The organism is Pseudomonas sp. LB3P58 (assembly GCF_054897895.1).
Window position 1 is genome coordinate 510,879 of record NZ_JBUBVE010000001.1, and the last position, 113,074, is coordinate 623,952.

Sequence of the window (113,074 nt, forward strand, 5' to 3'; positions counted from 1 at the left end):
AAATCCCTGGTGGCAATCATGGCGTTGCAGACGGCTCATGGTGACGTTGTGCAAGTCAGCGCGGCCGGCCCGGATGCTGAAGCGGCGATCAAGACGCTGGCCGAATTGCTGACCGACGGGTGTGGCGAGACGGTCGCCGTGATGGCAGAAGTCGAGACGGTTGAAGCGTCATCGCTGAACGTTTTGCGCGGAGTCTGTGCCTCGGCGGGTTCGGCGTTTGGTCAGGTTGTGCAGATCGCCGAGCAAACGCTTGAAGTGAGCGAGTTCGGCGTCGGTCCGCCGCTTGAGCGAGAGCATCTGTCTCGGGCTTTGGCCGCAGCGGCGCTGGCCTTGCAGCAGCTGCGCGACAACGCCACCGGTGACGCCCAGGCAGAGATTTTCAAGGCGCACCAGGAACTGCTTGAAGACCCGAGTCTGCTGGATCAGACCGAGTCGCTGATCATCGAAGGCAAAAGTGCCGGGTTCGCCTGGCGCGCAGCAACCGAGTCGACGGCAACCCTGTTCAAAAGCCTGGGCAATGCCTTGCTGGCGGAGCGGGCGGCGGACCTGGCCGATGTCGGCCAGCGGGTGCTCAAGCTGATCCTCGGCGTACAGGATCAGGCGATGGAGCTGCCTGAAGGGGCGATCCTGATCGCCGAACAACTGACGCCATCGCAGACCGCCGGGCTCGATACCCGCAAGGTACTGGGTTTCGCCACGGTCGGTGGCGGTGCTACCAGCCACGTCGCCATCCTCGCGCGGGCGTCCGGTTTGCCGGCGATCTGCGGGTTGCCCGTTCAGGTGCTGGCGCTGGCCAACGGCACCCAAGTGTTACTCGACGCCGACAAGGGCGAGCTGCATCTGGACCCGGATCTGGCGGCCATCGAGCAGCTGCAGGCCAATCGTCAGCGCCAGCAGAAGCGCCATCAACATGAGCTGGCGCACGCTGCGCTGGCGGCTTGTACCCGCGATGGTCACCACTTTGAAGTGACGGCAAACGTCGCTTCTCTGACCGAAGCCGAGCAGGCCATGACGCTGGGCGGAGAAGGCGTCGGTCTGTTGCGTTCGGAGTTTCTTTATCTGGACCGCAACCATGCGCCGAGCCATGACGAACAGGCATCCACCTACAGCGCCATCGCCCGCGCCCTGGGGCCGGCGCGCAATCTGGTGGTGCGGACTCTGGATGTCGGCGGCGACAAACCGTTGGCCTACGTGCCGATGGACAGCGAAACCAACCCGTTCCTCGGCATGCGCGGGATTCGATTGTGCCTTGAGCGCCCGCAGCTGTTGCGCGATCAGTTCAAAGCGATCCTGAGCAGCGCCGGGCTGGCCCGTCTGCACATCATGTTGCCCATGGTCACGCAACTGTCGGAGTTGCGACGGGCCCGGCAGCTGCTTGAGGAAGAGGCGCTGGCATTGGGTCTTACCGAGCTGCCGAAACTGGGGATCATGATCGAAGTGCCGGCAGCGGCACTGATGGCCGATCTGTTTGCGCCTGAAGTGGACTTCTTCTCTATCGGCACCAACGACCTGACCCAATACACCCTGGCCATGGACCGCGATCACCCGCGCCTCGCCAGCCAGGCCGACAGCTTTCATCCGTCGGTGCTGCGTTTGATTGCCAGCACCGTGAAGGCCGCCCACGCCCATGGCAAATGGGTCGGTGTGTGTGGCGCCATGGCGTCGGAGACGCTGGCGGTGCCGTTGTTGCTGGGACTTGGGGTGGATGAACTGTCGGTGAGCGTGCCATTGATTCCGGCGATCAAAGCGGCGGTTCGCGAAGTGGATCTGCTGGACTGCCAGGCCATCGCCCAGCAAGTGCTGGGCCTGGAAAGCGCCGAGCAAGTGCGCGAGGCGTTGCGGCTGTATCACGAGGCGACAGTCGATACTTCACTGGTACTGGAGAACTGAGCATGTTCGAGAAAATGCAGCTGGCGTTCTGGAAAGCGTTGACCCCGGATCTGGTGGTGGATGAGCCGAAAGTGGTTGCTCAACCTGTTTCTGGTCTGGCCCCGAATATCGTCGCCGCACTGGGCGGAATGGATAACCTCAAATCGCAGCAGCCGGTGGCACTGACCCGGGTTCGGGTGGCGTTGCGGGATGTGGGGCGGATGGATCGGCAGGCATTAAATGTGGCAGGTGTGCCGGGAGTCATGATGCTGGATGAAGGCGTGGTGCATTTGTTGATGGGGTCGGTGGTCGCCGAACGCTAGTTGATCAGATTCAAGAGCCACCCCTCACCCCAGCCCTCCCGAAACGTCGGACCGCCCCATAGGGGAGAGGGGGGAAAGGGAGCAGATCTCCATGGTGTTCAGATCCTGAGCTCAACTCGATATCGCAAGTCGATGTAGCTCAAAAGAACATCTCGGTCAGTCCCCTCTACCCCTGGGGAGAGGGTTAGGGTGAGGGGTGGCCTTTGAACTTACCCCAGAACGCCACCCCACCCTTACTGTTTCTCAACCGCAGGTGTATCGTATTCGCCTTTTACAGGCCCTGCGCCTGTCGCTGATACGTGAGGTAGTTGAGTTCATGTCCTTTACCCGTCGCCAAATCCTCGGTGGCCTGGCCGGTCTTGTTGTCGTTGGTGTCGGAGCGGGGGGCGCGTCGCGGTACTGGTTGGGCAAAATGGCCGACGCCGACGCGGGCCACGACTATGAGCTGATCGCCGCACCACTGGACGTTGAACTGGTGGCCGGGCACAAGACCGAAGCCTGGGCGTTCGGCCCGTCGGCGCCGGGCACCGAGTTGCGGGTGCGTCAGGGCGAATGGCTGCGGGTTCGTTTCATCAACCACCTGCCGGTGGCCACCACCATTCATTGGCACGGCATCCGCCTGCCGCTGGAAATGGACGGCGTACCCTACGTCTCGCAGCTTCCAGTGCTGCCGGGCGAATACTTTGACTACAAATTCCGCGTGCCCGACGCCGGCAGCTACTGGTATCACCCGCATGTGAACAGCAGCGAAGAACTCGGGCGCGGGCTGGTCGGCCCGTTGATCATCGAAGAGCGCGAGCCTACCGGTTTCAAGTACGAGAAGACTTTGAGCCTCAAGAGCTGGCACGTCGATGAAGAGGGCGCTTTTGTCGCGTTCAGCATTCCTCGCGAAGCGGCCCGTGGCGGCACGGCGGGGCGCCTGTCGACAATCAATGGCGTCTCGCAAGCGGTGATTGAGTTGCCCGCCGGGCAGATCACCCGGGTGCGCCTGCTCAACCTCGATAACACCCTGACCTACCGCCTCAACATTCCTGGCGTCGAAGCGCAGATCTACGCGCTGGACGGCAACCCCATCGAACCGCGCCCGTTGGGCAAGGAATACTGGCTCGGCCCGGGTATGCGTATCTGTCTGGCGATCAAGGCACCGCCGGCCGGTGAAGAACTGTCCTTGCGCAATGGCCCGGTTCGCCTCGGCACGTTCCGTTCGGTGGCGAACACCGATGCCCCGACCGAGTGGCCGCCCGCGCTGCCCGCGAACCCGGTGGCAGAACCGGACCTGGCCAATGCCGAGAAACTCAACTTCAATTTCGAATGGGTGGGCTCGGTGTCGGTGAACGTCGACAATGGCAAGCCGCCGAGCCTGTGGCAGATCAACGGCAAGGCCTGGGACATCACCGATAAAACCTGCGCCGACCGCCCGATTGCCAAGCTCGAGAAGGGCAAAAGCTACATTTTCGAATTGAAGAACATGACTCAGTATCAACACCCGATTCACCTGCACGGCATGAGCTTCAAGGTCATTGCCTCGAACCGGCACAAGGTCATCCCGTACTTCACCGACACTTACCTGTTGGGCAAGAACGAGCGCGCGCAAGTGGCGCTGGTGGCGGATAACCCGGGGATCTGGATGTTCCACTGCCATGTGATCGACCACATGGAAACCGGCCTGATGGCCGCCATCGAGGTGGCGTAATGCGTCAGATACGCCCGACAGCCATCATCGACCGCAGCCGTGATCGTGATTTCATGCGCGAAGCCCTGGCCCTGGCTGCCCAAGGCGCGGCCCTGGGTGAGGTGCCGGTGGGCGCGGTGCTGGTTCAGGACGGTGAAATCATCGGCCGGGGTTTCAACTGCCCAATCAGCGGCAACGACCCGAGTGCTCACGCCGAGATGGTTGCGATCCGCGCGGCGGCGTTGGCAGCCAGCAACTATCGTCTGCCCGGCAGCACGCTGTACGTGACGCTTGAGCCGTGCAGCATGTGCGCCGGGCTGATCGTGCATTCGCGGATTGCGCGGGTGGTGTATGGGGCGCTGGAGCCGAAGGCCGGGATTGTGCAGAGTCAGGGGCAGTTTTTTACCCAGGGATTTTTGAATCACCGGGTGCTGTACGAAGGCGGGGTATTGGCTGAGGAATGCGGCGCGGTGCTGAGCGAGTTTTTCAAGGCCCGAAGAGCCAAACCAGCAGAATAAAACACAAATCAAATGTGGGAGCGGGCTTGCTCGCGAATGCGGTCTAACATTCAACAGAAGTGTTGACTGATCTACCGCTTTCGCGAGCAAGCCCGCTTTCGCGAGCAAGCCCGCTCCCACATGGGGATCTCCTTGGGGAGGGAGATTGGGTGTTTACTTGCGGGCCACGATGACGGCACGCATCGGCGCGGGCAGCCCTTCAACCGTCTTGCTGTGATCTTCCGGATCAAGGAAATCGCTCAGCGACTGATACTTCATCCACTCCGTCCCGCGCTGTTCCTCGACCGTCGTCACGCTCACGTCCACACAGCGAACATCCGTGAACCCTGCCCGGCGCAGCCACAGTTCCAGCGCCGGCACCGACGGCAGGAACCACACGTTACGCATCTGCGCATAACGGTCTTCCGGTACCAACACCTGCTGCTGATCGCCCTCGATCACCAGGGTCTCCAGCACCAATTCGCCACCCTTGACCAAGCAATCCTTCAGCGCCAGAAAATGCTCGATCGGCGAGCGACGGTGATAGAACACGCCCATGGAAAACACGGTGTCGAAGCCTTCCATGTTCGGCGGCAGGTCTTCGAAAGGGAACGGTAGGTGCCAGGCATTGGGCTCGGACAAGTAACGCTGCACTGCCTGGAACTGGCAGAAGAACAGCCAGTTCGGATCGACACCGATCACGCTGTCGGCACCCGCGCCGAGCATGCGCCACATGTAGTAGCCGTTGCCGCAACCGACATCGAGGATGCGTTTGCCCTTCAGATCCAGATGCGGGGCGACCCGCGACCACTTCCAGTCCGAACGCCATTCAGTGTCGACGTGCACACCAAACAGATCGAATGGCCCTTTACGCCATGGCGACAAGCCCATCAGCGCAGTGCGCATCTGAGCGCGGGTTTCGTCGTCGCAATCGGTGTCCAGCGTCAGACCGTTGAGCAAATCAACTTCGCTCGGCTGAATCTTCGGTAAAGCGTCCAGCGCACTCTGCCAGCGCTCCAGGTCGCCGTGACCCTTTTCCATTTTCTTGTCGAGTTGCGCTTGCAGGGTGTTGGCCCAATCAGCCAGCGGTGAGCCAGCCAAGCGGCGGGCGAGGGGGGACAGATCAATCATGGCAAGGCAATCAACGAGGCAAAGTTAAGACACTGGAACCACGGCACGACTTTCGAGAACCCGGCGGCCAATAGGCGCTCACGGTGTTCTTCGAGGCTGTCGGGCTTCATGACGTTTTCGATGGCGCTGCGCTTTTGGGCGATCTCGAGTTCGCTGTAGCCGTTGGCGCGTTTGAACGCGACGTGCAGGTCAGTGAGCAGCGCGTGTTCGTCCGGATCATTGAAGCGCAGCTTCTCCGACAGAATCAGCGCGCCACCGGGCAACAGCGATTGGCGGATACGCGAGAGCAACGCCGTGCGCTGTTCCGGGGCGATGAATTGCAGGGTGAAGTTCAGCGCCACCACCGAGGCTGGCTGGAATTCCAGGGCCAGGATGTCGCCTTCGATCACTTCGACCGGCAGCAGCTCCTGGAACATCGAGTCCTGACCGTTGAGGTATTCACGGCAGCGTTCAACCATCGCCGCCGAGTTATCCACAGCGATGACGCGGCAGCCGTCGGTGCGTACGTGACGGCGCAAGGCCTGGGTCACGGCACCGAGCGACGAACCCAGGTCGTAGAGCACGCTGTTGGGCTGGGCGAACTGCGCAGCGAGCACGCCGAGGTTTTCAACGATGGTCGGATAACCCGGCACTGAGCGCTTGATCATGTCCGGGAATACCCGCACCACGTCCTCGTTAAAGGCGAAGTCAGGCACCTGGGCCAAAGGCTGGGCGAAAAGGCGATCGGGTTCTTTGCTCACGGCGGTTCCAGCGGCGTTGGTGGAAAAAGCCGGCATTTTAGCCAAATTGACGGGGGGATGCGCGGGTTGTCTGATAAACCGCCGGGCAGGATCCGAGGTTTGCGTGTTCAGTGAGACCGCTTTCGCGAGCAAGCCCGCTCCCACAGTAGTTCTGCGTCGGACACAAGAAGTGCGTTTAACACTAATCAAATGTGGGAGCGGGCTTGCTCGCGAAGGATTCAGCGCGGTTTCGGGCCGAACGCCGAGGCCGCAATCCCCCATTGCCCCAGCCAGTAGCTGAGGATGATGACGTAAGGTGCGGCATGAAACGGCGCGACGAATCGATTGATGCCAATCACGCTGTCAGAGAATACAAACGCCACCGCACCTGCCGCCGCCAGCAGCGCCGAGCGTTTGGGCACGTCGGTGCCGAGTCGGGCCAGCGCCCGCCAAAGCATGGCGCTGATGGCCAGACCGTAGACGATCACCGGGATGAGCAGCGGACCCAGCCCATTGGAGATCAAGATCCCCAACAACACCGCGCCGACGCCCAAAGCGATGATCAGCGGTAACAGCGCCGCCCGCCGACAATCGCTCAAATAGGCCTTCAGATACGCCAAGTGGGCGACCAAAAACGCCCCAAGCCCAAACACAAACAAATCCCCGGGCCATGCCAATAACACATCACCGAGCAGGGAGAAAATCAGTCCGAGGCTGATCCAGCGACGGTATTCGCTGGGCGGTGCGTCATGCAACCAGCCGAGCAAGGCCAAAACCGGCAATGGCTTGACCAGCAGGCAAAGCAACGCCGCATGCACGCTGACGCCGTAGAGGAACGTCACCGCGCCCATCAGCGCCAGAATCAGCCAGCCCACGATCAGTTAACCGAGATCGCGCAGTCGAAGGTTTCCACGGCCGGTACTTCCGGTGCCCATGGCTGTGAGTAGGTCAGGCGCAAACGGCCCGTGCCAGCGGTGAAGGACTGGAAGCGCCAGGTCGAAATGCCGGCGCTGCCGACGATCCCCGCGTCTTCCGGATTGCTGTAAACCTCGGGGCTGAGTGCGCGTAATACGCCACCGGCCGAATCCTGGATCGCCCAGCGGTAACCCGTGGTCGGGTTGCTCGGCAGGGTCAGGATCAGGTTTTGCCCGCTGTGCAGATTTACCGGGCATTCGCTTTGTTTTTCCACGGTCACGTTCTGTTTCGGTTGCGTGGCGCACGCGGCCAGCAAGGAGAGGGCGAGGGGGACAAACAGGCGGGTGGGGGACATAAGGTCAGTGGCTCCGGCATTCACGACGAACGGCGAGCATAACCGAGTTGAGACAAAGTGTGACAGCGCTGGGGATTTGCGCCGTTAGTGCCGACGCCTTCGTCGGAACGCCGCCCGGAGCAGGCTCGCTCCCACAATGGATTGAGATAACCCTGTGGGAGCGAGCTTGCTCCGGGCGGCGTTCCGACGATAGCGGTGGTGCAGGCGCTAGATGATTATCAGAACAAAATCTTCGCCACATCCGCAAAGCGCTTGGCGAAGTGCACGGTAATCCCTTCCTTCAGATAGTCCGGCAATTCTTCAAAGCTACCGCGATTAGGCTCCGGCAGGATCAATTCGAAGATCTTCTGCCGCCGCGCGGCAATCACCTTCTCGCGCACCCCGCCAATCGGCAGTACATGCCCGGTCAGCGTCAGTTCGCCGGTCATGGCGATGCCTTTTTTCGGTGCCTGGTTTCGGGCGAGCGAGAGCAGGGCGCTGGCCATGGTCACGCCGGCACTCGGGCCGTCTTTCGGGGTGGCGCCTTCCGGGACGTGCAGGTGGACGAAGGCTTCGTCGAAGAACTTCGGATCACCGCCAAACGACTTCAGGTTGGAACTGACGTAGCTGTAGGCGATTTCCGCCGACTCCTTCATTACATCACCCAATTGCCCGGTGAGTTTGAAGCCACGATTCAGGGTGTGAATGCGCGTGGCTTCGATCGGCAAGGTCGCGCCGCCCATGCTGGTCCAGGCCAGCCCGGTGATGACACCAGTACCGGACAGCACTTGCTCGTTGCGGAAGACTGGATGGCCGAGTGAGGATTCGAGGTCTTTCGGGCCGAGCTTGATCACCGCTTTCGGCTCGTCGATCAGTTTCACAACGGCTTTGCGCACCAGTTTGCCCAGTTGTTTTTCCAACTGCCGCACGCCGGCTTCACGGGCGTATCCGTCGATCAACGCTTTGAGGGCGCTGTCGCTGATACTCAGGCTGCCTTTGGACACGCCGGCCTTTTCCAGTTGCTTCGGCCACAGGTGACGCTTGGCGATGGCGATTTTTTCTTCGGTGATGTAACCCGACAGGCGAATCACTTCCATCCGGTCCAGCAACGGGCCGGGGATCGAGTCCAGGGTGTTGGCGGTGCAGATGAACAGCACTTTCGACAGGTCCAGGCGCAAGTCCAGGTAGTGGTCGAGGAATTCGACGTTCTGTTCCGGGTCGAGGGTTTCCAGCAGCGCCGAGGCCGGGTCGCCCTGGTAGCTCTGGCCCATCTTGTCGATCTCGTCGAGCATGATCACCGGGTTCATCACTTCGACATCTTTCAACGCATGGACGAGTTTGCCCGGCTGCGCGCCGATGTAGGTGCGGCGATGGCCCTTGATCTCGGCTTCGTCGCGCATGCCGCCGAGGCTGAAGCGGTAGAACGGCCGACCGAGGGATTCGGCGATGGATTTGCCGACACTGGTTTTACCCACGCCCGGCGGGCCGACCAGCAGCACGATGGAGCCGCTGATCTCGCCTTTGTAGGCCCCGACGGCGAGGAACTCGAGGATGCGGTCCTTGATGTCGTCGAGGCCGGCATGGTGTTTGTCCAACACCTTGCGTGCGTGCTTGAGGTCAAGTTTGTCCTCGCCGTATACGCCCCACGGCACCGAGGTCGCCCAGTCGAGGTAGTTGCGGGTGACCGCGTACTCCGGCGAACCGGTCTCGAGGATCGACAGTTTGTTCATTTCCTCTTCGACGCGTTTTTGCGCCTGAGCGGGCAGAACCTTGCCTTCCAGGCGTTGCTCGAACTGTTCGATGTCAGCGCTGCGGTCGTCCTTGGTCAGGCCCAGCTCTTGCTGGATGACCTTGAGTTGTTCCTTGAGGAAGAACTCGCGCTGATGCTCGCCGATCTTGCGGTTAACTTCGGCGGAAATCTCTTTTTGCAGGCGTGCGACTTCGACTTCCTTGCGCAGCATCGGCAGGACTTTTTCCATGCGTTTGAGCATGGGTACGCAGTCGAGCACTTCCTGCAGTTCACTGCCGGTGGCCGAGGTCAGTGCCGCGGCGAAATCGGTCAGCGGCGACGGGTCGTTGGGGCTGAAGCGGTTGAGGTAGTTCTTCAGCTCTTCGCTGTACAGCGGGTTGAGCGGCAGCAGTTCCTTGATCGCGTTGATCAGCGCCATGCCGTAGGCCTTGACCTCGTCGGTCGGCTCGGTGGGCTGGTGCGGGTATTCGACTTCGACAAGATATGGCGGGCGATGGTGTTTGAGCCAGGTGCGGATGCGCACGCGAGTCAGGCCTTGGGCGACGAATTGCAGTTTGCCGTTTTCGCGACTGGCGTGGTGCACCTTGACCAGCGTGCCGTAGAGCGGCAGGGCCGAGGTGTCGAAATGGCGCGGATCTTCCTGGGGCGTGTCCATGTAGAACAGGGCCAGGGAGTGGTGATCGGATTTGCTCACCAGGTCGAGGGTTTCGGCCCATGGTTCTTCGTTGACGATGACCGGCAGTACTTGGGCCGGGAAGAACGGGCGGTTGTGGATCGGGATGATGTAGACCTTGTCCGGCAGGTTCTGGCCTGGCAGGGCGAGGCCTTTGCCGGTGGAGTGGTGTTCGGCGTTCTCTGGGTCGGCGTATTCGCTCGGGTCTTCGGGGAATTCTTGCTGGTCGCTCATGGGGCACCTGCGCAATTGGGTATGGGTGTTAGATGGGGCGGGTGGGGGGTGGTTTCAATGGGGCGGGATATTTCTGGGTGTGTGTTCAGGGTTTTGACAGGTGCGTTTGACTTGGCGGCCTTTGGGCCGACCATGTTGGTGGTTGACCGGGTGTATATCCGTTGCTGCGGTAACGGCGGCTTAGGTTTTCGCCCTTACGGCGACTCACTTTTTTGACAAACGCCTCAAAAAAGTAAGCAAAAAAACGCTCGCCCCGAGCGTCCGGCCCCTCGCTTAGGCTCGGCGTTCCTTCGTTCCGGCATTCATCTGGGGGCATCGCCTCCGGTCGGCTTCGCTTCGACCTCCTCTCGATGTGTTCGACTGCGTCGAACGGCGCTGCGCGCCTACCCCCCAGATGAACACCTCCACTCAGCCTCCCGATGGGGCGGGTGGATCAAGATCAAGAGCTGCAGGCGAGCTAACGCTCGGCCTGTTGAGTGGTGAGGGGCGAAAGGCTTACCCGATCCCCTGTGGGAGCGAGCTTGCTCCGGGCGGTGTGGCAGAAATGGCGGCCACAAAAAAGGCGACCCCCTCACAGGAGTCGCCTTTCCTTTAACCGCCGTTAAAACTTACTCGGACAGTTTGTACGCAATCACATAGTCACCTTGTTTGGTGCCCAGCGACCCGTGACCGCCTGCAACAACAAGCACGTATTGCTTGCCGTCCTTGCCGGTGTAGGTCATCGGCGTGGTTTGCGCGCCGGCTGGCAGGCGGCCTTCCCACAACTGCTTGCCGTTTTTCACGTCGTAGGCGCGCAGGTACTGGTCAAGGGTGCCGCTCAGGAAAGCGACGCCACCAGCGGTGGTGAAGGTGCCGCCCAGGCTTGGAACGCCCATGCTCAGCGGGATCGGAACCGGTGAGCTGTCGCGCACGGTGCCGTTTTTGTGTTTCCAGATGATTTTGCTGGTGGTCAGGTCGACCGCTGTCACGTAACCCCAGGCCGGTGCCTGGCATGGCAGGCCCATTGGCGAGAGCAGGGGCTCGAGGACGACGCCGTAGGGCGCGCCTTTGTTTGGCTGCACGCCTTCGGTTTCGCTTTTACGCGGGCCTTGGGCAGCGATTTCGGCGGCCGGGATCAGTTTCGATTTGAACGCCATGTAGTCCGGGTTCATGAAAGCGATCTGACGCACCGGATCAACCGAGATACCGCCCCAGTCGAACACGCCGAAGTTGCCTGGATACACGATCGAACCTTGCAGCGATGGCGGCGTGAACGGGCCGTCGTAGCGCAGGGATTTGAAGTCGATCCGGCAGATCAGTTGGTCGAACGGCGTGACGCCCCACATGTCGCGCTCTTTCAGCGGCGGCGGCATCAGGTTGAGGTCGGATTTCGGTTGGGTCGGCGAGGTGTGATCACCGGCGACAGCGCCTTGTGGCACCGGCACTTCGTTGATCGGCACGATGGCCTTGCCGGTGCTGCGGTCCAGCACGTAGATGCTGCCTTGCTTGGTGGACGCGAGTACCGCTGGCTTCACGCCGTCAGCGGTTTTCAGGTCCATCAGGGTTGGCTGGCCGCCGACGTCCATGTCCCACAGGTCGTGGTGGGTGAACTGGAAGTGCCAGCGCACCTTGCCGGTGGCGATGTCGAGGGCGGTCAGGCCGGCAGAGTGCAGTTCCGACTCAGGGGTACGCGCGCCACCGAACTGGTCCGGGGTCTGGTTGCCCATCGGCAGGTAAAGCATGCCGAGTTTTTCGTCGACGGCGAACATGGACCACATGTTCGGCGAGTTGCGGGTGTAGACCTTGCCTTCGGCAATCGGCGCGGTGTCGTCCGGGTTGCCACTGTCCCAGTTCCACACCAGTTTGCCAGTGTGCACGTCGAACGCGCGGATCACGCCGCTAGGCTCGTCGGTGGAGACGTTGTCGGTGACGTGGCCGCCAATCACCACCAGGTCTTTAGTGACCGCTGGAGGTGAGGTGGAGTAGTAGCCACCGGCCGTGAAGCTGCCGATGTTGGCGCGCAGATCAACCTGGCCCTTGTCGCCGAAGTCTTCGCACATCTTGCCGGTGTCGGCGTCGAGGGCGATCAGACGGGTGTCGGCAGTCGGCAGGAAGATCCGGCGTGGGCAGACGCTGCTGACCGGCGCAGGGCTGGCGGTGCCGGTCGGGCTTTGCTCGGAAGCGTAAGCGGCGTCATCGTGATACGACACGCCACGGCAGGTCATGTGCGCCCAACCCTTGAAGTTCGCCGCGTTTTGCGTGGAGAGCTTCGGATCGAAACGCCAGATTTCCTTGCCGGTGTCCGGGTCCAGCGCGATCACCTGGCTGTGTGGCGTGCAGACGTAGAGCATGCCGTTGACTTTCAGCGGGGTGTTTTCGGCGGTGGTTTCGCCCGGGTCGTTCGGCCCTGGCAGGTCGCCGGTGCGGAAGGTCCAGGCCGGAACGAGCTTGTTCGCGTTCTGCGGCGTGATCTGCGCCAGTGGCGAGTAACGATCGCCATGGGCGCTGCGGCCGTAGGAGTTCCAGTCACCGTCGGGCATGGCCGGGGCGGTGTTGGTCATGCCCGGCACGCTGTCGCGGTCCAGTTGGCCTTTGATTTCACCGGGGTTGGTGAACTGACTGGCGAGCGCGGCAACACCGGCAATCGCCACGGCAGCGCTGAGCGCACCCGTGCCGACCGGATTGAACTCACCGCGATGCAGCGGGCGGCGGACCCACGGCAGCAACATGACGATGCCGATGGCAAACAACATCGCCAGACGCGGCACCAGTTGCCACCAATCGAGGCCGACTTCCCACAGGGCCCAGACGGTGCTGGCGAACAGCACCGCAGCGTACAGGCCCAGCGCAGAGCGGCGAGCGGCAATCAGCAGCACGCCGGTCAGCGCCAGGCCGATACCGGCCAGCAGGTAATACAGCGAGCCGCCGAGCATGCTCAGCTTGATCCCCCCGGCCAGCATGGCCAGGCCCATTAGCAGAAGCAGGATACCGAGCAGGCTCGGCAACAGACGGCTTCGACTCAAAGCACCATCAGTGCTCATAGTGTGGTTCTCCGTGACGTTTTAAGTTGTCCCGCGCAAGTTCACTGTAGATGACGATCCGGTGCGGGCAGGGTTCATAGAAAAACTGTTTAGTTGATGCGGTCCTTGTGGGAGCGAGCCTGCTCGCGATGGCGGCTTAACATTCAGCATTGATGTCGACTGACATACCGCTATCGCGAGCAGGCTCGCTCCCACAGGTTTTGTGCGCGTCTTAAAAGGAAGAGGTGATCTTGATCCCGCCAATCAGCGCGTCATCGACCTTGTCCACGCCACCGGGGTGGCGGATGTATTGCAGGTTCGGGCGTACGGTCAGCCAGTTCGTGACGTGCACGCCGTAATAGAGTTCGGCGCTGTATTCGGTGTCCTGCGGTGGCAGGAAGGACGGGTTGTCGTAGTCGAAGACCGCGCGGGCCTGGTTGGTCGCCTCGGCGTTCTTGCGATAGGCCGGGTTGACGTGGACGCGAGCCAGGGCGAAACCGATGTCGTCCTTGGCGCGTGCATCGAACAAGCCTTTGTAGACGACGCCAGCCTGGACATAGTTGTCGATGGCGTTGGTCTTCTTGTCGTGCATCGTGCCGTTGGCGAACACGCTCAGGCCGCGGGAGTTGTCGCTGGCGCGGCGGGTGATCTGCTGCTGCACACCCAGCCACACGCCGTGTTTGCTCGACGCGCTGCGGTAAGCCTCGCCACTCAAGGCTGCCGGCTGACCGTTGCTGTCCTTGTAAGCGTCGGTGGCGTTGGCACTGCTGTAGTAATAACCGGCGCGGTATTCCCCCGGCAGGCCGTTGAGCTTCGGCGACCACACCAGCTCCACCGGCAGGATCGCGCCCTGGGTGCCGCTGCCGCTGAGCTTGAAGCCATTGTCGCGATCAAGGTTCGACGGGTTTTGCTCGTAGGCGCCGACCTGTGCGTACAGCTCCGGCGTCAGGTGATATTTAACGCGCATCGCCCATTGGCTGACCGGCCAGTTGTACCAGATGCCACCGACCCAGTTGCCGACCTGCGAGCCGCAGAACGCGAGGTTCTGGAAGTCGCAGGGGAAGCTGTTGAAGTCTTCGCCTTCGCCGAAACGGCCGACTTTGATGTCGAGCTTCTGATCGAAGAATTTCTGCTGATACCACATCTGCGTCAGGCGCCAGGTTTGCCCGCGACCCCAGACTTCCTGAGCCGAGGTGAACCCGCCCACGCGCGGATCGTTGATGCGGTCGTTGCTGATGTTGTTGCCGTTGCGCTCGGTGATGGTCAGCTGAAATTCGGCGTCGTCCCAGCCCAGAATCTTCTGCAAGTCCATGTGGGTGCCGAGGCCGAACTGGTCGCTGTAGCGAGCGGTGCGGTCATGGTCGTAACCGCCGTGCAGATTGCTGCCCATTTCGCCGGTGTAATCGACTTTGAAGTCGTAGCCTTTTTCCGAAAGTTCGGTGCGCGTGCCGTTCCAGTCGCCGAGCATCCACGGCGACTCGCTATCGAAGGCCGGAGTCGCCTGGGTGCAAGTGGCGAGGCCCAACGCGGTGAATCCGCCAATCAGGTTCAGGGCTTTTCGACCAGCAATAGCGGTGCAGACAGCGCTGTCTCGCTGAGTTTGAAGATAAGGCATAGGGGAAGTAATTCTGGGTCTTTTTCTGGGAAGTGAACTGAAGCGGCAGTATGTCGCGGGCAGCGGAACCGTTTCAGCTTGACGGGCGCAAGGATAATGACCTGTTACAAATAGAGAAAGCGCTTTTAACGACATGAATTCTTTCGTATTCGGTAACAGTGTCGGGAGGCGATCTTTGCGGGCTCACCTACATTTAACAGATAGCGCACAGAGCGCTTCCACCCGACCACACCCTCGGCTAAGGTGCGCGGCTTCCCATACTTTCACCGCTCGAAGGCCCGGCATGACCGAACAGAACAACAACCCGCTGCACGGCGTGACGCTGGAGCAAATCCTCAACGCGCTGGTTGAACACTACGAATGGTCGGGGCTGGCCGAGCGCATCGATATCCGCTGCTTCAAGAGTGACCCGAGCATCAAGTCGAGCCTGACTTTCCTGCGTAAAACCCCGTGGGCACGGGAGAAGGTCGAACGCTTGTACGTGAAGTTGATGCGCACCAAGCGACCGGTCTGAGCATGGTCAATCCTCCGACGCCAGGTTCTGCCGCGAGGCGTCGTGTTGTCGCCGTGGCTGCGGTGCTCGGCTGGGCGGGACTGAGCATTCAGCTGTACCTGATTCTCTACTCACGCTGGACACTGGCGGCCAGCCTGCTCGGTGGGCTGGTCAGCTTCTTTAGCTATTTCACCGTGCTGAGCAATACGCTGGTGGCGACCGTGCTGACGTGTGAGCTGACGTCCCGCGAGTCGGCGGCGCGCCGCTGGTTTTTGCAGCCGTGGGTGAGTAGTGGCATTGCCGTGAGCATCGCCGTGGTCGGCCTGGGGTACAACGTGTTGTTGCGCCATTTATGGCATCCGCAAGGCTGGCAATGGCTGGCCGATGAGCTGATGCATGACGTCATGCCACTTCTGTTTCTGGCTTATTGGTGGTGCTGTGTGCCGAAAGGCACGTTGCGACTGCGGCATATCGCGGCGTGGGTGATCTATCCAGTGGTGTACTTCGCGTATTCGTTGTGGCGCGGGCGTCTGCTGGCGGTTTATCCCTATCCGTTTATTGATGTCGGCAAGCTGGGTTATCCACAGGTGTTCGTGAATGCTGGCGGGTTGTTGGTGGGGTTTGTGGTGATTGCCTTGCTATTGATGGGTATCGACCGCCAGATTGGGCGGCGCCGATAGCACCGCCAGCACGAATCAATCTTCGTCGCTGTCATCCAGCCGCCAGTAGCCGACGGCTTTGACGGACTGCTCGTTAAGCCCGTGCTCATCCAGCAACACCCGGCGAATCTGCCGCGACACTTTGCTCTCGGTCGCCACCCAGGCGTACAGATTGCCGCTGGGCACTTGCAGCTGCTTCACGGTGGTCAGCAGGTTGTCCTTGCCGCCCTCGCGCAATACCCAGATCACATTGACTTGCGCGGCGCTTTCCAGACGTTGCTGCTCGGCGCCGTTCTCCACTTCGACGATCACCAATGCCCGGCGATTGGCCGCCAAACCTTCCAGCCGCCGAGCGATCGCGGGCAGGGCGGTTTCGTCACCGATCAGCAGGTAGCTGTCGAAGATGTCCGGCACGACCATCGAGCCCCGTGGCCCGCCGATGTGCAGGAATTGGCCGGGTTTGGCCTGCTCGGCCCAGGTCGCGGCAGGGCCGTCGCCGTGCAGCACGAAGTCGATGTCCAGTTCCAGCGTGTCGAGGTCGTAGCGGCGCGGTGTGTAGTCGCGCATCGCCGGCATCGGCTGATCGGTTTTTCCGGCGCCGAGCACGAGGGTTTCCAGCGCCGCTGTTTCTGCCGCGTTCTGTGGGAAAAGTAGCTTTACGTGGTCGTCCGTTCCGAGACTGACGAAGCCCGCCAGTTCCGGCCCGCCCAGCGTGATGCGGCGCATGCGTGGCGTCAGGTCGACCACCCGCAACACTTCCAGACGGCGGCGTTTGATCTCGTGGCTGACACGGTGGATGGTTTGCACGATCACTTCAGTCATTCGGCTTGCTCCTGGACGGGTTGAACGACAGGGCCATCGACGATGGCTTTGGCGGTGTTGTTAAGCAGGTCGCGTACCCGCAGGATTTCTTCCGGGCTCCAGCGGCCGTGATGCATCTGCAAGGCATGACGCAAGTTGTGCACGGCTTCGTGGATCTCGGCGGGGCGGTCATGGCCGCGCAATGAGCGCTTGCTGACCTCGATGCGCATCCGCACGCCGTCCAGTGCGATCGCCTGATCGCTTAACGACAGGCGTCCGGCATCGGTGATGGTGTAGCGTTTTTTACCGCCCTCGGCGTCGCCCAGGATCATCTCGCTTTCTTCAAGGAAGGTCAGGGTCGGGTAAATCACACCGGGGCTGGGGCTGTACGCGCCGTCGAACATGCTTTCGATCTGGCGGATCAGGTCATAGCCGTGGCAAGGCTGCTCGGCGATCAGCGCCAACAACAGTAATTTCAGGTCGCCGGGGGCGAACACCCGTGGTCCGCGTCCACCGCGTTCGCGGCCGGGGCCAGGGCGTTTCTCGAAGCCGTCGCGGCCGTCGCGGCCGTCGCTGTGTTCGCGGTGGGGGGAATGATGGTCTCTCATTTTCCTTCTCTCTCGTCGTATTTAGATACAACTTAAGATATATCTTAAGGTGTAAGCAAGACGTTTTTTGAGCAGCACCTTTCAGGCGACGAGTGGCAGGCAACCTGAACGTTGACGTTCAATTGGCCTGGCACGCTTATTCTTTAGTGACTGTGAGTTGAGAATTAATTAAAGTCATTGCTCTAATAATTATTGAGTTTATTTTATAAAAGTCCTCGAAAGCCCCAAGTTTGTTAGTTGAAAGCGCTGTATGGTTTTTCCAGTAAAACTGTAGGTAGGGCGCAGCCTACAGTTGTTGTGTTGTGATGCTTGTTTTTGTTCTTTTTTCTGGCGGGTCATGGGGGCGATTAACTACGCGATTGTCGGAAGTTGCTTGCTTATTTTCCAGAGCAAACAGTCGATCATGGTCTGGCGTTGGAAGTGCAGGTAAACATGACCGAACCTGGTCGGTGTTGTTTGAACTTTCAATGATCTAATCACTTAAAGAAAACAGGTACTAATCGATGTTCAAAAAAATCGCATTTGCTGCTCCTCTGGCCGTCCTGGCACTGGGTTCGTCCATGGCATTCGCCGCAGAACCGATTAACCAGGTCATCAACATCAAGGCGTTCGTTCCTACTTCGCTGTTCAATGTTGCGCCGCAAAACCCGGATTTCGGTCGTGACGAAACCATGACCCGGCAGGGCAGCGGTGATCTGACCACCGTACGTGGTCTCTTCAACATGAAACACACCGACCCGAAAGGTGCCATCAACGCACTGATCGATGGTGACGCGGCGCTGTACAACGGCCGTGACAGCATTCCATTGACGGTTACGATTGGTGGCGTTGAATTGGGCAGCACCACCACTGAAGTCGTCAACGAACTGGACTCCGTACCGGGCGTGCAACGGGAAATGATCATCAAGGCCCAAACGCCGACAGCGACCCAGACGGGTGATTACTCCACCAGTTTTGCCGTGGTATTCGAACCTGTTATCAAGCCGTAATTGAAATATCTTTTTGAATAAAGTTTTTTATTCAGCGGCCTTGCCCACTTGTCATCACTGGATGACAAGTGGGCGCCGAGTTCTTATGTAATTGAGATTTCAGATCATGTTTCCGATGACTCCCATCGCGACCGCGCTTGCACTTTTTTTTTGTGCCAGTGCCGTCGCTGCCCCCACTAACAACGACAACACACCGCGCAGTCTGCTTGCGCAGGCCAAAGGGTTGCCGGCGGAATTCGAAGAGCACTTCTTCGATGTGCCATTAGCGGTTCGGGTGGAGCGTGATCAGCAGTTTCTCGGTGAGGCGATGATCGTTTTGACCAAAGATGACCGTGTCACCCTGATAGATTTTACCGACGTCGGTGACAGTCGCATCCCCGCCAGTGAGCGAGAGGTCTGGGCCACTTACCTGAAGCAAGGCGTTGCCTTGGGTGCCTGCCAGGGCAGATGCCCCGAACAGATGCAGGCGGTGCATTACAACCTGCAGAACTCGCTGCTCTCGATGGCCACCGAAAATGCCGAGCGCGATGCCGAGACCCCGCGTTATTACGAATTACCCGAGGGCGGCAGTACTGGCCTGATCGTGCGCAACCAGCTCAACCTCAATGGTGGCCAGGATCAGGACCTGGGTGGGCGCTATGGTCTTGAGGCCAGCAGCAGCCTGGGTAACTGGACCCAGCGGGTGAACCTGCAACTGGCCCGGCTCGGTGGCCCGGATGACAAGCTCTATCACGCGGTTCACGAGTTATACAGCCAGCGGGAATTGCAGGGCAGTTTTCTGCGACTCGGCTATTTCACCCCCAACTCCGAAGGTCTTACCCGACAACTGCGCTCGTTTGGTGCCAGCCCCGATACGGCAGCAGGCCTGATGTACGGCAGCTCTGACAGTCTGGCGATCAACAGCTCGGCGCCCAGCGTTTATCCGATCTACGTCACGGCCAACCGCCAGGCATCGGTGGAGATTTTTCGCAACGGCGTCTTGATCAACACCCAGGCCGTCGGTGCTGGCCTGCAAACCCTCGATACGCGGTCATTGCCCGGCGGCATCTACGAAGTCGAGGTGCGGTTGATCGAAGACGGCCAGATCACCTCGACCACCCAGGAGCTGGTGTACAAACCCACCAACTGGCGCAACCACGATGAGCGCTGGCGCTACAGCCTGTTCGCCGGCCAGGAAAGCAAATTGCTGAGCAATTGGGATCAACAGTCCCATGGCGATTTGACGGCTGGTGCGGCAGTCAATTACCTGCTGCATCCGCGGGTGATTCTGGGGCTGTCGGCGCGTCAGCTGCAGGACAAACAGCAGTATGGTTCGTCGATCGACTGGACCCTGGCCAACAACACCAGCCTGTATGCCAACCTCTATCAAACCAAAGACCATGGCACCGGCATGGACCTGCAAGCCCTCTACAACTACGGCTCAGGCAATCTTTTCGCCACGCACACCCGCAGTTGGCTGGACACCACCCATACGTATGAAACCTTGCCGGACGGCACACGCATACGCCAGCGCAACGTGTTCACCGGCCAGACCAGCAACAGCTCACTGGCGATCAACCATCGGCTCAGCAGCAAGAATTCATTCAATGCTCGGGTTTCCTACAGTGAGGGCAACACGGAAGGTGTTGCGCTTGATCTGGGCTGGTCGCAAAGAACCCTGTTGTTCGGCAGTGACGCCAGTTGGCGCTTCTCGGTGTTCGACCGGCCGGGCAGTTTCAGCAGTGGCGACGAACGTAACCGCGGGGTCGACCTGAGCGTCAACGTGGCGCTCGGCGGACCGGGTGAACAATGGTCGGGCAGCATCGGCACTCGTACGGCCCGGGAAGGCGGACGCGACAACAACGGCTCGCTGACCTATAGCAAAACCCTTGAAGACCACGTTCTGCAAAACGTCTCGGTCACGGCCCTCGCCGACACTTATGGCGTGGGCCTTTCCGGACTCAGCAGTTTCCGGACCGACACGTTCAATGGCGATGCCTTCGTCCAGCGGTCGTCCTTCAACGGCAACTACACCGGCGGCTTGAACTTCGACAGCACCGTGGCCGTGGGCGGGCAGCACATCGTCATGAGCAGCGAGCAACACCGCGGTGGCGCCGGGATGATCATTGATGTGGAAACCGATCTCGATGAGATCGCCCTGCGAGCCGACGACTTCAGCGGCGGCAGTGCGACGTTGCGGCCCGGCCGCAACTACGTGCCGCTGACCGCCTACAAAATCGGTTCGGTCAGCTTCGACTTCGAAGGCAATCACGTGCCGTCGGCGAGCATTCAGCCGCCGCGCGCCCGCTATCACCTGAACAAGGGCGGGGTGGATTACAGAAAGATCACTGTGAGCAAAACCCTGACCGTGCTCGGTCGATTGCTCGACCCCCAGGGCAAGCCGCTCAAGGGGCACCACATCATCAATCATGCCAGTCGTGGGGTGACGGAAGTGGACGGTTTCTTCTCCATGGAAATGAACGCCGGTTCGCCGACGCTGGAAGTACGACGCGGCGAGCAATTGCTGTGTCAATTCCGGCTTGATCCGAGCAAGGCCCGCACTGAAAACGACCTGTTGCTGATCGGCGATCTTCGGTGCACCAGCGATACGTTGGCGCAGGGGGCCGACACCCTTCATGCACCGGGTTGATGAGCGATTCAAGGACTCAATCAAGGCTGCTCACAGATCACCACCAAGAGGACAAGAAAATGAATTATCGATGGGCACTGCTGTTTGCTGGCTGGTTGCCGCTGATGGCCAATGCGGGGCCGGCGATCAATGTCGGGGTGGTCTACGACTACCTGGACGCTGACAAAAGTACGTACTTGAAACGGGTGTTCAACGGCGGCGATGCCACGGCCTTCGTCAAGGTCAATATCCTGGAAATCGTCTATGACGCAGATGGCACCTCGCGGGAAATACCTCTGACGGCGCAGGCCGATATGGCTGCCCGCAACGGTCTGATGGCCAGCCCCGCGCGCTTGATCGTTCCGGCCAACGGCATGCAGGGCACCCGTCTGGTGTACATGGGCGAGCGGGACCGTGAGCGTTATTTCCGGGTGCGATTTGTGCCTGTCGTGCCGGAAAAGGAAGACGAGTTCGCCGTGTCCAGCGACGAGCGCGACGCGTACAAAAAAGGTCTGTCAGCCGGGGTCAATGTGCTGGCCGGTTACGGCACGATATTTTTTGTCCGGCCCGAGCAAACACGCTTCGACAGCATGATCGATGACGGCCCGGGTCAGTACCGGATCCGCAATCAAGGCAACTCGGTGGTGGTGATCGATGAGTTCAGGGACTGCTCGGCCAAGAGCGAATCCGACTGCCAGCCGACCACCAAGCATCACATCCTGCCGGGCCGCACATTCCAGTTCGACAAACAGAGCGGTCGCGAATATCGCTTCACGATGATCGAAGGCAAGGCTACGAAGGTGCTGGAGCTCAAGGGCTGAAGCTCGCTGCGCAAGCGCCCTTATTGACCGTGTCAGGTGACAAATCATGTTCAAGGCAACACTCGTAACTACATCGCTGGCGCTGCTCATTACGGTCAGTGGCGTCGTTCAGGCGACCACCTTCCGGGAAACCTTCGAGGTGGCGGTGACCATTCCCACCGCGGAGTTTTACGTGATCCCGTCGGAACCGGGCTGGATTCATCAGCAACAACTGCTGCCCTATAGCCCGATCACAAACCGGTTGGCTCCGTTGCGCAAAAACTTCGATGTGAAAAATACCCACGGCGGTATTTCCGCCAGGCTCAGTGTCGAGCCGTATCTGAGCAATGGCCAGGCCAGTGACGACATACCCTTGATCGTGACGTTCAACAGTAAGCGACTGACTGTGGACGCCGAAGAGGTGATTTCCGAACTGGATGGCCGGGCCGGCAGGCGCGTAGGTCTGGAAGTGGCCGCAGTGGAAGTGCCGAACGGTTATCCGCCGGGCAGTTACTACGGCAGCGTGCACATGATTTTCGAGGCCTTGGCGCCTTAGCTGGACGTGATGGAAAACGTTCTGAAGGTGAATCGCAAGACCGCCTTGAGAACGGCCACTTTGCTGCTTTTCAGGACCCAAATGATGGATTTGAACAAGAGAATCACAAAGAACCGTGCTTCGGGACTGGCTCTCGGGGCGTTGTTGTTTCTGCACACGCAGGCTGCCAGTGCCAATGACCTCGTCTATGAAATCGAGGCGTTTTTTGAGCCGAATGTGAACAAGCCGACTGAAAACATATTTAAAAATACGACGCCAATAAGCAGCATTTGCCGGGTTCATATTCCCACACAATGCAAAAGCCTGAACATTTTCAGTCTTCGATTTGACGGGTTTGCCGCAGACAGCACAGGGCCCTTTCTGGCCAATCATACAAACCCCAGAGAAGGAGCAATGTTCAAGGTTCCTTCGACGTTCAAAGACGTGGTGGTAACACATGTCGGTACGAACAGAACGGAGGTCGTTCAAATGCGGATTGCCGGCATCGGCTCGGCGTGGAAAATGCCTCGACCACCCGGGGTCAGCGCCTGGGGATTGGGGGAGGGAGGGGCGGGCTGGGACCGTCAATGGCGGGAAGCCCCCAGCCCGTGCGTGAGAACTGGCCATCTGGCGGCAGGCGTCCAAGACGCCAGTTTTTTCTGGATTGTGCCGGAGGGGGCGGGTGCCTGCAGCCGGCAACCGGTGCAGGCGGACGTCAATTGGTTCACTCTGCGCTCACTTGAATTTGCCTACGAACTCAAAACGCCCAATCCATTGGGGATGGCCGACGGGCAGTACACAGGCAGCACGAGTTATTCGGTGGGTCGAAACGAGGACTTCGATTTCGGTGATCTCATGAATGTCATGAGCGGTAATACTTTCCTATTCAACTTCACCCTCACTGTGAAGCATCAGCTGAAGATCGAGGTTCCACCAGGCGGCAATAAAGTCGAACTGGTTCCCCAGGGCGGCTGGCAAGCCTGGCTGAATCAAGGACGCAAACCGACGCGGTTGTTCAGGGACCAGACCTTCAGCGTTTCGTCCTCCTCGGCTTTTAAAATGACGTTGGAATGCCAGCATCAGGCTAACAACACCTGTGCCTTGAAGGATCCGGTGTCTGATCAGACGGTGGCGCTGGATATTGCCGTGAGCTTGCCCTATGGCTTGACCAGCCGTGGCGGAGAAGCCGTCAAAAGCCGTCCCTTGCGTCTGGATGGCGTTGGTACTGATTTCTTCCAGCCCTCTTTTTATGTGAGTCGTGGGGAGGGAACGCTGCACTTCGAAGTCGGACGCGACGAAGTCGAGAAAATGCTGGTATCGGGTGTTGCCAGTACGTATTCCGGCGATGTCACGGTTATCTGGGATTCGGAGGTTTGATAGAAAACTGCGGGAGCGAGCTCAACGCTGCGCCGTCTCGACCGGCAGGCACATCGTGTGCCCGCCCGGCTGCAGGTACGGCGTCAGAATCGGCGCCATCCCCTTGAGCACTTGCACTGGCAAAGCCGAGGTGAACTTGAACGCTTCGGCCGATTGCCCGGGCACGAACGCAGTCATCGTGCCGAAGTGACGATCGCCGATGTAGAACACGAAGGTCGCGGTGCGGTTGATGGATTTCGAACTCAGAATTCGCCCACCCGAACCGAAGGCTTCGATGCGGTTATCGCCCGTACCGGTTTTGCCGCCCATGGCCAACGGTTTGCCATCCGGCGTGATGAAACTGCCAGAAACACGTTTGGCCGTACCGGCATCCACCACCTGCGACAACGCTTCACGCATGGCCGTGGCCACCTCGGAAGGCATCACCCGTTTACCGGCATCCGGATCATTGATCAGTTTGGTTTCATACGGCGTGTTCGCCGCGAAGTGCAGGCTGTCGATGCGCAGTGTCGGCATGCGCACGCCGTCGTTGAGGATGGTACCGATCAGCTCCGCCAAGGCGGCCGGACGGTCGCCGGAACTGCCGATGGCGGTGGCCAGCGACGGCACCAGATGGTCGAATGGATAGCCGACTTTCTGCCAGCGTTGGTGAATGTCGAGGAACGCCTCGATCTCCAGCATGGTGCGAATGCGGCTGTCGCGGGCACCCTTGTGACGGCTTTTGAACAGCCAGCTGTAGACTTCCTGGCGTTCGAACTGGCTGGCTTTGACGATCTGGCTGAACTTGGCGTCGGGGTTTTTCAACAAGTAGCCGATCAACCATAGATCCAGCGGGTGGACCTTGGCGATGAAGCCCTGGTCCGGCAAGTCGTAGGCGCCAGGGCCGTAGCTTTCGTAGAGCCGCTGAAGACGTTCGTCGGTCAGTTTCTCGGTGAGCTTGGCGCCTTTGAGGTGCGCGCGCACGAACATGTTGAAGCTTTCCTGACTGGCCTGTGGCAACAGATAACGATGCACCGCGGCCATGCGAATCGGGGTCGGGCGCATGCTGTCGAGGAAGGTCTCGAGCCGCGCCTGGGTGTCCTTGTTCTTGTATCTCTTCCAGAACTTCAGCAGGAACGACGTGCCTTCGCGGTCGGCGAACGAGGCCAGGTATTCCTGGCGGCGAGGGTCGCGGTCGTCCTTGAGCAATTCGGCGCTGCTGTTGGGGCCTGAATACGTGGTGTAGCGCACCAGGTCACGCATCAGCCGAATGAACGGCAGGTTGATCGACTCGCGCAGGGCATCACGCAGGGTAGGAATGCGGCCGTTGTCTTCTTTGCGAAAGTTAACGAATGTGTGCAGCCCGCCACCGGTGAAAAAAGCTTCACCGGGGCTGGCCGAGTATTTGCGATCCAGCGCAGCGCCGAGCATGCCTGGCAAGTTGCGGTCTTTGTTCTGGATCAGGTAATCGACGGCCCAGCGACTCAGGCGGTCCTGATCAGGGACGTCGACCTTCTTCAGTTCCGGGATGGTCATCATTGCGTACTTATCGTGCAGCTCGGCGATGATCTGCAAATAGGTGGTCAGCACACGCATCTTGGCGGTGGAGCCCAGTTCCAGCTTGCTGCCTTCATTGATATCGAACGGCTGGTCGGTGCTGTCGGTCTGCACCCGCACCCGTGAGCCGTCCGGGGTCAGTTCGAACAGCGTGAAGCTGTAGCGCACTTGGGTGGTACTGGTGGGGGTCAGCAGGCGCTCGCCCATCAAGCCGATCTGCGCAGCAAACACAGGGTCGGCCAGATGCTTCAGGTACTCGGTAGCCTTGGTTTGCAACTCGCCTTGCAGGGTGCTGGTGGCGGAAAGATCAAGGCGATCGAGGTCGTACAGCGGACGGTTGAGCAACCCGCCCAGACGACTGCGTGCCACGCTGATGCCCTTGTTGGTTTCGATCGGCTGAATGGTGGGCTGTGTCTGCCAGTCGCGATAGGTCACTTTGCTGGTCAATGCCGCTGCCGCGAGTGGCGCATCGATCACGTCATTCAGTGCCAGCAGGCGAATGTGGCTGTCGGTGAGTTCGGCCAGTTCATCGTGGCCCTTGGTCAGGTAGTGGGAAGGGCGGCGCTGGGCAATCATCAAAGACAGCATCTCACGCAGGGCCAGACCTTTTTCCGACATGCTTTTCGGATCTGTCTCCTTACTGGCCAGTTGCTCGTTGGCCTGGTTGAAATCGGCGCCGTACCAGACGCGCAAACCTTCGGCCATACCATGCACTTCACCGTGGCCCGGTACTGCCGACAGGGGCACGCTGTTGAGGTAATCGCGAATCACGTTCTGCCGGGCTTCGAGGGTCTCCGGCCCGGCCTGATAGGCGCGCACACTGGCAGAAATCATCTGACGGATCTTTTCCGCACCCGACACGGTCAGGCCATCGGGCGAATGCCGGTACTTCTCAAGTTGCGTGGCCAGGGTACTGCCGCCCGCCGACTGGCCTGGCAGGTGCATCAACTTGGCGACCTGGGACCATGCCGCCATGCCGAACCGCGGCCAATCCACGGCAGGGTTGGCCCGGGGCTGATGGGGGTCGAGCAGAAAGCGGTTTTCGATGAACAGCAAACTGTTGACCACCACGGGGGGGATCGCCGCAAAGCTTGAATACAGTTGTTGTGGGTATTTGTACTGGTAAAGCGGTGCCGCACGGCAATCGGTGATCGACAATCCAGCCTGGATTTTCTCCGCGTAGGGCACGAAAAAGCCATTGCCGGTGTAGTCCATCAACTTTTGGGAAAATCGGGTCTGTGACGCCACAACGTAGTCGCGCTTGATCAGACGCGGCAGGAATTCACCCAGGGAGCTGTAGCCCAGACGCAGATCGAAAGGGCCCGCGCCCGGATAGCGAATGGCATCGCTGGGACCGGGTTTCAGCTCGTAGCTCAGGGTGGCGGCGAATTGGCTGAGTTCCCGGGATTGAAACTTCGACGTGCGCATTTCCTTGGCCGCGGCCAGCCCGAGGACAATCAGAATTATCAGCAACAACAACCAGAACGCCCCCCAACCGTGCTTCGTACGACTGCGAGGGGGTTTTTCAGGTATAGGCGCTTCATCCACACGTTCAGTCGGAACCACATTTTTTCTCGAATCGGTTTGCCATAAAGCGCCCATAGTCGACTGATCCATTCACGCAGATTGAGAGGACTTGTCTGAAGCTTAGACGGTGGTTGGCCTTGGTGAAAAAATTGTGAATACACAAATCTTGAATTTTCATCGTCAAGTCCCGTTTTACGGCTACTGCGCAACCGAACGGGGATAAAAGCTGCTGGCGAGCTAACGCTCGGCCTGATGAGTGGTGAGAAGGGAAAAAATGGGCACGCCAACGAGGTTGGGTGCCCATTTTTTATGCCTGACGAATCAGCTGACTCGATTTTGAAGCCTGGCGAAAATCGCCGCCATCTCGGGTTCATCCAGATGATCCAGCATTCGCTCCACCAACAAATGCACGCCGTCAGCCATGCGGCTGAGCGCCAAGGCTACGGAGCGGCGGGAACCGTCCACATCGTCGGCGAGGTTGGCGGCGATGGCGCTGATGGACAGCAAATCTTCCGAGGCATTGGCGAGAAGGGTTTCAGGGTTGATGCCCGGGCAGACGCTGAAGAGCTGGCCGTTGCGTTTTGGTGGCTTGGGATCGGCTGGCGGGAAGTGATGGTCGAGGGCGCGCTCGGCGGCTTCGTGGAGCTTGTTGGAGTCGAGTGATTCGTAGGGCGATGCCGGATCGGTTTCCGGCGGATTTGGTGTGACCTTGAACATTGGCTCAATCCTCATATGAGTGAGGCTGCAACCCGTTCGCTACTAAACGTAAGGGTGGCAGCTGTGCACAGGTTAGTAGACCGATGAGCCAAGAAATCGGCGCGCCGAAGCGCCCTGCACACAACCGCCATCAAGTGCGGGCATGGGCTGCCTGCTAGATAGATACGTTGTGCGTCTTGACATCGACGGGCTACTAAACCCGATCACTGATGGGCAGTGACAGGAACCAAGTTACCGACCACCCCCAAGGCGCACAAGCCGGCGGATTCTGGCGTAGCCGTAGGCAACGGCGCAAGGTGTTGTAGCTTGCAGGAAGTAACCTTGAGGCGTTTTAAACAAACGCCGTCGAGCGGTGTTTAACCATCGGAAATGTTGGCAAGAAAGAATCTTCCATGCGTCTTATCCGCTCGCCATCATGAGAAGTGGCACCCACAATCTAAACCTTGGCACTCACCTCACTGCGATTCACCAACGCATCCAGCGCATCATTCAAACTCGATGCCTTGTCGCCAACCAACAGATGCCAAACCCCACCGTCCAGCTGACTCACACCCTGGCAACCCAGCGCCTTCAATTCACATTCCGACAACGCCTTGCCATCCGCCAGTTGCAGCCGGATCCGGGTCATGGCGATGCAATCCATTTGCAACACATTCTCGCCGCCACCCAAAGCATTCAGCCATTGCTGTGCTTCTGAATTCGCCACCGCCGCAGGTTTCGGCGCATCGATAACTGCAGGAGGGGAAGAAACAAGTGCGCGCCCCAACGCAGGCATCGCCAAGCGAATCTCATCGGCAATGCTGTCTGCCATCGGCCCGACCACCACCTGCAAACTCCCACCCTTGCCCGGACGCACAACCGCCATCGCACCCAGTGCTTTCAACTCCGCATCGTTTGCCTTGTTGCGATCCACCATGTCCAGCCGCAACCGAGTGGTGCAGGCGCCCACGGTGATCAAATTCTGCGCACCACCCAGCGCCTTGATATAAGCCCCGGCCCGTTCATTCTCGGCGATGACTGCTTTGTCGCCATTCAGAACATCTTCACGCCCCGGCGTCTTCAAGTTGAACCGACGAATGCAGAAATCAAACACCACGTAGTAGATCACCGCATACGCCAGGCCGACCGGGACCATCAACCAACCGTTGGTGGATTTTCCCCAGCCGAGAATCATGTCGATCAAACCACCGGAAAACGTAAAGCCGAGATGGATATTCAGCAAGTTGGTGATCGCCATCGACAGCCCAGTCAGCAACGCATGCACTAGATAAAGCAGCGGCGCGAGGAACATGAAGGCGAACTCGATCGGCTCAGTTACACCTGTCAAAAATGAAGTCAGCGCCATCGACAGGAAGATCCCGCCCATGACCTTGCGGCGTTCCGGCAGCGCATTGCGGTACATCGCCAGGCACGCGGCGGGGAGGCCGAAGATCATCATCGGGAACATGCCGGTCATGAACTGGCCGCCCTTCGGGTCACCCGCGAAGTAGCGCGACAGGTCGCCGGTGACGATGGCTCCGGTGGTCGGGTCAGTGAAGTTGCCGAAGACGAACCACGCCATGTTGTTGAGGATGTGGTGCAGCCCGGTGACGATCAGCAGGCGGTTGAAAACGCCAAAGACGAACGCGCCGAAGCTGCCGCTCTCCATCATCAACGTGCCGAAGCTGTTGATGCCGTGTTGGATGGGCGGCCAGATCAAGCCAAAGATCACGCCCAGGCCGACGGCGGCGAACCCGGTGACAATCGGCACGAAGCGCCGGCCGCCAAAGAACGCGAGGTACTCCGGCAGTTTGATGTCCTTGAAACGGTTGTACAGCGCGCCCGCCATCAAGCCGCTGACGATCCCGGCGAGCATGCCCATGTTGATGCTCGCGTCGAGCACCTTGAGGGTGGAGATCATCACCAGGTAACCAATGACCCCGGCGAGGCCTGCGGTGCCGTTGTTGTCCTTGGCGAAACCGACCGCGATGCCGATGGCGAAGATCATCGCCAGGTTGGCGAAGATGACTTGGCCGGCGTCGTGGATGATTGCGATGTTCAGCAGGTCGGTGTCGCCCAGGCGCAGCAACAGGCCGGCGATCGGCAGGATCGCGATCGGCAGCATCAGCGCGCGGCCAAGGCGTTGCAGGCCTTCGATGAAGTAGTGGTACATGGCGGATCTCCCTGGATTTTTTGTTGTTTTCAGCTCAGAGGCCATTGCTGGTGACAGGCGTGACGCACCGCGCTGGCGCTGCTCAACTTGAGCAGGTCCTGGCTGAGGCGTCGGCATTCGCTCGCGTCCAGGTGGCGGACGCGGTCCTTGATTTCACCGATCTGCACCGGGCTGACCGACAACTCGCTGACGCCCAGGCCAATTAGCACCGGCGTGGCCAGCGGATCGGAGGCGAGCGCGCCGCAGACACCGACCCAACGGTTATGCACCGCAGCACCGGCGCAGGTCTGGGCGATCAGCCGCAGCAGCGCCGGGTGCATGGCGTCGACCCGCGAGGCGAGGCCGGCGTGGTCGCGGTCCATGGCCAAGGTGTATTGCGACAAGTCGTTGGTGCCGATGGAGAGGAAGTCCGCGTGTTTGGCCAGTTGCTCGGCCAGCAGGGCGGCGGCGGGGACTTCGATCATCACGCCCAGCTCCGGGCGCTCAAGCACACCGAGTTCAGTGCACAACGCGTCGAGACGCTGGCGGATGTGCAGCAACTCATCGACTTCGGTCACCATCGGCAATAGGATCCTGCAGCGCGCCAGTGGGCTGACATGCAGCAAGGCGCGCAGTTGCTGATCGAGCAATTCCGGGCGGACCTGAGCCAGGCGAATACCGCGCAGGCCAAGCACGGGATTGGCCTCAACCGGCAGCGGCAGGTAGTCGAGTTGTTTGTCGCCGCCAACGTCGATGGTGCGGATGATCACTGACTTGTCACCCATGGCGTCGAGCACGGCTTGATAAGCGGCGCGCTGTTCCTCTTCGTCCGGCGCGGTGTTGCGGTCGACGAAGAGAAACTCGGTACGCAGCAAGCCGACGCCGTCGGCGCCATTGGCCAGGGCATCAGCCGCTTCGGCGCTGGAGGCCACATTGGCGGCGACTTCAATCTGCAAACCGTCGAGCGTCAGTGCCGGGGTGTGAGCCTGAGCCTGTTGCTCCGCACGGCGCTGTTGATGATCGAGTTGCGCCTGATGCACTTCGGCCAAACGTTCGGCATTTGGCATCAGTTCTAGGCGACCACCATTGGCATCCAGCACAACCGCTTGGCCTTGCTGCTGATCCAGCAGCGTAGAACCTAGCGCGACTATGCACGGCAAGCCTTTGCCGCGAGCGAGAATGGCGACGTGGGAGGTCGCGCCGCCCTCGGCCATGCACAACCCGGCGACACCTTGCTGACTGAGTTGCAGCAGATCGGACGGCGTCAATTCATGCGCGGCGACGATGGCGCCGGCAGGCACGTCGTAGTGCCAGGTTTCGCCGAGCAGGGCGCGCAGCACGCGTTGTTTGAGGTCGCGCAGATCGTTGGCGCGTTCGGCCAACAACGGGCTGCCGAGTTGCTGGAGCACCTCGCACTGCACGTCGATCGATTGGCTCCAGGCGTGGGTCGCGGCCATGCCTTGGTCGATGGAAGTGTTCGCAGCGTTCAGCAGCGCCGGGTCTTCGAGCAGGGCGAGGTGCGCGGCGAAGATCGCTTCTTCGTCGGTGTTTTTATGTTTCCTGGCTTGGGCCAGCGTGTGGTCGATTTCACTGCGTACGACGGTCAGCGCGGTGTCGAGGGTTTGCAGTTGTTGCTCGGGATCATGGTTGCCGGCGTCCACCGGCAGGCTGATTGCGGTCAAGCGGAACAACGGGCCGCCAACCAAACCGGGCGCTGCACAAACACCGTGCAGCACGCCCGCTTCGGCAGCTCGAGTGCGTCGGGCAATCGGTGTCGGCGCGGCGGCGTGGCTGTCTTCGGCCAGCGCTGTGGATAACGCGATCAGCAACGCTTGCAACGCGGCTTCGGCGTCCGGGCCCTGGCAGCTGACCTGAACCTCGTCCTGTTCGCCAACGGCCAAACCCATCAGCCCTATCAAGCTGTCGCAGGTCGCCGATTTGCCAGCGAAATGCAGCTGCGATTTGCTCTTGAAACCTTGGGCTGTCTGACGAATCAGCGCTGCCGGACGAGCATGCAGCCCGCCGCGATGGGCGATACGAATGTGGCCGACAATCTCTTCCCCGGACAGCTCCGCTTCAGCCTGCGCTCCAGGTGCGTGCCGACGAATGATGTGCAGCAATGGCTCGCCAACTTTTACCGACTTCAGCGTGATTGGCCGCGCCTGAAAGTCCTGGCTGTTGGTCAGGATCATCAGGCTGACCAGGCTTTTGCACTGCTGCGCGACCTTGTCCAGGTCATAGCGCAACAGCGGTTGGCCATTGCTGACCCGCGCGCCTTCCTTGACCAGCATCGAGAAGCCTTCACCCTGCAACTCGACCGTGTCGAGGCCCAGGTGCAGCAGCAACTCGGCGCCGTTGTCGGCACGCAAGGTGACGGCGTGGCCGGTGCGCGCGACATGCACCACGACGCCAGCGCACGGGGCGTGGAGGGTGTCGTTCAGCGGGTCGATGGCGATCCCGTCGCCCATGGCGCCGCTGGCGAACACCGGGTCCGGGACTTTGGCGAGCGTGAGCACCGGGCCGCTGAGCGGGGCGCTGAGGGTCAGCTCTTTATTATTGTTGTGCATGGCTCGGTCTCATCAGGAAATACGTACGGGTTCGGACTCAGTGCGTGCGCGTCACTTTGCTCAAGTGCCGCGGCTGGTCCGGGTCCATGCCTCGGGCGACAGCCAAACCGGCGGCCATGACGTAGAAACTCTGGATTGCCAGAATCGGGTCGAGCGTCGGGTGCTCGGCGCGGGTCAGGGTGAGGTCGCGTTCGGCAATGTCATCCGGTGCGGCCAGCAATACGCGGGCACCGCGCTGGCGCATGTCGGCGGCGAGGCTCAGCAAACCGGCCTGCTCGGCACCGCGCGGGGCGAAGATCAGCAGTGGATAATTTTCATCGATCAACGCCATCGGGCCGTGACGGACCTCGGCGCTGCTGAAGGCTTCAGCCTGGATCGCCGAGGTTTCCTTGAATTTCAACGCAGCTTCCTGGGCGATGGCGAAACCGGCGCCACGGCCGATCACCATCAGGCGCTGGCAATCGCGCAAGGCATCGATGGCCAGGCTCCAATCCTGTTTCGCCGCCTCGCGCAAACCTTCCGGCAGCGCGAGGCCGGCCTCCAGCAATTGCGCATCCTCTTTCCAGTGGGCGATCAGACGGGCGCTGGCACTGAGGGTGGCGATAAAACTCTTGGTCGCGGCGACGCTGCTTTCGGTGCCGGCACACAGCGGCAGGCTGAACTCACACGCGGCCTCCAGCGGCGAACTCTCGGCGTTGACCATCGAGATGCTCAGGGCGCCGCGCTTGCGCAGCAGACGCATGCTGTTCACCAGATCGGGACTTTGCCCGGACTGCGAGAAGGCGAACGCCACTTGGCCGCTGACCTTCAACGGCGCTTGCAACATGGTCACCACCGACATCGGCAACGAAGCCACCGGGAAGCCCAACTGCTGCATGGTCAGGTAGGCGAAGTAACTGGCGGCATGATCGGAGCTGCCGCGAGCGACGGTCATCGCCACTTGCGGCGGCTGACGGCGCAGGCGCCCGGCGATCTCGATCATCTGCGGGTCGAGTTGCTGCAATTGGGCTTGCACGGCCTCGAACGAGGACAGCGCCTCTTCAAGCATTTTTGAAGTCAATGTCTTCTCCTTCGACCATGACGGCGGTCAGTGTGAGTGAGCGATCGAGCCGCACGCAGTCGGCCCAGCTGCCGGGTTGCAGGCGCCCGCGATCGTTGAGGCCGAGGTAGTCGGCGGGGAATTGCGAAAGACGTTGCGAGGCCTCGGCGATCGGCAAACCGATCTTCACCAAATTGCGCAGGGCCTGATCCATGGTCAGCGTGCTGCCGGCCAGCGTGCCGTCGGGCAAGCGCACGCCGCCCAGGCATTTGGTCACCGTGTGGCTGCCGAGCTTGTATTCACCGTCGGGCATGCCAGCGGCGGCGGTGGAGTCGGTGACGCAATACAGACACGGGATTGAACGCAGGGCCACACGGATGGCGCCGGGGTGCACGTGCAGCAAGTCCGGAATCAGTTCGGCGTATTTGGCGTGAGCCAGTGCTGCGCCGACGATGCCCGGCTCGCGGTGATGCAGCGGGCTCATGGCGTTGTAGAGGTGGGTGAAACTGCTGGCTCCGGCGTTCAGCGCGGCAACGCCTTCCTCGTAGCTGCCGAGGGTGTGGCCGATTTGCATGCGCACACCGCGAGCGCTGAGGTCACGGATCAAGGCGTCGTGGCCGGCGATTTCCGGGGCGATGGTGATCACCCGGATCGGCGCCAGTGCCAGATATTCTTCGACTTCGGCCATCAACGCGGTGTGGGCGAAATTCGGTTGGGCACCGAGTTTGCCGGGGTTGATGTACGGGCCTTCCAGGTGCACGCCGAGGACTCGGGCGCTGCCTTTTGGGCGCTGTTCGCAGAACTCGCCGACGTCCTTGAGTACTCGCGAAATCTCTTCGTTCGGCGCAGTCATGGTGGTCGCCAGCAGCGACGTGGTGCCGAAACGCACGTGGGTTTTGGTGATGGTCTCGAAGGCGGGCGCGCCTTCCATGATGTCTTTGCCGCCGCCGCCATGAACGTGCAGGTCGATGAAACCCGGCAGCAGGTAAGGCAGGTCGTTGTCGGCCGGATCGCACGGTTGGCCTTCGATCGACACGACTTTGCCGTGTTCGTGAATCAGCCGGCCGCGAACCCAGCCGCGGGCGGTGAGGATGTTGTCTTCGGACATGATCGGTTCTCGGTTCTTTGGCGGTGAAGCGGGTTATCGACGAAGCTCTGCGACAAAGTCGTAGTAGTCGTTGCGGCAGTAGGTGTCGGTGACTTCGATTGGTGTGTTGTCTTCCAGGTAGCCAACCCGGGTCATCAGCAGCATGGCGGTGCCGGGCGCGATGCCCACCAGGGCGGCGAACTCGTCCGAGGCGTTGATCGCCTGAATGTGCTGCAGGGCGCGGACGATCGGCTTGCCGATGCCGTCGAGGTATTCGTAGAGGGAGTCGCCCACCGCTTGTGGCTTGGGAATGATCGAGGCGGGCAGGGTGCTCATCTCGATCGCCATCACCGTGTCGTCGGCTTTACGCAGGCGCTTGAGCCGCGCGACCTTGTCGTTCGGCGAGAGGCCCAGGCGGATCAGTTCTTCGTGGGTCGGCGGAGTGATTTCACGCTCCAGCCATTGCGAGCCGGGGACGAAGCCCTTCAGCCGCAGCATTTCGCTGAAACCCGAGAGGCGCGACAGCGGTTGTTCCAGGCGTGGGGTGATGAAGGTGCCGGAACCCTGGTTGCGGCGGATCAGGCCTTGCTCGAACAGAACTTCCAGCGCTTTGCGTGCAGTGACCCGGGAGATGCCCAGCATTTCGCTGAGGTTGCGCTCCGATGGCATGGCCTGTTCGGCTTTCCACTGGCCGGCATGGATCGCCGCTTCCAGATTGCGCGCCAGTTGCAGGTACAACGGCGTGGGCTGGGTGTCGTCAGGGCGTAGGGCCTGGAGGTCATTCATGTAGGTTTGGTCCGATGCGGATATAGGATTGTTGTCGCCCGGTGGTGGGTGAAACCTAATACCACTTAAATACCATGTCAATGAGACCACTTTGCTGTTGGCGCGGGAAAGCCTGCCCTGATTGATGGGTAAGAGGGGTGCTGGTTTGAAGTGGTATTAGAGGTGGGGATTTCAACAGCAAAGATCGCAGCCTTCGGCAGCTCCTACGGGTGAAATTGGTATCTACCCGGTAGGAGCTGCCGAAGGCTGCGATCTTTTGATTTTATTTTTTGAGGAGCGACGGAAGGTAGCCGCTACGGGCGGATTTCGATCATCGTGCCGTCCGGCACCAAACCCCAAACCTCGCGCATGTCCATGTTGCGCATGGCAATGCAGCCGTCGGTCCAGTCCAGCGTGTGGAACAGGTCTTCGGGGTTTTCTTCAGTGTCCGGGGTGCCGTGGATCATGATCATGCCACCGGGTTCGACGCCTTCACGACGGGAGCGCACGGAGTCACTGATGTTCGGGTAGGAGATGTGCATCGCCAGATTGAATTTATCGCTGACCTTGCGCCAATCCAGCCAATAGAAACCTTCAGGCGTGCGTTTGTCGCCTTCCATCAGCTTCGGCCCCTTGGGGCGTTTGCCCAAGGAAATGCGATAGGTCTTGAGCGGCTTGCCGTCATTGATCAATTGCAATTGGTGGGCGGACTTGAGCACCAGAACTTTTTCGATGACTTTGCCGTCCAGCGTTTCCGCAACGGAAGCCTGGGAGACAGCGACGAACGACAAGCAAAACAGGGCAAGCAACCAGCGCATGAAACGATATCCCTAAAAGGTGTCGCGACTATTTAATAGTTATAGGTGAGTTTAGAAGCTTTAAGTGATGGCAGGCTGGGCAAGCGGCGGGATCGACTCGGACCGCACGGGGTAGACCTCGGTCCGCCGGTCAGCGAAGAAGCATTCTAAGGTACGGCCCACCGTGCGGAAAGCCAGCTCGGACCAAGGGATGTCGGCTTCTTCGAAAAGCGCCACTTCAAGGCTCTCGGGACCGGCGCAAAAGTCCAGGTCCACCAGCTCGGCGCGGAAGAACACATGCACCTGGCTGATGTGCGGCACGTCGATCAACGTATAGATGCTCAGGTTGCGCACCCGCGCGCAGGCTTCTTCGGCCGTCTCGCGAATGGCCGCCTGCTCGATGGTTTCACCGTTTTCCATGAAACCGGCGGGCAGGGTCCAATAACCGAGCCGAGGCTCGATGGCGCGTCGGCACAACAAGACCTTGGAGCCCCAGGTCGCGACGCAACCGGCGACGATATTGGGGTTCTGGTAGTGAATCGCCTGACAGCTGTCACAGACAAAACGCAAGCGCGAATCGCCCTCTGGAATGCGCTGGGTCACCGGGTTGCCGCACTGACTGCAAAATTTCATGCTTGGGTTCCTGAATGCTGCGCCTATCTTGGCGTGCGACGGTGTCTGTCGGCAAGTTGTCGTTTAGCGACATGCAGTGGTTATGGGCTTGGGCGGTCGGTTCGATTGGTGCATGATGCGAGGTAGCGAATAAATCGAGAAGTCTCATGCTGGACGAGCTACTGCATCGAGTAAGCAACCACATCCCTCGCACACTGGAAACCGACAAACGTTTCCCTGAAGCCGCGGTACTGGTGCCCATCACTCGCAGTGACGAACCGGAACTGGTTCTGACCCTGCGCGCCAGCGGGCTCTCGACCCATGGCGGCGAAGTCGCCTTCCCCGGCGGGCGACGTGACCCCGAAGACCCTGACCTGATTTTCACCGCCCTGCGCGAAGCTGAAGAAGAAATCGGCCTGCCGCCCGGGCTGGTCGAAGTGATCGGCCCGCTGAGCCCATTGATCTCCCTGCACGGCATCAAGGTCACGCCCTATGTCGGTGTGATTCCGGACTTTGTCGAGTACCGGGCCAACGATGCCGAGATCGCCGCAGTCTTCAGCGTACCGCTGGAGTTCTTCCGCATGGACCCGCGCGAACACACCCATCGCATCGATTACCAGGGCCGTAGTTGGTACGTGCCGAGCTATCGTTATGGCGAGTACAAAATCTGGGGCCTGACGGCGATTATGATCGTCGAGTTGATCAACCTGCTCTATGACGCCAAAATCAGCCTGCACCAGCCACCCAAGACGTTTATCAACACCTGAAGCCATCGCCCGTATGGCGTGAACCCCGCTTTTTGCAAGTGAGCCAGCCTGGCCTTGAGGACAATAAGATGAAATATCGCCTGGGCGACGCCCGCGTCGAAACCCATCCGCAGAGCTGGGTCGCACCCAATGCTGTGCTGGTGGGCAAGGTCAAACTGGAGGAGGGCGCCAACGTCTGGTTCAACGCTGTGCTGCGTGGCGACAACGAACTGATCCTGATCGGCAAGAACAGCAACGTCCAGGACGGCACCGTGATGCACACCGACATGGGTTTCCCGCTGACCATCGGCACCGGCGTGACCATCGGCCATAACGCCATGCTTCATGGCTGCACGGTGGGCGATTACAGCTTGATCGGTATTAATGCGGTCATTCTGAACGGTGCGAAGATTGGCAAGAACTGCATCATCGGCGCCAACTCACTGATTGGTGAGGGCAAGGAGATTCCAGACGGTTCGCTGGTCATGGGCTCCCCCGGCAAAGTGGTGCGCGAGCTGACCGAGCCGCAGAAAAAAATGCTGGAGGCCAGCGCTGCTCACTATGTGCATAACTCGCAACGTTATGCCCGCGATCTGGTTGAGCAGGAAGAATGAGCGCCACTGAACGGCCGGTACTATCGCCCTGCGTGAACATTTGCGCGTTGGACGAGGATGACATTTGCACTGGGTGTCAGCGCACGGTGGAAGAGATCACTCGCTGGAGCCGGATGGACAACGAAGAGCGCCGCAAGGTGTTGGGGTTGTGTCATGAGCGGGCCAAGTCGAGTGGCATTCTCTGGATGCTAGGCAAAACACCAGACCTGTAGGTACCCTGTGCTCCAAATTGACAGGTATCCCGCCGCCCCATGTTCTTCCTGATCGCTTACATCAGCAGCGTCGTGCTGATCAACTACGCCTTTTCCACCGCTCCGCACCTGGACATCCTCTGGTCAGCCTGGGGTGGTTTGGTGTTCGTTTTGCGCGACATGGTGCAAATCCGTTTCGGCCATGGCGCGATCGCGGCGATGCTGGCAGCGCTGGTGTTGTCCTACGTGACGTCCGATCCGTCCATCGCGCTGGCCAGCGCCACGGCGTTCGCGGTATCCGAATGCATCGACTGGCTGGTGTTCAGCATCACCAAGCGTCCCTTGCACGACCGCCTGTGGATAAGTTCGGCCCTGAGCATTCCTCTCGATACCTTCATTTTCTTCGGCATGATCGATGCGTTCACCCCGGGCGTGATCCTCACCGCCATGGGCTCGAAGTTCGCGGGCGTGACCGCCGTGTGGCTGATCATGGCCTGGCGCTTGCGCAAGCAGGCCGTCGTCAGCTGAAGCCAAACCCGCTGGTTCATGTAAAATGCCGCGCTTTCTCCCCATGGGAAGCGCGCCAGGCGCTGCGACCCTCGATGATCCGCTTCTTGAGGACCTGAGATGACCCGTATCGGAACTCCATTGTCGCCAACCGCGACCCGCGTATTGCTGTGTGGCTGTGGCGAGTTGGGCAAGGAAGTGGTGATCGAGCTGCAACGCCTGGGCGTTGAAGTGATTGCCGTGGATCGCTACGCCAATGCGCCTGCCATGCAGGTCGCCCATCGCAGCCATGTGATCAACATGCTCGATGGCGCCGCCCTGCGTGCGGTGATCGAAGCCGAAAAGCCGCATTTCATCGTGCCGGAAATCGAAGCCATTGCCACCGCGACCCTCGTGGAACTGGAAGCCGAAGGCTTCACCGTGATCCCGACCGCTCGCGCCGCGCAGTTGACCATGAACCGCGAAGGCATCCGTCGCCTGGCCGCTGAAGAGCTGGACCTGCCGACCTCGCCGTACCACTTCGCCGACACCTTCGAGGATTACAGCAAGGCCGTTCAGGACCTGGGCTTCCCATGCGTGGTCAAGCCAGTGATGAGTTCGTCGGGCAAAGGCCAGAGCTTGCTGCGCAGCGTCGATGACGTGCAGAAAGCCTGGGATTACGCTCAAGAAGGCGGCCGTGCCGGTAAAGGCCGCGTGATCATCGAAGGCTTCATCGATTTCGACTACGAAATCACCCTGTTGACCGTGCGTCACGTTGGTGGCACTACGTTCTGTGCGCCAGTCGGTCACCGTCAGGAGAAGGGCGACTATCAGGAATCGTGGCAGCCACAAGCCATGAGCCCGATTGCCCTGGCCGAATCCGAGCGCGTTGCCAAAGCCGTCACTGAAGCCTTGGGTGGCCGTGGTCTGTTTGGTGTTGAGCTGTTCATCAAAGGTAATCAAGTCTGGTTCAGCGAAGTCTCGCCGCGTCCACATGACACCGGTCTGGTGACCTTGATTTCCCAGGACCTGTCGCAGTTCGCGCTGCACGCACGGGCGATTCTGGGCCTGCCGATTCCACTGATCCGTCAGTTCGGCCCATCGGCTTCGGCGGTGATTCTGGTGGAAGGGCAGTCGACCCAGACGGCTTTCGCCAATCTCGGTGCTGCGTTGAGCGAACCGGATACGGCGTTGCGTCTGTTCGGCAAACCTGAGGTCAATGGTCAGCGTCGGATGGGTGTGGCATTGGCACGTGATGAGTCGATTGACGCGGCTCGCGCCAAGGCTACCCGCGCTTCCCAGGCTGTTGTTGTAGAGCTGTAACCGAGGCGCGCCATTCGCGAGCAAGCCCGCTCCCACATTGAATCGCATTCTTTCTGTTAGAACGCGGTCCCCTGTGGGAGCGGGCTTGCTCGCGAAGCTTTTGCTTTTTCTTCAGGCAACCCGATTCAGATCGTTATTGCGCGTCTCCTTCAGGCACAGCACGGCAATCAAGCTCAGCACCGCCGCCCCCGACACATACCCGCCGACATAACTCAAGCCGCCCATCGCCACCAGCTTCTGTGCGAAGAACGGCGCCGCCGAGGCCCCGACAATGCCGCCCAGGTTGTAGGCCGCCGACGCACCGGTATAACGCACGTGGGTTGGAAACAGCTCCGGCAGCAGCGCGCCCATCGGCGCAAACGTCACGCCCATCAGAAACAGCTCGATGCACAGGAACAGCGCCACGCCCCAGGTCGAACCTTGGGTCAGCAGCGGCTCCATCAGGAAACCGGACAGGATCGCCAGCACACCGCCGATGATCAGCACCGGTTTGCGCCCGTAACGATCACTGGCCCAGGCCGACAGTGGCGTAGCGGCGGCCATGAACAACACGGCGAAGCACAGCAGCGCGAGGAAGGTTTCGCGGGTGTAGCCAAGCGTCGACACGCCATAGCTCAGCGAAAACACCGTCGAGATATAGAACAGCGCGTAGCACACCACCATCGCTCCGGCACCCAGCAACATCGGCGCCCAGTATTGGCTGAGCAGCTCGACCAGCGGGATCTTCACTCGCTCCTGGCGAGCCATTGCGTTGGCGAACACCGGCGTTTCGTGAAGCTTGAGGCGCACGTACAGACCGACCATCACCAGCGCAGCACTGAGCAGGAACGGAATCCGCCAGCCCCACGAGCGGAACTGCTCGTCGTTCAGGGTCATTGCCAGCGTCAGAAACAGGCCATTGGCCGCGAGAAAACCGATCGAGGGGCCGAGTTGCGGGAACATGCCGAACCAGGCGCGTTTGCCCTTTGGTGCATTCTCCGTCGCCAGCAACGCCGCGCCGCCCCATTCGCCGCCGAGTCCCAGGCCTTGGCCGAAGCGCAGAACGCAGAGCAGGATCGGCGCCCAGGCCCCAATGCTGTCGTAGCCCGGGAGTACGCCGATCAGTGTGGTGCACACGCCCATCAGCAGCAGCGAGGCAACCAGTGTCGATTTGCGCCCGATGCGGTCACCGAAGTGGCCGAAAAGCGCCGATCCCAGCGGTCGAGCCAGGAAGGCGATGCCGAAGGTGAGGAACGCCGACAGCATCTGGGCCGTGCCGGAGGTCTGCGGAAAGAACACCGGACCGATCACCAGCGCAGCGGCAGTGGCATAGACGTAGAAGTCGTAGAACTCGATGGCGGTGCCGATGAAACTCGCGGTCGCCACGCGGGTGGCGGAGTTCGTCGGTTGCGCAGGCGCGGTGTCGTTATAAGTCGTGCTGGTCGTCATGCGGTTATCCCTGACAGTCATGTGCCCCAGTGGAGCGAATTATTATGGTCGAACACCCAGGGATGTGGGTTTGATGCGGGGTGCGGGTAGCACGGGGGTATGGCGGGGCTTGGGTAAGCGGATCGATTATAGGAAGGCGGCTAACGATCGAACAAGGGCATAGATATTGAAAAAGATCGCAGCCTCGCTTCGCTCGACAGCTCCTACAAGGGAACGCATTCCAAATTGTAGGAGCTGTCGAGCGAAGCGAGGCTGCGATCTTCTAACTGTCTAACGGATAGAAACAATCGCAGGCGTCGAACTGGTATGCCAGATTAAAACCCGAGTGACGCGATTGTCTTCAGTCTCCAGAATCTCCAGCCGATAACGCCCGATCTTCAGGCATACCGCACTGTCCGGAATCGTCTCCAGCGCCTCGGTCACCAGCCCGTTGAGGGTTTTCGGACCGTCGCTTGGCAAGTGCCAGCCCAGGCTCTTGTTCAATTCGCGAATCGACGCCGCCCCTTCGATCACCAGGCGGCCATCGGCCTGTGGATGGATGTGCGGGTTTTTCAGGCTGTGCTGGCTTTCGAACTCGCCGACGATTTCTTCGAGAATGTCTTCCAGGGTCACGACACCGAGCACTTCGCCGTATTCGTCGACCACCATGCCCAGGCGTCGCTGTTGTTTGTGGAAATTCAACAGCTGCAGTTGCAATGGAGTGCTTTCCGGCACGAAGTAGGGGTCGTGACAGGCTGCCAGCAGTGCCTCTCGGGTCAGGCTGGCGTCGGACAGTAGATGGCGGATCTGCCGGGTATTGAGTACCGCCTCGACCTGATTGATGTCGCTGTGGAAAACCGGCAAGCGCGTGCGTTTATTGGCGCGAAGCTGCTCGATGATTTCCTCGAGGGAGTCGTCCAGGTTGACTCCCTCGACGTCACTGCGTGGCACCAGAATGTCGTTGACCGTGATGTTGTCCAGCGCATGGATGCCTGACAGCGGGTGTGGGCGGCAGACGGCGTGTTCGTGATCGTCGTGCCGATCGTTCGGGGCCTCGTCTTCGCTCTGCTGCACCACTTTGACTTTGCGGGCGAACGGTCGCATCAGCAGCTGGCTTAGGCCATTGAGCAGCCAGGCGGCGGGATAGATGATTTTCAGTGGCGCGCCAAGCAAGGTGTTGCCCAAGGCCAGGACGGCGTCCGGATAACGGACGGCGAGGGTGCGCGGCAGGTAGTCGGCGAACACCAGAAGCACGGCGCCAGCCCCCAGGCAGGCCACCCATGGACCGTTTTCCGCCCAGGTAAAAATCGCCAGCAAGGTGCTGATGACCACGACCAGTGCGCGGCACAGGGTGTTGCAGAGGATCAGGCTATTGAGCGAAAAGCTCAGCTTCGCCACCGGCTTGTCGCTCGAACGCGAAGCGGTCCGCTGGGCGAGCAAGTACTGTTGCGCAGCTTCGATGGCGGTAAACAGCCCCGACCATAAAATCAGCAGGGCCACTACCGCGATCATCGGCCCTATGGGCAAGTCGTCCATTAATGCCGCCCGTCAGATATGCAGGATGTATTCACGAACCAGCTTACTGCCGAAATACGCCAGCATCAGCAGGCAGAAACCGGCGAGGGTCCAGCGAATGGCCTTGTGTCCGCGCCAGCCGAGGCGATTACGGCCCCATAGCAGCACGCTGAAGACGATCCAGGCGAGGCATGCCAGCAAAGTTTTGTGCACCAGGTGCTGGGCGAAAAGGTTGTCGACGAACAGCCAGCCGGAGATCAGCGACAGCGACAGCAGGGTCCAGCCGGCCCAGAGGAAACCGAACAGCAGGCTTTCCATGGTTTGCAGCGGTGGGAAGTTCTTGATCAGGCCCGACGGGTGCTTGTGCTTGAGCTGATGGTCTTGAATCAGCAGCAGCAACGCCTGGAACACCGCGATGGTGAACATGCCGTAGGCGAGGATCGACAACAATATGTGGGCGAGGATGCCCGGTTCTTCGTCGATGATCTGCACCGTGCCGGCGGGGGCGAACTGTGCGAGCAGCACGGTGGCGGCGCCGAGCGGGAACAGCAATATAAGCAGGTTTTCCACCGGGATCCGCGAGCAGGCCAACAGCGTCAGGGCAATCACCGCGGCGGCAATCAGGCTGGCGGCGCTGAAAAAATCCAGACCCAGGCCAATCGGTGTCAGCAGGTGGGTGAACAGACTGGCGCTATGAGCCAGCACGGCGAGCACGCCGAGCGTGACCAGCAGGCGTTTGTTCGCCTTGGCAGCGGAGGCCAGACGAGTGCCCTGATAGAGGGTCGCAGCGGCATATAAGCAGGCGGCGGCGAGGGTAGCTAGCAAACTGGGTGACAAGGGGAGCATAAATCCTGTTAGGCAAGCCCGAAAGGCGCTGAGTTTGGCATAGAACCCCCGCAGCACGAAAGACCATGCAAGCTGACGACGAGGTGTCCGCCAGACGCAGTCTTCGCTATAATCCGCGACCTGCCCACGCCGCAGGCTCGCCGAGCACATGTTTATTCCGGTCTGGGCCGCCATTATCCCGGTCTACACAGGGCCTGAAAGGATCGCGCAATGTTTGAAAACTTAACCGACCGTCTCTCGCAGACGCTGCGCCATGTCACCGGCAAGGCCAAGCTGACCGAAGACAACATCAAAGACACCCTGCGCGAAGTGCGCATGGCGTTGCTCGAAGCTGACGTCGCCTTGCCGGTCGTCAAGGACTTCGTCAATTCGGTCAAGGAACGCGCCGTCGGCACCGAGGTGTCGCGCAGCCTGACGCCGGGCCAGGCCTTCGTGAAGATCGTCCAGGCCGAACTCGAAAGCCTGATGGGCGCGGCCAACGAAGACTTGAACCTGAGCGCTGTTCCTCCTGCCGTCGTGCTGATGGCCGGTTTGCAGGGTGCGGGTAAAACCACCACCGCCGGCAAACTCGCGCGCTTCCTTAAAGAGCGCAAGAAGAAGTCGGTCATGGTCGTATCTGCGGACGTTTACCGTCCGGCAGCGATCAAGCAGCTGGAAATGCTCGCGGGTGAAGTCGGCGTTACCTTCTTCCCGTCCGACCTGAGCCAGAAGCCGGTCGACATCGCGCAAGCGGCTATTAAAGAAGCAAAACTGAAATTCATCGACGTGGTCATCGTCGATACCGCCGGTCGCCTGCACATCGATGAAGAGATGATGGGCGAGATCAAGGCGCTGCATGCCGCGATCAACCCGGTGGAAACGCTGTTCGTGGTCGACGCCATGACCGGTCAGGACGCCGCCAACACGGCCAAGGCCTTCGGCGATGCGCTGCCGCTGACCGGTGTGATCCTGACCAAGGTCGACGGCGATGCCCGTGGCGGTGCCGCACTGTCGGTTCGCGCCATCACCGGCAAGCCGATCAAGTTCATCGGTATGGGCGAGAAGAGCGACGCGCTCGAACCGTTCCACCCGGAGCGTATTGCTTCGCGCATCCTCGGTATGGGCGACGTACTCAGCCTGATCGAGCAGGCCGAGCAGACCCTCGACAAGGACAAGGCCGACAAACTGGCCAAGAAGCTGAAGAAGGGCAAGGGCTTCGACCTCGAAGACTTCCGCGATCAGCTGCAACAGATGAAAAACATGGGCGGCCTCGGCGGCCTCATGGACAAACTGCCAAACATGCCCGGTATGAACCTGGCGCAGATGGGCAACGCCCAGGGCGCGGCAGAGAAACAATTCAAGCAGATGGAAGCCATCATCAATTCCATGACCCCGGCCGAGCGCCGCGACCCTGAGATGATCAGCGGTTCGCGCAAACGCCGGATCGCCATGGGTTCCGGCACTCAGGTGCAGGACATCGGTCGCTTGATCAAGCAGCACAAGCAGATGCAGAAGATGATGAAGAAGTTCTCCGCGAAAGGCGGAATGGCCAAAATGATGCGCGGCATGGGCGGTATGTTGCCCGGCGGCGGCATGCCGAGAATGTAAAGAATCCGCGTCGGCAGCGATGTCGACGCAGCCCCACATGGACGTGGGATCTCCAGCAAACCCGCACTTGGCGGGAGCTGACTGGCCGTTTTCAACGACGGCTCTATAGCAAATCTTGATGGCGGCCGATAGGCAGCCGGAAAAAGACATTTGCAAAAGTCCGGATATTCCTTAGAATATGCGGCCTTTCGGGCACCTATGCCCGCTGTGCCTTTAGATTTGCAGCACCGACTACAGGAACGATGTTCACATGCTAACAATCCGTCTTGCCCTTGGCGGCTCCAAAAAGCGCCCGTTTTACCACTTGACCGTAACCGACAGCCGCAACCCGCGCGACGGTTCGCACAAGGAACAGGTTGGTTTCTTCAACCCTGTTGCTCGTGGTCAAGAAGTCCGTCTGTCCGTGAACCAAGAGCGCGTAGCCTACTGGCTGAGCGTTGGTGCACAACCTTCTGAGCGTGTTGCTCAGTTGTTGAAGGACGCGGCTAAGGCTGCGGCCTGAGCAATATGAACGCGACGCCAGCTGTTGCTGATGATTTGATCGTTATCGGCAAAATTTATTCGGTTCATGGCGTTCGCGGCGAAGTGAAGGTGTATTCCTTTACTGATCCGACTGAAAACCTGTTGCAGTACAAAACCTGGACGCTCAAGCGCGAAGGTAGTGTGAAACAGGTTGAGCTGGTCAGCGGACGCGGGAACGACAAGTTCCTGGTCGCAAAGCTCAAGGGTCTTGATGATCGTGAAGAAGCGCGTCTTCTGGCCGGTTATGAGATCTGCGTGCCGCGCAACCTGTTCCCTGAATTGACCGACGGCGAGTACTACTGGTACCAGCTGGAAGGTCTGAAGGTCATTGATCAACTCGGGCAATTGCTCGGGAAAATCGATCATCTTCTGGAAACCGGCGCCAATGATGTAATGGTGGTCAAGCCTTGCGCTGGCAGCCTGGATGATCGCGAACGCCTGTTGCCCTATACGGAGCAATGCGTGTTGGCCGTCGACCTTGCCGCAGGCGAGATGAAGGTGGAATGGGATGCGGACTTCTAAGCGTGGCTAACTTGCGCGTAGAAGTGATCAGTTTGTTTCCCGAGATGTTCTCCGCCATCAGCGAGTACGGCATCACCAGTCGTGCGGTGAAACAGGGGCTCTTGCAGCTCACCTGTTGGAATCCGCGAGACTACACGACGGATCGACATCACACTGTGGACGATCGCCCATTTGGCGGTGGTCCGGGCATGGTGATGAAGATCAAGCCCCTGGAAGATGCGTTGGTTCAGGCCAAGGCAGCAGCCGGGGAGGCGGCGAAGGTAATTTACCTGTCCCCCCAAGGCCGTCAACTGACTCAGTCGGCGGTACGCGAGTTGGCGAATCTGGATGCATTGATCCTGATTGCCGGCCGCTATGAAGGCATTGACGAGCGTTTTATAGAGGCTCATGTCGATGAAGAGTGGTCGATTGGCGACTATGTACTGTCTGGCGGCGAGCTGCCGGCGATGGTCCTGATCGATGCGGTTACACGACTGCTGCCTGGAGCTTTAGGGCATGCGGACTCCGCCGAGGAAGATTCCTTTACGGATGGTTTGCTGGATTGCCCGCACTACACCCGACCGGAGGTGTATGCGGATCAGCGTGTTCCCGACGTATTGCTAAGTGGCAATCACGCGCATATCCGGCGTTGGCGTTTACAGCAGTCCCTTGGTAGGACCTTTGAACGACGCGCCGATCTTCTGGAAAGCCGCTCGCTTTCTGGAGAAGAGAAGAAGCTGCTCGAGGAATACATCCGCGAGCGGGACGATAGTTAACAACGTATCGATGGTAGATCCGACGATTTACCTTAGGAGCACAGCATGACTAACAAAATCATCCTTGCACTCGAAGCAGAGCAGATGACCAAAGAGATCCCTACCTTTGCCCCGGGCGACACTATTGTCGTTCAGGTGAAAGTGAAGGAAGGCGACCGTTCGCGTCTGCAAGCGTTCGAAGGTGTTGTTATCGCCAAGCGTAACCGCGGCGTAAACAGTGCTTTCACCGTTCGTAAAATCTCCAACGGTGTTGGCGTAGAGCGTACTTTCCAGACCTACAGCCCGCAAATCGACAGCATGGCCGTTAAACGTCGCGGTGACGTACGTAAAGCCAAGCTGTACTACCTGCGTGACCTGTCCGGTAAAGCAGCTCGCATCAAGGAAAAACTGGCTTAAGTCCAGCTTCCGATGCAGAAAAAAGCAGCCTACGGGCTGCTTTTTTGTTGCCTGCGATTTATCTTTCCTGGCCGTACTGTCGGTCTTGCCTGAGCCTTTATGCCCGCCATCGATCATCCCCTGATAGACCAATTCCTCGACGCTCTGTGGCTGGAGAAAGGTCTTTCCGATAACACCCGCGATGCCTATCGCAGCGACCTGGCCCTGTTCAACGGCTGGCTGCAGGAAAAAGGGCTGGAGTTGATCAATGCCGGCCGCGAATTGATCCTCGATCACTTGGCCTGGCGTCTGGAGCAAAACTACAAACCCCGCTCGACGGCGCGATTTCTCTCCGGCGTGCGTGGCTTCTATCGCTATTTGCTGCGGGAAAAGCTGATTGCCGTCGATCCGACCTTGCGTGTCGACATGCCGCAGCTGGGTAGGCCATTGCCTAAGTCCTTGTCGGAAGCGGATGTGGAGGCCTTGTTAAAAGCGCCTGACCTGAGCGAAGCCATCGGCCAGCGCGACCGCGCCATGCTCGAAGTGCTTTATGCCTGCGGCTTGCGTGTGACGGAACTGATCAGCCTGACGCTGGAGCAGGTCAATCTGCGCCAAGGCGTGCTGCGAGTGATGGGCAAGGGCAGCAAGGAGCGGCTGGTGCCGATGGGCGAGGAGGCGATTGTCTGGGTCGAGCGTTACCTGCGCGATGGCCGCCAGGAGCTGCTTGGCGGGCGTCCCAGTGATGTCATGTTCCCCAGCCAGCGCGGCGAGCAGATGACTCGGCAGACCTTCTGGCATCGCATCAAGCACCAGGCCAAGGTTGCCGGGATCGGCAAGTCGCTGTCGCCGCACACCTTGCGTCATGCCTTCGCCACGCACTTGCTCAACCATGGTGCGGACTTGCGGGTGGTGCAAATGCTGCTTGGCCACAGCGATCTGTCGACCACGCAGATCTACACCCACGTCGCCCGCGCCCGCTTGCAGGACCTGCACGCCAAACACCACCCGCGTGGCTGACCGCTCCCACAATGGATTTGTGTCGCCCGCGATGTCTCGCGTCACCCGCATTCGGCCACACGGGCCTTATGTGGTAGGCTTTGCCGGTTTGCACGATGGGCGTTTATGACCCGGTGTTTCGGCACGGGCGTTCTGATCGTCCCATTTGTCCGCCTTCAGGAGTTCTCATGCGTCTGACCCAGATTTTCGCCGCCGCAGCCATTGCGTTGGTCAGTACCTTTGCCGTCGCCGATGACGCGGCCGACAAAGCCATTCGTAAAAGCCTGGAAAACCTCCAGCTCGAGGTGCCGGTAGAAACCATCACCGCCAGCCCGCTGCCAGGTCTGTACGAAGTCAAACTCAAGGGCAGTCGCGTGCTCTATGCCAGCGCCGATGGCCAGTACATCGTTCAGGGTTACATGTTCCAGCTCAAGGACGGCAAGCCGGTCAACCTGACCGAAAAGACTGAACGCCTGGGCGTTTCCAAACTGGTCAACGAAATTCCGGTGGCTGAAACCGTGGTCTACCCGGCGATCGGCGAAACCAAATCGCACATCACCGTGTTCACCGACACCACCTGTCCGTACTGCCACAAGCTGCACGCCGAAGTGCCTGAGCTGAACAAGCGCGGCATCGAAGTGCGTTATGTCGCGTTCCCGCGCCAGGGCCTTGGCTCGCCGGGTGACGAACAGCTGCAAGCGGTCTGGTGCTCGAAAGACAAGAAAGCGGCCATGGACAAGATGGTCGACGGCAAGGAAATCAAGGCCGCCAAGTGCGATAACCCGGTTTCCAAGCAGTTCGCCCTCGGTCAGTCGATCGGCGTGAACGGTACACCGGCCATCGTTTTGGCCGACGGCCAAGTCATTCCGGGCTACCAGCCTGCGCCACAAGTCGCCAAACTGGCACTGGGCGCGAAGTAAATTCGCATCGTCACGGTCAGCCATTGACGATCATGGTTCGGCGGCAGCATTCGCCGAGCCATTAATAGAGAACCGCGAGCATGCGGTTGTTTTCACGGCCGGCCTTGAGTCGGCCGTTTTATGGGGAGTTCACAGTGAAACCGGTCAAAGTAGGCATCTGTGGGTTAGGGACCGTCGGTGGCGGTACCTTCAACGTACTTCAGCGTAACGCCGAGGAAATTGCTCGTCGTGCCGGGCGTGGAATCGAAGTGGCACAAATTGCCATGCGCACGCCAAAGCCTCAGTTCCAGACGACCGGTATTGCGATTACCAACGATGTCTTCGAAGTGGCCACGAACCCTGAGATCGACATCGTCATAGAGCTGATGGGCGGCTACACCGTTGCCCGCGAGCTGGTACTCAAAGCGATCGAGAACGGAAAACATGTTGTGACCGCGAACAAGGCGTTGATCGCCGTTCACGGTAATGAAATTTTCGCCAAGGCCCGGGAGAAGGGCGTGATTGTGGCGTTCGAAGCCGCCGTGGCCGGTGGCATTCCGGTGATCAAGGCGATCCGTGAAGGCCTGTCGGCCAACCGCATCAACTGGGTCGCCGGCATCATCAACGGCACCGGTAACTTCATCCTCACCGAAATGCGTGAGAAGGGCCGCACCTTCGAAGACGTACTCGCCGAGGCGCAAGCCCTGGGTTACGCCGAAGCCGATCCGACCTTCGACGTTGAAGGCATCGACGCGGCCCACAAGCTGACGATCCTGGCGTCGATCGCGTTTGGCATTCCGCTGCAGTTCGACAAGGCCTACACCGAAGGCATCACCAAGCTGACCACCGCTGACGTGAACTACGCCGAAGCGCTGGGCTATCGCATCAAGCACCTGGGCGTGGCGCGCAGCACCGCGGCCGGCATCGAACTGCGCGTGCACCCGACGCTGATTCCAGCCGATCGCCTGATCGCCAACGTCAACGGCGTGATGAACGCGGTGATGGTCAACGGTGATGCCGCCGGTTCGACCCTGTTCTACGGCGCTGGCGCTGGCATGGAGCCGACCGCTTCGTCGGTGATCGCCGACCTGGTGGACGTGGTTCGCGCCATGACTTCCGACCCGGAAAACCGCGTACCGCACCTGGCCTTCCAGCCGGATTCGCTGTCGGCGCACCCGATCCTGCCGATCGAGGCCTGCGAAAGCTCCTATTACCTGCGCATCCAGGCCAAGGACCATCCGGGCGTGTTGGCGCAGGTGGCGAGCATCCTGTCGGAGCGCGGCATCAACATCGAATCGATCATGCAGAAGGAAGTCGAAGAACACGACGGCCTGGTGCCGATGATCCTGCTGACTCACCGCGTGCTGGAACAGCACATGAACGACGCGATCGCCGCCCTCGAAGCATTGGCGGGCGTGGTCGGTCCGGTCGTACGGATCCGCGTCGAGCACCTGAACTAAGCCGTTATCGTTCACCGGGCCCGCCTGCGGGCCCGGGTTTGCGAACACTGTCTATTGGAGCCAGTCATGCGTTATATCAGTACCCGCGGCCAGGCACCGGCCCTGAATTTCGAAGACGTCCTGCTGGCCGGTCTGGCCACGGACGGTGGTCTGTACGTCCCGGAAAACCTGCCACGTTTCACCCAGGAAGAAATCGCTTCCTGGGCCGGCCTGCCGTATCACGAGCTGGCCTTCCGGGTGATGCGCCCGTTCGTCACCGGCAGCATCCCTGATGCCGATTTCAAAAAGATTCTGGAAGAGACTTACGGCGTGTTTTCCCACAACGCCGTGGCGCCATTGCGTCAGCTGAACGGCAACGAATGGGTGCTGGAGCTGTTCCACGGCCCGACCCTCGCGTTCAAAGACTTCGCTTTGCAGCTACTGGGTCGTCTGCTCGACTACGTGCTGGAAAAACGTGGTGAGCGCGTAGTGATTGTCGGCGCCACCTCCGGCGACACCGGTTCGGCCGCCATCGAAGGCTGCAAGCACTGCGATAACGTCGACATCTTCATCCTGCACCCGCACAACCGCGTGTCCGAAGTGCAGCGTCGCCAGATGACCACCATTTTCGGCGAGAACATCCATAACATCGCCATCGAAGGCAACTTCGATGACTGCCAGGAAATGGTCAAGGCCAGCTTCGCCGACCAGAGCTTCCTCAAAGGCACGCGCCTGGTAGCGGTGAACTCGATCAACTGGGCGCGGATCATGGCCCAGATCGTTTACTACTTCCATGCAGCCCTGCAGTTGGGTGGCCCGGCGCGTTCGGTGTCGTTCTCGGTGCCGACCGGCAACTTTGGCGACATTTTCGCCGGTTACCTGGCGCGCAACATGGGCCTGCCGATCAACCAGTTGATCGTCGCCACCAACCGCAACGACATCCTGCACCGCTTCATGAGCGGCAATCAGTACGTCAAGGACACCCTGCACGCCACGCTGTCGCCGTCGATGGACATCATGGTGTCGTCGAACTTCGAACGCCTGCTGTTCGACCTGCACGGTCGCAACGGCGCAGCGATTGCCGGCTTGATGGACACCTTCAAGCAAGGTGGCGGTTTCAGCGTCGAACAGGAACGCTGGACCGAAGCCCGCAAGCTGTTCGATTCGCTGGCCGTGGATGACGCTCAAACTTGCGAAACCATTGCCGAAGTTTTTGAGCAGACCGGCGAACTGCTGGATCCGCACACCGCCATCGGCGTGAAGGCGGCGCGCGAGTGCCGTCGCAGCCTGGACATTCCGATGGTGATCCTCGGTACCGCACATCCGGTCAAATTCCCGGACGCAGTGGAAAAAGCAGGCGTAGGAAAAGCGCTCGAACTACCTGCACATCTTTCTGATTTGTTTGAGCGAGATGAGCGCTGCACCGTGCTGCCAAATGACCTGAAAGCCGTGCAGGCCTTTGTCAGCAAGCATGGCAACCGCGGCAAGCCTCTGTAACCAATTAAAACTGTCACATTTTGAAGCCCGTCTCCTGACGGGCTTTCTCATTTCTGCATGTCACACTTGTTGGGTTTTCGCCCCTTGAAGGACGGGCGAGTTGATCACGAAGGAAGTGGCAATGCTGTTTTTCAGAGGGTTAAAACCAGCCGCGTGCTGGATGTTTTTTTTAGTCGGCACCCTGGGCTTTGCTCCATGGGGGAACGCGTCGCAATTGGCGGCGACCGATTCCAAAGGATCGGTTGCTGGGCTAAAGATCGAGCTGGATGCTCAGGAGTTGAAATGGATTGCCGAGCATTCGAAAGTCATCGTCGCATCGGTGCAATACCCGCTGTACCTGTTCAAGGATGAGCACGGCCAATGGAACGGCTTGAACAATGATCTGCTCAACCGCATCAGCGCGATGACGGGATTGCAGTTTGTTCACGAAGAATCGTTTTCCACCGATCAGTTGCTCGGGCGACTGGAAAGTGGCGCAGCGGACATGAGCACGACGCTGGCGATGAATGACGAACGCAAGACGTTTCTGGATTTCAGTCATGCGTTCGGTGGCGCTGGCTGGGTGTTCGTCGGGCGGGCCGGGGCGCCAGAGGTGCAATCCCTGGAGCAGTTGTCGGGACGGGTTCTGGTGTTGCCGACCCGGCATGCGCTGGAGGCCACGATTCGCCGCGACCATCCGGACATCGAGCTACGCTCGGTTAAAACCTACGCGGAGGCCCGGGCGCTGGTCGAGAGCGGTGAGGCCTATGCCACCATCGAAAACGAAACCGGAGCACAACTCTATCCGTCCGGACAGCTCAAGGTCGGGTATACGGTGGAGGGCAAATGGGAGGCGGACCACCTGGCCGTACGCAAAGGTCAGCCTCAGTTGTCGAGCATCCTCAACAAGGCGCTTGAGGCGCTTGATCCTGCTGAATTGCGCGCCATTCGCCTGAAATGGCTCAATGGGATTGCCCCGGTCAAGGTGCCCGGTGCCTGGCAACGACTCGCCGAGTGGGGCTGCTGGGGAATGTTTATCGTCAGTCTGTTCGGCCTGTTGTCCCTGCTCTGGAACCGACGGCTCACGGTTTTGATCCAGCAGCGCCTGGATGCCGAGAAGAGTCTGAGTGATCAGCTTGCCTTCCAGCATGCGTTGATGGACGCCATGCCCGATCCGATGTTTGTTCGTGATCTGGAAGGGCGTTTGATCATGTGCAACAAAAGTTATGAGGAGGGCTTGTCGACCCGTTTCGACCAGGTTCAGGGACGACAGCTGATTGAACTGGACGTCTTGCCCAAAGAGACTGCCGAACTGCTGCATGCAGAGTTCATGGCCCAGCTCGGTACGCGCAAGACGCGCTTCAGTGAGCGTCAATTGAGGTTCAAGAACGGCGTCAGGCATGTCTATCAGTGGACGGTGCCTTTTTACGGTGCCGACGGACAGTTGCGGGGCCTGCTGGGTGGATGGACCGATATCGGCAAGCGCAAGCAGCAGGCATGACGCGGCTGTTTTTTATCTGTCATCTTGGCCGTGCATGCTCTATTGACCAGAGGCGCAGGTTCACCAGCAGTCGGTATCCAGAACTTTCTTCTCGAACCAGTGGTCATTTACTGTAGGTACGCCCCAGGCACTTTGTTTTCGGACTATTGAGTGGTGATCGAGATGGAAAGTATCAGTCTATTGCTCGGTGAAGCTCTGAGCCCGTATCAGGTAACGTTGACCCCGTCGGGGACCCATGGCGAATGCCTGGTGACCCTGAAAAATGCGACCGGCGCTATCGTGGTCGAGCGGGCGTTCAATCAGGCCCAGTTGACCAGCAAACGTATGCTGACGGATGTGGTCGACGGATTGCATCGCGACGTGCTGATCGCCGAAGGTCGGCTGGAGCCCTGTGTCATCGCGGCGTTACGTAATGCTGCTCAGGATAAAATCCTGGCCAACCGAAATTGAATTGTTTTTTGTGGGAACCTTCCTGCGCTTAGGTCAGTCAGACCTTGTAACAGCAGGATCAAGCATTGTGCTCCGGTGCTTGTAGCCTGCTGTTACTGGTCTTTATGTAGGCCACGTTTAACCCCGAGTCGTCTCCCCACTTCTCGGGGTTTCTTTTTGCCTGCGATTTGTCATTGCTCGGCCTGATGCTCGAAAAACGCTTTGGTTTCTTTCAGGTAGTCGCTGCGCCTTTCCGGATCCAGCCAGTCAGCGTACTGCTGATCCAGTCGATCATGCGGCAGGGTGCGTAACAGTTGGTTGATCTCATTGATCGCCTTTAGGCCTTGAGGTGTATTGGAGCAGCCGATGTGCCCGGACAGGTATTTACCCGTGCCCCTGACCGGATAGAACTCCAATTGGTCGTCGGCAATCTGTGCCTGATTGGCTTTATAGCGAATTTCCGGCCAGTAACCCAAAACTACCTGCAACCGACCCAGACGCTGCATCTGTAACAGACTGCCGAGGGCGTCGTTGCCGTAGTGACGTGTCAGCGCGTCGGGCAGTGCCTGTTTCAGCAGTGTGTCGAGGAATTGGCCATAACTGCGCTCTGCCACCACACCGACCTTCTTTCGACCACTGGCCAGCATTGCCGCCAGATCGACTTCACCGTCGACCAGAAACGGTTCCAGCACCGCTCGATCTTCCTGCCGGACGACCAGGCCATTGCTGACGGCACGGAAGGCCGGAATGGAGAAGGTAATCCACTGTTCCCGCTCCTTGGTCCAGACCAGCGAGGGATCGCACGTAAACGACGCTTCGTGGAGCATTTGCATGCCGCGGGCCCGGTTGACCCGCATCAGGGAGTGCTGGTATTGCGGCATGCCGGCGATCAACAGCGGCAGCATTTGATCGATGATTCCCTGTCCTTTTTTCGGACCTTCGAGAATCATCGTTGGCGGCAAATCGCGCAGCAGCCAGATCAGCGTCTCTTTGGGTTGTGCCGATACGGGAGCGCCAAGGCACGACAATAAGATGAGCGTCACCAAAGCCCGCCAGCCGTGGACGTGGTTGAGTGCTGATGAAAGCAGGCGTTCCAGCTTAGATGGCCCCGCCTTCACGCAGCTTTGCGATCTGTTCCTTGTCGTAACCAAGATCGTTGAGTACCTGCGCATTGTGTTCGCCCAACTGCGGCCCGACCCATTCCGAAGTGCCGGGTGTCTCTGATAGTTTCGGCACGATTCCCGGCATCTTGAAATCTTTGCCGTCTGGCAGCTTGGCCTTCAGGAACATTTCCCGGGCCAGGTACTGTGGATCACTGAACATGTCTTCCGCGCTGAAGATCCGGCTGGCCGGTACGTCGGCCTGATTCAACTGCTCGATGATGGTGTCCAGCGGCAGCGAGTTGACCCAGCGATCAATCACCCCATAAATCTCGTCGCGACGACTATCGCGTCCGTCGTTGCTCGCCAACGCAGGGTCATTGGCCAGGTCCTCGCGACCCATGATCAGCATGAAGCGTTTGAAGATCGCGTCGCCATTGGCGCCGATCTGCACATGTTTGCCGTCGGCACTGGTGTGGATCGAGGAGGGCGTGATGCCCGGCATGATGTTGCCGGTGCGTTCGCGGATGAAACCGAACACGTCGAACTCTGGGACCATGCTTTCCATCATGGCGAAGATCGCTTCATACAGCGCCACATCCACCACTTGGCCGAGGCCACCGTTGACCTCGCGATGACGCAACGCCATCAGCGCACCGATCACACCCCACAACGCAGCAATCGAGTCGCCGATGGAAATTCCGGTGCGCACCGGTGGCCGGTCTTCGAACCCGGTGATGTAGCGCAAGCCGCCCATGGATTCACCGACGGCGCCAAAGCCTGGCTGATCCTTCATCGGTCCGGTCTGACCGAAACCCGAGAGACGCACCATCACCAGTTTCGGGTTCAGAGCGTGCAAGACATCCCAGCCCAGACCGAGTTTTTCCAACACGCCCGGGCGAAAATTCTCGATCAGAATGTCCGCTTCGCTGAGCAGTTTTTTCAGGATCGCCAGGCCCTCGGGGTGTTTGAGGTTCAGGGTCAGGGACTTCTTGTTGCGCGCCTGGACGAACCACCAAAGCGAGGTGCCTTCATACAGTTTTCGCCATTTACGCAACGGATCGCCGCCATCGGGGGACTCGATTTTGATCACCTCGGCACCGAACTCGCCGCAAATGCGCGAGGCAAACGGCCCGGCAATCAGCGTACCCAATTCAATGACTTTCAGACCTGAGAGCGGTTTTCCGGTGAGCGGCATGCTGGATCCTGTAGGACAAAGGTTGAGCGAATACAGGGTTTTAACATAGCCGAACGTCAGACGACCAAGGTTGATCGCCTTCAATTCGTGGATTGCCTACCGCATCGGTTAGACTTGCCGCCTTTCCCCGTATCAAGAAGCCCGTTCATGGCCCAGCCGTCCACGACCTACAAGTTTGAACTGAACCTTACCGACCTCGATCGCAGCGTGTACGAGAGCGTGAAGCAGACCATCGCCCGTCACCCTTCGGAGACCGAAGAGCGCATGACCGTGCGGCTGCTGGCCTACGCCTTCTGGTACAACGAGCAGTTGTCGTTTGGTCGCGGTCTGTCAGACGTGGACGAACCTGCCCTGTGGGAAAAGAGCCTGGACGACCGTGTCCTGCACTGGATCGAAGTCGGCCAGCCAGACGCCGATCGCCTGACGTGGTGCTCGCGTCGCACCGAACGCACCAGCCTGCTGGCTTACGGCAGCCTGCGCGTCTGGGAGACCAAAGTGATCCCGGCGATCAAGAACCTGAAAAACGTGCACATCGCGGCTGTTCCGCAGGAAGTGCTGGAAACCCTGGCCAAAGACATGCCCCGGGTTATCAAGTGGGACGTGATGATCAGCGAAGGGACGATTTTCGTCACCGACGACCGTGGTCAGCACGAAGTCCAGTTGCAGTGGCTGAGCGGCGAACGCGGCTGATTATTCGCTGCTGGTCTGCGTTACCCGTATTTATCCTACGTATTCAAGAGAAGCACCTGTCACCCCATGCGCATCGAACCTCGCCTGTTGCCCGACACCCTGCCATTCCTCGGTGATCTGCCGCCGCTGCTGACCCGTCTGTACGCGGCGCGGGGCGTGCTGTCCGAGGCTGAACTGGACAAGAGCCTGGCGCGGTTGATCCCGTTTCAGCAACTCAAAGGCATCGATGCAGCGGTGGATTTGCTGGTGACGGCGCTGGAGCAGCGTCAGCGGATTCTGATCGTCGGTGACTTCGACGCCGATGGCGCGACGGCCAGCACCGTGGGCATGTTGGGCTTGCGCCTGCTGGGCGCGGCGCACGTCGACTATTTGGTGCCGAACCGATTCGAGTACGGCTACGGCCTGACGCCGGAAATCGTTGAAGTGGCGCTGACCCGTACACCGCAGTTGCTGATCACTGTGGACAACGGTATCTCCAGCGTTGAAGGCGTGGCGGCAGCGAAAAAGGCCGGCCTCCAGGTGCTGGTCACCGACCACCACTTGCCCGGTGACGAGTTGCCGTTGGCCGATGCCATCGTCAATCCGAACCAGCCGGGTTGCGACTTTCCGAGCAAGGCGCTGGCCGGCGTCGGGGTGATTTTCTATGTGCTGATGGCCCTGCGTGCGCGTTTGCGCAGCCTCGGCTGGTACGAGAGCAAGCCGCAGCCGAACATCGGTGAGTTGCTGGACTTGGTGGCCCTGGGCAGCGTCGCCGACGTGGTACCGCTGGATGCCAACAACCGGATTCTGGTGCACCAAGGCCTGGAGCGGATTCGCGCCGGGCGTGCTCGGCCGGGGATCAAGGCAATCCTCGAAGTCGCCAAGCGTGACCACACACGTATCACCTCTACCGACCTGGGTTTCATTGTTGGCCCGCGTCTGAACGCGGCGGGGCGTCTGGATGACATGAGCCTGGGCATCGAATGCCTGCTCACCGAAGACGCCGGTCTGGCGCGTGAAATGGCCGCTCAACTCGACGGCATGAACCAGGACCGCAAATCCATCGAGCAGGGCATGCAGCGTGAAGCGCTGGCTCAACTGAAGGATTTGCCGGTCGAGTCGATGCCGTTCGGCTTGTGCCTGTTCGATCCCGAGTGGCACCAGGGTGTCATCGGCATCCTCGCGTCGCGTATGAAAGAGCGCTATTTCCGTCCGACCATTGCCTTTGCCGATGCCGGCGATGGCTTGCTCAAGGGCTCGGGGCGTTCGGTTCAGGGGTTTCATATTCGCGACGCGTTGAGCGTGGTGGCGGCGCAGCATCCGAACCTGATCAGCAAATACGGCGGCCATGCCATGGCCGCCGGTTTGACGCTGCCGGAAGCGAATTTTCCGTTGTTCGCCGAAGCCTTTGACGCGGAAGTGCGTAGGCAATTACGCGAAGAAGACCTGACCGGACGATTGCTGTCGGACGGCACGCTGGCGGTCGAGGAATTCCACCTGGAACTGGCCCGCGCCCTGCGCCATGCCGGTCCTTGGGGGCAGCACTTCCCGGAGCCGTTGTTCCACGGCGTGTTCCAGTTGGTCGAGCAGCGGGTGGTCGGCGAGCGGCACCTCAAAGTGGTGCTGAAGAGTGAATGTGGTTCGGTGAAGCTGGATGGCATTGCCTTCGGAATCGACCGCGACATCTGGCCGAATCCGACCATCAAGTGGGTGGAATTGGCCTATAAACTCGACCTCAACGAGTTCCGTGGCAACGAGACGGTGCAGTTGATGATTGCCCACATCGAACCGCGTTGAAGCGATCTTCTGGCACCCAATCCATCTGAACCCTCCCTCATCCCGCGATGTCGACTAGTCTCTAAGCACTGCTTGATTATCCTTGTGACGTCTTGTCGAATTTTTTGCCCGCGGGGGCGGGTGCTGCACCTTTTTCCTGTCACTCGTCGACTTTCAAACAGAACCCTGGAGCCTGCCCACTGATTCGAGAGGTGCCCCATGAGTCTGCTGCTTGAACCCTATACCCTTCGCCAATTGACCCTGCTCAACCGCATTGCGGTGTCGCCGATGTGCCAGTACTCCAGCGTTGATGGACTGGCCAATGACTGGCACCTGGTCCACCTTGGCAGCCGCGCTGTCGGCGGGGCCGGCCTGGTGTTTACCGAAGCCACGGCGGTCACGGCCGACGGGCGCATCACCGCCGAGGACCTCGGCCTGTGGAACGATGAACAGATCGAACCGTTGCAACGCATCACTCGCTTCATTGCGGCGCAAGGCGCTGTGGCCGGCATTCAGTTGGCTCACGCCGGGCGCAAGGCCAGCACCCATCGGCCGTGGATCGGCAAACATGGCAGCGTCAAACCCGAAGACGGTGGCTGGATCCCGGTGGGCCCATCGTCGATTGCTTTCGACCCGCAGCACACACATCCCAAGCCGCTTGATGAAAGCGAGATCGCTGAGGTCATTCAGGCCTTTGTCGCTTCGGCCCAGCGAGCACTGACCGCCGGTTTCAAAGTGGTGGAAATACACGCCGCCCACGGTTACCTGTTGCATCAGTTTCTTTCGCCCCTGAGCAATCAGCGGCGCGATCAATATGGTGGTTCGTTCGAGAACCGAATCCGGCTGGTGCTGCAAGTCACCGAAGCGGTGCGTGCGGTGTGGCCTGAAGAGCTACCGCTGTTCGTGCGGGTGTCGGCCACCGATTGGGTGGAAGACGGCTGGAACCCCGATGAAACCGTGGAGCTGGCGCGACGCCTGAAAGCGTTGGGCGTAGACCTGATTGACGTGTCGTCGGGCGGTACAGCGGCCAACGCCGAGATTCCTACAGGTCCCGGGTATCAGACCCGCTTCGCTGAACGTGTGCGCAAAGAGTCAGGCATTGCCACCGGCACGGTAGGAATGATCACCGAGCCGGCGCAGGCCGAGCACATTCTGCGCACCTGCCAGGCCGACATCATCTTTCTCGCCCGTGAGCTGCTGCGTGATCCGTACTGGCCGCTGCATGCCGATGATGACCTGGGGGGACGCAAAGCCATCTGGCCGGCGCAGTATCAGCGGGCCACCCATCGTGAACAGCCGATTCATGAGTCGGATTTGCGTGATTGATTGATGCTGTAAAACCAAAGCCCCGATCGTTGTGATCGGGGCTTTGGTTTGTCTGATGGATATTCAGCGCTTGTGCTGCTGCCATCGCGAGCAAGCTCGCTCCCACATTGGACCTCCATTAGACATAAATTTTGTATCCAACAAAGATCACCTGTGGGAGCGAGCTTGCTCCGGGCGGCGTTCCGACGATGGGGCCAGCCAAGACACCCAATTACTCTCAGGTGTACTTACGCTTATCCGGTGCAGGCGGGAAGTACTGATACAACCAGGTCTCACTCAACGTCCGGTCATTGGTGCGAATGAACAACCGCAGCTCCACCGGCGCCACGCTGTCATTGGTCGGGTACCAGTCAAAGGTAATGCGGTAACCCTTGATGTCATCCAGTACCAGCACGTTGAAATCCTTCACTTGCCCATTCGAGCACGTGACTACCGGCTCGATCCCCGCACCTTCCGGCAAGCGGTCCAGACCGCCGCCCGTGAAGTCCACGGCAAACCGTCGCGCCCAGACTTCCGGGTAATGCTCGCCCGGCGCCCAGCCTTCGATGAAGCCGCCCATGCCCGAACGAGTGGCGTTGACTCGCGCCAACGGCGTACCGACCGGTGGCAGTGCGCTCCAGTACAGCTTGTAGCCGTAGTTCAGGGAGTCGCCGGCTGCGACCGGTTTCTTCGGGGTCCAGAACGCGACGATGTTATCCAGGGTTTCGCCGGTCGTAGGAATTTCCAGCAGATCGATAGAGCCTTCGCCCCACGCGGTCGTAGGTTCTACCCACAGGCTCGGACGCTTGCTGTACCAGTCGACGGTGTCTTGATAGCTGTCGAACTCGTGATCGGTCTGCACCAGGCCGAAACCTTTCGGATCGGTGTCGGCGAAGGCGTTGAATTGCAGGGTGGCCGGGTTATTCAGCGGGCGGCAGATCCACTCGCCGTTGCCGCGCCACATGGCCAGGCGATCCGAGTCGTGGATTTGCGGGTGAATCGTGTCGCACATGCGCCGTTCATGGGTGCCGCAGCTGAACATGCTGGTCATCGGCGCGATGCCCAGTTGTTCGATGGCGGTGCGCGCATTGATGTGGGCATCGATGCCCATGACGACCTGGCTGGCCTGACAGTCGATGTCGAAACGGTAAGCGCCGGTGGCGCTCGGTGAATCCAGCAGGGCGTAGACCACGAAGCGGGTGCTGTCCTTGTCTGGGGTCTCGAACCAGAACTTGGTGAAGTCCGGGAATTCTTCACGCTTCTTGGCATAGGTATCGATCGCCAGACCGCGTGCCGACAGCCCGTACTGGCCCGAGGCATCGACCGCACGGAAATAGCTGGCGCCGAGGAAGGACAACACGTCGTGCTGGTCCAGCTCCGGGGCCTTGAACAGCTTGAACCCGGAAAACCCCAGGTCGCCCGTGAGCTGTTTGGTGTCGACCGTGGTTTTTTCATAGTTGAACAGGGACGGGCGGAAATGCACCTCCCGCGCCTGACGCGTCTTGGGGTCGACGCTGTACATGCGCACCGGCTGCTTGAAACCCATGCCGACGTGGAAGAACTGCACATCCAGCTGACCGTTGAGGTCATTCCACAGCGAGTGGTTGCCGTCGTAGCGGATCGCGTTGAAGTTCTGCGGCGTCATGGTCGCCAGGGTCGGCGGCAACACCTGCTTGGTGTCCTGATAGCGATTGCCGGCGAGCTGCTTGGCCTGGATCTTCAGCGCCTCGAAGTCGAACGCCTGAGCCTCGCCATCCGCCGCGCCGGTACCGGCCCAGGCCCGCGAAGCCAGCAGGCCGGTGGCTGATAATCCGGTGTAGGCAGCGATGGCCATGGACGCTTTGAGCAAATTCCTGCGGTGCATAAGTTCAACCTGTCGTGAACAATCCCGCGCCGTTCCTGGCACGTGCTGGATCAAAAATAAAGGTTCGGACATGCCTTCGGCCAAACGCAACGGACATTAAACAGATAACAAATAGCTTAAACCGTTCGGTTGTGTAGAAAAAATGATGGGTAGCACTTTGGCTTCGCGGCAATGAAACAAGAAATGTCGGTTAAGTTTTCCGACAGTACTTTCTGATTTATAGGGCATTTCTGCTTTTTTTGACTAATTACTCTAAAAACCGCTTTTCAGCGCCCGGATAGTTTCTATTCTGTGGTCATGACCGGTTTCTGCCCTTCAGGCCGGCGACTGACAAAAAGGAGAGGGCGATGCGGTTTTTGAAGTTTTCTCGGGCTTATAGAAGGACATCGTCCATGACGAAAGTACAAGGCATCACTCAGTTGCTGGGAATCCTTCCTTGCTTGACCACTGTGCGCCGAAGGCGTCGGGTCAGTTCGGACGAGATGAAGTTGTTGGAGCGCTATCGGGAGCTGTCGGAAAGCGACCAGATTGCGATGCGGTATCTGGTGGATGCGATGAGGAGTGTTTCGCGGTTTTGACCGAGGATGGTTACCGTGAAAGCCATTTGGCTTTTACGGTGGCCAGGCAGGTCAGCTTGCCAGCATCGGCGTCGATGATGCCTTCTTGGATTGCTTGGCGGCGAGCCGCGATGTTTTTTAGCTCGATGGTTTGTTGCAGATACTTTTCTGAAAAGGCGCTATCACTTGGAATCACTTCAGTGACGCTTTGGCGGGTGATGCGCGGTTTGCTCATGGCTGCGGATTGCTCTTACGGGAGATTGAACAGGTGTATTCAAACCAAAGGGGCGGACTGTGAAGTCTGCCCCTTTTTCATTTTTTCACTCTACCTTCAACTGCAAGTGCCTACGATCGTGAACGGCCGCTGTGCCTGCATCAGATCAGGCATGTCCCGCCACTTGACCCAGGCCTGATGCTGCCAATGCAGCAGCGGCACCGAGATCCCGGCCCACTGCAACGAACTCAGGCTTGGAATGTTATCCACAGATGTCGCTTTCGACTCACGCAGCGTAGGTATGACTTCGTTGCTCAGCCACTGGCGCAGGTTTCGGTTTTCCGGGACGAAGTGGTGCACCAGAAGGGCGTACATCCCTGATTCGCTGACCATCAGTGATTCGACTGTTTTCCCACTCTTGAGCAACCAGACGTATCGACGCTGATCGGGATCGAGTTTCAGGGTGAGGCGTTGATCCATCGGGCGGCCCATCAGGCGACCGAGGTCCTGGACGCAGAACCAGGCTTGGTTGTCCTGCATGAAGGCGTGGAGGAAGCGGTTGTGGCGGGTGAAGATGGTAGGGGTGAAATACGGATGGGTTTCAGACGGATTTGGTGTGTGCGTAATCATTTTTTCGACTCCATGTTGAAAAAGGAGCCGCCACTAATCCTTCGACAGATTTGGGTGGCGGACCATGTGGCGTTCGAAGTCGGAACATTCTCGATCAACACGGAAGCCGAGAGGCCCGCGCCACACGGCCCACCATAAAGCGAAGCTGAAAGGCAAAAATGCCCCAGTTCATATGGGGACGCGGATGCGCCATGTTGATGATATTCCGGCTTCGACCCCGGGTTGCTGATGTTGCAGCAACGGGTTGAAGCCTATCTGCAAGGCGCTCGCGGTGCCAAGTCTACTCTGGCGCCGCGTGTTGTAGGAATCAGTGTCTTTTCTGGAAGGTTCGATCTGTAGGAATTGCCTGTTTTTGCATGAGGTGCAGTCAAGCAGCGTCACAGTCGTGGTTTTTCCTATAGTTTTTCCCGCATTCAGGAACGAACTGCAGGTTTGCTACATGTTGATCGAATTTTCAGTTTCCAATTATCGCTCCTTCCGTGACAAACAAACCCTGTCCATGGCTGCGACGCCGCGCTTGAGCAAAAAGCGCAACGTGTTCACACCCATCGTAAATGGGGAAAAACTGCCTGATTTATTGAAGGTGGCGGCGATTTACGGACCGAACGCATCCGGTAAATCTTCGCTTATCCGGGCAATGGGGATCATGGGGAGTTTGCTTGCTTCGATACCTACATCAAATGATGAACCGCTACCGGTCTCGCCATTTCGTTTTGACCCGCAACTTCAAAATGAACCCAGCTCTTTTGAGTACAACTTCATCCAACGCGGGGTCCGATATCGGTTTGTTCTGCGCATGACGGCGCAGCGGATTATCGAGGAACAATTGGTTTCCTATCCCAAAGGTAAGGAAACGCTGTTGTATTCGCTTCGTTTTGTTGATGAGGGGGAGCAATATGTTTTTGGCTCAAGCCTTGAGGGTGGTAAAGACGTGCACAACGCTTGGCAGCGTCTGACGAGCCCCAAGATGTTGTTTATTTCGCAGGCGGTTGCGAACAGTAGCGAAGAGTTGACTCAGTTGCGGGGGCCGTTTAGCTGGTTTCAAACCGGTCTACTCGTTATTGAGCAGAACAACATGATGGGGCTGTCAGCAGCGTCCATCAGATTTCTTCGGATGGCATCGGATTACACACATGATTTACGAGACTTTCTAAAAGAAGTGGATATCCCGGTTTCAGCGATCCGGCTCAACACCGAAGACGCAGAGTCTGTTCAACGCACCAAAAAGCTCACACTGAAAGAGTTCTTCGCAGCCGCCCAAAAAGACAAAGTAACCCTGACGCATACGAGTCTTTTAGGCAGTGCGGAGTTTGATTTTTCCGAGGAGTCCGACGGTACGAAAAACCTGATTGGGTTCTGGCTGCCCTGGTTCATGATCAATCACGCCGATGGTAGCGGGATACTTTCTGTCGATGAGTTGGACAGCAGCCTTCATCCCTCAATAGTCGCGGACTTGATTGAGAAGCACCTGGACAGTGGGCTGGATACTCAACTGATCTTTACCACTCACGACACTCATCTAATGAACGCCAAAGCGCTTCGACGCGATCAGTTCTGGATCACCGAAAGAGACGCTAACGGTGCAACCTGCCTTTTTTCTGTTTACGACTTTGAAGGGCGGGAAGGGGAGGATGTCGAGAAGCGTTACTTTGAAGGCCGTTATCGCGGGTTGCCACTGATAAGGCGGGGTTGATCATGGCGCGTTCGATACGGCTATTTGATCGAAAGGCACCGCGGTTCAAGCCTCAACCCAAAGTGTTGATCCTCTGTGAAGACAGCAAGTCAGGAAAGCGATATCTGGAGGAGGCTGCATTTCATTTTCGCGCCAAAGCTCAAGTGGAAATTGCCCACTGTGGCGTCACACACCCAAGCGGCATTGTAGAAACAGCAATAGCCCGCCAGAAAGGCTTCGACAAGGTGTTTTGTGCATTGGATCGCGATACACATCTGTGTTTTGAACGAGCGATAAATCTGGCGAGGTCTCATCCGAAAATCAAAGTCATCGCTTCGTACCCCTGTTTTGAGTTTTGGCTGCTTCTGCACTTCGGTTTCAATCGAAAGCCATTTCGAGCGGTTGGGAAGCACTCTCCAGGCGACTTGGTGGCCAAGAGCCTCAGAGAAAAACCCAGCATGGATAAATACGAAAAAGGCGAAGACACCAACTATTTCGCACAACTTTTAGGTGAGCCCTTCCAAAGGGCGAGAGATTTGGCACCAAAGATTATCGAGGACGTCGCTATCAGTGGCGACCCCAACCCCAGTACCGAAATCCATCTGCTGATGGACGAATTCGAAATTCTCTCCAAACCCCTGCCGATCTAACACTTCAAACCCAGCCCGCATCGCTGCGGGCTGGGCAAGTACCGTTACCGACTAACCTTCCAAGCATCCCCCGCAGGCGCAGTCCCATGGTCATACGGCTTGGCAAGCCACATATAAACCAGCCCCAACCCAATCACGATCGCAGTACTCAACACCATCGCGTAGTTGATGTACCACGCCGCATCCGGTGTGCGCGGCCAGGCCATGTTGATGATCGCGCCGACGCCATAGACCAGCGCGCCGATGTTCACTGCCCAGCCCCAGGGGCCGAGGGTGAATTTGCCGCTTGGTTTCCAGCCTTTCATGCGCGCATACAAAGCGGCGAGCACGATCATCTGGAACGCCAGGTAGATACCTATGGCCGCGAAGCTGACGATGGTTGCCACGGCATCCTGCAGGAAGAAGCCCAGCACAATGATCAGCGCCGGCAGGACGCCGGACACGAACAGTGCAGCAACCGGAACCTGAGTCGTAGGAGAAATCTTCTTCAGCAGTGAGCTGCCGATGATCATTTCATCTCGAGCGTAGGAATACAGCAGTCGACTCGCCGCGGCTTGCAGGCTGATGACGCAGGAGATGAAGGAAATCATCACCACACCCATCACCACTTTCGAACCGACCGGGCCGAAGGCGTTGTTGAGGATGGTGGTGACCGGGTCCTTGTCGGTGCCGTTGATCACCGCTTGCATGTCTGGCACGGCGAGGATCAGCGCCAGGCAGGCGAACATCGCCGCGATGCCGCCGATGTAGATGGTCATGCGCATGGCCACCGGGATCTGTTTGCTCGGGTTCGGGGTTTCTTCGGCCACATCGCCGCAGGCCTCGAAGCCGTAGTACAGGAACATCCCCGCCAGCGAGGCGGTGAGAAACGCCGGCAGGTAGGAGCCATCAATGCTGATATCGAAGGTATTGAACAACACACTGATCGATTGATGACGTTCGAAGATCAGCAGGTAAACGCCGACGATCACCGCACCGACCAGTTCGCAGAGGAAGCCGAACATGGCGATCCGTGCCAGCACTTTGGTGCCGCTGAGGTTGACCAGAGTGGCGAACAACGTCAGGAACAGTGCGATGACGATGTTGGTGTTGTTGCTCGGTTCAAAGCCCATCATGGCGGCCAGGTACGGACCGGCGCCCACCGCAACGGCGGCGATGGTGACGCACAGGGCGATGGAGTAGATCCAGCCGACCATCCACGCCCAGCGCTTGCCCACCAAGCGGCGAGCCCACGGGTACACGCCGCCGGAAATCGGGAACTGCGAGACCACCTCACCGAAGATCAGGCACACCAGCAACTGGCCGCAACCGACCAGCAAATAGGCCCAGAACATCGGTGGCCCACCGGCGGCGAGGCACAGGCCGAACAGGGTATAAACCCCTACGACCGGAGAGAGATAAGTGAAGCCCAGGGCGAAGTTTTCCCACAGGCTCATGCTGCGATTGAAGTTCGAGGTGTAACCCAGTTTGCGTAGCTGCTCGGCGTCGCTGTCCGCGACGGGTACAGCGAGTTCGGGTGTTGTATCCATGGTGTTAGCTCCGGAAAATCGGCAGATTTCGGATGTCCGAAACCGTGACAGGGCCATGACGGCGCTGCCCGGATCGGTGGTTATTGTTTTGGCTTCTTTGGGGTGGAACCTGTGGTGCGTGTTGCCGAGATCATCCTTGAGATCGGGGTGACACCTTCGCGAGCAGGCTCGCTCCCACAGGGGAATGCATTCCAAATGTGGGAGCGAGCCTGCTCGCGAAGCTTTTAGTGCTTGAACATCACATGCCGAACGACGGTGTAGTCCTCCAGCCCGTACATGGACATGTCCTTGCCATAACCGGACAGTTTCTGACCGCCGTGAGGCATTTCGCTGACCAGCATGAAGTGCGTATTCACCCAGGTGCAGCCGTACTGCAAGCGTGCGGACAAGCGATGCGCACGACCGACGTCCGAGGTCCAGACCGACGACGCCAGGCCGTAGTTCGAATCGTTGGCCCAGCCCAGCACCTGTGCTTCATCGGCGAATTTGGTCACCGATACCACCGGCCCGAACACTTCGCGACGGACGATTTCATCGTCCTGTTGCGCGTCGGCCAACACCGTTGGTTCGAAGAAGAAGCCATTGCCTTCCACAGCCTTACCGCCGGTGATCAATCGGATATGCGGCTGCGCCACGGCACGTTCGACAAACCCGGCCACACGGTCGCGATGTTGCGCGGTGATCAACGGGCCCAGTTCGGTCGACGGATCGTCCTGCACACCGTACTTGATGCTGCTGACCGCTTCGCCGAGCTTCTCGACGAATTTGTCGTAGATGCCTTCCTGCGCGTAGATGCGGCAGGCGGCGGTGCAGTCCTGGCCGGCGTTGTAGAAACCGAAGGTGCGAATGCCTTCCACGGCTGCATCGATGTCGGCGTCGTCGAAGATGATCACCGGGGCCTTGCCGCCCAGTTCCATGTGCATGCGTTTGACGCTGTCGGCGGTGCTGGAAATGATGTTCGAACCGGTGGCAATCGAGCCGGTCAACGAGACCATGCGCACTTTCGGGTGTGTGACCAGCGGGCTACCGACCGTAGGCCCACGACCGAACACCAGGTTAAGCACACCGGCCGGGAAAATGTCCGACGCCAGTTCCGCCAGACGCAGCGCGGTCAGCGGGGTTTGTTCCGACGGCTTGAGCACTACGGTATTACCCGCCGCGAGGGCTGGAGCGATTTTCCAGGCGACCATCATCAGCGGGTAGTTCCACGGTGCGATGGAGGCGATCACGCCGACCGGGTCGCGGCGGATCATCGAGGTGTGGCCGTGCAGGTATTCACCGCCCGCCGAACCGCTCATGCAACGGCTGGCGCCAGCGAAGAAACGGAACACGTCGGCAATCGCCGGGATCTCGTCGTTCAGCGCGGCGCTGTAAGGCTTGCCGCAGTTGTCCGACTCCAGTTTGGCCAGCTCTTCGCCGTGGGCTTCAATGGCGTCGGCGAGTTTGAGCAGTAGCAGCGAACGTTCTTTCGGCGTGGTTTGCGACCAGCCTTCAAAAGCGCTGTCGGCGGCACGCACGGCGGCATCGACCTGGGCTTCACTGGCTTCGTTGATTTCCACCAACACACGACCGAGGGCCGGGTTGAACACCGGTTGGGCGGGGCCTTCGCCGTCGATCAGTTGGCCATTGATCAAGAGTTTGGTTTGCATGGCTTTGTCCTCATTGCAGCTTTTATTTTTCTGTCGGAACCCGATCAAACTGTGGGAGCGAGCCTGCTCGCGATGGCGGTCTTACAGTCGACATCACTGCTGAATGACAGTCAGTCATCGCGAGCAGGCTCACTCCCACAATGGATTCGGTTCCTACAGTTATTCGGTTATTTCCCGCCACTGCCCGCAACGCTTTCGCCGCCACGGGTCAGGTAATAGGCGCCGAGGATCGGCAGCATGGTCACCATCATCACCAGCATCGCGACGACGTTGGTCACCGGCACGTCCCGTGGGCGGCTGAGCTGGTTGAGCAGCCACAGCGGCAGGGTGCGTTCATGGCCGGCGGTGAAGGTGGTGACGATGATTTCGTCGAACGACAGGGCAAACGCCAACATGCCGCCGGCCAGCAACGCCGAGCCGAGGTTCGGCAGGACGATGTAGCGAAAGGTCTGCCAGCCGTCGGCGCCGAGGTCCATCGAAGCCTCGATCAAACTGTGCGAAGTGCGACGCAAGCGGGCGATGACGTTGTTGTAGACGATCACCACACAGAAGGTCGCGTGACCGACGATGATGGTGAACATCCCCGGCTCAATGCCCAGCGTCTTGAAGGTCGCCAGCAACGCGATGCCGGTGATGATCCCCGGCAAGGCAATCGGCAGGATCAGCATCAGCGAGATGCCTTGCTTGCCGAAGAAATCGCGGCGGTACAACGCCGCCGATGCCAGTGTGCCGAGGACCAATGCAATCAACGTCGCGACGGAAGCGATTTGCAGCGACAGCTTGATCGCTTCCAGCACGTCGGGACGCGAGAACGCCACGCCGATCCACTTCAACGTGAAGCCTTTAGGCGGAAAACTGAACGCTGCGTCTTCGGTGTTGAAGGCGTACAGGAAGATGATCAGGATCGGAAAGTGCAGAAACACCAACCCGCCCCAGGCGGCGATGCGCAGGCCGAGCGAGGCTTTCTCGCCGTGCGTTTCTGGCCTTGGTTTTTTCGCATCAGAGCGCATCGAAGGCCCCCAGTCGTTTCACGACAGTCAGGTAAATGGCGATCAACACAATCGGCACCAACGTGAAGGCCGCAGCCATCGGCATGTTGCCGATCGCGCCTTGCTGGGCGTACACCATGCTGCCGACGAAGTAGCCCGGCGGGCCCACCAGTTGCGGCACGATGAAGTCGCCCAAGGTCAGTGAAAAGGTGAAGATCGAACCGGCCGCGATGCCTGGAATCGACAGCGGCAGCGTCACTTGCATGAAGGTCTGGCGTGGCTTGGCACCGAGGTCGGCCGACGCTTGCAGCAACGACGGCGGCAGACGTTCCAGCGAGGCCTGGATCGGCAGGATCATGAACGGCAGCCAGATGTAGACGAACACCATGAACCGGCCCAGGTGCGAGGTCGACAAGGTGCTGCCGCCCACGCCCGGAATGCCCAGAATGAACTGCAAAACCGGCTCAAGACCCAGGTGCTGAACGAACCACTGCGCCACGCCGCCCTTGGCCAGCAGCAAGGTCCAGGCATACGCCTTGACGATGTAACTGGCCCACATCGGCATCATCACCGCGATGTAGAAAAACGCCTTGGTTTTGCCGGTGGTGTAGCGCGCCATGTAGTAGGCGATCGGGAACGCGACGATGGCGCTGGCGATCGACACGACGACGGCCATGCTCAAGGTGCGCAGGATGATGTCGAAGTTCGACGGCTGGAACAGCGCAGCGAAGTTCGCCAGGGTCAGGTCGGGCGTGACCGCCATGGTGAAGTCATCGAAGGTGTAGAAACCTTGCCACAGCAGAACCAGCAGCGAACCGAGGTAGATCGCGCCGAACCACAGCAATGGCGGGACCAGCAGCATCGACAGGTACAGGTTCGGCCGGCGATACAGCAGGTTGGAAAACCTGCGCAACGGCGAGCCGCCGGCCGGGGTTTGAGGGAGAGCCACGCTGTTCATCTCACACCCCACCGACAGCGTTGTCGTGCAGCGGGATCATCGCTTCCCGTGCCCAGCGTGCGCTGATGCGTTGCCCGGTCTGATGTTGCGCGCTGACGTCCAGCCACTGGACGTTGGCCTGGCTGATGTTCAGGGTCTGGCCGTTTTCCAGTTTCAGTTCATAGCGCGTGGCGCTGCCCTGGTACTGAATGTCGTGGAGCAAACCGCTGACTTCGATTTCATGGCTGGCCAGCGGCCCTTCGGCGAAACGCACGTGTTCCGGGCGAATCGAAAACGGCTGTGGATTGCCGCTCAATAGTTTCGCCAGGTCACCGCGAATCACGTTGGAGGTGCCGACGAATTCCGCCACAAAGGTTGTAGCCGGTTTCATGTAGAGGTTGCGCGGAGTGTCGACCTGTTCGATGCGCCCCTTGTTGAATACCGCCACGCGATCCGACATCGACAGCGCTTCGGTCTGGTCGTGGGTGACGAAGATGAAGGTGATGCCGAGCTGGCGTTGCAGCTTCTTCAATTCACCCTGCATTTGCTCGCGCAGCTTCAAATCGAGTGCACCCAACGGTTCATCGAGCAGCAGCACGCGCGGACGATTGACCAGGGCGCGGGCCAGGGCCACACGCTGGCGCTGGCCGCCGGACAGTTGCACCGGTTTGCGCTCGCCGTAACCGCCAAGGGCGACCATGTCGAGGGCTTCTTCGGCGCGTTTCTGGCGTTCGGACTTGCCGACGCCTTTGACCTTCAAACCGTAGGCGACGTTGTCGAGTACGTTCATGTGCGGGAACAGCGCGTAATCCTGGAACACGGTGTTCACGTCACGCTGATACGGCGGCAGCCCGGCGGCTTCTTCGCCGTGAATACGGATAGAGCCCGCACTCGGTTGTTCGAAACCGGCGATCAGGCGCAGACAGGTGGTTTTGCCCGAGCCGGAAGGGCCCAGCATGGAAAAGAACTCGCCGTCCTGGATATCGATGGAAACCCGGTCAACGGCCTTCACTTCGCCGAACTGACGGGAAACGTTGGTGAACTGGACTGCAAGCGTCATGGTGCGGTGCTCCAAAAAGGCGAGGGCCTCACAGCGGCCCCTGCCTGGACTTCTGAAAAATCTGAATCGTTGCGGTGTACGCGATCTGCTTTTAGCTCCCTCTCCCTCCGGGAGAGGGCGGGGGGTGAGGGCGCGTGTCGGTCATTCCCAAGAATCGAGGTGGAGTCAAAAACCACCCCTCACCCCAGCCCTCCCGAAACGTCGGACCGCCCCACAGGGGAGAGGGGGGAAAGGGAGCCGACCGTGTCGTTCTTGAGAACTCAGCGACCGCCCATGATCGCGATGTAGTCCTGCGTCCAGCGGCTGTACGGCACAAACTTGCCGCCTTCAGCCTGCGGGGTTTTCCAGAAGGCCAGGTTGTCGAATTGGTCGTAACCGTTGGTCTTGCAACCTTCGGCGCCGAGCAATTCGCTTTCCTTGCACCCGGCCGGAACCGAAGGCAACGAACCGAACCATGCCGCCAGGTCACCCTGGACTTTCGGTTGCAGCGACCAGTCCATCCACTTGTAGGCGCAGTTCGGGTGCTTGGCTTCGGCGTGGAGCATGGTGGTGTCGGCCCAACCCGTTGCACCTTCTTTTGGAATGACCGAGGCAACCGGCTGCTTGTCCGCCACCAGGCCGTTGACCATGTAACCCCAGGTGCTGGACGCCGCCACGCCTTCGTTTTTGACGTCACTCATCTGGACCGTTGCGTCATGCCAGTAGCGGTGGATCAAGGGCTGTTGCTTGCGAAGCAGCTCCAGCGCCGCTTTGTATTGGGCTTCGTTGAGCTGGTACGGGTCTTTGATGCCCAGTTCCGGCTGTTTCGATTTGAGATAAAGCGCTGCATCGGCGATGTAGATCGGGCCGTCGTAGGCCTGGACCCGACCCTTGTTGGACTTGCCGTCCGGCAGGGTTTGCTCTTCGAACACCACACTCCAGCTGTCCGGCGCTGTTTTGAAGATATTGGTGTTGTACATCAACACGTTCGGGCCCCATTGGTACGGGGTGCCGTAGGTTTGCTTATTGACGACGTACCACGGGCCGTCCTTGAGGCGAGGGTCAATGTTCTTCCAGTTCGGGATCAACGCCGTGTTGATCGGCTGCACACGCTTGCCGGCGATCAACCGCAGGGAGGCATCGCCGGATGCAGTCACCAGGTCGTAACCACCCTTGGACATCAGGCTGACCATCTCATCGGAAGTGGCGGCTGTCTTGACGTTGACCTTGCAGCCGGTTTCCTTTTCGAAGCCGGTGACCCAGTCGTAGGCCTTGTCGCTTTCGCCACGTTCGATGTAGCCAGGCCAGGCCACAATATCCAGCTGACCTTCGCCGGCACCGACGGCTTTCAGCGGTTCGGCGGCCTGGATACTGGCACTGGCCAGCAGCGCGGTGGTGATTGCACTGAGCAGTGCGGTCTTGTGCACGAACATGGGGTTTCCCTCTTCTTTAATTATGGTCGGGGCAGTTTTGAACGTGGTGAAGCATGCCGTTAGCGGCTTGTTATAAGCGTAGTCAGAGATGCTGTCCGTGGCGGGCCATGATGTGCCGCACCACGCTGTAGTCCTGAAGCGAATCGCTGGATAAGTCCTTGCCGTAGCCCGAACGCTTCAGGCCGCCGTGGGGCATTTCGCTGACCAGCATGAAATGGCTGTTGATCCAGGTGCAGCCGTATTGCAAGCGCGCCGCGACCTGCATCGCCTTGTCCAGGTTCTGGGTCCAGACCGAGGAGGCGAGGCCGTATTCCGAGTCGTTGGCCCAGTCCACGGCTTGTTCGAGCTGATCGAAACGGGTCACGGTGACCACCGGCCCGAACACTTCGCGCTGGACGATCTCATCGGTCTGCTTACAACCGGCCAGCAACGTCGGCTGGTAATAGAAGCCGGCACCGGAATGCACCGCCGCGCCGGTCACCCGCTCGATATGCGGCTGGCCGAGGGCACGCTCGACGAAACTGGCTACGCGGTCGCGTTGGCGGGTGCTGATCAGCGGGCCGATCTCGTTGTCGGCGTCACGTTTGCCGGCGAAGCGCAGGCTGCTGACCGCTGCGCCGAGCTCGGCCACCAAACGGTCATGAATCCCGGCCTGTGCATAAATTCGGCAGGCTGCGGTGCAATCCTGGCCGGCGTTGTAATAGCCGTAAGTACGCACGCCTTCGACCACCGCTTGAATGTCGGCATCGTTGCAGACGATCACCGGGGCCTTGCCGCCGAGTTCGAGGTGAGTGCGTTTCAGGGTTTTCGCCGCGGCTTGCAGGATTTTTTGCCCGGTGACGATATCGCCGGTCAGCGACACCATGCGCACTTTAGGATGACTGACCAAGTGGCTGCCGACGCCTTCACCGCCACCGCAAACAATGTTGATCACACCGCGTGGCAAGATCTCGGCCAGCGCTGGCGCCAGGGCCAGAATCGACAGCGGCGTGTGTTCGGATGGCTTGAACACCAGCGTGTTGCCGGCGGCCAGGGCTGGGGCGATTTTCCACGCGGCCATCATGATCGGGTAGTTCCACGGTGCAATCGAGGCGACCACACCAATCGGATCGCGGCGGACCATGCTGGTGTAACCCGGCAGGTATTCGCCGCTGAGCTGGCCGGTCTGGCAACGCACGGCACCGGCGAAGAAGCGGAACACATCGACCGTGGCGCTCAAGTCATCCTGACGCGCCAAGTGCAAGGGCTTGCCGCAGTTCAGGGATTCGAGGCGGGCGAGGAGGTCGGCTTGTTTTTCGATGGCGTTGGCGATGTCCAACAGCGTGTTCGAGCGTTGTTGCGGCGTGGTCCGCGACCAACCGGCAAAGGCTCGGTGAGCGGCGAGAATGGCGGCTTCGACTTGCTCGGTACTGGCTTCGGCGATGTGGATCAGCACTTCCCCGGTGGCCGGGTTGAGGATTGGTTCGACAAACCCCTGGCCCGCGACCAATTCGCCATCGATCAACAACGCGGTGAACAACGGGGTCTGCGCGCCAGCCATTTTTCGGGTTCTCTTTTCTTGTGTGGCCATGCTGCTCCCTGTGACTGGGGCGCGGCCGTCTTATAGATGTACCAAGACTAGGCGCCGCACCCGAGGTCGACAAATACTAAATACTGAAGGTGGCGTTCGATTAAATAGATGGCTTGCGCCCGCCGTGGGGTTGCTCGCGTGCGACGGTCAGGAACGGGTCCACCAGCGCTGGGCGCGCGGTGCCGCGACGCCAGGCCAGGCCGACGTCGAGGGTCTGGCTCAAGTCCGCTATCGGCCGCGCTTCGATGATGTCGCCCTCCAGTGACCACGGGCGATAGGTCATATCGGGCTGGATCGACACGCCCAAACCTGCGGCAACGAGGCTTCGCACGGCTTCGGTCGAGGCCGTTCTTAAGGTGATGCGCGGTTGCAGCGAAGCCGCCGCCCACATGCGTTGCGCATTGCGGTCCATTTCATCGACGTTCAGCTGAATCAACGGTTCGCGGGCCACGTCGGCGAGGTTGATGCTGTCGTGTTCCAGCAGCGGATGCTGGGCCGGCAGCCATAACCGGTGCGGCGAGTGGGTCAGCACTTCGGTCTGCAAGGCGTGGCGGTCTTCGAGGTTGGAGAGGATCAGCACGCCGACATCGATCTCACCGCTGACCAGCAAATGCTCGATGTACGGCCGCTCGTCCTCCATCACCCGGATCTCGACGTTGGGGTAGGCGCGCTGGAAGCGGGTGAGTAGATCGGCGAGGTAGTAACCGGCCACCAGGCTGGTCACGCCGATGATCAACTGACCGGCGACCTGATCGGTGCTCTGTTGCAGGCTGCGTTTGGCGTTGTCCACCGTCGCCAGAATCAGGTGCGCCTGGCGCAGGAATTGGTGGCCCTGGTGGGTCAGCGTCATGCCCTTGGCGTGACGGTTGAACAGGCCGACGCCGATTTCCTGCTCCAGTTGTTGGATGGCCAAGGTGAGGGTCGACTGAGAAATGAACGCGGTTTGTGCGGCGGCGGAGATCGAGCCGGTCTCGGCCACGGCGATGAAGTGACGGATCTGACGCAAGGTCATCATGGAGAAAGTACCCGGTGGGCGGTTTTTATAGATTTGCTTGAGTGTATATCCATTTTTCTGAAGGGCCGTGATCGGCTGAACGGCGCTGCGCAACATCTCGAAGCACTCTCGCCCCCGAATGCCGGGCACTTTCGATCTAGGCTGGTGACCTTATTGATCCGGTTAACCCCTTTTTTGGAGGCGGAAAATGAACACGCGTGGATTGCTCGATCAGCTACTCAAGTCCGGTCAGGACATGTTGCAGAACAAGGCCGGCGGCTCACAAAACAAGGCCTCTGGCGGTGGCTTGGGCGGATTGCTCGGCGGCAGCGGTGGTTCGGGCGGCCTCGGCAGTTTGCTTTCGGGCGCAGGCGGCGGGGCGTTGGCGGCCGGTGCCATGGGTTTGCTGCTGGGCAGCAAGAAAGGGCGCAGTGTCGGCGGCAAGGTCCTGACTTATGGCGGCCTGGCTGCGCTGGGCGTGATTGCCTACAAGGCGTATGGCAACTGGCAGGCTCAGCAGGGCACCGCGCCGAAGACTGAACCGCAAACCATCGACCGCTTACCAGCGGCGCAAGTTGAACAGCACAGTCAGGCGATTCTCAAAGCGTTAGTGGCCGCCGCTAAAGCTGATGGGCATGTCGATGAACGCGAACGTGCGCTGATTGAAGGTGAATTCACCAAGCTCGATAACGACCAGGAATTGCAGCACTGGCTGCACGCCGAACTCAACAAACCGCTGGACCCGGCCGACGTCGCCCGCGCCGCGAGCACGCCGGAAATGGCTGCGGAGATGTACATCGCCAGTGTGATGCTGGTGGATGAGGAGAGCTTCATGGAGAAGTCCTACCTTGATGAACTGGCGCGTCAGCTCAAGCTTGAACCGGGGTTGAAGGCTGAGTTGGAAAAGCAGGTTCGCCAGGCTTCCGTGTAAGTCAGCAGGCCGTCTTCAGTCGCGCTACATGCCCCCCTCAGGGCCAATTCCGGCTGTTTTTGCCGGGGATGAGAAGTGGTGCGCAACCCTTTTTAGATGCAGCCCCGCCCTCGGCTATACTCCGCAGCATTTGAAATACCCTCCCGAGGACTGACTGTGAAGAACTGGACGTTGCGCCAACGCATCTTGGCGAGCTTTGCGGTGATTATCGTCATCATGTCGTTGATGGTGATGCTTACGTATTCACGTTTGATATCAATTGAGTCCAGTGAAAGGGCGATACGCACCGATAGCCTCCCCGGGCTTTACTACAGCTCAATGATTCGCAATGCCTGGGTTGATGATTATGTGCTGACCCAGCAACTGATCGGACTCAGTGGCAATCAAAAAATGACCCAGGCAGTACTGGACCAGTACCAGAGTGCTGAGGATGCTATTGAAAACGCAGTGGCCAACTATCGGAAGACCATCGCTGATAAAGATGAACAGGCCAGTTTCGACGCGTTTTTAAAACTGCACGATAGTTATGACAAGGTGCTCGCTGAGGTTCTCGATGTTTACCAGCACAAAGACATTGAGCAGGCTCGGCGCATGGTCGCCGAGCAACTGACCCCGCCCTGGGCTGCCGCTCGCAAGCAGTTGGATGGGATCATTGAGCAAAAGAAAATGGAGGAAGAAGCAGCCGTTGACTTGATAGTCTCGGCGGTCGAGACGACAAAACTGGTCATGGGCCTCTCGTTACTGATCGCGATCATTGTCGCTGGCTTGTGTGGTCTGTTGTTGATGCGCGTGATCATGGCGCCGATGCAGCGTATCGTGCAGATTCTTGAATTGATGCGTACCGGCGATCTGAGCGGCCGTTTAAATCTGACGCGCAAGGACGAATTCGGCGCCGTGGAAACCGGCTTCAACGACATGATGACCGAGCTGACGTCCCTGGTGTCCCAGGCCCAGCGTTCCTCGGTGCAGGTCACCACCTCGGTGACCGAGATCGCTGCCACCTCCAAGCAACAGCAAGCCACCGCCACCGAAACCGCCGCCACCACCACCGAAATCGGCGCGACGTCCCGTGAGATTGCGGCCACTTCGCGTGATCTGGTGCGCACCATGACCGAAGTCTCCACCGCCGCCGATCAGGCCTCAGTGCTCGCTGGTTCCGGGCAGCAAGGCCTGGCGCGGATGGAAGAGACCATGCACTCGGTGATGGGCGCGGCCGATCTGGTCAACGCCAAACTGGCGATCCTCAATGAGAAGGCCGGCAACATCAACCAGGTGGTGGTGACCATCGTCAAGGTCGCCGACCAGACCAATCTGCTGTCGCTCAACGCGGCGATTGAGGCCGAAAAGGCCGGTGAATACGGCCGCGGTTTTGCCGTGGTCGCCACCGAAGTGCGGCGTCTGGCGGACCAGACCGCCGTTGCCACGTACGACATCGAGCAGATGGTGCGCGAGATCCAGTCGGCGGTGTCGGCTGGGGTGATGGGCATGGACAAGTTCTCTGAAGAAGTGCGTCGTGGTATGTCCGAAGTGCAGCAAATCGGCGAGCAGCTGTCGCAGATCATCCATCAGGTTCAGGCGTTGGCGCCGCGGGTGTTGATGGTCAACGAAGGCATGCAGGCCCAGGCCACGGGCGCGGAGCAGATCAACCACGCGCTGGTGCAGTTGGGCGATGCCAGCAGCCAGACCGTCGAGTCCCTGCGCCAGGCCAGTTTCGCCATCGACGAACTGAGCCAGGTGGCCGTAGGGCTGCGCAGTGGCGTTTCGCGATTCAAAGTCTGATGAGCGAACCCACGGCCAAGCGCACCGCCGTGAAGCCGGCGCTGCAATCATTGTTTCTGGTGTTCCGCATCGGCAACGAGCGCTATGCCTTGCAGGCTATCGAGGTGGCGGAAGTGCTGCCGCGTCTGCCGTTGAAACCGATTCCCCGCGCGCCGGAATGGGTGGCCGGAGTGTTCGCCTATCGTGGCGCGGTGGTGCCAGTGATCGACCTCAGTGCACTGACGTTCGGCCAACCGGCCCAGGCCCGCACCAGCACGCGCTTGGTGCTGGTCAATTACCGTCCGGATGAAACCGCTGAGGCGCAATTGCTCGGGCTGATTCTGGAACAGGCCACCGATACCTTGCGCTGCAACCCGGCGGATTTTCAGCCCTATGGCCTCGATAATCGCCAGGCGCCGTACCTCGGGCCGGTGCGTGAAGATGCCCAGGGTTTGCTGCAATGGGTGCGGGTCGCCGACTTACTCGACGATCAGGTTCGCGCGCTGCTGTTTCCGTCGCAGCCGTTGGACCTGGCGCTGTTTGAGGAGCGGCCATGAGCAGCGATCAGCGGTTTTTCGATTTCCTCAAAGAGCGCATCGGTCTCGACGTGACGTCGGTAGGCCCGGCGATCATCGAGCGTGCGGTGCGCCAGCGCAGCACGGCGTCCAAAGCGCTGACGGCTGATGAGTACTGGCACACCTTGCAGGGTTCGCAGGACGAGCAGCAGGCGCTGATCGAAGCGGTGATTGTCCCCGAGACCTGGTTTTTCCGTTACCCGGAATCCTTCGCCACGTTGGCGAAACTGGCCGCCAAACGCCTGAGCGACATCAACAATATGCGCGCGCTGCGGATTCTCAGCCTGCCGTGTTCCACCGGTGAAGAACCGTATTCCATCGCCATGGCATTGCTCGATGCCGGGCTACAGCCTCACCAGTTCAAGGTCGAAGGCATGGACGTCAGCCCGTTGTCGGTGGAAAAAGCCCGGCGCGCGCTGTACGGCAAGAATTCGTTCCGTGGTCAGGACATCGCCTTTCGCGACCGGCATTTCACCGCTGAAGGCGAGGAGGGCTATCGCCTCAGCGGGCGAGTACTCGAACAAGTGCGTTTGCAGGTCGGCAATCTGCTGGATCCGACGTTGCTGGCCAACGAGCCGCCTTATGACTTTGTGTTTTGCCGCAACCTGCTGATCTATTTCGATCAGCCGACCCAGCAGCAAGTGTTCGAAGTACTCAAGCGTCTGACCCATGTGGATGGCGTGCTGTTTATCGGCCCGGCCGAGGGCAGTTTGCTCGGCCGTTTCGGCATGCGTTCGATCGGCATCCCGCAGTCCTTTGCGTTCAGTCGTCAGAGCGCACCAGAGCCTGCGCCCATTGCGACGTTCGTTCCGACGCCTCTGCCCGTGCGCCAACCGGTGCGCAGCGTGGCGCCGCCGCCCGTTCGCAGCCGGCCCTTCGCAACGGTGGCGCCGCTGCCGGTCGTGACGAAAGTCGCCAACCCGGACACCGCCACACTGCTGGCGAACATCGCCGCGCTGGCCAACGAAGGCCAAAGTGCCGAGGCCCGCGCCGCGTGCGATAGCTATTTGCGAAGTCATGAACCCGTGGCCCAGGTTTTCTACTGGCTGGGCTTGCTCAGCGATGTCGCCGGCAGAGTCCTTGAGGCTCAGGGTTTTTATCGCAAGGCGCTGTACCTCGACCCGCAACATCCCGACGCGTTGATGCACCTGGCGGCGTTGCTGCAATCCTTGGGTGACACGGCAGGCGCCAGACGATTGCAGGACCGCGCCGCCCGCAGTGAGCGCGCCACTGACAGTGAGCGTAACCGATGAACGCCGCCGACACCTTTAGCCTCACCCATGAAGATGCCCAGGCCATCGACGACTGCTGGAACCGCATCGGTATCCACGGCGACAAGTCCTGCCCGCTGCTGAGCGATCACATTCACTGCCGCAATTGCGCGGTGTATTCGGCCGCTGCGACGCGCTTGCTCGACCGCTACGCGTTGCAGCAGGAAGACCGCGGGCAAGTCTCCACGGCGGTCGAGAGCGAGGTGAAAACCCGTTCGCTGCTGATGTTCCGCCTGGGCGAAGAGTGGCTGGCCCTGGCCACTCGCAGTCTGGTGGAAGTCGCGCCGCTGCAAGCGATTCATTCCCTGCCGCACCAACGCTCCCGGGCCTTGCTCGGCGTGGCGAATGTGCGCGGCGCGTTGGTGGCATGCCTGTCGCTGGTGGAACTGCTCGGGCTCGACGGCGCCAGCAGCGTGGCGTCCGGCGCGCGGGTCATGCCGCGCATGCTGATCATCGCCGCCCACGGCGGGCCGGTGGTGGTGCCGGTGGATGAAGTGGACGGGATTCACGCCATCGACGAACGCATCCTCGAGGCAGCGTCCCGCTCTGGCACGCAGGCCAGCGCCAAATACACCCGTGGCGTGTTGCAATTCAAAGGTCGCAGCCTGCGTTGGCTGGATGAAGAACAGCTGCTGTCCGCCGTGACCCGGAGCCTTACATGACCCCCGAGCAAATGCGCGACGCCTCTTTGCTGGAACTGTTCAGTCTGGAAGCCGAGGCCCAGACCTTGGTGCTAAGCGCCGGCCTGCTGGCGCTCGAGCGCGATCCGACCCAGGCCGATTACCTCGAGTCGTGCATGCGCGCGGCCCACTCGCTCAAGGGCGCGGCGCGGATTGTCGGGGTCGATGCCGGGGTCAGCGTCGCCCATGTGATGGAAGATTACTTGGTCAGCGCCCAGGAAGGGCGCCTGTACCTGCGGCCCGAACTCATTGATGCACTGTTGCAAGGCACCGATCTGCTGATGCGGATTGCGACGCCGGGCAACGCTCCGGCGCCTGCGGATATCGAAGCTTATGTCGTCTTGATGGGACGGCTGCTTGATCACATGGCGGCTACCCCCATCGCGCCGCCGATGGCAGAACTTCAGCTGGAACCGCCGACGCCCAAGGTTGAGCCGCCCATGCCGGCCGCCACCGAAGCCCCCCCGGCAGCGCCCGCCGAGCCAGCGCCCAAGACTAAACGCACCACCGAAAACGGCGAGCGGGTGTTGCGGGTCACGGCCGAACGCCTGAACAGCCTGCTAGATCTGTCGAGCAAATCCCTGGTGGAAACCCTGCGGCTCAAACCGCACCTGGCCACCATGCAACGCCTCAAGCGTATGCAGAACAAAGGCCTGCGGGCATTGGAAAACCTCAACGTCCACCTCAAGGAACATGCCTTGAGCCTGGAAGCACAGGAAGCCCTCGATGACGCTCGTCGGCTACTGGCTGAGTCTCAGCAATTGCTGGTGGAAAAGAACGCCGAACTGGATGAGTTCGCCTGGCAGGCCAGTCAGCGGGCGCAAGTGTTGTACGACACCGCGCTGGCCTGCCGCATGCGGCCGTTTGCCGATGTGTTGAGCGGGCAAGTGCGCATGGTCCGCGACCTCGGTCGCGACCTCGGCAAACAGGTACGACTGGAGATCGAGGGCGAGAAAACCCAGGTCGACCGCGACGTATTGGAAAAGCTTGAAGCACCGCTGACCCACCTGCTGCGCAATGCCGTGGATCACGGCATCGAATCCCCGGAGCAACGGCTAATGGCGGGCAAACCCGCTGAAGGCCTGATCCGTTTGCGCGCTTCCCATCAGGCCGGTCTGCTGGTGCTGGAGCTGAGCGATGACGGCAATGGCGTCGATCTGGAAAAGGTCCGCCGCAGCATCATCGAACGCCAATTGTCCCCGGCCGAAACCGCCGCGCAGTTGACTGAAGAAGAGCTGCTGACCTTTCTGTTTCTACCGGGTTTCAGCCTGCGCGACACGGTCACCGAAGTCTCCGGACGCGGCGTCGGACTGGATGCGGTCCAGCACATGGTCCGTCAGGTGCGCGGCGCGGTCGTGCTGGAGCAGGTGGCGGGCGAGGGCAGTCGCTTCCATCTCGAAGTGCCGCTGACCCTGTCGGTGGTGCGCAGTCTGGTGGTGGAAGTCGGTGACGAGGCGTATGCCTTTCCGCTGGCCCACATCGAACGGATGTGCGATCTGGAGCCGGCGGACATCGTCCAGGTCGAAGGCCGTCAGCATTTCTGGCACGAAGGCCGGCATGTCGGGCTGGTCGCGGCCAGTCAGCTGTTGCAGCGTCCGGCGAGCCAGAACAGTCAGCAAACCCTCAAAGTGGTGGTGATTCGTGAGCGCGAGGCGATTTACGGCGTGGCAGTCGAGCGTTTTATCGGCGAGCGGACGTTGGTCGTTTTGCCGCTGGACGAGCGTCTGGGCAAGGTCCAGGACATTTCCGCCGGGGCCTTGCTCGACGATGGTTCGGTGGTGCTGATCGTCGACGTCGAAGACATGCTGCGTTCGGTGGACAAACTGCTCAATACCGGGCGTCTTGAGCGCATTGCCCGTCAAGGCAGCCAAGTGGTTGAAGCCGCTCGAAAACGGATTCTGGTGGTCGACGATTCGCTGACCGTGCGCGAGCTGCAACGCAAGTTGTTACTCAATCGCGGCTACGACGTGGCGGTGGCGGTGGACGGGATGGATGGCTGGAACGCCCTGCGTTCGGAGGATTTCGATCTGTTGATCACCGACATTGATATGCCGCGCATGGATGGCATCGAACTGGTGTCTTTATTGCGTCGGGACAATCGCCTGCAATCCCTTCCGGTGATGGTGGTGTCTTACAAGGATCGTGAAGAGGACCGTCGCCGTGGACTGGACGCTGGAGCCGACTATTATCTAGCCAAAGCCAGTTTTCATGACGACGCTCTGCTTGACGCGGTGGTTGAGCTCATTGGAGGAGCACGTGCATGAGAATAGCGATCGTCAACGACATGCCCATGGCGGTGGAGGCCCTGCGCCGCACCTTGGCATTCGATCCGGCGCACGAGGTGGTCTGGGTCGCCAGTAATGGGGCCGAGGCGGTGCAGCGTTGCGCTGAAAACACGCCGGATCTGATCCTGATGGACCTGATCATGCCCGTGATGGATGGCGTGGAGGCGACCCGGCGGATCATGGCTGAAACGCCGTGCGCGATTGTCATCGTTACGGTCGACCGCGAGCAGAACGTGCACCGGGTGTTTGAGGCCATGGGCCACGGAGCGCTGGATGTGGTCGATACGCCGGCCATCGGTGCCGGCAATGCCCAAGAGGCTGCGGCGCCGTTACTGCGCAAGATCATGAACATCGGTTGGCTGATCGGTGACCGGGGCAATCGGGAGCGAGCCGCCCCGAGTCCGCTGCGCAGTTCGGCTTCGCGCCAGCGCCTGATCGCCATTGGCTCATCGGCAGGTGGACCGGCCGCGCTGGAAGTATTGCTCAAGGGGTTGCCGCGAGATTTTTCGGCCGCCATCGTGCTGGTGCAGCATGTTGACCAGGTGTTCGCCGCCGGTATGGCCGAATGGCTCAGCAGCGCCAGCGGCCTGAATGTGCGCCTGGCCCAGGAAGGCGAGCCTCCACAGGCCGGCGTGGTGCTGCTGGCGGGCACTAACCACCATATTCGCTTGTTGAAAAACGGCACGCTGGCTTACACCGCCGAACCGGTCAACGAGATCTACCGGCCCTCGATCGATGTGTTCTTCGAGAGCGTGGCCAATTACTGGAACGGCGATGCCGTGGGTGTTTTGCTCACCGGCATGGGACGCGATGGCGCACAGGGGCTTAAACTCATGCGCCAACAGGGCTACCTGACCATCGCTCAGGATCAGCACAGCAGTGCGGTGTACGGAATGCCGAAGGCGGCAGCGGCCATCGACGCCGCTGTGGAGATTCGCCCACTGGAAAAGATAGCGCCACGATTGCTGGAGATTTTCCCCAAATGAAGACATTTCACAGCAATCTGGCCCAAGTAGTACTCAGGTGACTGCCCATGAATGAATTACAGCTCGACGACTTCAAAACCGACGAAAACGCCGCCATGGTGTTGTTGGTGGACGATCAGGCAATGATCGGCGAGGCGGTTCGCCGCGGGTTGTCGAACGAAGATAACATCGACTTCCACTTCTGCGCCGACCCGCACCAGGCCATCGCCCAGGCGATCCGCATCAAACCGACGGTGATCCTCCAGGATCTGGTGATGCCCGGTCTTGACGGCTTGAGCCTGGTGCGCGAGTACCGCAACCATCCGGCGACCAAGGACATCCCGATCATTGTCCTGTCGACCAAGGAAGACCCGCTGATCAAGAGCGCGGCGTTTGCGGCCGGGGCCAATGATTACCTGGTCAAGTTGCCGGACAACATCGAACTGGTGGCGCGCATCCGCTATCACTCGCGCTCCTACATGACGTTGCTGCAGCGTGACGCCGCTTACCGCGCGCTGCGGGTCAGTCAGCAGCAGTTGCTCGACACCAACCTGGTACTGCAACGCTTGATGAACTCAGACGGCCTGACCGGGCTGTCGAACCGCCGGCATTTCGACGAGTACCTGGAACTTGAGTGGCGCCGTTCGCTGCGTGACCAGAGTCAACTGTCGCTGCTGATGATCGATGTTGACTACTTCAAGTCCTACAACGACAGCTTCGGCCACCTTGAAGGCGATGAAGCCCTGCGCAAAGTGGCCACGGCGATTCGTGATGCCAGCGCCCGTCCTTCGGACCTGCCGGCCCGTTACGGCGGCGAAGAATTCGTCCTGGTGCTGCCCAATACTTCGCCGGGTGGCGCGCGACTGGTCGCGGAAAAACTTCGCCAGACCGTAGCTTCGCTAAAGATTCCGCATGTTTTTCCGGTCGAAGGTTCGAGCCTGACCATCAGCATCGGCCTGTCGACCATGACCCCGCAACCGGGCGGCGATTGCCGTCAATTGATCTCGGCGGCGGACAAGGGTCTGTATCTGGCGAAGAACAATGGGCGTAATCAGGTGGGGATTGAGTGAACCATCAGGTTCATTCACCGCTAAAGCCGCCAGGCGGGCTGCCGTGACAGCCTGATTACGTTATACTCGCCGGCTTTCAAAAGTTCGCCAACGAGTGCTGCCCGCCATGGAAATCAACCCGATCCTTAACAGTATCAAGGACCTGTCCGAGCGCTCCGAAACTATTCGGGGGTATCTTTGACTACGATCAAAAGCATGAGCGTCTGACTGAAGTCAATCGCGAGCTTGAAGATCCGTCTGTCTGGAACAACCCGACGTACGCTCAGGAGCTGGGCCGCGAGCGGTCCCTGCTGGCTCAGATCGTCGAAACCCTCGACGAAATGCACACAGGCCTGGCCGACGCCAAAGACCTGCTGCTGATGTCCGCCGAAGAAGAAGACCAGGCCGCCGTCGATGACGTCGCTGCCGAAGTCGAGCGTCTGCGCGAGTCCCTGGAAAAACTCGAATTCCGTCGCATGTTCAGCGGTGAAATGGACGCCAATAACGCCTACCTGGACATCCAGGCCGGCTCCGGCGGTACCGAGGCTCAGGACTGGGCCAACATCCTGCTGCGCATGTACCTGCGCTGGGCCGACAAACGCGGTTTCGATGCGACCATCATGGAGCTGTCGGCCGGTGAAGTTGCCGGGATCAAGGGCGCGACCGTGCACATCAAGGGCGAATACGCCTTTGGCTGGTTGCGTACCGAGATCGGCGTACACCGTCTGGTGCGCAAGAGTCCGTACGACTCCGGTAACCGTCGCCACACCTCGTTCTCGGCCGTGTTCGTGTCGCCGGAAATCGATGACAACATCGAAATCGACATCAACCCGTCGGACCTGCGCATCGACACCTACCGCTCCTCCGGTGCCGGTGGTCAGCACGTAAACACCACCGACTCGGCCGTGCGTATTACGCACGTACCGAGCAACACCGTGGTCAGCTGCCAGAACGAACGCTCCCAGCACGCGAACAAAGACACCGCGATGAAAATGTTGCGGGCGCGCTTGTACGAGCAGGAAGTGCAGAAACGCAACGCCGCCTCCCAGGCCCTGGAAGACACCAAGTCGGACATCGGCTGGGGTCACCAGATTCGCTCTTACGTGCTCGACCAGTCGCGAATCAAGGATTTGCGTACTAACGTCGAACGCAGTGACTGCGACAAGGTGCTCGACGGCGACATCGACGAATACCTGGTGGCCAGCCTGAAGCAAGGCCTGTAAACCGCCAGTCAAGACCTTAAGTCCCCTGCCACCGGTGGGGGCAACGAACCTGTGATGGAATTTTTAAAGACATGAGCGACCTAGAACTCGACCCGCAAGCCCTGCAACAGGAAGAAAACTCCCTGATCGCCCTGCGCAAGGAAAAGCTGGCTGCCGAGCGCGCCAAGGGCAATGCCTTCCCGAACGACTTCCGCCGCGACAACTACTGCGAAGACTTGCAGAAACAGTACGCGGACAAGACCAAGGAAGAGCTGGCAGAAGCTGCAATCCCGGTCAAGGTTGCCGGTCGTCTCATGCTCAACCGTGGCTCGTTCATGGTGATCCAGGACATGTCCGGGCGCATCCAGGTTTACGTCAACCGTAAAACCCTGTCCGAAGAAACCCTGGCCGCGGTGAAAACCTGGGACCTGGGCGACATCATCGCCGCCGAAGGCACCCTGGCGCGTTCCGGCAAGGGCGACCTGTACGTCGAAATGACCAGCGTGCGTCTGCTGACCAAATCCCTGCGCCCGCTGCCGGACAAGCACCACGGCCTGACCGACACCGAATCCCGTTATCGTCAGCGTTACGTTGACCTGATCGTCAACGACGATGTGCGCCAGACTTTCCGCGTTCGTTCGCAAGTCATCGCGCACATCCGCAGCTTCCTGATGAAGCGAGACTTCCTGGAAGTCGAAACACCGATGCTGCAAACCATTCCTGGCGGTGCAGCGGCCAAGCCGTTCGAAACACACCACAACGCCCTGGACATGGACATGTACCTGCGCATCGCGCCGGAGCTGTACCTCAAGCGTCTGGTGGTCGGTGGTTTTGAAAAGGTGTTCGAGATCAACCGCAACTTCCGTAACGAAGGCGTTTCGACTCGTCACAACCCTGAATTCACCATGTTGGAGTTCTACCAGGCTTACGCCGACTACGAAGACAACATGGACCTGACCGAAGAACTGTTCCGCGAGCTGGCACAGCTGGTTCTGGGCAGCACCGACGTGCCTTATGGCGACAAAGTGTTCCACTTCGGCGAACCGTTCGTGCGTCTGTCGGTGTTCGACTCGATTCTCAAGTACAACCCTGAGCTGACCGCTGACGACCTGACTGACATCGACAAGGCCCGCGCCATCGCCAAGAAGGCCGGCGCCAAGGTGCTGGGCTTCGAAGGTCTGGGCAAACTGCAGGTGATGATTTTCGAAGAGCTGGTTGAGCACAAGCTGGAGCAGCCGCACTTCATCACTCAATACCCGTTCGAAGTGTCGCCGCTGGCTCGTCGTAACGACGACAACCCGAACGTCACCGACCGTTTTGAACTGTTCATCGGTGGCCGCGAAATCGCCAACGCCTATTCCGAGTTGAACGACGCGGAAGACCAGGCCGAGCGCTTCATGGCTCAGGTGGCCGACAAGGACGCCGGTGACGATGAAGCCATGCACTACGACGCCGACTTCGTTCGTGCGCTGGAGTACGGCATGCCGCCAACGGCCGGTGAAGGTATCGGCATCGACCGTCTGGTAATGCTGCTGACCAACTCCCCGTCGATCCGCGACGTGATCCTGTTCCCGCACATGCGGCCACAAGCGTAAGTGTTTCAATAAAAAAGCCGCCTAAAACAGGCGGCTTTTTATTGCCTGTCTGGTACAAACGTATCAATTGGTTACTTTTGAAGTAGAGAGGAATACCTGTCGTGAACCGTGCAATTGCTCAAGAGGGTGCAGCGGACGTCGCCACTGCGGTCGCTGAAAGTGTTCAGTACCAGGGTCGCAAGGCAAGCCGACAGGGCAGTGAACAGCGTCGACAGGATATTCTCGATGCGGCGATGCGCATTGTCGTGCGCGATGGCGTGCGGGCTGTGCGCCACCGCGCGGTGGCCGCTGAGGCCGGTGTGCCGCTGTCGGCCACCACTTACTATTTCAAGGATATCGATGACTTGCTCACCGATACCTTTGCCCAATACGTGGAACGCAGCGCGGCGTTCATGGCCAAGCTGTGGGCCAGCAACGAAGGCCTGCTGCGCGAAATGGTGGCTTATGGCGATGGCAGCCCCGAGTCGCGCTCCCAGCTGGCTGACGATATCGCACGCCTGACCGCCGATTACGTGCAGCGCCAATTGCACAACCGTCGCGAACACTTGATGGCCGAGCAGGCGTTCCGTCAGGAGGCGCTGTTGAACCCGCGTCTGGCGGAGTTGGTGCGCTCGCATCAGCAAATTCTTCTGCAAGGCACCTGCCATTTTTTCGAGGTATTGGGTTCCCGCGAGCCACAACAGGATGCCAAAGTGTTGACGGCGATTATCGGACGGATGGAATATCAGGGCCTGCTCAACGACGCCGAGCCTGTCGCCGAAGCCGAAATGCTCGGCATCCTGACCCGCTACATGCATTTGGTATTGGCGTCGGTGTAATCCGGTCCCCAGTAGGAGCTGCCGAAGGCTGCGATCTTTTGATCTTGATCTTCTTGATACCGCAGCGAAGCAAGATCAAAAGATCGCAGCCTTCGGCAGCTCCTACAGGTCCGCGTGTATTCAAAGGGAGTGTTGAATGAAAGCCTGGCGTGTCGTTGTGATCGCCTTGTCGTTCCTGCTGCTCAGCGGCTGTCTGGTGACCTTCAAGGAGCCGCTGCCCTCGAGCGAGCCCGCGCCTAAAGGGTTGCTCGGCAAATGGACCAGCACCAACGCCTGGGGCGAGCCGCTGAATCTGGAACTGACGCGCCTCGGCGACAATCACTATCAGGCCGTCAGCTACTTCAAGGCTAAACCCAAGGAGCGCGAAGCCTATCCCTTCACGGTGACCCGCCATGGCAGTCGCTGGTACCTGTCGGCCAAGGTGCCGGCGCAATTCGGTGGGCATTTCACTCTCTTGGGTTTTGAACTCACCGATAAGCATGAGCTGGTGGTCTATAACCTCGACCTCGAGCAGATCAACCAGGCCCTGAGGCAAAAAGTCCTCAGCGGCGAAGGCTTCCAGACCGACGACGGCGACGGCGTGTTGATCAACAACAATCTGGACCAGGTTTTCGCCTACCTCGACGATCCGGCCAATTCCGATGTGTTCGTCGAGGCCGTGCGCTATCAGCGCCTGGCCAAAGCCAAATAAACCCAGCACGTAAACGGTTTTTCTACAGGAGTTTCGGGTGGACGATTACCAGCAGACGATACGCATGTTGTCCGATCGCATTGTGCTGGCGCAGACGCCGATTCGCGTCCTCGATGCGGTGAAGTGGGACGACAACATCCGCAAGGGTTTCCTCAAGGCCAAGGGCAAGGAAATGCCGGCGGTGGACCGTGATTACTACCTGAACCGGCCGCTGGCGTTCGACTCCAGCAAGGTGAAGCTGGAATTCCAGAACATCGAACGCGACATCACCCGTCAGCTCGGACAGTTCAACCCGGTTGGTCAGATCATGCGCCGCATGTGCAAGGAATACCGGATGGTGGTGCGCATGCTCGAAGCGCGCGGCACCGAGGATTTCGGGCTGATTTCACAGGAGCTTTACGGTGCCGCTTCCGACGCGTTCCACGCCGGCGATCCGACCCTTTCCGACCTGGGCCTGATGCTCTCGGATTACCTGAACAATATCGATGGCCGTGGCGACCTGAAGGACGAACCGAAAATCCTCACCGCCAAGGAAGCCGTCCACCTGCTGCAAACCCGCTTGAACAAGGTATTCGGCGAGGCCGAGGAAACCATTCGCGTATTCGAGTCCGACGGGATCGTCGCCGATGCCGCGGCTGGCGCCGACTACATCAAGATCCGCGCCGACGCGATGTTCAACGACCGTGACGTGCGCGCTCTGGAAGTCCACGAAGGGCTGGTGCATGTGGGGACCACGCTCAATGGCCTGAACCAGCCGATCTGCACCTTCCTCTCCAAAGGCCCGCCGTCGTCGACGGTGACTCAGGAAGGTCTGGCGATCCTGATGGAAATCATCACCTTCGCCTCGTACCCGAGCCGCCTGCGCAAACTGACCAACCGCACCCGCGCCATTCACATGGTGGAAGAGGGCGCGGACTTCCTGCAGATCTTCGAGTTCTTCCGCGAGCAAGGTTTTGAAATGGCGGAAAGCTACGGCAACGCCAGTCGGGTTTTCCGTGGCTCGGTGCCGACAGGTCTGCCATTCACCAAAGACTTGTCCTACCTCAAGGGCTTTATCATGGTTTACAACTACATTCAGTTGGCCGTGCGTAAAGGCAAGCTTGAGCAGATACCGCTGCTGTTTTGCGGCAAGACCACGCTGGAAGACATGCGCACCTTGCGCCAGTTGGTGGATGAAGGACTGGTGGTGCCACCGAAGTATTTGCCGGATCAGTTCCGTGATCTGAACGCGCTGTCGGCGTGGATGTGCTTCTCCAACTTCCTCAATCACCTGAGCCTGGACCGGATCGAAGCGGATTACTCCAATATCCTCTAAGGAGTACACGGTCAAAATGTGGGAGCGGGCTTGCTCGCGAATGCGGTCTAACATTCAACATCTCTGTTGTCTGACACACTGCTTTCGCGAGCAAGCCCGCTCCCACAGGTACTGTGTTCCAACTCCATTTTTGCGAGGTTTCAACGGATGAGAATCCTCGGCTTCTTCTGCCTTCTCCTGACCTTGAGCGGCTGCAGCTCGCTGCTGTTCTACCCCGAGCCAGGCCAGTTATTCACCCCTGAAAAAGCGCATCTTGAATACCGCGACATCACCCTGACCACCGCCGATGGCCTCAAGCTGCACGGCTGGTGGTTGCCGGCCAAAAAAGGTGTCGAAGTCAAAGGCACGGTGCTGCATTTGCACGGCAACGGCGGCAACCTGCCCATGCACCTTGGGGGGAGCTGGTGGTTACCGAAAGAAGGGTATCAAGTGCTGCTGCTGGACTATCGCGGTTATGGATTGTCCGAGGGTGAACCGACGCTGCCAGAGATTTATCAGGACATCGACGCCGCGTTCAAATGGCTCGACCAAGCGCCGGAGGTCAAGGGCAAGCCGCTGATCCTGCTCGGCCAAAGCCTCGGCGGTTCGATGGCCGTGCATTACCTGGTTCAGCACCCCGAACGCCAGAAACAACTCAAGGCCTTCGTCCTCGACGGCGTGCCCGCCAGCTATCGCAGCATCGGTCAATTTGCCCTGAGCCAATCCTGGCTGACCTGGCTGTTTCAGGTGCCGCTGTCCTGGCTGGTGCCGGACGGCGACAGCGCGATCCACTCCATGGCGCAGCTCAATGGCGTGCCGAAACTGATCTACCACAGCATCGACGATCCGATCGTGCCCCTTTCCAACGGCATCCGTCTGTATCAAGCTGCGCCGCCGCCGCGGGTGCTGCAACTGACCCGTGGCGGTCATGTGCAGACGTTCGCCGACCCGGTCTGGCGCAAAGTCATGCTGCGTTTTCTCGATGACCCGCAGCATTTCAACGGCCTGCGCCGCCTGGGCGAAGTCCCGAATTACCCGGCGCCGAAAAATTCTGAAGATGAACCACCAGAGAGTCCGCAATGAGTGAAGAACGTAACGCCATCCCGCTGATCATCACCGGTATCTGCACCATCCTCGGCACCGTCGGGGCCTTGTGGTTCTACGGCTACCTGCACTTCGCCAAACCCGAAGATGCGCTGCTGCTCAGCGACTTCACCATGCTCAAGACTGTGCCGGGCGAAGACTACAAAGTCTCCCTGGAGCCGGCCGCGCAAGTCGCGCAGTGCATCGATGGCGTGCTGGTGATGTTCGACACCGAACAGAAAGGCCTGAGCGGCGTGTTGGTCAACAACAAGAAAAAAGCCGTGCGTTGCGTGGGCGAGGAAACCCCGCAGAAGCTGCAACCGTAGCGCGCCCGACAAACTCGCGTGCTTCTGTAGGAGCTGTCGAGTGAAACGAGGCTGCGATCTTTTGATCTTAAAAACAAAAGCCCCGCCTGATCGATTCAGGGGGGGCTTTTGTTTTTCAGCAGACGAAGCTTAGTTCGAGCTGACTGCCGAACGCGGGATCACCGGCTGGTTGTCGTTGGAAATGGTCACTTCCACCCGACGGTTCATCGCACGGCCCGACACGCTGGAGTTCTCCGCGACCGGGTATTCCTTGCCATAACCCTGCGCCACGATACGCACTGGATCAACGCCCATTTTCACCAGCGCCGTGCGCACGGAGCCGGCACGACGCTCGGACAGCGACTGGTTGTGGTTTGCGGTGCCCGTGCTGTCGGTGTAGCCCTCGACGATCACTTTGCGATCAGGGTTTTCCGAGAGGAACTGGGCCAGTTTGTTGATGTTCACCAGACCGCTGGACTTCAGGTCGGCCTTGTTGGTGGCAAACAACACATCACCGAACGTCACCAAGGTTCCGCGATCGGTCTGCTTGGCATTCAGGCTGTCCTGCAATTGCTTGATCTGTGCGTCGCGGGCATCCAGACGAGCCTGGGCACGCTGCGCGGAAGCATTTTTCAGATTGGCTTCGGCGTTGCGCAGGGCGATGGTCTGCTTCGCCACTTCAACACGTTGATTGGTCAGGTAAGCCAGTTGGTCGACCTTGGCCTGGTCTTCTTTGTCCTGATAAGCCTTGTCGGCCTTGTCCAGGTAATCGCTGGCTTCTTTGGTTTCCAGCGCCGCGACTTTGCTGGCTTGCGGGTTGGTTTGCAGGCCGGTGTAGTTGCTACGGGCCTGTTCCAGGTTCGCGTTCGGCGGCGTGGAGCAGGCGGCCAGTGCAACGCTTGCGGCCAGCAGGGCAGGGATCATCAATTGTGTACGCATGGTGGTTTCGTCCTTTTAGTTGAGTAAGAAGTGCGTCGTGTCGCGCCGCTTACTGCACGGTGCGCTGACTTTCCTGACGCAGTTCTTGAACACCTTTCTGAGAGTCCTTCACAGCCTGTTCAGCTTTGATCGCCTGGGCTTTGCGTTCAGCCACGCGAGCGTCCCACTCGGCCTGTTCGGCCAGCACTTTGGCTTCGTCATACTTTTTGTCGTGCATGGCGATTTCGGCTTGTTTGAGCTTGTCCTGGGCGGATTTCATTTCCACCGCCGCAAACTCGGTACCGCCAGCACTGACGGCGCTGTTGACCGCCGATTCCGTCACGGCGAATTGCTCGCTTGGCGGGTTACCGGCACAACCGGCCAGAACGAGGCTGCTGCCGATGGCCAGTGCAGCCAGTTTCAGGCTACGCAGAGGGGGGAACGAGGATTTGGCAGTTCGGGTCTTCATGGTCTTCAACTCCATTGGAAAAACTCCTGAAAAACTTAAAATCCATCCTGGGCAAGGAGCCGCAACCTTCAATTTCCGGGGGTGTTTTAAAACGGCCGTCCCAGGCGTGGTTAATGGGTGTGACCCGAGGCGTTTTTCGAAAGTTCAGAGAATATGGCCCATTGCCCGAAAAAACTTTGACCGAACGGACAAGGCTCTAAACCTGGAATCCTTACCGCAAGCAGCCGTATTCCCGGCCCTGCTGGGGGCCAGGAATATGCATTTTTGGAGGGGGAGAGAAGTGCAGTAATCAGTGTTTCTGTTTGTCGTCAACGGCCGACAAATCGTGCAAATGACGACGGGACAAGGCGAGAAAACGCGGAGTCGGACCGACGTCTTCGTACAGCGGATCACCTTCTTCGTCGGTGGCCACGACGGTCGAGCCCTTTACGTACGGGAAGCTTTTTTCGAGCTCTTCCAGGGCGGCGCCGATCAGCTCGCCGAGCAGTTCTTCGGGCTGCCGTTTGGGGTACATTTCGATAATGGCCGCCAGCCGTGCGGCGGCCTCTACATCCAGATGAATCGAGTATCCGGTGTCGGTCAGGCGACCCTTGGCGTTTTCTTCCCAGTGATGGGCAAGCTCGCGGATTTTCATAGTGACCTCAATGCGCACCTGCTCGTGGCAGGCAGTGTCAGTGTCCGGCAAACGCCGGCGACAGCCGTTGTAAGGCTTACTCTTCAGACTAGCTTTAACGCCCAAGGTTTAAAGTCCCTTCGTCGTCTTATGGCGCGGGGGTTCATTGGGGGGATTGGGTGTATATCCGTTTTTGCGGTGATGGCGGCTATTGGTTTCGCTTTTACAGCGAGTCACTTTCGAAAAGCGCGAAAGTAACCAAAGCGCTCCTGCCCCTGTCGTTCGGTGCCTCGCCTAGGCTCGGCATGCCCTCGCTCCGGTCCTGCTCCGTGGGCCCGCCGCCATCGGCCATCCATGGCCGGGGGCGGCTAACCCGGCATCCATGCCGGGTTGCCCACTGCGCAGAACCTCCACTCGGCCTCTCGATGGGGCGGTGCATCAAGATCAAAAGCTGCAGGCGAGCTAACGCTCGGCCTATTGAGTGGTGAGGAGCGAAAGCTGTACGCCGATCCATTGTGGGAGCGAGCCTGCTCGCGAAGCTGTTGATCTTGCCGTTGCCGTTGCCGTTGCCGTTGCCGTTGCCGTTGCCGTTGCCGTTGCCGTTGCCGTTGCCGTTGCCGTTGCCGTTGCCGTTGCCGTTGCCGTTGCCGTTGCCGTTGCTTTGGCTTTTGATTTTGATCTGTTGCCCCTTTCCCAGAGGCCGAACGCAGGCGTTGCGCAGGGGGCACCGCGGCAAGGATGCCGCGGTAGCCGCCCCCGGCCATGGATGGCCGATGGCGGCGGGCCCCCGGAGCAATGCCGGAGTGAGGGCATGCCGAGCCTAGGCGAGGCACCGAATGGAGGGGCAAAGCCTTTTGCTTACTTTTCGGCGTTTGGAAAAGTGAGTCGCTGTAAGAGCGAAACCGTAATCAGCCATAACCGCAGAAACGGATATGTACCCACCACCCCCAACCCCAAAACTTTCTCGGGCGAACAGCATTCCCATCGTCGTCCGCTTGTAAGAACCGCTTTACAGCGGCACTCTCTAACCCAAGAGCATGGACACCAAGTCACCCGGATTTTCGCTGGAGAACTGCTGATGACCGATATTGATGCACGCTTGCGCGAGGACGTTCACCTGTTGGGTGAGCTGCTGGGCAACACCATTCGTGAACAGTACGGGGACGGTTTTCTCGACAAGATCGAGCAAATCCGCAAAGGCGCCAAGGCCGACCGTCGCGGTTCAATGGACGCTGAACTGAGTGCCAGCCTCAACCAATTGAGCGAAGAAGAGTTGCTGCCGGTGGCGCGGGCGTTCAACCAGTTTCTCAACCTGGCCAATATCGCCGAGCAATATCAGCTGATTCACCGTCGCGAAGAGTCACAGCCTGCGCCGTTCGAAGCGCGGGTACTGCCGGAACTGCTCGCCCGCCTGAGTGCTGAAGGTCATGGCGCCGAATCCCTGGCCCGGCAACTGGGGCGGCTGGAGATCGAACTGGTCCTCACCGCGCACCCGACCGAGGTGGCGCGTCGCACGCTGATCCAGAAGTACGACGCCATTGCCGCGCAATTGGCCGCCCAGGACCATCGCGACCTGACCACTGCCGAACGCGAGCAGATCCACACGAAGTTGCAGCGCCTGATCGCCGAAGCCTGGCACACCGAAGAAATCCGCCGCACCCGCCCAACCCCCGTGGATGAAGCCAAGTGGGGCTTCGCGGTGATCGAGCATTCGCTGTGGCAGGCGATCCCCAACTATTTGCGCAAGGCTGATAAAGCCCTGCATGACGCCACTGGCCTGCACCTCCCGCTGGAGGCCGCGCCGATTCGCTTTGCCTCGTGGATGGGCGGTGACCGCGATGGCAACCCCAACGTGACCGCTGCCGTGACCCGTGAAGTCTTGCTGCTGGCGCGGTGGATGGCCGCGGACTTGTACCTGCGCGATGTCGATCACCTGGCGGCCGAGTTGTCAATGCAACAGGCCAGCGACGACTTGAGGGCCAAGGCCGGGGACAGCGCCGAACCTTACCGTGCGGTGCTTAAACAGCTGCGTGAACGCCTGCGTGCGACGCGTAACTGGGCTCACGCCTCCTTGACGAAGACCACGCCGGCACCCGCCGATGTGTTGCAAAACAACCGCGAACTGCTGGATCCGCTGGAGCTGTGCTACCACTCGCTGCATGAGTGCGGCATGGGCGTGATCGCTGATGGGCCGCTGCTCGATTGCCTGCGCCGGGCGGTGACGTTCGGGCTGTTCCTGGTGCGGCTCGATGTGCGTCAGGACTCGTCGCGGCATACCGCGGCCATGACTGAAGTCACTGACTACCTCGGCCTCGGTCGTTACGAAGACTGGAGCGAGGACGAGCGCATCACTTTCCTGATGCGCGAGCTGAACAACCGCCGGCCGTTACTGCCAGCGTACTTCAAGCCATCGGCGGACACTGCTGAAGTGTTGGCGACCTGCCGGGAGATCGCTGCCGCACCGGGCGCATCGCTCGGTTCTTATGTGATCTCCATGGCCGGCGCCGCTTCCGACGTGCTGGCCGTGCAACTTCTGCTCAAAGAGTCAGGCGTGTTGCGGCCGATGCGCGTGGTGCCGCTGTTTGAAACCCTTGCCGACCTCGACAACGCGGGCCCGGTGATTGAAAAACTGTTGCTGCTGCCCGGTTATCGCTCGCGCCTGCAAGGGCCGCAGGAAGTGATGATCGGCTACTCCGACTCGGCCAAGGACGCCGGCACGACGGCAGCGGCCTGGGCGCAGTATCGGGCGCAGGAGCGCTTGGTCGATATCTGCCGCGAGCAGCAAGTGGAACTGCTGTTGTTTCACGGTCGCGGTGGCACCGTGGGGCGCGGCGGCGGTCCGGCGCACGCGGCGATTCTGTCGCAGCCGCCGGGTTCGGTGGCGGGGCGTTTCCGTACCACCGAGCAGGGGGAAATGATTCGTTTCAAATTCGGCCTGCCGGACATCGCCGAACAAAACCTCAATCTGTACCTGGCAGCGGTACTGGAAGCGACCTTGCTGCCGCCGCCTCCACCAGAGCCCGCCTGGCGCAATCTGATGGACGAATTGGCCGCCGACGGTGTCAGCGCTTATCGCGCCGTGGTGCGGGAAAACCCGCAGTTCGTTGAATATTTCCGCCAGTCCACGCCAGAGCAGGAACTGGGACGCTTGCCGCTGGGCAGTCGCCCGGCCAAGCGCCGCGCCGGCGGGATTGAAAGCCTGCGGGCGATCCCGTGGATCTTCGGCTGGACCCAGACGCGTCTGATGTTGCCGGCGTGGCTAGGCTGGGAAGCGGCGCTGAGCAAGGCGCTGGAGCGCGGCGAAGGTGAGCTGCTGGGGCAGATGCGCGAGCAGTGGCCGTTCTTCCGCACGCGCATCGATATGCTGGAAATGGTGTTGGCCAAGGCCGATGCCGATATCGCCCGGTCCTACGATGAGCGCTTGGTCGAGCCGGATCTGCTCCCTTTGGGGGCGCATTTACGCGACCTATTGTCGCAGGCCTGCTCGGTGGTCCTTGGGTTGACCGGTCAGTCGCAGCTACTGGCACATAGCCCAGCCACGCTTGAATTCATCCGCTTGCGCAACACTTACCTCGACCCTCTTCATCTATTGCAGGCTGAGTTGTTGGCGCGTTCGCGGCAACAGGAAGTGGCACAGGGCAGCCCGGTAGAACAGGCGCTGCTGGTGTCTGTGGCGGGGATTGCCGCCGGTTTGCGTAATACCGGCTAAGGTTTTCGTCGTGGGGCAAGGCACTCGACGCGAGCGTCGGGTGCCTGTGGGCGAGGGCTTGGAAAGTGCTGCCAGGCGACAGTTAGTGATGGGGTTGCGACTAGGGTTACCCCGACGAAAGGCCACATCAGGCATGGGTTTCTCCGACTTTCGGCGGCTTGTGTGCGTAGGATCTGCTGTGTATCTTGATCAGCCTTTGACCGTTTGGGCGGTCACGACCCTTATTTTGAGATTGGCCCCACGAGGCGAATCTGACGTTATCTATATAAAAAATTGAGGAGCACATCGATGCGCGTCATTCTGCTGGGAGCTCCCGGGGCCGGTAAAGGTACTCAGGCTAAGTTCATCACCGAAAAATTCGGCATTCCGCAAATCTCCACCGGCGACATGCTGCGTGCAGCGGTCAAGGCCGGCACCGAGCTGGGCCTGATCGCCAAGAGCGTCATGGACAGCGGTGGTCTGGTTTCCGATGACCTGATCATCAATCTGGTCAAGGAACGCATCAGCCAGGCCGATTGCGCCAACGGTTTCCTGTTCGACGGTTTCCCGCGCACCATTCCTCAGGCTGAAGCCCTGGTGAAAGCCGGCGTCGAGCTGGACCACGTATTGGAAATCGACGTTAAAGACGAAGACATCGTTCAGCGTATCGCTGGCCGTCGTGTTCACGAGGCCAGCGGCCGCGTGTACCACATCGTCTACAACCCGCCAAAAATTGCCGGTAAAGACGACATCACCGGCGACGAGCTGGTGCAGCGCAAAGACGACACTGAAGAAACCGTGCGTCATCGCCTGTCGGTCTACCACGCCCAGACCGAGCCTCTGGTGAAGTTTTACCAGGAGCTGTCCGCCGCTCAAGGCAAACCGAAGTACAGCCACGTCGAAGGTGTTGGCTCGGTTGAAGCGATCACCGGCAAGGTGCTTGAAGCGCTGAGCTGAAAAGTCTGAATCGCTTCATCTTCTACGGCCCGCTTGCGGGCCGTAGTTGTTTATACTGGCGCACTTTTTCTGACCTCTCTTACGGAAACATCGATGAGCACCTTGCTGGCCCTGGACACCGCGACTGAAGCTTGCTCCGTTGCCTTGCTGCATGACGGTAAAGTCACGAGCCATTACGAGGTGATCCCGCGCCTGCATGCACAAAAGCTGCTGCCGATGATTCAGCAACTGCTGGCGGATGCCGGGACCACCCTGCAAGCGGTCGATGCCATCGCGTTCGGCCGTGGTCCGGGTGCGTTCACCGGCGTGCGGATCGCCATCGGTGTGGTGCAGGGACTGGCGTTTGCGCTGGATCGCCCGGTGTTGCCAGTGTCGAACCTGGCCGTGCTGGCGCAGCGGGCCTATCGGGAACATGGCGTGAGCCAGGTGGCGGCCGCCATCGATGCACGGATGGATGAGGTGTATTGGGGTTGCTACCGCGAAACGGCGGGGGAGATGCGGCTGGTCGGCAATGAAGCAGTGCTGCCGCCGGAAGTGGCCGCGTTGCCGGCTGACGCCAGCGGTGAGTGGTTTGGCGCCGGCACTGGCTGGGGTTATGCCGAGCGTATCGCCGTCAGCCTGACCGGGCAGGACCCGGGCATGCTGCCTCACGCTGAAGACCTGCTGACCCTGGCGCGTTTTGCCTGGGCGCGTGGTGAGGCGATTGTGGCTGATGAGGCTCAGCCGGTGTACCTGCGCGATAAAGTCGCCACGCCGAAAGCACGTTGATTCCGAAGCCGAGTGGGTCCTTTCGCGAGCAGGCTCGCTCCCACATGGGTTAGCGCATAACCTGTGGGAGCGAGCCTGCTCGCGAAGGCGATCTAACGGATGTAGCCAATCGTCGTTTTATACCCTCAGCTTTTAAACCTTTTCCATTTTCTGTGTTCTAGTTATCACTCGGCGGTTTGCGAAGTGGGTTCTGCGCCACTAAACTGCCATCATTGATCCCGGACATGTACTCATGCGTATAGACGGCGTTCCCTCTCAGTCCTACCCCATCAAACGCAAGCCTCGCAAAGGCCCTGTGGCGGATGACGACTACGTCGATATCGACGGCGAGCTGGAAATTCCATCCGAAGAGCAAATGGCTGCCCGCGCTGCCAAGGCCTCTGCGCAACGCTTGAGCAATCTCCCCGCCCGTCAACAAGACATGCTTTATCACCGTGCCATGAGCAGCAGTGTCGCGAAGGCCCTGGCCAGCTACCTGAGCACCGCCGGTTTTGTCGATTGGGATTCGGATGTACTGGGCCTCGACCTGTACATCTGATGCAGCTGCCTTACTACCTGGGCTGTCCATCCTGGAGTGAAAACGCCTGGCGCGATTATCTTTATCCGCTGGACGCCAAACCCGCCGAATTTCTGAGTCTCTATTCCCAAGTGTTCAACGCCGTGGAAGGCAATACGACCTTCTACGCGAGCCCGGCTGCGACCACCGTGCAGCGTTGGGCCGAGACCATGCCCGATCACTTTCGCTTCACGGCCAAGTTCCCCGGTGACATCAGCCACAGCGGCGACCTGCGCGAACAATTGACCGCTGCCGAAACCTTCCTGCAATTGCTCAGCCCCCTGGGTGAACGGGTTTCACCGCTGTGGCTGCAACTGTCCAAAAGCTTCACGCCGCAACGATTGCCTGAACTGGCCGGTTTTATTGATGCGGTGGACCGGCCTCTGGCGGTTGAAGTGCGGCATGACGAATTCTTCGCCAAGGGCGATGCCGAGCGAATGCTCAATCGTCTTCTACTGGATCGCGGTGTCGAGCGTATCTGCCTCGATCCCCGTGCGCTGTTCAGCTGTACATCGACCGATCCCTCGGTACTTCACGCCCAATCGAAAAAGCCCAGGGTGCCGCCGCGTCCGGCCGCATTCACGCAATGTCCGCAGGTACGCTTCATCGGCCATCCGCAGCTTGAGGCCAACGACCCGTTCCTGGTGCCGTGGGTCGAGAAAGTCGCCGTGTGGATCGAAGAGGGCCGTACGCCTTATATCTTCCTGCACACCGCCGACAATTTGCTGGCCGCCAAACTGGCGCAACGTTTTCACGCAAAACTGATGCTGCGTTTGCCTGGCCTGCCGCCGCTGCCTGAGCTATACAGAGAGCCCGCTGCCGAGCAACTTGGCCTGCTCTGAAGCGGATTCCCTGCCCTTTTCAGGAGCCTGCCAATGGATGCGCAAACCCTTCGAGCCCAAGCGTTTAAAGCACTGCACGAACGCGCGGGGGCTTTTGTCATTCCCAACCCTTGGGACGCCGGCTCGGCGAAAATGCTCGCCAGCCTTGGTTTCGAAGCGCTGGCGACCACCAGTGCCGGATACGCCTTTTCCAACGCCCGCCCCGATGGCGCGCTGACGCTGGACGACACACTGGCAAACGTTCGGGCGATTGTTGCGGCAACTGAACTGCCAGTCGCCGTCGATCTGGAAAACGGCTTCGCTGACGATCCAGCCGAATGCGCACAGAGTATTTTGCGTGCGGCAGAGGCCGGCGCGGTCGGCGGCTCGATCGAAGATGCTACGGGCCGTGAAGAAGCGCCGATCTACTGCTTCGAGCATGCTGTCGCGCGCATTGAGGCTGCCGTAGCAGCGGCTCGCAGCTTGCCGTTCCCCTTTGTGCTGACAGCCCGGGCCGAAAACTTTTTGCACGGCAATCCTGATCTCGCCGATACCATTCGCCGCTTGCAGGCGTTTGCCGAGGCGGGTGCCGACGTCCTTTATGCGCCGGGTCTGCGCAGTGCTGAAGATGTGTTGGCGGTGGTGCGCGCCGTGGCGCCGAAACCGGTCAATGTGTTGATGTCCGGTGGGCTCAAACTGACGGTCGAGCAGTTGAGCGAAATGGGCGTCAAACGCATCAGCGTCGGTTCGGCGCTGGCCTTGGCAGCGTATGGCGAGTTTTTCCGCGCTGCCGAAGAGATCAAGACGTCGGGTACGTTCGGCTTCACATCGCGATCCATGCCGTACGCCCAGGCCAATCAATTGTTCAAAGGCTGACGATGCGGTTTCGGTGGTGGGTGTGTCGCTGAGGGCTTGTTATTGAAAGTCAGGCGGCGATGCGCAGGTTCTGCAGGACGATCGGGCGAGCCCAGCCGTTATCGAAATCGAGTTGTTTCTGTTGCTCCACCAGCTCTTCGGGCGAGAACGGCGGGAATGGCTTGTCCAGCAGATCGAGTTCGAACTCGGCGATCGGCAGGTGCAGCGGACGCGGTTGCGGTGCCGCGCCAGGCACTGGCAGCGATTGACCGGCCGTGAGCACGATCGGACGGACCCAGCGGCTTTCGAAGTCCTGTTGCTTCTGTTGAGCGACGATTTCTTGTGCCGGGAACGGTGGGAAAGGTTTGTCGGCCAGGTCCATTTCGAACTCGGCAATCGGCAGGAACAGTGGCTCGGGCGGGCGGACCTCGGTTTCTTTCACATCGCATTCGCGCTGGGAAATGATGTGCGCCAGCAGTTCGCTGCCAACGGTGGGTTCGACCGGGCTGTCGAGATCGACTGGTGGAAAGTTGAGAGAAGCCGGTACGACATCGCCCGACTGATCGGCCAGGGCCTGGGCAAAGAAATCCTGCCACAGGTGACTGACGCCGCTCAGTGCTTGGGAGTTTCGTAGACCAAAATCGCCGTGGGGCGAGATGTAGCCTATCGATGTGCGTTGAATGTCTGACATTTCTCTCGGTCGACGCTCAGCTCTGGCAAAATGCTCGATAGTTTTGTTATCGGCCGTTTTTGCCGATCATTAATTTTTTGAGCGTGTTTTCCCATGATTGAGCAACCTGCGGCCTGCCGCATCCATGTCGAGGCCCTGGCCGCGACTTTTCAGCCACAGGCCGAACAATGGGCCGAGCGCCTGGGTTTGCCGATGCAGGTGGATGACGGTGAGTTTGCCTTGCAGGTCGGCGACCAGGGTTTGCAGCTGCAGCAACTGGGCCCGGACGCACCGGGGCCGGTGCGGGTGGACTTTGTCGAGGGCGGTGCGGCCCATCGCCGCTTGTACGGCGGCGGTAGCGGTCAGATGATCGCCAAGGCTGTCGGGGTGGCCCAAGGCGTGCGTCCGCGCGTGCTGGATGCCACGGCGGGGCTGGGCAAAGATGCGTTCGTGCTGGCGAGCCTCGGCTGCGAGATGAGCCTGATCGAGCGTCAGCCGCTGATTGGCGCGTTGCTTGAAGATGGCCTGGCGCGCGGCGCGGAAGACTTTGACGTGGCGCCAATCGTGGCGCGGATGCGCTTGCTCAAGGGCAACTCGATCGAGGTGATGCGCAATTGGGAAGGCGAGCCGCCGCAGGTGATCTACCTCGACCCGATGTTTCCCCATCGTGAGAAAACGGCCTTGGTGAAGAAGGAAATGCGCCTGTTCCGGCCGCTGGTAGGCGATGACCCGGATGCGCCTGCACTGCTCGAAGCGGCGTTGGCGTTAGCCAGCCATCGAGTGGTGGTCAAGCGCCCGCGCAAGGCGCCGTGCATCGAAGGGCCGAAGCCGAGTCATGCGCTGGACGGTAAATCGAGCCGGTATGACATTTATCCGAAGAAAGCGCTCAAGCCTTAAGACCGAGTCGCCCCCTTCGCGAGCAGGCTCGCTCCCACTGGAGATCTACGGTGTTGCATAGATCCAGTGTGGGAGCGAGCCTGCTCGCGAAGGGGCCAGATCAGACAACCGAAACCTATCAGGCTGTCTCTGGCCGATAGGCCCGCATAAACAACCCCACCACTTCCTGCACATGGCTCTCGGCCGCATCCCCGGTCAGCGGCTCGCCACAGCCATAAAGCAGCCTGAAATTCCCCGTACCCTTGAGCAGGCAGAAGAAATGCTCGGCCGCATTGCGCGGTTTGTCGATGCTCAACGCGCCGCTCTGATCAACCTTGATCAGCAACCGCTCCATGCCATGCAGCATGCGCTCAGGCCCGGCCTCGAAGAAGATCAACGAGAGCTTCGGGTCCTGGCTGCCCAGCGTCATCATCAGCCGATGCAGGTTGACCGATTCGTCGCTGTTGATCAGCTGATGAAAGCCGCGCGCGATGTTCAACAGCACCGTTTCTACGGCAGTGCCGTCCGGCAATTCGAAAAACAGCGTCGGCAATTGTTCTTCGCACTTGGCCATCACGGCGGCGGAGAACAGCGTCTCCTTGTCGTTGAAATGGCTGTAGACCGTCAACTTCGACACACCGGCCTCGGCCGCCACGGCGTCCATGCTGGTATTCGCATAACCCTTGCTCAGAAACAGAATTTTCGCCGCATCGAGGATCGCCTGGCGCTTGGCCAGATCCTTGGGACGGCCCGGGCCGTTGGGTACTGAAAGATTGTTAGGCATATGCGCTTTTATTACTGGACTGGTGAGTTTGCTATTAATAACATACTGCTCAGTATAATTATTCCAAGCACCATTAGCGAAAGGTCCTTCACCATGTTCCGCTATGCCTTGCCCCTCGCGTTGCCAGTCAGTCTGGCGTTTTTATTGTCTGCGTGTGGTCACGAAGAGGCGCCTCAAGTCACCGTTCGCCCGGCCATGGTCGTGCAGCCAGAGCCTTCGGCCCAGGCGATGGAAAGTTTTCCCGGTGAAGTCCGTGCACGGTTTGAGCCGGACCTGGCGTTTCGCATTGGCGGTAAAGTCAGTCGACGACTGGTCGAAGAAGGGCAGCGGGTCAAGGCCGATCAACCTCTGGCGGAACTCGATCCTCAAGACGTGCGCCTGCAACTGGAAGCCACCCGTGCCCAGGTCGCCGCTGCCGAGGCCAATCTGAGCCTGGTGCGCGCCGAACGTGATCGCTACAAGACCCTGATGGACCGTCAGATGGTCAGCCGTTCGCAGTACGACAATTCCGAAAACCTTTACCGATCCGGTGAAGCACGCCTCAAGCAAATCAAAGCCGAATTCAACGTTTCGACCAATCAGGCCAGTTACGCTGTGTTGCGTGCGCCTCAGGATGGGGTTGTGGCTAAACGCGCGGTTGAAGTCGGGCAAGTGGTGGCGGCGGGGCAAACCGTATTTACCCTCGCCACCGATGGCGAACGTGAAGTGTTGATCAGCTTGCCGGAGCAGAGCTTTGGCCGCTTCAAGGTCGGTCAGCCAGTGTCGGTGGAACTCTGGACCCAACCCGACCAACGTTTCGCCGGGCGCATCCGTGAACTGTCGCCCGCTGCCGATCCAAAATCGCGCACCTTTGCCGCCCGCATCGCCTTCACCGCCGGCAAGGTGCCCGCTGAACTCGGCCAGAGTGCCCGGGTGTTCGTTCAGACCTCCGATGTGGTGCCGCTGTCGGTGCCGCTTTCCGCACTGACCGCGGAAAACGGCGCGACCTACGTTTGGGTCGTCAACGCCAACAACACCCTGAAGAAAACCCCGGTACGTGTCGGTGCCTTCGGCGAGAAAACCGTACCAGTGCTCGAAGGCCTGAATGCCAGCGACTGGGTGGTGGCCGCTGGCGTCCATGTGCTGCTTGAAGGACAGCAGGTGCGCCCGGTGGATCGCTCCAACCGCGTGGTCAATCTGGCGGACAAGGAGTAATCCCCGATGGGTTTCAATCTTTCCGAATGGGCGCTGCGTAATCGCCAGATCGTACTGTTCCTGATGCTCTTGCTGGCAGTTGTCGGCGCACTGTCCTACACCAAACTCGGCCAAAGTGAAGACCCGCCGTTCACCTTCAAGGCCATGGTGATTCGGACCAACTGGCCGGGGGCCACGGCGCAGGAGGTATCGCGCCAGGTCACCGAGCGTATTGAAAAGAAGCTGATGGAAACCGGCGAGTACGAACGCATCGTTTCGTTCTCCCGTCCGGGCGAATCCCAAGTGACGTTCGTCGCCCGTGATTCCATGCACTCGGTGGAAATCCCGGACCTCTGGTATCAGGTTCGCAAGAAGATCGGCGACATTCGTCAGACCCTGCCACCGGGCATCCAGGGGCCATTCTTCAATGATGAGTTCGGCACAACGTTTGGCAATATCTACGCGCTGACCGGCGAAGGTTTTGATTACGCGGTGCTCAAGGACTACGCCGACCGCGTGCAGATTCAGCTGCAACGGGTCAAGGATGTGGGCAAGGTCGATCTGCTCGGGTTACAGGACGAGAAGATCTGGATCGAACTTTCCAACGTCAAACTCGCCACCCTTGGCCTGCCTTTGTCGGCGGTTCAGCAGGCCCTTGAAGAGCAAAACGCAGTGTCCACTGCCGGGTTCTTTGAAACCAGCAGTGAGCGCTTGCAGCTACGCGTCTCGGGGAATTTTCAGACGGTCGAAGAGATCAAGAACTTTCCGATCCGCGTCGGTGATCGTACGTTCCGCATCGCCGATGTGGCGGATGTGCGTCGGGGTTTCAACGATCCGCCGGCGCCGAACATGCGCTTCATGGCGGAAAACGCCATCGGTCTGGCCGTGGCCATGAAGGACGGTGGCGACATTCTGGTGCTGGGCAAGGCGTTGGAAATCGAGTTCGACCGGATCCAGAAAAATCTCCCTGCCGGTATGCAGCTGCGCAAGGTCTCCGACCAGCCTGCCGCCGTGAAAAGCAGTGTCGGTGAATTTGTTCAGGTGCTGGTGGAAGCGCTGGCAATCGTCCTGTTGGTGAGCTTCTTCTCCCTCGGCGTGCGCACCGGCATGGTGGTCGCGCTGGCGATTCCATTGGTATTGGCGATGACGTTCGCCTGCATGTATTACCTGGGAATCGGCCTGCACAAGATTTCCCTCGGGGCATTGGTACTGGCGCTGGGTTTGTTGGTGGATGACGCAATCATCGCCGTGGAAATGATGGCGATCAAAATGGAGCAGGGCTTCGACCGGATCAAGGCGGCCAGTTACGCCTGGACCAGCACCGCATTCCCGATGCTCACCGGTACGCTGATCACCGCCGCCGGCTTCCTGCCGATTGCCACTGCGCAATCGGGTACCGGCGAATACACCCGTTCGATCTTCCAGGTGGTGACCATCGCGTTGCTGGCTTCGTGGGTTGCCGCCGTTGTGTTTGTGCCTTATCTGGGGGAAAAACTCCTGCCGGATCTGGCGAAGATTCATGCCGCCAAACATGGCACCGGCGACGGCCAACCCGATCCTTACGGCACGCCGTTCTATCAGCGCGTCAGACGCCTGGTGGAGTGGTGCGTACGGCGGCGCAAGACGGTCATTGTCCTGACGGCCGTGTTGTTTATCGGTTCTGTCATCCTGTTTCGCTTCGTGCCGCAACAGTTCTTCCCGGCATCAGGTCGTCTGGAGTTGATGGTCGATCTGAAACTGGCGGAAGGCGCCTCGTTGAGCAACACCCGCGATGAGGTCAAACGCCTCGAAGCACTGCTGAAGGATCACGCCGGTATCGACAACTATGTCGCTTATGTGGGCACCGGTTCGCCACGTTTTTACCTGCCGCTGGATCAACAACTTCCTGCAGCAAGCTTCGCGCAGTTTGTAGTCCTGGCCAAAACCATCGAGGAGCGCGAAATCCTGCGCACCTGGCTGATCGAAGCCCTCAAGGAACAATTCCCGGCCCTGCGCGCGCGGGTGACACGTCTGGAGAACGGGCCACCGGTTGGCTATCCGATGCAGTTCCGGGTCACCGGTGAGCACATCGAGGAAGTCCGCGCGCTGGCCCGTAAAGTCGCGGCCAAGGTTCGCGAGAATCCGCATGTGGTCAACGTCCATCTGGATTGGGAAGAACCGAGCAAAGTCGTTTATCTGAACGTTGATCAGGACCGCGCCCGGGCGCTTGGCGTGAGCACCGCGAACCTGTCGAAGTTCCTGCAAAGTTCACTGACCGGTTCCAGCGTCAGCCAGTACCGTGAAGACAACGAGTTGATCGAGATTCTGTTGCGCGGCACGTTGCACGAACGCACCGAACTGTCATTGCTGCCAAGCCTGGCGGTGCCGACTGACAACGGTCGCAGCGTAGCGTTGTCGCAAATTGCGACCCTGGAATACGGCTTCGAAGAAGGCGTCATCTGGCACCGTAACCGCTTGCCGAACGTGACGGTCCGCGCCGACATCTATGGCAAGGAACAACCGGCGACGCTGGTGAAGCAGATCATGCCGACCCTCGATCCGATTCGCGCCGAACTGCCCGACGGCTACTTGCTGGAAGTCGGCGGCACTGTGGAAGACTCGGCTCGCGGGCAGAATTCGGTGAAGGCCGGTGTGCCGCTTTTCATCGTGGTGGTGCTGACATTACTGATGCTGCAACTGCGCAGTTTCTCACGCACGGTAATGGTGTTTCTGACGGCGCCTTTGGGTTTGATCGGTGTGACCTTGTTCCTGATGGTGTTCCGTCAGCCATTCGGTTTCGTCGCCATGCTCGGGACGATCGCGTTGTCCGGGATGATCATGCGTAACTCGGTGATTCTGGTGGACCAGATCGAGCAGGACATCGCCGCCGGGCTCAAGCCGTGGCAGGCGATTATTGAAGCCACGGTGCGGCGCTTCCGGCCGATTGTGTTGACTGCACTCGCGGCGGTGCTGGCGATGATTCCTCTGTCGCGTAGCGTGTTTTTCGGTCCGATGGCGGTGGCGATCATGGGCGGGTTGATTGTGGCGACGGCGCTGACATTGCTGTTTCTGCCGGCGCTGTATGCGGCGTGGTTCAGGATCAAGAAAGACCCGGTCTAACGTCCTACGTGTATTTCAGATCCCTCTGATATTGAGTCAGAGGGATCGGAATGCTGTACTCAAGACTCAGTTTTACGAGTTTTTGAGACAGTAATAATGAAAAAGCCGCCGATTTTGAGAGGACGGACCGACCCGGTATTCGACCTGTTGGGGAAGTCACCCCACAAGGAACGCCTCTCGGACTACCTTGCCTTGCTCAAACCGTTGGACGATCAGGGGCGCTATCTGCCTTTCGATGAGTTGCGCTACCGCTGGGCGCCGGGGCTGGATTCGAATCTGTGCTGGGCGCTGGTGAAGAAAGCCCGGACTGCGCAGTACTCAAGTCTTTTGCCGCTGGGCGAGCCGCTTCAATGGGGCAACTTCGTGCTCACGCCGTTGGCGCAGAAAGCTGTTTCCGCCGTCGATCGACAAGCCACAACGGCCGCGCTGGAGTACATGACCAGTCAGATTGGTGAGCATGCGCACTTCAGCTATCTGCTCAACGATTTGATCGAAGACGAAGCCATCAGCAGCAGCCAGCTCGAAGGCGCGGCGACCACCACGCGCGTGGCCAAGGACATGCTCAAGCGCAATCGCCTGCCGCGCACGCCGGATGAGCGAATGGTGATCGGCAACTTCAAGATGATGAATTTCGCCTGGGAAAAACGTTATGACGTCTTGAGTGTTGAACTGATTTCAGCCATGCACCGGGTGGGTGTCGAGGGCATTGATGACACGCAATATTCGCCGGGGGAGTTCAGGGCCAACGATGATGTGGTGGTGCAGGACGGCGAGGGCAACACCGTGCATACACCGCCGCCCGCAGCAGGGCTGGTGTCACGATTGCGGGTGTTGTCGACGTGGATCAACCAGCCCCACAACGATCCCGATCAAGTGGATTACCTTCATCCACTGATCAAAGGCATCGGGCTGCATTTTGCTCTGGGCTATGAGCATCCGTTCCGCGACGGCAACGGCCGGGTGGCGCGGGCGCTGTTTTATTGGTTCATGTTCAAGAATGACTTCTCTGCCTTTCGCTACATTGCGATCAGCATTTTGCTGCGCAGTGCGCCGGTGAAATACGGACGGTCTTATCTGAACACTGAGGCTGATGACCTCGATCTGACTTATTTCATCGACTTTCAATGCTCGGTGATCCTGCGGGCTGTCAGCGGTTTTACCGAGGCATATCGGAAAAGTCTGGCGTATGCCGAAAGCTTTGATCGCTGGTTGTTGGAGTCCGGTTTTTTTGACCGTTTGACCGAGAAGCAGCGAGCCGTATTCCAAGTGGCCAAGAGCGGGATGGCCAAGGAATTTACGGCGGTCAATGTGAAGGAGAATCTGGACTGTTCTTACAACACCGCGTCGGCCACGTTGAATGGGCTGGTCGAATTGGAGGTGTTTGAGAAGCGGAAGATGGGGCGCGAGTGGGTCTTCTTTTTGCGGGCTGCATCGACTGCTTGACCCTATGTGGGAGCGAGCTTGCTCGCGATGGCGGTGTATCAGCCACAGTTAATGTCGACTGACACGGCCTCATCGCGAGCAAGCTCGCTCCCACAAGGTCGGTGTTAAGGCTTAGAGCGTACCGAAGACTTTCTTCGCCAAACTGGTCGCTGCGGCTGCAGGATTCTGGCGAATGGCTTCTTCCTGTTTACCAATCATCTCGAACAGACCGTTCAACGCCTGCTCGGTCACATAACTTTCGATGTTGGCGCTCTTCGCATCCACCACACCCATTGTCGCGGCTTGCCCGGCGAACGAGTTGTACTGCTTGGCCAGGCCCACCTGGTCGGTGGCTTGCTTGACGATTGGCAGGAACTTGACGCGGATCTGTTCGCGGCTGGTTTTGCTCAGGTACTGAGTGGCCGAGTCCTTGCCGCCGCTGAGAATGCCCTTGGCATCCTCCACGCTCATCTTCTTCACCGCGTCCACCAGGATCGGCTGGGCTTGCGTCACGGCGGTTTCAGCCGCTTTGTTCATGCTGGTTTCCAGCTGATCGACCTGGTCGCCCATGCCGAACTGCTTCATCTTGCTGGCGACTTTGCCCAGTTTGCCCGGCAATTCGATTTTCACGTCCGGGTTGTTGCTGAAGCCACCCGGCGTGCCGAGTTGCTTCACGGCCAGTTGCGCACCTTGAGTCAGGGCATCTTTAAGGCCGCCGGTGGCGTCTGTCTGCGACAGGTCGTTAAGTGACAGCGCCAGTGCGCTGGCGGAGATCATCAAGCCTGCGCACAGGCCGGCGAAGCGAAGGGTAGGGCGGAACATGGCAGCTTCCTTTGTTCAAAAATTGAGAGTTAGCGGGCGGCGTCGACGCGGATTTTCAGTGGCTGCGGATCGCTGCCATCCAGTTGCACGGCGTGATGTTCGGTGGTGATGAACATCAGCTCGCCGTTGACTTCGATCCGTGCGCTGACCGAATAGCGATGCCCCGGTTTGACCTGCGCTGGATCGTAACTCAGATGAAACGGCAGCGGCACCTGGCCTTTGACCGGGCCTTTGTGTTCGTCAAGGACCACGGCGGGCGCGTCGGCCAGGGAAACGTCCTGCAAGCTGACGCTTAACGTGGCGCTGGGCGGCAGGGCAATGCGTTGCAGGTAGAAGACTTCGCCTTCAAGGCTGGTTTTGGCGGCAGGTTGTAGGGTTTGGCAGGCTCCGAGCAAGGCAGTAAGCCCCAGAAGCGAGAGTTTTTTCATAAGTTTAATCCCTGTCGTTGGCGCCCGAAGTAGATGAGCGCCGACTACAATTTAACGGATTTTTCCGGTGATTTCGCCCCGTGGATCTTTTGATATGCGTTTTTTCAAACTCTACTAAAGGGTTTCAATACAACGGATCGGGGATATACCTCAATTGAATTGCGGTATTCATTTTCAGTCGCGGTCAGGGTATAGCGTTTACCAGGTACGACAGTGTCCGGATCGTATTCCAGGTAAAAAGCCTCCGCCATTTTTTCGCTGATATGTATTTGAGTCAGTTGCGCAGCCGTATCGTCGTGCTCGTGGGCGACAACAGTGACTGCGTGTTCAGGTTGAACCGCTTTAGGCTCCTGTGCCTGGAGGTAAAGGCGGCCGACAGGGCTAAGATGCAGGGTTTGTCGGTGCGGCGCACGATGGACAATCACGAAGTAGTCCAGGTCAATCAGCAGTGGAACGCCGTTGTGGGTCATGCTGATCGTTACAAGGTATTTGACGCTGACATCGGAATAGTTGTGCATGAATGAAAAATCCCAACGCCCGCTATACAGTTCCGGTTTGCGGGATTGCGCAACTTTTATGGAAGCAGTTGAGTTGACAGTTTGCACGCTTATACAGGTTTCGCCTTCGCCATCATCGGGGGGTAGAAAGTCTTCAGGCAAACTGAACGTTAGAGTGACGTAGTTGTTGGTGTTTTCTAATGGGTTCATCGCGATATCCGTATCTGGACTAAAGTGGGCCTCTATTAATCCATAATTGACAGGTTATAAGAACATCCTTGTTCTTATAGTCATTGTCAGAAAGTTACAAGCAACCTCAACTAAGCCTGATCCGCCGCATCTTCACTGCGATGCAACGCGACCTGACGGATCGACAGCCGAATCTCCGCCGGCAACACCCGCTTGGCCGCGCCTTCGGCCAGCTCGCCGAGCAATTCGTGATAGCTCAGCTTGCCGGCCTCGTCGCGCTTGAGCACATCCAGATCCAGCATGGTCTGGATGAAGTGGCGGAACAGGCTCTTGTCGAAGAACTCCGGGGCGTTCAGGCCATGGAGGATCGACAGGCGCTGGGCCATGACCGTGCACAAGTCTTCCAGCTCTTCGGCGCTGATGCTGTTCTGACCGCTGTTGAGCAGCAGCGAGACCGTCATGTAGAAACGTTGCAGGGTCTGGGCGATGCTTTTCGACAGCAGGGTCAGCAGCACGAAATGCCGCGAGCTCGGTGCCGGACGCAGGTAGACATCATTCTCAAAACGCAGCAGACCTTGCTCGACGAAGGCTTCGAGCCATTGATCGATCACCGCATCCAGCTCGTCCAGCGACCAGCGAATGAACAACTCCGATTGCAAGTACGGATAGAGCGCGCGGGTGTAGCGCAGGATCTGTTCGCGGCTCATGCGCGAGGCGCTCTGGAAGAAGCTCGCCAGCAACGCCGGCAAGGCGAAGATGTGCAAAACGTTGTTGCGGTAGTAGGTCATCAGGACGGCGTTCTGCTCGTCCAGGTACAGAATCTTGCCCAGGGCATCGCTCTGCTCGGACAGCAGATCCATGTCCTTCACATGCTCGATCAGCGCCCGGCCGTCACCTTCCGGCAGGGTGGTGTGCGGCGAATACGGGACCTTGCGCAGCAGCGCCAGGTACAGATCGAGCACCCGCGCCATAGCGCGATCATCCAGCGCGAGACGGCTGGTGGACAGCAGCGCCAGGGCAACAAGGTTGACCGGGTTGATCGCTGCCGCTTCGTTCAGATGCTGCGCGACTTTCTCGCCGAGGCGGTTGGTGGTTTCGTTGAGCCAGGCCGGTTTGAACTGCGGACCGAGTTCCTGCTGGCGCCAGTCCGGTTGTTCGCTGTCGAGGAATTCCGCCAGTTTGAT

The 113,074-nt window shown here is 59.7% G+C and carries 102 protein-coding genes (2 of these 102 only partly in view); 59 read left to right on the top strand and 43 right to left on the bottom strand.

From position 1 onward, the window contains the following. From ptsP (ACYZTZ_RS02325) to tadA, 4 genes are all read left to right on the top strand, one after another. On the top strand, positions 1 to 1,890 hold the 3' portion of the coding sequence (gene ptsP / locus ACYZTZ_RS02325; protein ID WP_461997093.1) for a phosphoenolpyruvate--protein phosphotransferase. The gene continues 639 nt to the left of window position 1, outside the view; only the last 1,890 of its 2,529 coding nucleotides appear in the window; its start codon lies beyond the left edge, outside the window; it ends in the stop codon at positions 1,888 to 1,890. Between the two features lie 2 nt (positions 1,891 to 1,892). Next, on the top strand, positions 1,893 to 2,192 hold the full coding sequence (locus tag ACYZTZ_RS02330) for a PTS transporter subunit EIIB (RefSeq protein WP_461997094.1): 300 nt from the start codon (positions 1,893 to 1,895) through the stop codon (positions 2,190 to 2,192). A gap of 316 nt (positions 2,193 to 2,508) precedes the next feature. Further along, a complete protein-coding gene (locus ACYZTZ_RS02335) occupies positions 2,509 to 3,885 on the top strand; it encodes a multicopper oxidase family protein (protein ID WP_150658658.1) in 1,377 nt (458 codons plus the stop codon). Beyond that, positions 3,885 to 4,382, top strand: coding sequence for a tRNA adenosine(34) deaminase TadA (gene tadA / locus ACYZTZ_RS02340; RefSeq protein ID WP_008147805.1), 498 nt, complete (start codon positions 3,885 to 3,887; stop codon positions 4,380 to 4,382). The genes ACYZTZ_RS02335 and tadA overlap by 1 nt, the downstream gene beginning before the upstream one ends. 153 nt (positions 4,383 to 4,535) lie before the next feature. Here the strand turns inward: tadA and cmoB are convergent, their stop codons facing one another. From cmoB to ACYZTZ_RS02375, 7 genes are all read right to left on the bottom strand, one after another. Beyond that, positions 4,536 to 5,492 carry a tRNA 5-methoxyuridine(34)/uridine 5-oxyacetic acid(34) synthase CmoB gene (cmoB, locus tag ACYZTZ_RS02345; protein ID WP_461997095.1) on the bottom strand — a complete coding sequence of 319 codons (957 nt, stop codon included), beginning with the start codon at positions 5,490 to 5,492 and terminating at the stop codon, positions 4,536 to 4,538. Further along, positions 5,489 to 6,268 (bottom strand): carboxy-S-adenosyl-L-methionine synthase CmoA, encoded by a 780-nt coding sequence (cmoA, locus tag ACYZTZ_RS02350; RefSeq protein ID WP_461997096.1) that lies wholly within the window; start codon positions 6,266 to 6,268, stop codon positions 5,489 to 5,491. Before cmoA ends, cmoB begins: the two co-directional genes overlap by 4 nt. 182 nt (positions 6,269 to 6,450) lie before the next feature. After that, positions 6,451 to 7,086 (bottom strand): lysoplasmalogenase, encoded by a 636-nt coding sequence (locus ACYZTZ_RS02355; protein WP_461997097.1) that lies wholly within the window; start codon positions 7,084 to 7,086, stop codon positions 6,451 to 6,453. Positions 7,087 to 7,088: 2 nt separating this feature from the next. Beyond that, complete coding sequence (locus ACYZTZ_RS02360) at positions 7,089 to 7,481, bottom strand: protease inhibitor I42 family protein (protein ID WP_461997098.1); 393 nt, start codon at positions 7,479 to 7,481, stop codon at positions 7,089 to 7,091. Positions 7,482 to 7,699: 218 nt separating this feature from the next. Continuing rightward, complete coding sequence (gene lon / locus ACYZTZ_RS02365; protein WP_095131615.1) at positions 7,700 to 10,117, bottom strand: endopeptidase La; 2,418 nt, start codon at positions 10,115 to 10,117, stop codon at positions 7,700 to 7,702. Positions 10,118 to 10,725: 608 nt separating this feature from the next. Then, positions 10,726 to 13,137, bottom strand: a complete 2,412-nt coding sequence (locus tag ACYZTZ_RS02370) for a glucose/quinate/shikimate family membrane-bound PQQ-dependent dehydrogenase (protein ID WP_461997099.1) — start codon at positions 13,135 to 13,137, stop codon at positions 10,726 to 10,728. 211 nt (positions 13,138 to 13,348) lie between these two features. Continuing rightward, positions 13,349 to 14,731: a carbohydrate porin gene (locus ACYZTZ_RS02375; protein ID WP_461997100.1), complete on the bottom strand. Its 1,383-nt coding sequence runs from the start codon at positions 14,729 to 14,731 to the stop codon at positions 13,349 to 13,351. A gap of 283 nt (positions 14,732 to 15,014) precedes the next feature. Here ACYZTZ_RS02375 and ACYZTZ_RS02380 point away from each other — a divergent pair, with 283 nt between their 5' ends. After that, positions 15,015 to 15,245, top strand: a complete 231-nt coding sequence (locus ACYZTZ_RS02380; protein ID WP_007944895.1) for a VF530 family protein — start codon at positions 15,015 to 15,017, stop codon at positions 15,243 to 15,245. A 2-nt stretch (positions 15,246 to 15,247) separates the two neighbouring features. After that, the gene (locus tag ACYZTZ_RS02385; RefSeq protein WP_461997101.1) at positions 15,248 to 15,904 is read left to right on the top strand and encodes a Pr6Pr family membrane protein; all 657 of its coding nucleotides are present in this window, start codon (positions 15,248 to 15,250) and stop codon (positions 15,902 to 15,904) included. A gap of 15 nt (positions 15,905 to 15,919) precedes the next feature. On the opposite strand, the gene ACYZTZ_RS02390 is transcribed toward ACYZTZ_RS02385, so the two are convergent. Both ACYZTZ_RS02390 and ACYZTZ_RS02395 read right to left on the bottom strand, forming a co-directional pair. Beyond that, on the bottom strand, positions 15,920 to 16,705 hold the full coding sequence (locus ACYZTZ_RS02390) for a siderophore-interacting protein (protein WP_461997102.1): 786 nt from the start codon (positions 16,703 to 16,705) through the stop codon (positions 15,920 to 15,922). Next, on the bottom strand, positions 16,702 to 17,292 hold the full coding sequence (locus tag ACYZTZ_RS02395) for a PadR family transcriptional regulator (protein WP_461997103.1): 591 nt from the start codon (positions 17,290 to 17,292) through the stop codon (positions 16,702 to 16,704). Before ACYZTZ_RS02395 ends, ACYZTZ_RS02390 begins: the two co-directional genes overlap by 4 nt. A gap of 503 nt (positions 17,293 to 17,795) precedes the next feature. Here ACYZTZ_RS02395 and ACYZTZ_RS02400 point away from each other — a divergent pair. From ACYZTZ_RS02400 to ACYZTZ_RS02420, 5 genes are all read left to right on the top strand, one after another. After that, on the top strand, positions 17,796 to 18,281 hold the full coding sequence (locus ACYZTZ_RS02400) for a CS1 type fimbrial major subunit (protein ID WP_461997104.1): 486 nt from the start codon (positions 17,796 to 17,798) through the stop codon (positions 18,279 to 18,281). Between the two features lie 106 nt (positions 18,282 to 18,387). Then, positions 18,388 to 20,910: a TcfC E-set like domain-containing protein gene (locus tag ACYZTZ_RS02405; RefSeq protein ID WP_461997105.1), complete on the top strand. Its 2,523-nt coding sequence runs from the start codon at positions 18,388 to 18,390 to the stop codon at positions 20,908 to 20,910. 59 nt (positions 20,911 to 20,969) lie between these two features. Beyond that, positions 20,970 to 21,710, top strand: coding sequence for a molecular chaperone (locus ACYZTZ_RS02410; RefSeq protein WP_461997106.1), 741 nt, complete (start codon positions 20,970 to 20,972; stop codon positions 21,708 to 21,710). A gap of 46 nt (positions 21,711 to 21,756) precedes the next feature. Then, positions 21,757 to 22,245 (top strand): CS1 type fimbrial major subunit, encoded by a 489-nt coding sequence (locus ACYZTZ_RS02415; protein ID WP_461997107.1) that lies wholly within the window; start codon positions 21,757 to 21,759, stop codon positions 22,243 to 22,245. 9 nt (positions 22,246 to 22,254) lie between these two features. Further along, positions 22,255 to 23,601 carry a hypothetical protein gene (locus tag ACYZTZ_RS02420; RefSeq protein ID WP_461997108.1) on the top strand — a complete coding sequence of 449 codons (1,347 nt, stop codon included), beginning with the start codon at positions 22,255 to 22,257 and terminating at the stop codon, positions 23,599 to 23,601. Between the two features lie 21 nt (positions 23,602 to 23,622). On the opposite strand, the gene ACYZTZ_RS02425 is transcribed toward ACYZTZ_RS02420, so the two are convergent. The 9 genes from ACYZTZ_RS02425 to ACYZTZ_RS02465 form a co-directional block, all read right to left on the bottom strand. After that, a complete protein-coding gene (locus ACYZTZ_RS02425; RefSeq protein ID WP_461997109.1) occupies positions 23,623 to 26,739 on the bottom strand; it encodes a transglycosylase domain-containing protein in 3,117 nt (1,038 codons plus the stop codon). Positions 26,740 to 26,985: 246 nt separating this feature from the next. Beyond that, entirely contained in the window at positions 26,986 to 27,381 is a 396-nt protein-coding gene (locus ACYZTZ_RS02430) for a DUF6124 family protein (protein WP_461997110.1), read from the bottom strand. 436 nt (positions 27,382 to 27,817) lie between these two features. Then, a complete protein-coding gene (gene nagE, locus ACYZTZ_RS02435) occupies positions 27,818 to 29,533 on the bottom strand; it encodes an N-acetylglucosamine-specific PTS transporter subunit IIBC (protein ID WP_461997111.1) in 1,716 nt (571 codons plus the stop codon). Between the two features lie 29 nt (positions 29,534 to 29,562). Continuing rightward, positions 29,563 to 32,079 carry a phosphoenolpyruvate--protein phosphotransferase gene (ptsP, locus tag ACYZTZ_RS02440; RefSeq protein WP_461997112.1) on the bottom strand — a complete coding sequence of 839 codons (2,517 nt, stop codon included), beginning with the start codon at positions 32,077 to 32,079 and terminating at the stop codon, positions 29,563 to 29,565. Between the two features lie 37 nt (positions 32,080 to 32,116). Next, on the bottom strand, positions 32,117 to 33,139 hold the full coding sequence (locus ACYZTZ_RS02445) for an SIS domain-containing protein (RefSeq protein ID WP_461997113.1): 1,023 nt from the start codon (positions 33,137 to 33,139) through the stop codon (positions 32,117 to 32,119). Beyond that, positions 33,120 to 34,226 (bottom strand): N-acetylglucosamine-6-phosphate deacetylase, encoded by a 1,107-nt coding sequence (gene nagA, locus ACYZTZ_RS02450; protein ID WP_461997114.1) that lies wholly within the window; start codon positions 34,224 to 34,226, stop codon positions 33,120 to 33,122. The genes ACYZTZ_RS02445 and nagA overlap by 20 nt, the downstream gene beginning before the upstream one ends. A 33-nt stretch (positions 34,227 to 34,259) precedes the next feature. Continuing rightward, a complete protein-coding gene (locus tag ACYZTZ_RS02455) occupies positions 34,260 to 34,991 on the bottom strand; it encodes a GntR family transcriptional regulator (RefSeq protein ID WP_008151596.1) in 732 nt (243 codons plus the stop codon). A 293-nt stretch (positions 34,992 to 35,284) separates the two neighbouring features. Next, positions 35,285 to 35,788 carry a L,D-transpeptidase family protein gene (locus tag ACYZTZ_RS02460; RefSeq protein ID WP_056743373.1) on the bottom strand — a complete coding sequence of 168 codons (504 nt, stop codon included), beginning with the start codon at positions 35,786 to 35,788 and terminating at the stop codon, positions 35,285 to 35,287. 60 nt (positions 35,789 to 35,848) lie between these two features. Then, entirely contained in the window at positions 35,849 to 36,400 is a 552-nt protein-coding gene (locus ACYZTZ_RS02465) for an NUDIX hydrolase (RefSeq protein ID WP_033056401.1), read from the bottom strand. A gap of 146 nt (positions 36,401 to 36,546) precedes the next feature. Between ACYZTZ_RS02465 and ACYZTZ_RS02470 the strand changes: the two genes are divergently transcribed. The 5 genes from ACYZTZ_RS02470 to purT all read left to right on the top strand — a co-directional run bounded on the left by ACYZTZ_RS02470 (position 36,547) and on the right by purT (position 39,739). After that, the gene (locus ACYZTZ_RS02470; RefSeq protein WP_461997115.1) at positions 36,547 to 37,146 is read left to right on the top strand and encodes a CoA pyrophosphatase; all 600 of its coding nucleotides are present in this window, start codon (positions 36,547 to 36,549) and stop codon (positions 37,144 to 37,146) included. 68 nt (positions 37,147 to 37,214) lie between these two features. Continuing rightward, entirely contained in the window at positions 37,215 to 37,739 is a 525-nt protein-coding gene (locus tag ACYZTZ_RS02475) for a gamma carbonic anhydrase family protein (RefSeq protein WP_034154816.1), read from the top strand. After that, positions 37,736 to 37,951 (top strand): DUF1289 domain-containing protein, encoded by a 216-nt coding sequence (locus ACYZTZ_RS02480; RefSeq protein ID WP_461997116.1) that lies wholly within the window; start codon positions 37,736 to 37,738, stop codon positions 37,949 to 37,951. Before ACYZTZ_RS02475 ends, ACYZTZ_RS02480 begins: the two co-directional genes overlap by 4 nt. Before the next feature lie 39 nt (positions 37,952 to 37,990). Further along, positions 37,991 to 38,458: a VUT family protein gene (locus ACYZTZ_RS02485; RefSeq protein ID WP_056743380.1), complete on the top strand. Its 468-nt coding sequence runs from the start codon at positions 37,991 to 37,993 to the stop codon at positions 38,456 to 38,458. 99 nt (positions 38,459 to 38,557) lie between these two features. Continuing rightward, complete coding sequence (gene purT, locus ACYZTZ_RS02490) at positions 38,558 to 39,739, top strand: formate-dependent phosphoribosylglycinamide formyltransferase (RefSeq protein WP_461997117.1); 1,182 nt, start codon at positions 38,558 to 38,560, stop codon at positions 39,737 to 39,739. Positions 39,740 to 39,850: 111 nt separating this feature from the next. On the opposite strand, the gene ACYZTZ_RS02495 is transcribed toward purT, so the two are convergent. From ACYZTZ_RS02495 to ACYZTZ_RS02505, 3 genes are all read right to left on the bottom strand, one after another. After that, entirely contained in the window at positions 39,851 to 41,167 is a 1,317-nt protein-coding gene (locus tag ACYZTZ_RS02495; RefSeq protein WP_056743381.1) for an MFS transporter, read from the bottom strand. A 270-nt stretch (positions 41,168 to 41,437) separates the two neighbouring features. Continuing rightward, positions 41,438 to 42,682 carry a transporter associated domain-containing protein gene (locus ACYZTZ_RS02500; protein ID WP_461997118.1) on the bottom strand — a complete coding sequence of 415 codons (1,245 nt, stop codon included), beginning with the start codon at positions 42,680 to 42,682 and terminating at the stop codon, positions 41,438 to 41,440. 12 nt (positions 42,683 to 42,694) lie between these two features. Continuing rightward, positions 42,695 to 43,507 carry a cytochrome C assembly family protein gene (locus ACYZTZ_RS02505; protein WP_461997119.1) on the bottom strand — a complete coding sequence of 271 codons (813 nt, stop codon included), beginning with the start codon at positions 43,505 to 43,507 and terminating at the stop codon, positions 42,695 to 42,697. A gap of 210 nt (positions 43,508 to 43,717) precedes the next feature. On the opposite strand from ACYZTZ_RS02505, the gene ffh reads away from it, so the two are divergent. The 11 genes from ffh (at position 43,718) to ACYZTZ_RS02560 (ending at position 54,029) form a co-directional block, all read left to right on the top strand. Continuing rightward, entirely contained in the window at positions 43,718 to 45,094 is a 1,377-nt protein-coding gene (gene ffh, locus ACYZTZ_RS02510) for a signal recognition particle protein (protein ID WP_033056394.1), read from the top strand. A gap of 250 nt (positions 45,095 to 45,344) precedes the next feature. Further along, complete coding sequence (rpsP, locus tag ACYZTZ_RS02515; RefSeq protein WP_007944872.1) at positions 45,345 to 45,596, top strand: 30S ribosomal protein S16; 252 nt, start codon at positions 45,345 to 45,347, stop codon at positions 45,594 to 45,596. A 5-nt stretch (positions 45,597 to 45,601) separates the two neighbouring features. Continuing rightward, positions 45,602 to 46,138 (top strand): ribosome maturation factor RimM, encoded by a 537-nt coding sequence (gene rimM / locus ACYZTZ_RS02520; protein WP_010565276.1) that lies wholly within the window; start codon positions 45,602 to 45,604, stop codon positions 46,136 to 46,138. Then, a complete protein-coding gene (trmD, locus tag ACYZTZ_RS02525) occupies positions 46,120 to 46,893 on the top strand; it encodes a tRNA (guanosine(37)-N1)-methyltransferase TrmD (protein WP_154503229.1) in 774 nt (257 codons plus the stop codon). The genes rimM and trmD overlap by 19 nt, the downstream gene beginning before the upstream one ends. A 45-nt stretch (positions 46,894 to 46,938) precedes the next feature. Then, complete coding sequence (gene rplS / locus ACYZTZ_RS02530; RefSeq protein WP_003175895.1) at positions 46,939 to 47,289, top strand: 50S ribosomal protein L19; 351 nt, start codon at positions 46,939 to 46,941, stop codon at positions 47,287 to 47,289. Between the two features lie 99 nt (positions 47,290 to 47,388). Continuing rightward, positions 47,389 to 48,285 (top strand): site-specific tyrosine recombinase XerD, encoded by an 897-nt coding sequence (gene xerD, locus ACYZTZ_RS02535; protein ID WP_008151625.1) that lies wholly within the window; start codon positions 47,389 to 47,391, stop codon positions 48,283 to 48,285. 167 nt (positions 48,286 to 48,452) lie between these two features. Next, positions 48,453 to 49,184: a bifunctional protein-disulfide isomerase/oxidoreductase DsbC gene (gene dsbC, locus ACYZTZ_RS02540; RefSeq protein WP_056743383.1), complete on the top strand. Its 732-nt coding sequence runs from the start codon at positions 48,453 to 48,455 to the stop codon at positions 49,182 to 49,184. Between the two features lie 134 nt (positions 49,185 to 49,318). After that, the gene (locus tag ACYZTZ_RS02545) at positions 49,319 to 50,623 is read left to right on the top strand and encodes a homoserine dehydrogenase (RefSeq protein WP_046048339.1); all 1,305 of its coding nucleotides are present in this window, start codon (positions 49,319 to 49,321) and stop codon (positions 50,621 to 50,623) included. A gap of 66 nt (positions 50,624 to 50,689) precedes the next feature. Then, positions 50,690 to 52,099 carry a threonine synthase gene (thrC, locus tag ACYZTZ_RS02550; RefSeq protein ID WP_461997120.1) on the top strand — a complete coding sequence of 470 codons (1,410 nt, stop codon included), beginning with the start codon at positions 50,690 to 50,692 and terminating at the stop codon, positions 52,097 to 52,099. Between the two features lie 121 nt (positions 52,100 to 52,220). Beyond that, on the top strand, positions 52,221 to 53,579 hold the full coding sequence (locus tag ACYZTZ_RS02555) for a transporter substrate-binding domain-containing protein (RefSeq protein ID WP_461997121.1): 1,359 nt from the start codon (positions 52,221 to 52,223) through the stop codon (positions 53,577 to 53,579). Between the two features lie 162 nt (positions 53,580 to 53,741). Further along, on the top strand, positions 53,742 to 54,029 hold the full coding sequence (locus ACYZTZ_RS02560) for a DUF3509 domain-containing protein (RefSeq protein WP_461997122.1): 288 nt from the start codon (positions 53,742 to 53,744) through the stop codon (positions 54,027 to 54,029). Between the two features lie 170 nt (positions 54,030 to 54,199). On the opposite strand, the gene ACYZTZ_RS02565 is transcribed toward ACYZTZ_RS02560, so the two are convergent. Together ACYZTZ_RS02565 and ACYZTZ_RS02570 are read right to left on the bottom strand one after the other, a co-directional pair. Continuing rightward, positions 54,200 to 55,126, bottom strand: a complete 927-nt coding sequence (locus ACYZTZ_RS02565; RefSeq protein WP_461997123.1) for a TIGR02285 family protein — start codon at positions 55,124 to 55,126, stop codon at positions 54,200 to 54,202. Then, complete coding sequence (locus ACYZTZ_RS02570; protein WP_461997124.1) at positions 55,107 to 56,306, bottom strand: CaiB/BaiF CoA transferase family protein; 1,200 nt, start codon at positions 56,304 to 56,306, stop codon at positions 55,107 to 55,109. Before ACYZTZ_RS02570 ends, ACYZTZ_RS02565 begins: the two co-directional genes overlap by 20 nt. 147 nt (positions 56,307 to 56,453) lie before the next feature. On the opposite strand from ACYZTZ_RS02570, the gene ACYZTZ_RS02575 reads away from it, so the two are divergent. From ACYZTZ_RS02575 to ACYZTZ_RS02585, 3 genes are all read left to right on the top strand, one after another. Next, positions 56,454 to 56,996 carry a YaeQ family protein gene (locus tag ACYZTZ_RS02575; protein WP_007897614.1) on the top strand — a complete coding sequence of 181 codons (543 nt, stop codon included), beginning with the start codon at positions 56,454 to 56,456 and terminating at the stop codon, positions 56,994 to 56,996. A 66-nt stretch (positions 56,997 to 57,062) separates the two neighbouring features. Beyond that, the gene (gene recJ, locus ACYZTZ_RS02580; protein ID WP_461997125.1) at positions 57,063 to 58,772 is read left to right on the top strand and encodes a single-stranded-DNA-specific exonuclease RecJ; all 1,710 of its coding nucleotides are present in this window, start codon (positions 57,063 to 57,065) and stop codon (positions 58,770 to 58,772) included. A 198-nt stretch (positions 58,773 to 58,970) separates the two neighbouring features. Then, positions 58,971 to 60,077, top strand: coding sequence for an NADH:flavin oxidoreductase/NADH oxidase (locus ACYZTZ_RS02585; RefSeq protein WP_461997126.1), 1,107 nt, complete (start codon positions 58,971 to 58,973; stop codon positions 60,075 to 60,077). A 217-nt stretch (positions 60,078 to 60,294) separates the two neighbouring features. Here the strand turns inward: ACYZTZ_RS02585 and ACYZTZ_RS02590 are convergent, their stop codons facing one another. Further along, entirely contained in the window at positions 60,295 to 61,920 is a 1,626-nt protein-coding gene (locus tag ACYZTZ_RS02590) for a glucan biosynthesis protein D (protein ID WP_008151641.1), read from the bottom strand. A gap of 392 nt (positions 61,921 to 62,312) precedes the next feature. On the opposite strand from ACYZTZ_RS02590, the gene ACYZTZ_RS02595 reads away from it, so the two are divergent. Beyond that, positions 62,313 to 62,498, top strand: coding sequence for a hypothetical protein (locus ACYZTZ_RS02595; RefSeq protein ID WP_008151642.1), 186 nt, complete (start codon positions 62,313 to 62,315; stop codon positions 62,496 to 62,498). 10 nt (positions 62,499 to 62,508) lie between these two features. Here the strand turns inward: ACYZTZ_RS02595 and ACYZTZ_RS02600 are convergent, their stop codons facing one another. Both ACYZTZ_RS02600 and ACYZTZ_RS02605 read right to left on the bottom strand, forming a co-directional pair. Then, a complete protein-coding gene (locus tag ACYZTZ_RS02600) occupies positions 62,509 to 62,712 on the bottom strand; it encodes a hypothetical protein (RefSeq protein WP_461997127.1) in 204 nt (67 codons plus the stop codon). Positions 62,713 to 62,808: 96 nt separating this feature from the next. Continuing rightward, positions 62,809 to 63,321, bottom strand: coding sequence for a BRO-N domain-containing protein (locus ACYZTZ_RS02605; RefSeq protein ID WP_461997128.1), 513 nt, complete (start codon positions 63,319 to 63,321; stop codon positions 62,809 to 62,811). 439 nt (positions 63,322 to 63,760) lie between these two features. Here ACYZTZ_RS02605 and ACYZTZ_RS02610 point away from each other — a divergent pair, with 439 nt between their 5' ends. Both ACYZTZ_RS02610 and ACYZTZ_RS02615 read left to right on the top strand, forming a co-directional pair. Next, entirely contained in the window at positions 63,761 to 65,014 is a 1,254-nt protein-coding gene (locus ACYZTZ_RS02610; RefSeq protein WP_461997129.1) for an AAA family ATPase, read from the top strand. Between the two features lie 2 nt (positions 65,015 to 65,016). Further along, a complete protein-coding gene (locus ACYZTZ_RS02615; protein WP_461997130.1) occupies positions 65,017 to 65,643 on the top strand; it encodes an RloB family protein in 627 nt (208 codons plus the stop codon). Positions 65,644 to 65,687: 44 nt separating this feature from the next. Here ACYZTZ_RS02615 and ACYZTZ_RS02620 read toward each other — a convergent pair whose 3' ends face one another. The 8 genes from ACYZTZ_RS02620 to ACYZTZ_RS02655 all read right to left on the bottom strand — a co-directional run bounded on the left by ACYZTZ_RS02620 (position 65,688) and on the right by ACYZTZ_RS02655 (position 75,804). Further along, positions 65,688 to 67,172: an APC family permease gene (locus ACYZTZ_RS02620; protein WP_461997131.1), complete on the bottom strand. Its 1,485-nt coding sequence runs from the start codon at positions 67,170 to 67,172 to the stop codon at positions 65,688 to 65,690. Positions 67,173 to 67,396: 224 nt separating this feature from the next. After that, on the bottom strand, positions 67,397 to 68,821 hold the full coding sequence (locus ACYZTZ_RS02625; RefSeq protein ID WP_461997132.1) for a gamma-aminobutyraldehyde dehydrogenase: 1,425 nt from the start codon (positions 68,819 to 68,821) through the stop codon (positions 67,397 to 67,399). 167 nt (positions 68,822 to 68,988) lie between these two features. Further along, entirely contained in the window at positions 68,989 to 69,831 is an 843-nt protein-coding gene (locus ACYZTZ_RS02630; protein ID WP_223429732.1) for an ABC transporter permease, read from the bottom strand. Then, complete coding sequence (locus tag ACYZTZ_RS02635) at positions 69,821 to 70,768, bottom strand: ABC transporter permease (protein ID WP_095132350.1); 948 nt, start codon at positions 70,766 to 70,768, stop codon at positions 69,821 to 69,823. Before ACYZTZ_RS02635 ends, ACYZTZ_RS02630 begins: the two co-directional genes overlap by 11 nt. Before the next feature lies 1 nt (position 70,769). Then, positions 70,770 to 71,807 (bottom strand): ABC transporter ATP-binding protein, encoded by a 1,038-nt coding sequence (locus ACYZTZ_RS02640; protein ID WP_461997133.1) that lies wholly within the window; start codon positions 71,805 to 71,807, stop codon positions 70,770 to 70,772. Between the two features lie 260 nt (positions 71,808 to 72,067). Further along, positions 72,068 to 73,219 (bottom strand): putative ABC transporter substrate-binding protein YdcS, encoded by a 1,152-nt coding sequence (gene ydcS, locus ACYZTZ_RS02645; protein ID WP_461997134.1) that lies wholly within the window; start codon positions 73,217 to 73,219, stop codon positions 72,068 to 72,070. An 82-nt stretch (positions 73,220 to 73,301) separates the two neighbouring features. Further along, positions 73,302 to 74,759 (bottom strand): gamma-aminobutyraldehyde dehydrogenase, encoded by a 1,458-nt coding sequence (locus ACYZTZ_RS02650; RefSeq protein ID WP_462000634.1) that lies wholly within the window; start codon positions 74,757 to 74,759, stop codon positions 73,302 to 73,304. Positions 74,760 to 74,889: 130 nt separating this feature from the next. After that, on the bottom strand, positions 74,890 to 75,804 hold the full coding sequence (locus tag ACYZTZ_RS02655) for a LysR family transcriptional regulator (protein ID WP_046048338.1): 915 nt from the start codon (positions 75,802 to 75,804) through the stop codon (positions 74,890 to 74,892). A 187-nt stretch (positions 75,805 to 75,991) separates the two neighbouring features. Here ACYZTZ_RS02655 and ACYZTZ_RS02660 point away from each other — a divergent pair, with 187 nt between their 5' ends. The 15 genes from ACYZTZ_RS02660 (at position 75,992) to ACYZTZ_RS02730 (ending at position 92,306) form a co-directional block, all read left to right on the top strand. After that, positions 75,992 to 76,714 carry a tellurite resistance TerB family protein gene (locus ACYZTZ_RS02660; RefSeq protein ID WP_461997135.1) on the top strand — a complete coding sequence of 241 codons (723 nt, stop codon included), beginning with the start codon at positions 75,992 to 75,994 and terminating at the stop codon, positions 76,712 to 76,714. A 156-nt stretch (positions 76,715 to 76,870) separates the two neighbouring features. Next, on the top strand, positions 76,871 to 78,493 hold the full coding sequence (locus tag ACYZTZ_RS02665; RefSeq protein ID WP_461997136.1) for a methyl-accepting chemotaxis protein: 1,623 nt from the start codon (positions 76,871 to 76,873) through the stop codon (positions 78,491 to 78,493). Next, complete coding sequence (locus tag ACYZTZ_RS02670; RefSeq protein WP_461997137.1) at positions 78,493 to 79,029, top strand: chemotaxis protein CheW; 537 nt, start codon at positions 78,493 to 78,495, stop codon at positions 79,027 to 79,029. The genes ACYZTZ_RS02665 and ACYZTZ_RS02670 overlap by 1 nt, the downstream gene beginning before the upstream one ends. Further along, a complete protein-coding gene (locus ACYZTZ_RS02675; RefSeq protein ID WP_461997138.1) occupies positions 79,026 to 80,300 on the top strand; it encodes a CheR family methyltransferase in 1,275 nt (424 codons plus the stop codon). The genes ACYZTZ_RS02670 and ACYZTZ_RS02675 overlap by 4 nt, the downstream gene beginning before the upstream one ends. Next, positions 80,297 to 80,980, top strand: coding sequence for a chemotaxis protein CheW (locus tag ACYZTZ_RS02680; protein WP_046048170.1), 684 nt, complete (start codon positions 80,297 to 80,299; stop codon positions 80,978 to 80,980). The genes ACYZTZ_RS02675 and ACYZTZ_RS02680 overlap by 4 nt, the downstream gene beginning before the upstream one ends. Next, positions 80,977 to 83,262, top strand: coding sequence for a response regulator (locus tag ACYZTZ_RS02685; RefSeq protein ID WP_461997139.1), 2,286 nt, complete (start codon positions 80,977 to 80,979; stop codon positions 83,260 to 83,262). Before ACYZTZ_RS02680 ends, ACYZTZ_RS02685 begins: the two co-directional genes overlap by 4 nt. Beyond that, positions 83,259 to 84,269, top strand: coding sequence for a chemotaxis-specific protein-glutamate methyltransferase CheB (cheB, locus tag ACYZTZ_RS02690; protein ID WP_461997140.1), 1,011 nt, complete (start codon positions 83,259 to 83,261; stop codon positions 84,267 to 84,269). Before ACYZTZ_RS02685 ends, cheB begins: the two co-directional genes overlap by 4 nt. 47 nt (positions 84,270 to 84,316) lie before the next feature. Then, positions 84,317 to 85,318 carry a diguanylate cyclase domain-containing protein gene (locus ACYZTZ_RS02695; RefSeq protein WP_461997141.1) on the top strand — a complete coding sequence of 334 codons (1,002 nt, stop codon included), beginning with the start codon at positions 84,317 to 84,319 and terminating at the stop codon, positions 85,316 to 85,318. A gap of 106 nt (positions 85,319 to 85,424) precedes the next feature. After that, a protein-coding gene (gene prfB / locus ACYZTZ_RS02700) for a peptide chain release factor 2 (RefSeq protein WP_461997142.1) occupies positions 85,425 to 86,520 on the top strand; the annotation gives its coding sequence in 2 pieces (ribosomal slippage) (positions 85,425 to 85,496 and positions 85,498 to 86,520; 1,095 coding nt in all). Between the two features lie 71 nt (positions 86,521 to 86,591). Continuing rightward, complete coding sequence (gene lysS / locus ACYZTZ_RS02705; protein WP_056744930.1) at positions 86,592 to 88,094, top strand: lysine--tRNA ligase; 1,503 nt, start codon at positions 86,592 to 86,594, stop codon at positions 88,092 to 88,094. A 101-nt stretch (positions 88,095 to 88,195) separates the two neighbouring features. Next, the gene (locus ACYZTZ_RS02710; protein WP_046048164.1) at positions 88,196 to 88,912 is read left to right on the top strand and encodes a TetR/AcrR family transcriptional regulator; all 717 of its coding nucleotides are present in this window, start codon (positions 88,196 to 88,198) and stop codon (positions 88,910 to 88,912) included. Between the two features lie 136 nt (positions 88,913 to 89,048). Then, positions 89,049 to 89,603 (top strand): hypothetical protein, encoded by a 555-nt coding sequence (locus ACYZTZ_RS02715; protein ID WP_223429745.1) that lies wholly within the window; start codon positions 89,049 to 89,051, stop codon positions 89,601 to 89,603. 64 nt (positions 89,604 to 89,667) lie between these two features. Next, entirely contained in the window at positions 89,668 to 90,918 is a 1,251-nt protein-coding gene (locus tag ACYZTZ_RS02720) for a flavohemoglobin expression-modulating QEGLA motif protein (RefSeq protein WP_177338882.1), read from the top strand. Between the two features lie 147 nt (positions 90,919 to 91,065). Then, complete coding sequence (locus ACYZTZ_RS02725; RefSeq protein WP_461997143.1) at positions 91,066 to 91,980, top strand: alpha/beta hydrolase; 915 nt, start codon at positions 91,066 to 91,068, stop codon at positions 91,978 to 91,980. Beyond that, positions 91,977 to 92,306 (top strand): hypothetical protein, encoded by a 330-nt coding sequence (locus ACYZTZ_RS02730; protein ID WP_461997144.1) that lies wholly within the window; start codon positions 91,977 to 91,979, stop codon positions 92,304 to 92,306. The genes ACYZTZ_RS02725 and ACYZTZ_RS02730 overlap by 4 nt, the downstream gene beginning before the upstream one ends. Positions 92,307 to 92,435: 129 nt before the next feature. Here ACYZTZ_RS02730 and ACYZTZ_RS02735 read toward each other — a convergent pair whose 3' ends face one another. The 3 genes from ACYZTZ_RS02735 to ACYZTZ_RS02745 all read right to left on the bottom strand — a co-directional run bounded on the left by ACYZTZ_RS02735 (position 92,436) and on the right by ACYZTZ_RS02745 (position 94,306). Continuing rightward, positions 92,436 to 93,224, bottom strand: a complete 789-nt coding sequence (locus ACYZTZ_RS02735; protein ID WP_461997145.1) for an OmpA family protein — start codon at positions 93,222 to 93,224, stop codon at positions 92,436 to 92,438. A gap of 49 nt (positions 93,225 to 93,273) precedes the next feature. After that, positions 93,274 to 93,687, bottom strand: a complete 414-nt coding sequence (locus ACYZTZ_RS02740; RefSeq protein WP_008156737.1) for a DUF4398 domain-containing protein — start codon at positions 93,685 to 93,687, stop codon at positions 93,274 to 93,276. A gap of 274 nt (positions 93,688 to 93,961) precedes the next feature. Beyond that, positions 93,962 to 94,306, bottom strand: a complete 345-nt coding sequence (locus ACYZTZ_RS02745) for a hypothetical protein (protein ID WP_046048158.1) — start codon at positions 94,304 to 94,306, stop codon at positions 93,962 to 93,964. A 494-nt stretch (positions 94,307 to 94,800) separates the two neighbouring features. On the opposite strand from ACYZTZ_RS02745, the gene ACYZTZ_RS02750 reads away from it, so the two are divergent. From ACYZTZ_RS02750 to ACYZTZ_RS02780, 7 genes are all read left to right on the top strand, one after another. After that, positions 94,801 to 95,109: a hypothetical protein gene (locus ACYZTZ_RS02750; protein ID WP_461997146.1), complete on the top strand. Its 309-nt coding sequence runs from the start codon at positions 94,801 to 94,803 to the stop codon at positions 95,107 to 95,109. Positions 95,110 to 95,363: 254 nt separating this feature from the next. After that, positions 95,364 to 97,994, top strand: a complete 2,631-nt coding sequence (gene ppc / locus ACYZTZ_RS02755; RefSeq protein WP_461997147.1) for a phosphoenolpyruvate carboxylase — start codon at positions 95,364 to 95,366, stop codon at positions 97,992 to 97,994. Between the two features lie 288 nt (positions 97,995 to 98,282). Beyond that, a complete protein-coding gene (adk, locus tag ACYZTZ_RS02760) occupies positions 98,283 to 98,930 on the top strand; it encodes an adenylate kinase (RefSeq protein ID WP_027924949.1) in 648 nt (215 codons plus the stop codon). Positions 98,931 to 99,023: 93 nt separating this feature from the next. Further along, the gene (tsaB, locus tag ACYZTZ_RS02765) at positions 99,024 to 99,698 is read left to right on the top strand and encodes a tRNA (adenosine(37)-N6)-threonylcarbamoyltransferase complex dimerization subunit type 1 TsaB (protein ID WP_461997148.1); all 675 of its coding nucleotides are present in this window, start codon (positions 99,024 to 99,026) and stop codon (positions 99,696 to 99,698) included. A 232-nt stretch (positions 99,699 to 99,930) separates the two neighbouring features. After that, positions 99,931 to 100,236, top strand: a complete 306-nt coding sequence (locus ACYZTZ_RS02770; protein ID WP_008156859.1) for a hypothetical protein — start codon at positions 99,931 to 99,933, stop codon at positions 100,234 to 100,236. Next, positions 100,236 to 101,096, top strand: coding sequence for a DUF72 domain-containing protein (locus ACYZTZ_RS02775; protein WP_461997149.1), 861 nt, complete (start codon positions 100,236 to 100,238; stop codon positions 101,094 to 101,096). Before ACYZTZ_RS02770 ends, ACYZTZ_RS02775 begins: the two co-directional genes overlap by 1 nt. Before the next feature lie 33 nt (positions 101,097 to 101,129). Continuing rightward, a complete protein-coding gene (locus ACYZTZ_RS02780; RefSeq protein WP_461997150.1) occupies positions 101,130 to 101,951 on the top strand; it encodes an isocitrate lyase/PEP mutase family protein in 822 nt (273 codons plus the stop codon). A gap of 49 nt (positions 101,952 to 102,000) precedes the next feature. Here the strand turns inward: ACYZTZ_RS02780 and ACYZTZ_RS02785 are convergent, their stop codons facing one another. Then, positions 102,001 to 102,621: an energy transducer TonB gene (locus ACYZTZ_RS02785; protein WP_461997151.1), complete on the bottom strand. Its 621-nt coding sequence runs from the start codon at positions 102,619 to 102,621 to the stop codon at positions 102,001 to 102,003. Positions 102,622 to 102,714: 93 nt separating this feature from the next. Between ACYZTZ_RS02785 and ACYZTZ_RS02790 the strand changes: the two genes are divergently transcribed. After that, on the top strand, positions 102,715 to 103,497 hold the full coding sequence (locus ACYZTZ_RS02790; RefSeq protein ID WP_033056325.1) for a class I SAM-dependent methyltransferase: 783 nt from the start codon (positions 102,715 to 102,717) through the stop codon (positions 103,495 to 103,497). Positions 103,498 to 103,615: 118 nt separating this feature from the next. Here the strand turns inward: ACYZTZ_RS02790 and ACYZTZ_RS02795 are convergent, their stop codons facing one another. Next, on the bottom strand, positions 103,616 to 104,260 hold the full coding sequence (locus tag ACYZTZ_RS02795) for a TetR/AcrR family transcriptional regulator (RefSeq protein ID WP_461997152.1): 645 nt from the start codon (positions 104,258 to 104,260) through the stop codon (positions 103,616 to 103,618). Positions 104,261 to 104,353: 93 nt separating this feature from the next. On the opposite strand from ACYZTZ_RS02795, the gene ACYZTZ_RS02800 reads away from it, so the two are divergent. The 3 genes from ACYZTZ_RS02800 to ACYZTZ_RS02810 all read left to right on the top strand — a co-directional run bounded on the left by ACYZTZ_RS02800 (position 104,354) and on the right by ACYZTZ_RS02810 (position 109,975). Further along, entirely contained in the window at positions 104,354 to 105,454 is a 1,101-nt protein-coding gene (locus ACYZTZ_RS02800) for an efflux RND transporter periplasmic adaptor subunit (RefSeq protein WP_223433568.1), read from the top strand. Between the two features lie 6 nt (positions 105,455 to 105,460). Continuing rightward, positions 105,461 to 108,532, top strand: coding sequence for an efflux RND transporter permease subunit (locus ACYZTZ_RS02805; RefSeq protein ID WP_461997153.1), 3,072 nt, complete (start codon positions 105,461 to 105,463; stop codon positions 108,530 to 108,532). Positions 108,533 to 108,628: 96 nt separating this feature from the next. Next, a complete protein-coding gene (locus tag ACYZTZ_RS02810) occupies positions 108,629 to 109,975 on the top strand; it encodes a Fic family protein (protein WP_461997154.1) in 1,347 nt (448 codons plus the stop codon). Between the two features lie 111 nt (positions 109,976 to 110,086). Here ACYZTZ_RS02810 and ACYZTZ_RS02815 read toward each other — a convergent pair whose 3' ends face one another. The 4 genes from ACYZTZ_RS02815 to plsB form a co-directional block, all read right to left on the bottom strand. After that, a complete protein-coding gene (locus tag ACYZTZ_RS02815) occupies positions 110,087 to 110,776 on the bottom strand; it encodes a DUF4197 domain-containing protein (protein WP_461997155.1) in 690 nt (229 codons plus the stop codon). Positions 110,777 to 110,805: 29 nt separating this feature from the next. After that, positions 110,806 to 111,204: a YbaY family lipoprotein gene (locus ACYZTZ_RS02820; protein ID WP_046054555.1), complete on the bottom strand. Its 399-nt coding sequence runs from the start codon at positions 111,202 to 111,204 to the stop codon at positions 110,806 to 110,808. A 104-nt stretch (positions 111,205 to 111,308) separates the two neighbouring features. After that, the gene (locus ACYZTZ_RS02825; protein ID WP_461997156.1) at positions 111,309 to 111,911 is read right to left on the bottom strand and encodes a hypothetical protein; all 603 of its coding nucleotides are present in this window, start codon (positions 111,909 to 111,911) and stop codon (positions 111,309 to 111,311) included. A gap of 110 nt (positions 111,912 to 112,021) precedes the next feature. Next, positions 112,022 to 113,074, bottom strand: the final stretch of a protein-coding gene (gene plsB, locus ACYZTZ_RS02830) for a glycerol-3-phosphate 1-O-acyltransferase PlsB (protein WP_461997157.1). 1,431 nt of this gene lie beyond the right edge of the window; the window shows 1,053 of its 2,484 coding nt (coding positions 1,432-2,484); its start codon lies off the right edge, out of view; the stop codon is at positions 112,022 to 112,024.

What these genes read in the sequence shown, in the direction of transcription:
- ACYZTZ_RS02720 (WP_177338882.1), top strand. Translation starts at nt 89,668, where the DNA reads ATGTTGTCCGATCGCATTGTGCTGGCGCAGACGCCGATTCGCGTCCTC.
- cmoB (WP_461997095.1), bottom strand. Translation starts at nt 5,492, where the DNA reads ATGATTGATCTGTCCCCCCTCGCCCGCCGCTTGGCTGGCTCACCGCTG.
- ACYZTZ_RS02795 (WP_461997152.1), bottom strand. Translation starts at nt 104,260, where the DNA reads ATGCCTAACAATCTTTCAGTACCCAACGGCCCGGGCCGTCCCAAGGAT.
- ACYZTZ_RS02650 (WP_462000634.1), bottom strand. Translation starts at nt 74,759, where the DNA reads ATGGCTGGCGCGCAGACCCCGTTGTTCACCGCGTTGTTGATCGATGGC.
- ACYZTZ_RS02740 (WP_008156737.1), bottom strand. Translation starts at nt 93,687, where the DNA reads ATGGAGTTGAAGACCATGAAGACCCGAACTGCCAAATCCTCGTTCCCC.
- ACYZTZ_RS02455 (WP_008151596.1), bottom strand. Translation starts at nt 34,991, where the DNA reads ATGAATGACCTCCAGGCCCTACGCCCTGACGACACCCAGCCCACGCCG.
- ACYZTZ_RS02590 (WP_008151641.1), bottom strand. Translation starts at nt 61,920, where the DNA reads ATGCACCGCAGGAATTTGCTCAAAGCGTCCATGGCCATCGCTGCCTAC.
- purT (WP_461997117.1), top strand. Translation starts at nt 38,558, where the DNA reads ATGACCCGTATCGGAACTCCATTGTCGCCAACCGCGACCCGCGTATTG.
- ptsP (WP_461997112.1), bottom strand. Translation starts at nt 32,079, where the DNA reads ATGCACAACAATAATAAAGAGCTGACCCTCAGCGCCCCGCTCAGCGGC.
- ACYZTZ_RS02670 (WP_461997137.1), top strand. Translation starts at nt 78,493, where the DNA reads ATGAGCGAACCCACGGCCAAGCGCACCGCCGTGAAGCCGGCGCTGCAA.
- ACYZTZ_RS02460 (WP_056743373.1), bottom strand. Translation starts at nt 35,788, where the DNA reads ATGCGCTGGTTGCTTGCCCTGTTTTGCTTGTCGTTCGTCGCTGTCTCC.
- cmoA (WP_461997096.1), bottom strand. Translation starts at nt 6,268, where the DNA reads ATGCCGGCTTTTTCCACCAACGCCGCTGGAACCGCCGTGAGCAAAGAA.
- ACYZTZ_RS02620 (WP_461997131.1), bottom strand. Translation starts at nt 67,172, where the DNA reads ATGGATACAACACCCGAACTCGCTGTACCCGTCGCGGACAGCGACGCC.
- ACYZTZ_RS02725 (WP_461997143.1), top strand. Translation starts at nt 91,066, where the DNA reads ATGAGAATCCTCGGCTTCTTCTGCCTTCTCCTGACCTTGAGCGGCTGC.
- rplS (WP_003175895.1), top strand. Translation starts at nt 46,939, where the DNA reads ATGACTAACAAAATCATCCTTGCACTCGAAGCAGAGCAGATGACCAAA.
- nagA (WP_461997114.1), bottom strand. Translation starts at nt 34,226, where the DNA reads ATGTCCGAAGACAACATCCTCACCGCCCGCGGCTGGGTTCGCGGCCGG.
- rpsP (WP_007944872.1), top strand. Translation starts at nt 45,345, where the DNA reads ATGCTAACAATCCGTCTTGCCCTTGGCGGCTCCAAAAAGCGCCCGTTT.
- ACYZTZ_RS02595 (WP_008151642.1), top strand. Translation starts at nt 62,313, where the DNA reads ATGACGAAAGTACAAGGCATCACTCAGTTGCTGGGAATCCTTCCTTGC.
- ACYZTZ_RS02680 (WP_046048170.1), top strand. Translation starts at nt 80,297, where the DNA reads ATGAACGCCGCCGACACCTTTAGCCTCACCCATGAAGATGCCCAGGCC.
- ACYZTZ_RS02465 (WP_033056401.1), bottom strand. Translation starts at nt 36,400, where the DNA reads ATGAAATTTTGCAGTCAGTGCGGCAACCCGGTGACCCAGCGCATTCCA.
- ydcS (WP_461997134.1), bottom strand. Translation starts at nt 73,219, where the DNA reads ATGTTCGTGCACAAGACCGCACTGCTCAGTGCAATCACCACCGCGCTG.
- ACYZTZ_RS02410 (WP_461997106.1), top strand. Translation starts at nt 20,970, where the DNA reads ATGAATTATCGATGGGCACTGCTGTTTGCTGGCTGGTTGCCGCTGATG.
- ACYZTZ_RS02475 (WP_034154816.1), top strand. Translation starts at nt 37,215, where the DNA reads ATGAAATATCGCCTGGGCGACGCCCGCGTCGAAACCCATCCGCAGAGC.
- ACYZTZ_RS02775 (WP_461997149.1), top strand. Translation starts at nt 100,236, where the DNA reads ATGCAGCTGCCTTACTACCTGGGCTGTCCATCCTGGAGTGAAAACGCC.
- ACYZTZ_RS02660 (WP_461997135.1), top strand. Translation starts at nt 75,992, where the DNA reads ATGAACACGCGTGGATTGCTCGATCAGCTACTCAAGTCCGGTCAGGAC.
- ACYZTZ_RS02500 (WP_461997118.1), bottom strand. Translation starts at nt 42,682, where the DNA reads ATGGACGACTTGCCCATAGGGCCGATGATCGCGGTAGTGGCCCTGCTG.
- ACYZTZ_RS02420 (WP_461997108.1), top strand. Translation starts at nt 22,255, where the DNA reads ATGGAAAACGTTCTGAAGGTGAATCGCAAGACCGCCTTGAGAACGGCC.
- lon (WP_095131615.1), bottom strand. Translation starts at nt 10,117, where the DNA reads ATGAGCGACCAGCAAGAATTCCCCGAAGACCCGAGCGAATACGCCGAC.
- nagE (WP_461997111.1), bottom strand. Translation starts at nt 29,533, where the DNA reads ATGTACCACTACTTCATCGAAGGCCTGCAACGCCTTGGCCGCGCGCTG.
- ACYZTZ_RS02480 (WP_461997116.1), top strand. Translation starts at nt 37,736, where the DNA reads ATGAGCGCCACTGAACGGCCGGTACTATCGCCCTGCGTGAACATTTGC.
- ACYZTZ_RS02825 (WP_461997156.1), bottom strand. Translation starts at nt 111,911, where the DNA reads ATGAACCCATTAGAAAACACCAACAACTACGTCACTCTAACGTTCAGT.
- ACYZTZ_RS02405 (WP_461997105.1), top strand. Translation starts at nt 18,388, where the DNA reads ATGTTTCCGATGACTCCCATCGCGACCGCGCTTGCACTTTTTTTTTGT.
- ACYZTZ_RS02560 (WP_461997122.1), top strand. Translation starts at nt 53,742, where the DNA reads ATGGAAAGTATCAGTCTATTGCTCGGTGAAGCTCTGAGCCCGTATCAG.
- ppc (WP_461997147.1), top strand. Translation starts at nt 95,364, where the DNA reads ATGACCGATATTGATGCACGCTTGCGCGAGGACGTTCACCTGTTGGGT.
- ACYZTZ_RS02815 (WP_461997155.1), bottom strand. Translation starts at nt 110,776, where the DNA reads ATGTTCCGCCCTACCCTTCGCTTCGCCGGCCTGTGCGCAGGCTTGATG.
- ACYZTZ_RS02570 (WP_461997124.1), bottom strand. Translation starts at nt 56,306, where the DNA reads ATGCCGCTCACCGGAAAACCGCTCTCAGGTCTGAAAGTCATTGAATTG.
- cheB (WP_461997140.1), top strand. Translation starts at nt 83,259, where the DNA reads ATGAGAATAGCGATCGTCAACGACATGCCCATGGCGGTGGAGGCCCTG.
- ACYZTZ_RS02780 (WP_461997150.1), top strand. Translation starts at nt 101,130, where the DNA reads ATGGATGCGCAAACCCTTCGAGCCCAAGCGTTTAAAGCACTGCACGAA.
- trmD (WP_154503229.1), top strand. Translation starts at nt 46,120, where the DNA reads ATGGGATGCGGACTTCTAAGCGTGGCTAACTTGCGCGTAGAAGTGATC.
- ACYZTZ_RS02335 (WP_150658658.1), top strand. Translation starts at nt 2,509, where the DNA reads ATGTCCTTTACCCGTCGCCAAATCCTCGGTGGCCTGGCCGGTCTTGTT.
- recJ (WP_461997125.1), top strand. Translation starts at nt 57,063, where the DNA reads ATGCGCATCGAACCTCGCCTGTTGCCCGACACCCTGCCATTCCTCGGT.
- thrC (WP_461997120.1), top strand. Translation starts at nt 50,690, where the DNA reads ATGCGTTATATCAGTACCCGCGGCCAGGCACCGGCCCTGAATTTCGAA.
- ACYZTZ_RS02805 (WP_461997153.1), top strand. Translation starts at nt 105,461, where the DNA reads ATGGGTTTCAATCTTTCCGAATGGGCGCTGCGTAATCGCCAGATCGTA.
- tadA (WP_008147805.1), top strand. Translation starts at nt 3,885, where the DNA reads ATGCGTCAGATACGCCCGACAGCCATCATCGACCGCAGCCGTGATCGT.
- lysS (WP_056744930.1), top strand. Translation starts at nt 86,592, where the DNA reads ATGAGCGACCTAGAACTCGACCCGCAAGCCCTGCAACAGGAAGAAAAC.
- ACYZTZ_RS02370 (WP_461997099.1), bottom strand. Translation starts at nt 13,137, where the DNA reads ATGAGCACTGATGGTGCTTTGAGTCGAAGCCGTCTGTTGCCGAGCCTG.
- ACYZTZ_RS02390 (WP_461997102.1), bottom strand. Translation starts at nt 16,705, where the DNA reads ATGACTGAAGTGATCGTGCAAACCATCCACCGTGTCAGCCACGAGATC.
- ACYZTZ_RS02615 (WP_461997130.1), top strand. Translation starts at nt 65,017, where the DNA reads ATGGCGCGTTCGATACGGCTATTTGATCGAAAGGCACCGCGGTTCAAG.
- ACYZTZ_RS02505 (WP_461997119.1), bottom strand. Translation starts at nt 43,507, where the DNA reads ATGCTCCCCTTGTCACCCAGTTTGCTAGCTACCCTCGCCGCCGCCTGC.
- ACYZTZ_RS02630 (WP_223429732.1), bottom strand. Translation starts at nt 69,831, where the DNA reads ATGCGCTCTGATGCGAAAAAACCAAGGCCAGAAACGCACGGCGAGAAA.
- ACYZTZ_RS02625 (WP_461997132.1), bottom strand. Translation starts at nt 68,821, where the DNA reads ATGCAAACCAAACTCTTGATCAATGGCCAACTGATCGACGGCGAAGGC.
- ACYZTZ_RS02585 (WP_461997126.1), top strand. Translation starts at nt 58,971, where the DNA reads ATGAGTCTGCTGCTTGAACCCTATACCCTTCGCCAATTGACCCTGCTC.
- ACYZTZ_RS02485 (WP_056743380.1), top strand. Translation starts at nt 37,991, where the DNA reads ATGTTCTTCCTGATCGCTTACATCAGCAGCGTCGTGCTGATCAACTAC.
- ACYZTZ_RS02695 (WP_461997141.1), top strand. Translation starts at nt 84,317, where the DNA reads ATGAATGAATTACAGCTCGACGACTTCAAAACCGACGAAAACGCCGCC.
- ACYZTZ_RS02330 (WP_461997094.1), top strand. Translation starts at nt 1,893, where the DNA reads ATGTTCGAGAAAATGCAGCTGGCGTTCTGGAAAGCGTTGACCCCGGAT.
- ACYZTZ_RS02640 (WP_461997133.1), bottom strand. Translation starts at nt 71,807, where the DNA reads ATGACGCTTGCAGTCCAGTTCACCAACGTTTCCCGTCAGTTCGGCGAA.
- ACYZTZ_RS02415 (WP_461997107.1), top strand. Translation starts at nt 21,757, where the DNA reads ATGTTCAAGGCAACACTCGTAACTACATCGCTGGCGCTGCTCATTACG.
- ACYZTZ_RS02400 (WP_461997104.1), top strand. Translation starts at nt 17,796, where the DNA reads ATGTTCAAAAAAATCGCATTTGCTGCTCCTCTGGCCGTCCTGGCACTG.
- ACYZTZ_RS02555 (WP_461997121.1), top strand. Translation starts at nt 52,221, where the DNA reads ATGCTGTTTTTCAGAGGGTTAAAACCAGCCGCGTGCTGGATGTTTTTT.
- ACYZTZ_RS02360 (WP_461997098.1), bottom strand. Translation starts at nt 7,481, where the DNA reads ATGTCCCCCACCCGCCTGTTTGTCCCCCTCGCCCTCTCCTTGCTGGCC.
- ACYZTZ_RS02675 (WP_461997138.1), top strand. Translation starts at nt 79,026, where the DNA reads ATGAGCAGCGATCAGCGGTTTTTCGATTTCCTCAAAGAGCGCATCGGT.
- ACYZTZ_RS02785 (WP_461997151.1), bottom strand. Translation starts at nt 102,621, where the DNA reads ATGTCAGACATTCAACGCACATCGATAGGCTACATCTCGCCCCACGGC.
- ACYZTZ_RS02655 (WP_046048338.1), bottom strand. Translation starts at nt 75,804, where the DNA reads ATGATGACCTTGCGTCAGATCCGTCACTTCATCGCCGTGGCCGAGACC.
- ACYZTZ_RS02800 (WP_223433568.1), top strand. Translation starts at nt 104,354, where the DNA reads ATGTTCCGCTATGCCTTGCCCCTCGCGTTGCCAGTCAGTCTGGCGTTT.
- ACYZTZ_RS02735 (WP_461997145.1), bottom strand. Translation starts at nt 93,224, where the DNA reads ATGCGTACACAATTGATGATCCCTGCCCTGCTGGCCGCAAGCGTTGCA.
- ACYZTZ_RS02395 (WP_461997103.1), bottom strand. Translation starts at nt 17,292, where the DNA reads ATGAGAGACCATCATTCCCCCCACCGCGAACACAGCGACGGCCGCGAC.
- ACYZTZ_RS02790 (WP_033056325.1), top strand. Translation starts at nt 102,715, where the DNA reads ATGATTGAGCAACCTGCGGCCTGCCGCATCCATGTCGAGGCCCTGGCC.
- ACYZTZ_RS02820 (WP_046054555.1), bottom strand. Translation starts at nt 111,204, where the DNA reads ATGAAAAAACTCTCGCTTCTGGGGCTTACTGCCTTGCTCGGAGCCTGC.
- ACYZTZ_RS02715 (WP_223429745.1), top strand. Translation starts at nt 89,049, where the DNA reads ATGAAAGCCTGGCGTGTCGTTGTGATCGCCTTGTCGTTCCTGCTGCTC.
- ACYZTZ_RS02685 (WP_461997139.1), top strand. Translation starts at nt 80,977, where the DNA reads ATGACCCCCGAGCAAATGCGCGACGCCTCTTTGCTGGAACTGTTCAGT.
- ACYZTZ_RS02575 (WP_007897614.1), top strand. Translation starts at nt 56,454, where the DNA reads ATGGCCCAGCCGTCCACGACCTACAAGTTTGAACTGAACCTTACCGAC.
- ACYZTZ_RS02600 (WP_461997127.1), bottom strand. Translation starts at nt 62,712, where the DNA reads ATGAGCAAACCGCGCATCACCCGCCAAAGCGTCACTGAAGTGATTCCA.
- rimM (WP_010565276.1), top strand. Translation starts at nt 45,602, where the DNA reads ATGAACGCGACGCCAGCTGTTGCTGATGATTTGATCGTTATCGGCAAA.
- ACYZTZ_RS02605 (WP_461997128.1), bottom strand. Translation starts at nt 63,321, where the DNA reads ATGATTACGCACACACCAAATCCGTCTGAAACCCATCCGTATTTCACC.
- ACYZTZ_RS02635 (WP_095132350.1), bottom strand. Translation starts at nt 70,768, where the DNA reads ATGAACAGCGTGGCTCTCCCTCAAACCCCGGCCGGCGGCTCGCCGTTG.
- ACYZTZ_RS02385 (WP_461997101.1), top strand. Translation starts at nt 15,248, where the DNA reads ATGGTCAATCCTCCGACGCCAGGTTCTGCCGCGAGGCGTCGTGTTGTC.
- ACYZTZ_RS02770 (WP_008156859.1), top strand. Translation starts at nt 99,931, where the DNA reads ATGCGTATAGACGGCGTTCCCTCTCAGTCCTACCCCATCAAACGCAAG.
- ACYZTZ_RS02470 (WP_461997115.1), top strand. Translation starts at nt 36,547, where the DNA reads ATGCTGGACGAGCTACTGCATCGAGTAAGCAACCACATCCCTCGCACA.
- ACYZTZ_RS02610 (WP_461997129.1), top strand. Translation starts at nt 63,761, where the DNA reads ATGTTGATCGAATTTTCAGTTTCCAATTATCGCTCCTTCCGTGACAAA.
- tsaB (WP_461997148.1), top strand. Translation starts at nt 99,024, where the DNA reads ATGAGCACCTTGCTGGCCCTGGACACCGCGACTGAAGCTTGCTCCGTT.
- xerD (WP_008151625.1), top strand. Translation starts at nt 47,389, where the DNA reads ATGCCCGCCATCGATCATCCCCTGATAGACCAATTCCTCGACGCTCTG.
- ffh (WP_033056394.1), top strand. Translation starts at nt 43,718, where the DNA reads ATGTTTGAAAACTTAACCGACCGTCTCTCGCAGACGCTGCGCCATGTC.
- ACYZTZ_RS02810 (WP_461997154.1), top strand. Translation starts at nt 108,629, where the DNA reads ATGAAAAAGCCGCCGATTTTGAGAGGACGGACCGACCCGGTATTCGAC.
- adk (WP_027924949.1), top strand. Translation starts at nt 98,283, where the DNA reads ATGCGCGTCATTCTGCTGGGAGCTCCCGGGGCCGGTAAAGGTACTCAG.
- ACYZTZ_RS02495 (WP_056743381.1), bottom strand. Translation starts at nt 41,167, where the DNA reads ATGACGACCAGCACGACTTATAACGACACCGCGCCTGCGCAACCGACG.
- ACYZTZ_RS02380 (WP_007944895.1), top strand. Translation starts at nt 15,015, where the DNA reads ATGACCGAACAGAACAACAACCCGCTGCACGGCGTGACGCTGGAGCAA.
- ACYZTZ_RS02425 (WP_461997109.1), bottom strand. Translation starts at nt 26,739, where the DNA reads ATGGGCGCTTTATGGCAAACCGATTCGAGAAAAAATGTGGTTCCGACT.
- ACYZTZ_RS02730 (WP_461997144.1), top strand. Translation starts at nt 91,977, where the DNA reads ATGAGTGAAGAACGTAACGCCATCCCGCTGATCATCACCGGTATCTGC.
- ACYZTZ_RS02430 (WP_461997110.1), bottom strand. Translation starts at nt 27,381, where the DNA reads ATGTTCAAGGTCACACCAAATCCGCCGGAAACCGATCCGGCATCGCCC.
- dsbC (WP_056743383.1), top strand. Translation starts at nt 48,453, where the DNA reads ATGCGTCTGACCCAGATTTTCGCCGCCGCAGCCATTGCGTTGGTCAGT.
- ACYZTZ_RS02375 (WP_461997100.1), bottom strand. Translation starts at nt 14,731, where the DNA reads ATGCCTTATCTTCAAACTCAGCGAGACAGCGCTGTCTGCACCGCTATT.
- ACYZTZ_RS02745 (WP_046048158.1), bottom strand. Translation starts at nt 94,306, where the DNA reads ATGAAAATCCGCGAGCTTGCCCATCACTGGGAAGAAAACGCCAAGGGT.